The following is a 111,344-nucleotide window of genomic DNA, read 5'->3' on the forward strand; positions in this document are numbered from 1 at the left end:
CCACCCGCCTCGCCGCCGACCAGCACGGCCGTGCCGGCAGGCGCGAGCGCCCGTCGCAACCGGGACACAGACGGGTTTCCGGCCAGGTCGAGGATCAGGTCGTAGCGGGCCGTGCCGTCGGCGTAGTCCTGCTGGGTGTAGTCGATGACGTGGTCGGCCCCGAGGGATCGGACCCAGTCCAGCTTGGCGCCGCTGGCCACTCCGGTGACCGTCGCTCCGAGGGCCTTGGCCAGCTGGACGGCATACCCGCCGACGGCGCCGGAGGCGCCGATCACCAACACGCTCTGACCCGGCTGGAGTTTGCCGACGTCGGTCAGGGCTTGCAGGGCGGTCGACGCCGAGATGGGGACCACCGCAGCCTGCGCGAAGGTGAGGCTCGGGGGTTTGACGGCCAGCTTGTCCTCGTGGGCGACGGCGTAGTCGGCGAAGGATCCGCGGCCGACACCGAAGACCTCGTCGCCCTCGGCGAAGGTGGTCACCGCTGAGCCCACCGCCACGACGATCCCAGCGACGTCCATCCCGGGAACCCGCTCTTTGGGTCGGCGCAGCCCGAACGCGAGCCGGCCGGCATACGGCAGCCCCGTCATCACGTGCCAGGTCGCGCGTGCCACGCCGGCAGCACACACCTGCAGCAGCACCTCGTGCGGGGCGGCACTCGGTCGCGGGATCCGGGCCAGGTGCAGCACGTCGGCAGACCCGTAACGGTCCTGCACGACTGCTCGCATCGTGCTTCCGGAGCTGAAAGGCGTTGTCCCGCTGGTCTTGTCGGCTTCTTGAGGGAGGGCGGGGTTCGAGGCGGTGGACATGGGTGCTCCTCGGTGGGGATCCTCAGGCTTCGGGCGCGCGAGCGCGTGGTCGTCCGGAGCGGGACTGCGCTTGGAGCGGCGACGTGACCGCGCCTTCGATTGCGGATCGCGAGCATCGAGATCTCACGGGACCGGCACCGACACAGTCCTCAAGAGCGGGGATCTCATGGGCGGGGCGACGTGGCCCGCGCGCCGGCGGTGGATGTACTAAGTACGTTCAGGCTAGCGTACAAAGTATGTCCAGGCCATCCCCCCGGTGGCGACGTCTTTGCGGCGCCCCTTCAGTCCGGTCGATGCGTGCGCCGTCGCCGGGCGGGAGGGAGGGAGCGGGTGAGGGCCTGGAGGATGACCTCGAGTCCGATCTCGAACTCGTCGCCGAAGTCGTAGCCGGGTTGGAGGATGAACTCTGTCGCCATCTCGGCCAGATGGGGGTACTCGTCGTCGTCGAAGCCGCCCAGAATGGGTTCCGCGACGCCGGCGACGGTCTCCGGTCCGTCGAAGGGCAGGGCGGCCTCCTGCAGGGCGAACCCGTACACGTAGCTGTCGATGAGTGCGTATGCGTGGGCGGTCATCTCGACCGAGAATCCGGCGGCTCGCAAGGTGCCGATCATCGTGTCGTGGTGGCGCAGCGTCGCCGGGCCGGGGGTCTTTCGTGACTCCAGCAGCCCGAGTGCCCAGGGGTGACGCCGGAGCGCCCGCCTGGCCGAGGCGGCCCCTTGTCGGATCTCGTTCTGCCAGTCCCCATCGCGCGGCGGGCGGTCGATCTCGGCGAAGACCATGTCGACGATGCCGTCGAGGATCTCGCTCTTGTTGGCCACGTAGTGGTAGACCGACATCGGCTTGACGCCGAGCTGCTGCGCGAGGGAACGGATCGTCAGGGCGGCCAGGCCGCCGGAGTCGGCGACGGTCACAGCGCCGAGCAGGACCCGTTCGCGGCTCAACGGGGCCCTTCGCTCGCGGCTGTCAGCGGCTGGTTGGTGCACAGTGCTCCCTCGTCCGGTCGGTCTCGTACCTTGTATGCCAATCTAGCGTACTTAGTACGAGACGTGTGGGCGTGCCCGCCCACGCTGCCGACGAGAAGGATTCGGACGCGACCAGTCAGGCGATCCTCGACGTGGTCGCAGCCGTTCGGAACGCGGGACCGCTCCGCGACTGAGCGCCTGCGAGTCCCGGCTGATCGCCTCTGACGGGACTGCTGACGAGCTGAGTGGACCAAGTTCTCGGAAGCCCCTCTCGAGACGACGGTTGCGCCGTATCTTTGGCGCCGACGGTGTCAACGCGGCTCAGCGCGTGCAGTGCCTGCGTCGACTGAAACCACAGGGAAGGCATGCCGATGCGAACGTACGCCCCGATCTCTGCAGCGGTGTTGCTCGCTGCCTCCGCTCTCACCGTCACCGGCTCCGTCCCTGTTGCAACTGCAGCAGCAGCCACGACGACGGCGACCGCTCCCTGCAGCGGCACCGCGGCCGGTACCGCCCCGGCGACGTGGGACCACGTCACCCTGATCATGTTCGAGAACAAGCCGTTGAAGAAGATCATCGGCAACACCGCGGACGCGCCGTACATCAACGCGATCGCCAAGGCGTGCAGCTACTCGAAGAACGACCTCTCCCTGTCGACCACGAGCCTGGCCAACTACATCGCGCTCACCTCTGGGTACACCGGCTGCGACAAGGCCGACACGAACGGCATCTGCAGCCATGAGCTGCCGATCACGGCGAACAAGCCGCCGAGCTCCTGGCCGCAGGCCTCGAAGAGCATCTTCGAGCTGATGAATGCGTCGGCGCCGGGCAGCGCGGTGGAGTGGGCTGAGGGCAGCCTGGGCAACTGCTACACCGGTGGCGCCGGCCTGTTCACGGTCACCCACACCCCCTTCCCGTACTACACGCGGACCCAGAACAACCTGTGTCCGCAGTACGCCAAGCCGTTCCCAGCGAACAGCGCGGACGTGCTGTCGGCGAAGTTCAACCTCGTGATCCCGAACAAGCAGGACATCATGCACCTGGTGCCCAACAGCACCATCTCGCAACGGATCCAGAACGGCGACAACTGGCTGAAGGGCTACCTTCCGGGTCTGTTGAACTCGGCGACGTACCAGGCCGGCCGCTCCGCCATCATCATCACCTGGGACGAGGGCAACGGCAGCACGTACACCGTGCCGCTGATCGTGATCACCCCGTACACGACTGCCGGTGGCGTCTCCTCAGTCGCCGTCGACCACTACTCGGTGCTCAAGGGCATGGAGCAGATGGTCGGTCAGACCCAGCTGCTGGGCCACGCCGGCGACCCGGGCAAGTCCTCCATCCGCGACGACACGCTCTTCCGCCTGAAGTAGGCCGCGCGGGCTCTCCGGCTGACGGGGGTGCGTTGCACGCACACCAGTCAGCCGGGGTCCTTGGCGAGGTAGGCGAGCGCGGCAACGACGAGCGCCTCCGTACCTGTGTCGAGGGTCGGTTGGATGAGGGGTGCAAAGAAGGGTGAGTGGTTCGGTGGCGCAGGGGTGCCCGCGGCGAATCCTCCGACGCCCCAATAGAAGTAGGGTGTCTCGAACGCGTCGGGGATGCGGCTGAAGTCCTCGCTGGCCGTGACCCGGCCCAGTTCGACGACCTGGTCCTCGAAGTGCTCTCGGAACGCGCTGTCGACGCGGTCACCGACGCCGGAGTCGTTGTGGGTGAGGGGGTACTGGTCGTAGTACTCGAAGGTGGGCGGTTGCGGGGAACCGGCGCCGTCGCATTCGGCGCGAACGATGCGTTCGATCGCTTCCAGCACCTGGCGACGTGTGGCGTCATCGTAGGTCCGCACGTTGAGCAGCAGCACCGCCCGGTCGGGAATGATGTTGCTCTTCGTCCCGGCCACGCTGCTGCCGACCGTGACGACCGCGAACTCTCCCGGTTGGGTCTCGCGGGCCACGATCGTCTGCAGCCGCAGGACGATCGAGGCGGCGAGCACCACCGGGTCGACGCTGAGGTGCGGCATCGAGCCGTGTGAGCCCTTGCCGAAGACCGTGATCCGGATGCTGTCGCCGGCAGACATGACGGGCCCGACCTGGGTGCCGATCGTGCCGGCGTCGAGTCCGAGGACGTGCTGGGCGAAGGCGACGTCGGGACGGGGTATGCGTCGTGCGAGTCCGTCATCGAGCATCCCCCGCGCTCCCGCTGCCGTCTCCTCCGCCGGCTGGAAGAGGGCGACAAAGGTGCCACTCCAGTGCTGACGCTGGTCGGCGAGCAGCTCAGCGGCGCCGAGCAGGCACGTCACGTGGACGTCGTGGCCGCAGGCGTGGGAGACCCCGGTGGTGGCCCCCGTCTCGTCGGTCGCGGTCTGGGTCGACGCGTACGGCAGCTCGGTCATCTCGGTCACGGGCAGCGCGTCCATGTCGGCGCGGCTCAGCACGGTGTTCCCGGGTCCGTTCGCCAGGACGCCGACGACGCCCCCGCCCACGCGCTGGACATCGAAGCCCCACGCGGTCAGTCGCGCAGCGGCGGCCGCAGAGGTGCGGGACTCCTGGCCGCTCAGCTCGGGATGGGCGTGCAGGTCGCGATAGAAGTCCTCCCTCCAGCCGCGCGTTCGGTCCAACCCGGCCAGCACCGCGTCAGCAGATGTCATCGCCTCGCCCCTCGTGGAATCCACCAGTCCTGTTCGACCGCCGAGTTGACCGTACCCAGCCGCGCTGTGACGAAGCCCTGAGTGAGGCCGTCCGGGCGCCGCCCGGGGCTGTCACGGCGACGGGCCCCTGGCGCACGCCTTCGGCGTACCGTGTCCGCATGGCGAGCGCAGTTGTCCGGTGGGAGCCCGAGTGACCGCCGGTAGCGCTCTGCTGCTGCTCGACCTCGCTGGAACCGCCGTCTTCGCGCTCAACGGCGCGCTGACGGCGATCCGGAAGGCGCGGCTGGACATCGTCGGGGTGCTCGCCCTCGGCATGGTCACGGCCGTGGGCGGCGGCATCATCCGTGATGTCATCATCGACTCCCTCCCGCCGGCGACGTTCAGGGACTGGCGCTACCTCGTGGTCGCTGCGGCCGGGGCCCTCATCGCCTTCGCCCGGGGGCGCAAGCTCGACCGTCTGGCCCTGCCGATCGAGGTCCTCGACGCCGTGGGCCTCAGCCTGTTTGCCATCACCGGAGCCACCAAAGCGCTCGATGCCGGCCTGGGGTCGCTGCAGGCCGTCATCCTCGGCGCCGTCACCGCCGTGGGCGGAGGCACTCTTCGGGACGTGCTGATCGGGCGCGTCCCGACCGTGCTGAGCAGCGGCTTGTATGCCATCCCCGCCCTGGTCGGCGCCCTGATCACCGTGGTGAGCGTCGAGATCGGCCTCCACGGCTGGGTCCCGGCGTCGGTGGCCGGGCTGGCCTGCGTCGCCATCCGACTGATCGGGATCCGGTTCGACCTCAACGCGCCGACGCCACCCGGGTCATCGCGCGAGTGAACCCTGTGACGTCGCAGTCGGTCGCGGGTGCGTGTCACATCCGGCCCGGCTCGATCGTCAGTACGGCAGGACACCCCAACGATCAAGGAGCCGACCATGAAGACCATGACCTGCCGATCCCTCGGAGGGCCGTGCGACCTCGAGCACCACGGCGACACCGCCGACGACGTCATCAAGGCCCAGGACCGCCACCTCCGTGATGCGGAGACGGCCGGGGACGCCACCCACCAGGACGCCCGCGATGCGATGAAGAGCCGCTGGCGGCACCCGAAGAAGTCCATGGACTGGTACCGCGACGCCAAGCAGGCCTTCGCCGCGGCGGCCGACGACTGACCGGCCTCAGGGCCGCTCGGTGGGCCGGCCTGTTCGTCTTTCGACGTTTTCGCCAATATGTTGTCGCATGCAAGACTTGTCGCATGCAAAGACCCCGATCCTTCCCGACCGCGGTGGAGGCGCTGCAGCAGGTGACCCGCGACCTGCTCGGGCTGGCCGTGCGCAGCGTCGACGAGGTGGGGGAGGTGTCGCTGCCCCAGATGCGCCTGCTCTTCGCGCTGCGCGACGAGGGCCAGGCGTCCTGCACCGAGCTGGCGCACGTGCTCGGCGTGAGCAACTCGTCGGTGACGCGGCTGGCCGACAGGCTCGTGGCGTCCGGCCACGTCACCCGGACGGGGGATCCGCACAGCCGCAGCCGGGTGCTCCTCGCGCTGACCGAGCACGGCGTCGAGGTCCTCGAGGCCGTGCTGGCCTGGCGCTCGCGTGAGCTCACCCGCGCTCTGCACAGCCTGGATGCCGCGGCCCTCAGCTCCCTCACCGAAAGCCTCGACGTGCTGCACCTGGCCCTCCGGCGACGGCACCACGACCTCACCGGACCGGTGCCGCTGTGACCGGGGCCAAGCAGGTGGAGCTCGGCGACTTCAACGTCCACCCGCGGATGCTGCTCATCACCGCTTGGGCGCTGCCGGTGGGAGCGCTCGGCGCGGCAGCGGCATACCTGCTCCTCAAGCTCATCGGCCTGACGACGAATGTCGTGTTCTACCAGCGGTTCGAGACCTCCCTGGTCGCGCCCGGCGCGACGCACCACCCGTGGCTGCTCGTGCTGCTCGCGCCCGTGGTCGGCGGGCTCGTCATCGGTGTCATGGCGCGCTATGGGTCGGAGAAGATCCGCGGCCACGGCATGCCGGAGGCAATCGAGTCGATCCTCATCGGCGGCAGCCGGATCGAGCCGAAGGTCGCTGTGCTCAAACCGATCTCGGCGGCGATCAGCATCGGCTCGGGTGGACCCTTCGGTGCCGAGGGGCCGATCATCATGACCGGGGGAGCCATCGGCTCGATCCTCGCGCAGCACCTGCGGCTCACCGCCGACGAGCGCAAGACACTGCTCGTGGCCGGCGCCGCGGCGGGCATGGCCGCCACCTTCAACTCGCCGCTCGCGGCCGTGCTCCTCGCGGTGGAGCTGCTGCTCTTCGAGTGGCGACCACGCAGCTTCGTCCCGGTCGTCGCCGCGGTCGCCGTCGCGACGGTCGTCCGGGGCCCGCTCATCGGGCTGGGCCCGATCTTCCCGGTGCCGCACAGCGACGTCCACATCGCCTGGACCGCAGAGGCGCTCAGCGTCCTCGTCGGTCTCAGCGGTGCCCTCGTGGCCCTGGGTGCGACGTGGCTCGTCTACGTCGCCGAGGACCTCTTCAGCCGGCTGCCGATCCACTGGATGTGGTGGCCGGCGCTCGGCGGCCTCGTCATCGGCCTCGGCGGCCTCGTCGAGCCCCGGGCGCTCGGCGTGGGCTACGACGTCATCGACCAGCTGCTGACCGGCCACGCGACCACCGGGTTGATCGTCGGGATCCTCGTCGTCAAGACCCTCATCTGGTCGCTCTCGCTCGGGTCCGGGACCTCCGGGGGCGTGCTCGCGCCGATCTTCATGATCGGTGGCGCGCTCGGGGCCGCGCTGGGCCTCGCCCTCCCGGGTGTGTTCCCCGGGTTCTGGGCCATGCTCGGGCTGGCGGCGGTCGTCGGAGGGGTGATGCGGTCGCCGCTCACCGGCGTCGTCTTCACTCTCGAGCTCACGCACGCGTGGGGAGCGATGCTGCCCCTGCTCATCGCGTCCTCGACGGCGTATGCCGTGTCCGTCCTCGTGCTCCAGCGCTCCGTGCTCACCGAGAAGATCGCCCGCCGCGGGCTGCACATCACCCGCGACTACACCACCGACCCGCTCGAGACCTTCTTCGCCTCCGACGTCATGCGCACCTCCGATGAGGCGATGGCGGTGGCCCGCGGTCTCGCGACCGGCAGCGCACACCACGTCGTCGGCGAGCGCGACACGTTGCGCCACGTGGCCTACGTCTTCGCCGAGCACGGACATGACGGCGCCGCCGTCATCGGGGAGGGGGGCGCCGTCCTCGGCCACATCGACGTGCAGTCCCTGCTCGTGGCGCGCCAGCACGACCTGACCGAGGCGACCGAGCGGGAGCAGGTGTTCACCAGACCGCTGGGCATGGGCCGCGGCTGACCTGCCGTCAGGCGCTGCGCGCCCGTTGCAGACCGGCTCGCATCGTCTCGAGCGTCAGGCCGAAGTGCGCCGAGGCACTGCGGTTGGACGCATCGGCCTCACCACGCACGACGTGCCCGACCAGCTCGGTGTGCTGCACGAGCGCCTCGTCGTAGAAGTCCTGCGTGTACGGCTCGACGCCGAACCCGAGAGTGGCCGCGGCCGTGAGGTGCGCACTGAGTGAGGTGAGGTGGGGGTTGCGCGCCGCCGCCGTCACGAGACCGTGGAGCCGGCGGTCGGCGTTGCGCGCCTCCGTCATCGACGTCGCCGCCCGGAACTCCTCGAGAGCCTTCTCGAGACCGGTGATGTCGTCGGCGGTGCGGCGCTCCGCGGCTGCGCGGGCGATCATCCCCTCCACCATGCAGCGGTAGTCGTACAGGTCCAGCAGGCGCGGGATCTCGATCTCGAGCGTCCGGCGGGCGACCTCGGGCGCGACGTCCTCCCATGACGCCGAAGCGACGAAGGCGCCGCCCGCCCGCCCCCGCCGGATCTCGATGAGGCCGAGCTCGGTCACGTGCTGCAACGCCTGGCGCACCGTCGCCCGACTGACACCGAGCGAGGCGGCCAGGTCGCGCTCGGGCGGGAGACGCTCACCGGGGGAGTACTCACCCACCGCGATGGCCGTGATGAGCCGGTCGGTCAGCGACGTCGCCTTGGTGCGGGGCTCGCCGAGGAGGGCGATCGACTCCCCGTCCTCCCACTCCGAATTGCTCTCCACGCACGCAGTCTAGGTCCGACCGTGTCAAAGGTCTTGTCACCGGACCATTTGCGTGATCCACTTTGGTCCGGTTCCCCGAGGAGGATGCATGGCAACGACGCGCGACGCGCGCTTTCCCGACCCGACCACCGAGGGTGAGGTCGACTTCCGTGGTCACCGCACCTGGTACCGCGTCACCGGAGAGCTCGACCCGGACGCGGAGCAGGCGCCCCTCGTCGTGCTCCACGGCGGTCCCGGCGCCGCCCACAACTACACACTGACGATGGCCAATCTTGCGCTGCAAGGGCGTTCGGTCATCCACTACGACCAGCTCGGCTGCGGCGGCAGCACCCACCTGCCCGACGCCCCTGCAGACTTCTGGACGCCACAGCTCTTCGTCGACGAGCTGCGCAACCTCGTCGAGGCGCTCGGCATCGACCAGCGGTTCCACCTGCTGGGCCAGTCGTGGGGCGGGATGCTCGGTCCCGAGGTCGTCCTCGCCGACGACTCGGGCATCCGCAGCCTCACCATCTGCGACTCGCCGGCGTCCATGGCGCTGTGGCTCGAGGCGGCCAACACGCTGCGCGCGCAGCTCCCGGACGAGGTGCAGCAGACCCTGCTGGAGCACGAGCAGGCCGGCACCACGGACTCCGAGGAGTACGCCGCGGCCGAGAAGGTCTTCTACGACCGGCACGTATGCCGTGTGGTGCCCAACCCGCCCGAGGTGACCGACTCCTTCGCCCAGATAGAGGCGGAGCCGACCGTCTACCACACGATGAACGGGCCCTCGGAGTTCCACGTGGTCGGATCGCTCAAGGACTGGTCGGTCGTCGACCGGCTGGACGGCATACGCATCCCGACGCTCGTCATAGCCGGCGCGCACGACGAGGCGATGCCCCTGGTCTGGGAGCCATTCGCCCTGCGCATCCCCGACGTGCGCTCGCACGTCTTCCCCGACTCGAGCCACATGCCGCACGTCGAGGAGACCGACGCCTTCCTCGACGTCGTCGAGTCCTTCCTCGGCCAGCACGACTGACCCTGTGCCCACCTGACGCCCCAGCGCCCACCTGACCCGGAGGTCACGCATGTCCAATCTCGACAGCCACACGCTCGGCGAGGGAGACCTCACCCAGTTCGGCTACAAGCAGGAGCTGAACCGTGGTCTCTCCACGACCGACCTGCTCATCTACGGCCTCGTCTTCATGGTGCCGATCGCACCGTGGGCCATCTACGGCACCGTCTACAACGAGGCCAAGGGGATGGTGCCCCTCGTCTACCTCATCGGCCTCGTCGCGATGATCTTCACCGCGCTGTCCTACGCGCAGATGAGCCGGGCCTTCCCCATCGCCGGCTCGGTCTACTCGTACGTGGGGCGCGGCATGCACCCCAAGCTCGGCTTCATCGCCGGCTGGACGATCCTGCTCGACTACCTGCTCGTGCCCACGCTGCTCTACGTCTTCGCCGCCGAGTCGATGTCGGGCATCTTCCCGGCCGTGCCCAAATGGGCGTGGATCCTGCTGTTCCTGGCCATCAACACCGCCATCAACTACGTCGGCATCTCGTTCACGGCCGTCGTCAACCGGCTCTTCCTGACCGCCGAGGTGCTCTTCCTCGTCATCTTCGCCGTCATGGCCATCGTCGCCATCGCCCACGGGACCGGCGGAGCGCACGTGACCGCCAAGCCGATCTTCGACGCCGCCAACTTCTCCGCGCCCCTCGTCGGCACGGCGCTGTCGATCGCGGTGCTGTCCTTCCTCGGCTTCGACGGCATCGCCACCCTCTCCGAGGAGAGCAAGGGCGGTCACCGTTCAGCCGGGATCGCCATGCTCGGCGGCCTCTTCCTCGTCGCCTTCTTCTTCATCAGCCAGACCTGGCTGGCCGGCATGCTCATCCCGGACACCACCTCCTTCCCGGACGACCAGGCCGGTAACGCGTTCTTCGACATCGTCGGCCGGATCAGCAACAACGGGTGGCAGATCGCGTTCCTGGCCATGAACGCCCTGGCCGTCGGCATCGCCAATGCCGTTGCGGCACAGAGCGCCACCTCCCGCCTGCTGTTCTCCATGAGCCGCGACGGCCAGCTGCCGCGCTTCCTGGCGCACGTCAACAGCCGCAGCAAGGTGCCCGAGCGGGCCATCCTGCTCGTCGCCGGCATCACCCTGGTCCTGGGACTGTTCTTCGTCGGTCAGATCGGGCTCATCAGCTCACTCGTGAACTTCGGCGCCCTGACCTCGTTCCTCCTGCTGCACCTGTCGGTCATGACCTACTACGGCGTGCGCCGGAAGTCGTCCAATCTCGTCCTGCACTGGGTGGGACCGATCATCGGGTTCCTCATCATCGGGTTCGTTCTCTGGAACGCCGAGCCCGCCGCCAAGATCGGCGGCCTGGTGTGGCTCGCGATCGGCATCCTCGTGCTGGTCTACTACAGCCGCAAGGGAATCGGCATCCTGCCTGAACATCGGGCCGATGCCTCCACCGAACCGGCTGCCGAGCTGCAGCCCGCCACCGAGCCGAGGAGCTGACCGTGACCGAGCACCACCTCATCACCAAGGACCACGCCCACGCCGGCTACTCGGCGGCGCACGAGCCGGTGCTCACCGTGGATCCCGGCACGGGGGAGCGCATCACGTTCGAGACCGACGACGCGGCATACGCCCAGATGGAGGAGCTGCGCGACCTGTCGAAGGTCACGGCGACGATCAACCCCGTCACCGGCCCGGTCCACGTCCGGGGAGCCGAGCCCGGTGACGCGCTCGCGGTGACGATCCACGACATCGACATGGCCGAGCACGGCTGGTCGGTCTACATCCCCGGAGCGGGCGCGCTGGCCGGGGCGATGGGCGACGACTGGTACGTGCGTCGGGTGCCCGTCCGCGACGGGATGGCGCAGCTCACCGACCGGGTGAGCTGCCCCGTGGCCCCCATGATCGGGTGCATCGGGGTGGCGCCGGCCGAAGGCGCGATGTCGACCGTCATGCCCTCCTACCCGACCGGCGGGAACATGGACCTCACGGACGCCAGGCCCGGCAGCACGGTGTACCTCCCCGTCGAGGTCGCGGGCGCCGGCCTGGCCATCGGGGACCTGCACGCGGTCATGAGCCGCGGGGAGAGCTCGTTCGTCGCCATCGAGATCGCCGGGCGGGCCACCGTCAGCGTCGACCTCGTCAAGGGCAAGCGCATGCGAGCCCCGAGGATCGACACCGGTGACGAGCTCGTGTGCGTGGGCCTGGGCGACCCGGTCCAGGACTCCATCATCAACGCCTACGAGGACCTCTTCGCCGTCCTGACCGACGAGCACGGCTACAGCCGGCACGACGCCTACACGGTCATGAGTGCGCTGGCGCACGCCGAGCTCGGTGGCCCGACGGGGTCGGTGACGCCCGACCCGCTGCACCCGTTCCGGGCCGTCGGGCAGGTGACGCTGGCGCGAATCGCCAAGCACCTCCTCGAGCTGGCCTGAGGCGGCAGCGCTCGGCAGCTCGCGGCAGCGCTCGGCAGCAGCTGGCGCAACGGTGTAGGCGGCGCGGGAAGCGGGTACGGCACAGTCCTCAACCGACAGCGCGCCGCCCACGGGTGGCACAGGCACGAGGGACTCCGCATGACGGCATACAGCACCATCGTCCGTGCCACGCACGTGCTCACCAACGCAGCCTGGTTCGGCGGCTCCCTGGCGGGGGCCGTGGCGCTCAACCCCGCATCCCGGAAGGGGCAGGACGCGCGCGAACGCGCCGAGATCGCCGACGAGGGGTGGCGGCGGTGGGGCCCGGTGCAGGGGGCCGCGGTCGGGCTCCACCTGCTGAGCGGCGTCGCCATCGTGGCCGACAATCGTCGTCGCATCGTCGGGCACCGCCCGACCTCCGCCGCCGTCGTCCTCAAGACGGCGCTGACCGTGGCGGCGGTCATGGTGAGCGCGGAGGCGTACCGCTCCGGGGCCGAGCTCGGCGATGCGCTCGAGCGTGCCGAGACGGATCCGGCCGCCCGGGACCAGGCGCGGACGCTCACCCGGCGGATGAGCTGGCTGCAGTGGGCCACGCCCGGTGCCACCGCAGGGCTGCTGGTGCTCGACGCCTACCTGGGCGAGCAGCAGCGCGGTGTCGCGGGGCTGCTCGACCCGCCGTCCAGCCTGAGGCGCCGGTCGTGACGCGCGAGTTCGCGTTCGCGTTCGAGGGCCGCTACCGGCTGGCGGCTCTCGCGTTCGGGATCACGCCGGCCACCTCGCGGGTCGTGGTCACCGACGAGGAGCTCCTCGTGCGATTCGGTCCGTGGCGACTGCGCACCCCGCTGGCCAATGTCGAGAGCACGCAGGTGAGCTCGGGGTATGCCTTCCACCGCACGGCGGGTCCGGCGCACCTGTCGCTCACCGACCGTGGCGTGACGTTCGCGACGAACTCGCGTCAAGGTCTGTGCGTGTCGTTCGTCGAGCCCGTCCACGCCATCGAGCCCACGGGGGTGCTGCGTCACCCGGCAGCCACGGTGACGGTCGCCGACCCCGAGGCGCTCGCCGCGGCCCTGCGGCGCTGAGCGGATCGCTCGCCCAGGGGCGATGTCCCGCTCGCAGCTGCCGGCGGAACGGGACCCGCCCCCTGCAGAGCAGCGGGACGTACCCCTTGACAACCAGCAGTGGTTAGTGCCAACTTACCGTAAGTGAAGACTTACGACGCGGGGGCGTTGACGGCTCTAGCCGACCCGACCCGTCGCGCGATCTTCGAGATGGTCGCCCAGCAGCCGAGAGGTGTTGCTGAGCTCGCGCTCGAGCTGCCGGTGAGCAGGCCCGCAGTGAGTCAGCACCTCAAGGTGCTCAAGGACGCCGCACTCGTGCGCGACCGGCCCGAGGGCGCCCGACGCATCTACGCCGTCGATCCTCGGGGTCTCGCCGCGGTGCGCGAGTACTTCGAGCAGTTCTGGCAGGCCTCGCTCGGCTCGTTCCGTGACGCGGCCGAGGGCACCGCACCACCCATTCAGGAGGAGAGATGAGCACAACAGGCACCACATCGACGACATCCGTGAGCGTCGACATCTACGTCGACTGCTCGATCGAGCACGCCTTCCGGGTGTTCACCGAGGGCATCGGGAGCTGGTGGAACCCCGACCACCACCTCTTGGATGCGCCGCTCGAGACCATGACCTTCGAACCTCGGGCCGGGGGCCACATCATCGACCGGTACGCCGACGGGAGTGAGTGCCGCTGGGCCCGCGTCCTCGCTTACGAGCCACCGACCCGGGTCGCGTTCAGCTGGGACGTCTCCCTCGACTGGCACCCGGAGTCTGACCTCGACAAGACCAGCGAGGTCGAGGTGACGTTCGTCGCCGTCGGTCCACAGCGCACCCACGTCGTCCTCACCCACAGCAACCTCGACCGGCACGGTGACGGCTGGGAGTCGATGCGTGATGCCGTCAACCGCGGCTGGGATCTGCGGCGCTATGCCGAGGTCGCCAGCGACGGCTGACTGCGGGTCTCCAGTCTGGTCACCACCGTCCGCGGTGCACGACGTCGTCGAAGGGGCGTCGGTTCAGCCGCTCGATCACGGCCAACGGCTTGTCCGAGGGATAGCCGACGGCGAGGAGATAGGCCAGGAAGCGTCCTTCGGGGAACCCCAGTACGGCCCTCGCCTGACCCTGATCGGCTGCCGCGGCGTGGCCCGTGCCGACGCCCAGGTCGGCCGCGGCGACGGTCATCGCGTACGTCGCCTGGCCCAGGTCGTACTGGAGAAGCGCCGACTGGCGATCGTCCTGCGGGTCCGGCGCGACGATCGCGATCGCGGCCGCTGCGTCGGCGACATGCCTGGCGCCCTGCCAGACCTTCGCCAGCTCGGCCAGCTGCGCCCGGTCCGTGACGAGCACGAAGTCCCAGGGCTGCCAGTTGCCCGCCGACGGGGCGCGTCGCCCAGCCTCAAGAATCCGGTCGAGCGCCTCATCAGGGACTGACTGGTCGGTGAACTGCCGAACGTTGCGTCGCGCCCGCAGGGCGTCCCAGGTCTCCACGATCTCATCGTGCGCCTCCGACGCCGGTTCTGGCGACCTTCTCGCAGTCGTGCACCCATTCGGACCCCCGCCGAGCAACGAGTCAGGCTGTCAGATCACAGTCGCTGACGCGATTCGGCGGGAGACGAGAGCTGTATCCGGCTGGCCAGGTCGTGCGCTGCCGGCAAGTCCCTGTCGGAGTGGACGAGCATGCGGCCGACGACCAGGACCGAGTTGCGGGGAGAGGAGATCTGCCTCGTCCCACTCGGAACCTTCCCTGCCCAGCGTGGTCCGGTGATGAGGAAGTCGCCCGCCCGGGCGCCGGTGGTGCGGGTGCCGACGTAGGCGAAGTTCGTGTTGGTGGACGGGTCGGTGAACTGGACGCTGTAGTAGCGGTCGGCGACGTCCGGGACGTGCAGGAGCAGCGGTCCTTCCCGCAGGTCCAGCCAGCCGGCGCTCACGAGCGTGTCACGGTTCACCCCCGTGGTCGCCAGCTGCGATCCCGCGCGGGCTCGCACCGGGTCGGCGAAGGACGCCTGGGACTGCAGGTAGAGCGAGTTCACCGGGATCGGGCCATCGCCGAATCCCTTGACGAGGATCGCCCGCTTGAACACGGAGAGCAGGAGGCGGGGCCAGGAGTAGAGGGCGGCAAACCATGCCGTGGTCATGGCCGCGGCGAAGAAGAGCACGTGATCGAGTTTCATGCCGAGGTCACGCGGCTTCGGAAACGGGTGGCACGGCATACCTGCCATCGAGGATGGCTCGACCGGGGAGGTAGACACGCAGCCAAAGGGTGAACGGGCCCGGCGGCGCAGGCAGCCAGTTCGACTCATGACCCACCGGAGCGATTGCCTGGATGTAGATGTCGACCGACCCGTCCGCGTTCGAGGCCAGCCCGGAGCGGTCGCTCACGCTGTAGCGGCCGATCGGGTTTGGCACGAAGCGATTCCGCGAATCGCCCATCGTCAGCGACCAGAACGCGTCGTTGGGTGGGAGCCCATCGGCCGGGAAGTGCATGACGTAGGTGTGATGGCCGCCCAGCGGCCGACCCGCCTCGTCGACGTGCGTGGTCCAGTACGCCGCCTCGTCGGGCACATTGACCGGGCCGGGAAACATCCAGGTGGCCGCGGCCCGGGTCAGGAAGCCGTTGTGCGGGACGCCGCATTCGAGCATCGTGACCCAGCCGTTGACCGTGATGGCCTTGGCCCTCGCCAGGACCTCGACCGTCACGACCGCCAGGCCGACACCAACCAGGACCCCCTGCAGGACATCGGTACGCAAGGGTCGTGTCGGGGCAGTCAGCAACCTGACGACGGCGTAGACGCACACCGCCCCGACGAGTGTCGCCCAGACCGCCGACCTGCGCCTGCTCATGACGTCCCTCAGTCTCGCGACGCCGCCACGGAGGCAAAGAGATTGAGGCCGAGCCGTTCGGCGAGGTACTTGGTCGCGAGCTGACCGCGGACGCTGTTGCCAGCCGGGTCCAAGGGAGGGGAGAACGTCGCCAGGCCGCCCTTGCCGGGCGCCGCGGTGACGATGCCGCCACTCACCCCGCTCTTCCCCGGCATCCCGACCTCGTAGAGCCAGTCACCCGACAGCTCGTAGAGACCCGCGGTGGCCATGACCGCGAGCACGCGTCGGCACACTCCGCGACCGACGACCACGTCCCCGGTCACCGGGTTGACGCCGCCGTTGGCCAGCGTGGCCGCCATGACCGCCAGGTCATGCACGCTCACATCGAGCGAGCACTGGCGGGTGTAGATGTCGGTGGCTTCGTCGGGGTCGAAGTAGAGCCGGCCGTAGCTCTCCAGCAGGTGGGCGATGCCCTGGTTGCGCAGGTTGGTCGCGGACTCGGAGGCGTAGACCTGCTCGTCGACGCTCAGCTCACGGCCCGCGAACCGCGACAGCCCCTGCCTGATCAGTTCCCACTTCTCCTGCGCGGTCGCTCCGGGCGCCAGGCTCGTGGCCGCCAGCGCCCCTGCGTTGACCAGCGGGTTCATCGTCCGGTCGGTGTTGAGCTCGACCGCCATCAGGGAGTCGAAGGGGAACCCGGTGCTGTTGACGCCGAGGCGGCGACGGGCCTCCCCGTATCCGAGGGCCTCGCACACGAGGGCGAAGACGAAGGGCTTCGAGACGCTCTGGATCGAGAACGTCACCGCGACGTCACCGATCTCGAACGACTTCCCGCGAGCCCCGACCACGGAGATCCCGAACCAGTCCGGAGACGCCTGCGCGAGCACAGGGATGTAGTCCGCCACCTCTCCGTCGCCGTTCGATCGATACCGCTCGTACGCCTCGGTGACGACCGCTCGAACCTCCTCGGCCTGCGGCAGGTCCCCGGTGGAGATCGGCGACGCCGTGGCGTCCTCGTCGAACGGGAGCTGCTCGTGCATCGACAGCCTGGTCATGGTCGCCTCCACCGCTGGATGCCGGAAGCCTACGACAGCCGAAGGTCCGCTCTCAGGCTGTTGCGCCAGGCGACCCCGGCAAGCCGTGCGCAGGGTTGCCCGTGGCCTCGCGTGCAGCGGCCATGCGTTCCACGGTGTCGGGATGGGTGCTGAACAGGAGGTGCTCGAGACGGGGCGGGTGGACGTCGGCGATGTTGGTGGCGGCCAGACGCAGCTGCATCGCTGCGAACTGGGCGGGATCACCGGTGAGCCGCAGCGCGTGTTGGTCGGCACGGGCTTCGAGCCGCCGGGAGACCAGGCTCTGCACCGGTCCGCTGACCAGGCCCGCCAACGCCGCCACGGCCAGGACCAGGCCGATCGCCCTCGGTGAGCCGATGGAGTCCACCCCTGCTCGGCGCAGGAGTGCGTCCGACTGGCCCAAGAGGTAGAGCGAAACGAGGGCCGCTGCGGCGCCGGTCGCCCCGAGCAGCGTGCCCGTCTCGGTGTCGCGGGCCTTGGCGTGGCCCAGCTCGTGCGCGACGACACTGCTCACCTCGCCGGAAGACGCCTCACGGAGGAGCGTGTCATAGACCACGATGCGCCGGGTGGCGCCGATGCCGGAGACGTAGGCGTTGAGCCCCGTCGTGCGCCGCGACGCGTCTGCCACCAGCACGTCCCGCACCGGCACTCCGTCCCGAGCAGCCATCGCAGCCAGCTCCTCACGCACCCGCCCGGCCGGCATGGGGGTGAAGGTGTTGAAGACCGGCTCGACGAGGACCGGGAAGACGAAGGACAGCAAACCCACCAGCGCGGCTGCGCTCACGGCGCCGAACGCCCACCACCAGTCCGGCGAGAAGTGAGCCAAGGAGTAGAACAGGGCAAGCAGGAGCGCGCCAGTCACCAGTCCGACCGCGCCGCCCTTGAGCAGGTCGACCACCCAACCTCCCCAGGACTGCGTGGACAACCCGTACCGGCGAAGCACGGTGTGGCGCCACGCCGCAAACGGCAGCGACAGCACCCAGAGGCTCGCCAGGATGACCAGGCCGCCCAGCACCGCCTCGGCGAGCCAGTGCGCACCGAACGGTTGGCCCACTCGAGCGACGATGCGAGCACCAGCCGGCGTGAACCCGAGGAGCAGTGGCGCCACCAGCCCGACCAGCAGAGAACCGTACGAGCTCGGGCGCAGCGCGGCGTGCAGGGCCCGACCTCGGGAGACCATGTCCGCGGGCACCTCACGCATTGCCGCTGCTCGGGCGGCCCGGGCCGGTCTCGGCAACCGCCAGGGCACCAGCGTGACCACCTCGACCGCCAGCGCGACGGCCAAGGCGACGAGTGTCATGAGGGCCCACCCAGTTGCTTCCACGGCCGGCCTCAGGACGCGGGCAACCGCTCCAGCTGGCGCGCGAGCTCGGTGAGGGACGGCGCCACGAGGTCGGCGGCATGCATGGGCTCCGGGTACGGCGCGCCCGTCCGGTTGATGAAGGCAGCCCGCAGGCCGGCAGCCTTGGCGCCGTGGATGTCCCACGGGTGGACGGCGACCAGCATCGCGTCCTCGGCGGTCTCGCCGCACTCGCCGAGCGCATACGCGTAGGCCGAGGCGGCCGGCTTCCACGCGGGCGCGTCCTCGACGGACAGGACGCGCTCGAAGGCGTCCCGGATGCCGCCGCGCTCGAAGAGGCCCTCGGCCACGTCGGCCGCCCCGTTGCTCAGGGTCACGAGCCGCATGCCCATCGCAGCCAGGGCCCGCACTCCGGTGACCACGTCATCGTGCAGGGGGAGCTGCAGGAAGCCCGCCATGATGTGGCGGCTTGCCGACTCGACGTTGGCCTTGTCGTGCAGCACGGTGTGCAGCGACGCGCGGGCGACGTCGGCGAAGCTCGGGTTCTGCCCGGTGACCGTCAGGGCGAAACCGTCACGCAGCAGCCCGGCGAACCACGGCACTGCGAGATAGGGCGGCACACCGACCTCGACGAAGCGGTCGCCGAGGTGCGTCATGTCCGACAGCGTCTCGTTGACGTCGAAGACGAGGAGCCGAGGTCGCTGCTGCAGCGCGGAAGGTGTCGCGGAGGTCATGCCCCATGGTGCCCCGGCCCGGGGGCTTCGTCAGGCGCCTCGGGAAGTTCCGCGACGGCGCAGGTGCACGAGGCAGGCGCCCTGACGCGCGAAGGGGACCAGCCCCACCTCGGCGGCCCCGAGTGGGACGAGGTGGAGCAGCTGACTGCGCGTGCTGACACCGCGGACCGGTCAGCGGCGACGTAGGCCCGGCCTACCGCGAGGACGGGTCGGCCACCCGCGCCTTCTTGTCGGAAGTCGGCTCGGCACCCCGTTCGTGCCGGCCGCCGCGGGACAGTCCGATGGGCCACCAGATGCGGTCACCGAGGTCGTAGGAGACGGCGGGGACGAGCAGGCTGCGCACGACCAGTGTGTCGAGCAGGACGCCGAAGGCGACGATGAAGGCGATCTGCACGAGGAAGAGGATCGGCAGCACGGCGAGGGCCGAGAAGGTCGACGCGAGAACGACGCCCGCGCTCGTGATGACGCCACCCGTGACGGCCAGACCGACGAGGATGCCGGGTCGGGTCCCCCGCATGCGGGACTCCTCCCGGACGCGCGTCATGAGGAAGATCGAGTAGTCGATGCCCAGGGCCACGAGGAAGACGAAGCCGTAGAGCGGCGTCGACGGGTCGGACCCCGGGAAGTCGAAGACGTGGTTGAAGGCGATGGCCGAGACGCCCATGGTCGCGGCGAACGACAGGACGTTCGCGGCGACGAGGACGAGGGGGGCCACGATCGACCGCAGCAGGAGCATCAGGACGACGAAGATCACGGCGAGGATCGTCGGGATGATGACCTTGAGGTCGCGCTCGCTCGCGAGCCGCACGTCGAGGTTGGTGGCCGTGGTCCCGCCGACGAGCACGTCGCTGCCGACCCGGTCGAGAGAGGCGCGAAGGGTCTCGATGGTGTCCTCGGCCGCCACGCTGTCGGCAGCCGCGTCGAGCGTCGCCTGCACGATGACCTGGCCGTCGACGACCTTGGGGGGCTGGCCGGGCACGAGACCCACCTGAGCGTTGCTCACCCCAGCCGTCGAGTTCAGCACCTGCACGACGGCATCGGCCTTGCCCTCGGGCGCGGCGATCTGGACCGGGGAACCGGATCCGGCGGGGAAGTGGCGAGCCAGCACCTCCTGTCCCGTGACCGAGTCGACCTTCGTGAGGAAGAGGTCCGACTGGGCGATGCCTCGGGCGTTGAGCGTGGGCAGGAAGGCCGCGCAGGTCGCGAGCGCCAGCAGCGTGACGACCCAGGTGCGCCGCGGGTGGCGACCGACCATGCCGGCCACCCGGCCCCAGATCCCGCGGGTGCCGACGGCGTCCGCGCTGTGCACGTGGTCGATCCGCGGGACCTGGGGCCAGAAGATGCGCCGGCCGAAGAGGAGCAGGACCGCGGGGAGGAAGGTCAGGGACGCGACGAAGGCGCCGACGATGCCGAGGGCGCCCACCGGGCCGAGGCCCTTCGTGCTGCCGAGGTCCGAGAGGCGCAGGCACAGCAGACCGAGGACGACCGTCGCGGCGCTCGCCGCGATCGGCTCGAGGGCGGCCCTCCACGCGGTCTTCATCGCCGCCCACGTCGACTCCTCGTCGTGCAGCTCCTCCTTGAAGCGGGCGACGAGGAGCAGTGCGTAGTCCGTGGCTGCGCCGACGACGAGGATCGACAGGATGCCCTGGCTCTGGCCGCTCAGGCTGATGACGCCGTTCTGCGCCAGCGGGAAGACGACCAGAGCAGCGAGCGAGAGGCCGAACATCGCGGTGATGAGCACGGCGCACGGCAGGATCGGGCTGCGGTAGACGATGAGCAGGATGAGGAAGACGACGCCGAGAGCGACGAGCAGCAGGATGCCGTCGATCCCGCTGAAGGCGATGATGAAGTCGGCGAAGAAGCCACCGGCCCCCGTGACGTGCACCGTCAGGCCGGACGCGCCCAGCGTCGACGCCGCGGACGCGCGCAGGGCCTGCGCCACGGCATACAACGCGGTGTCCCCGCCGATGGTGACCTCGGCCTTGTCAGCGAGGAAGGCCACGGGCACGAGGGCGGCTTGCTTGTCCTGACTGGGGATCGCCGCCGTCGGTGGCGCCTGCAGGAACTCACCCACGGTCCGCGTCGGGTCCGAGAGCTTGAGCCCCGGGATGCCGGCGACCCAGGCCTGGATGGCCTGGGAGTCGGCCGGCGTCAGGCCGCTCGGGCGCTCGACGACGACGAGGTAGGGCAGCGTCTGGGTGTCGGTGGTGCGCGCGACGAGCTTGCTCACCGATGTCGACTCGGCCGACGGCGGCAGGAAGTTCGCGTTGTCGTTCGTCGCGACCTCGGACAGGCGACCCACGAGGGGGCCGCCGACGCCGCCGATGGCCAGCCACGCGAGGACGGCGAGCGCGGCGACCCACCGGACGGCGCTCCGGCCCCGGGGCCTCGTCGGTCCGGGGCCACCACGAGATGCCTCGCTCATGGACCCATCATGGGGCAGGCGCGCGCCGCAACGTTCGACAGCCGTCGAGGACGGGTCACTCCGGGACGTCCGCACCCGTGGGGTCGACGTCCCTCTTCGCGACGGCCGTCTCGAAGTACGGCGCCGCGAGGGCCGCGACGGCTCCCCCCACGAGCGGCGCGACGATGAACATCCACACGTGGGCGAGGGGCTCGCCACCGTTGAGCAGGGCCGGTCCGATCGAGCGGGCCGGGTTGACGGACGTGCCGTCGAGCGGGAGGCCGACGAGGTGGATCACAGTGAGCACCACACCGATTGCCAGACCGGCGAAACCCGGCGCGGCGGCCCGGTTCGTCACGAGCAGGACGACGAGGACGAGCAGGAAGGTGAGCACGACCTCGAGGACGAACGTCCCTCCGGCTGTGATGTCCGGCCCCCAGTTGTTGGTCCCGAGAGCGCCGGTCTTGTCCGTGGCGCCGCCGAAGCCGGACACCATGAGCTTGAGCAGGGCTGCGGCCACGATGGCCCCGACGAGCTGGGCGCCCCAGTAGTAGACCGCCTCCGTCGTGGTGATGCCCTTGCGCAGGAGGAGGCCGAGCGTGACGGCAGGGTTGACGTGGCAGCCGCAGATCGGGCCGATGGCGTAGGCGAGGGCGAGCAGGACGAAGCCGAAGGCCAGGGCGACACCGACGAACCCGATGGTGTCCTTGCCGAAGACGACGGAGCCGACGCCGAAGAAGACGAGGACGAACGTCCCCACGGCCTCCGCGACGGCCCTGCGGGTGAGGTCGGGCGTCGGAGCGGCAGCACTGCTCGAGTCAGGCATGGGAGTCCTTCCGTAGCAGGGAGCGGCCACTGCCTCAGGGACGCTCACCATCAGCGTAGGACCGCCACGAGCGCCGGATGCCGTGATCGCGTGCTTCCGAGGAACCGGGGACCGCTCCTGACCGGTGGCGACCTTGTGCCGTTTCCTTGGTGCCGTCCGCACCCGAGGAGGACACTCGGGTGGGGGACCAGAGGGACTCACAGCACGATGGGGGACTCGCATGGGCGGGTTCGACGAGGTGGGAGAGGACTCGGCGAGCAGTGACCGCGCCGAGCTCGAGGCACGGCTGGCCGACGTCCAGGAGCAGTTCCGCGCGACGAGCGACATCCTCAAGGTGCTGACGAGTGGCGCGTCGGCCCAGGCGCAGGTCTTCGAGGCCGTGGTCCACAACGCCCGCCGGCTGTTGCACGCGGACGTCGCGCAGATCCACCTGCTGGAGGACGACGAGTACCGCCTCCGGTGGTCGAGCGGGCACTCCAGGGCGTATCTCGAGATCGTCGACCGCTACCCCGTCCGGCGCAACCGCGGGACCCTCACCGGCCGCGTCGGCATGGACCGCACTGCCCAGCAGATCAAGGACGTCCTCGCCGACCCCGACTATTCGCAGTTCGCCCTGCAGAAGCTCGGTGGCTACCGCTCCATCCTGGGAGCGCCGATGCTCGTCGAGGACGAGGTGGTCGGCGTGCTGACGGTGTGGCGGAACGAGGTCGACCCCTTCGACGACCGCGCGGGGGACCTGCTCACCACCTTCGCCGAGCAGGCGGCGCTGGCCCTGCGGCACGTCGAGCTCGTCACCACGCTCGAGAACCGCTCGGCCGAGCTGGGACGCAAGGTGGAGCAGCTCGAGGCCCTCGCCGAGGTCGGCGAGGCGATCAGCTCCAGCCTCGACGTCGACGAGGTGCTGGCCACGATCGTGTCGCACGCCGTCGACCTGTCCGACACCGACGGCGGGTCGCTCATGGAGTTCGACCGGTCGACCGGGCTCTTCCGGGTGCGAACGGCCTACGGCACGAGCGAGGACGTCATCGAGGCGCTGCGGGCCGCCGAGATCCACATCGACCGGACGTGGGTCGGGCGCGCGGCCCGGACCCGGGAGGTGCTCCAGATCCCGGACCTCGACGCGGAGCCCGTCCCCCTGGACCCCCACCTGGCGGTGCTGCACGGGTCCGGCTGGTGCTCGCTCGTCGCGATCCCGCTCGTGCGTCCCGACCGCGTCGTCGGCGCCCTCGTCGTCCGGAGGAAGACCACCGGGCCGTTCAGCGAGGAGACGTGCGAGCTGCTCGCCGCCTTCGCGAGCCAGTCGGCCGTCGCCCTGACGAACGCCCGCCTCTACCAGCAGCTCGAGCGACAGAGCATCGAGCTCGCCAAGGCGAGCCGGCACAAGTCGGAGTTCCTCGCGAGCATGTCGCACGAGCTGCGCACCCCGCTCAACGCCGTCATCGGCTTCTCCGAGGTGTTGCTCGAGCGGATGTTCGGTGACCTCAACGAGCGCCAGGAGGACTATCTCCAAGACATCCTCGCGGCCGGGCGGCACCTGCTCGCCCTCCTCGGGGACATCCTCGACCTGTCCAAGATCGAGGCCGGCCGCATGGAGCTCGACCTCACGACGTTCCCCATCGACGACCTGGTGGTGCAGGCACTCTCGCTCGTGCGCGAGCGGGCCGCGCTGCACGGCATACGCCTGACGCTCGATGCCGAGCGCGGGCTCGGCACGGTGACCGCCGACGCGCTCCGGCTCAAGCAGGTGCTGCTCAACCTGCTGAGCAACGCCGTCAAGTTCACGCCCGACGGGGGCAGCGTCGACGTGCGGGCCTGGCGCGAGCACGAGGAGGTGGCGATCACCGTGACCGACACCGGCATCGGGATCGACCCGGCCGACCAGGAGCGGATCTTCGACTCGTTCCAGCAGGGTGAGCGGTCGGCGTCCTCCAGCGAGGGCACGGGCCTCGGTCTCACCCTGAGCCGCCGCATCGTCGAGCTGCACGGCGGTCGACTGTGGCTCACCAGCGTGCCGGGGGAGGGCAGCACCTTCGGGATCTCGATCCCGCAGCCGAGCACCGCGCCGCCCTCCGACGGCCCCGCCTGGTCGGCCGACCTGGAGTCCGTGAGCGGCCCGGTCGTCGTCGTCATCGAGGACGACCCGCGCTCCGCCGAGCTCGTCGAGCTGCACCTGCGTGCGGCCGGCCTGCGCGCCGTCAGCGCCTCCACCGGTGAGCAGGGGCTCATCCTCGTCCGGGAGCGGGACCCCTTCGCCGTCATCCTCGACATCCACCTGCCCGGCATGGACGGCTGGGAGGTGCTCGCGGCTCTCAAGAGCGACCCGGTGACGGCCGAGGTCCCGGTGGTCGTCGTCAGCGTCGAGCCGGAGCGGGGACGAGGCTTCGCGCTCGGGGCGACGGAGTACCTCGTCAAGCCGGTGAGTGGGGACCACCTCCTCGCCGCCGTGACCCGTCTGCTGTCCCCGACCCCGACTCGGGCGCAGGATACGGGCGCCGGGCTCAGCGTCGTGGTCGTCGACGACGACCCGCTCGCCCTGAAGCTCGTGCGCAGCACCCTCGAGCCGCTCGGCTGGGAGGTCCACACCTGCGCGGGCGGCCAGCAGGCTGCCGACCTCGTGCGTGCGGTCGCGCCGTCCGTCGTCGTCATGGACCTGCTCATGCCCCAGGTCGACGGCTTCGCGGTCATCGACGAGCTGCGGCCGGACCGTGACTCCGACGGCCCACCCATCGTCGTACTCACCGCGAAATCGTTGACGGCACAGGATCGTTCGCGACTGGAGGGACGCATCGCCTTCGTCGCCGCGAAGGCCGGGATCGACCTGCCCGGCCTCGCCCGACGGCTCGCGGCCGTGGCCGCCGCGCACGAGAGGTCGGGGGAGGGGCCGTGAACCGCCAACCCGTGGTCCTCCTCGTCGAGGACAACCCCCGCAACCTCAAGCTCGCCCGCGACGTGCTGGAGTATGCCGGCTTCTCCGTCGTCGTCGCCGACACCGGTGAGCAGGGGGTCGAGCAGGCGCGGGCCACGCTTCCCGACGTCATCCTCATGGACCTCCAGCTCCCGGGGATCGACGGCTTCGCCGCGCTGGAGCTGCTGCGCGGCCACGAGGCGACCGCGCACATCCCGGTCGTCGCGCTCACCGCGTTCGCCATGCAACGGGACCGCGACCGCGCCCTCGCGTCGGGCTTCGCGGGCTACCTCGAGAAGCCGATCAGCGTCCGGGAGTTCCCCGCACAGGTGCGCCGCCACCTGCCGCGCAGCGACGACGGCCACGCGCCGTGACCGCCCCCGCCCAGGACGTCGTGGTCCCGCCGCTCACCGGCGTGCGGGTGCTCGTCGTCGACGACCTCGAGCAGAACCGCAAGCTCATGCACGCCGTCCTCGAGCCCCATGGCTTCCTCGTCCGTTCCGAGGCGTCGGGTGCGGCCGCGCTCGTCGCGCTCGGCGAGTGCGACATCGACGTCGTCCTGCTCGACGTGCTCATGCCCGTCATGGACGGCTACGAGACGTGCGCGCGGATCAAGGCCGACGCCCGGACCGCCATGCTTCCCGTCGTCATGGTGACGGCGAGCGGGGCGCGACAGCGGCTGCGCGCCCTCGAGGTCGGCGCCGACGACTTCATCACCAAGCCGTTCGACCAGGCCGAGCTCATGGCTCGGGTGAGGTCGCTGGCCCGGGTCAAGCGGCTCCACGACACCGTGGTCGAGCAGACCGTCGCGCTCGAGCGGTGGAACGCCGAGCTGGAGTCGCGGGTCGCCGAGCAGGTCGCCGACCTCGAGCGCCTGAGCCGGCTGCGTCGTTTCCTCTCCCCGCAGATCGCCGGCCTCATCGTCGAGTCGGGCGACGAGTCGTTCCTGGAGAGCCACCGCCGCGACATCACCACGGTCTTCACCGACCTGCGCGGCTTCACCGCTTTCGCCGAGACGTCGGAGCCGGAGGAGACGATGTCGGTGCTCCGCGACTACCACGCTGCGCTCGGGGAGCTCGTGTTCGCCTACGAGGGGACGCTCGAGCACTTCGCCGGCGACGGGCTCATGGTCTTCTTCAACGACCCGCCACCGTGCGCGGACGCGCCGGAACGGGCCGTGCGGATGGCGCTCCAGATGCGTGACCGCGTCGACGAGCTCGCGACGCACTGGCACCGGCAGGGCCACGACCTCGGCTTCGGCGTGGGTATCGCCCAGGGTTACGCCACGCTCGGCCGGGTCGGCTTCGAGGGGCGATGGGACTACGCCGCCATCGGGACCGTCACCAACGTGGCTGCGCGGCTGTGTGCCGCCGCGGTGAGCCGCCAGGTGCTCATCAGCCCGCGCGTGCGTGCCGGCCTCGACGAGAGCTTCGAAACGCACTCGCTCGGCCCCATGGAGCTGCGCGGCATCTCACGGCCCCTCGAGGTGTACGAGGTCATCGGCACCGTCAGACAGGAGGACCACCCATGAACGCGGCCATCCCTTCCACCTCCCCGCAGGAGCCGTCCGAGGTCCGACCGCCGGACGTCGGGCTCGGCGACCTCGACGAGGACGCACGGGGCGAGCTCTTCGACGTCCTGCAGGGACAGCTGCCCGAGGTGTGGAGACTCATGCGCCAGGGCGACCCCCTGGAGTCCGTCGTCGTCGTCCCGTCGATGACGATCGAGCGGCTCGGGCCGTCCGCTGGTGCGTTGAACCAGGCGATGGAGGAGCGCTTCCTCTTCCTCCTGCTGCTCCTGCGCCAGCCGAGGCTGCGGATGGTCTACGTGACCTCGATGCCGATCCACGAGCACGTCATCGAGTACTACCTGTCGCTGCTGCCCGGAGTCATCCCCAGCCACGCCCGCGCACGGCTCACCCTCGTCGCCGTCGGCGACTCCTCGCCGACGCCCCTCACCGACAAGCTGCTGGAGCGCCCCCGAATGCTGGCCCGGATCGCGTCGCTGGTGCCCGACCCCGCGCGTTCGCACCTCCTCCCCTACACCAGCACCACCCGCGAGCGTGACCTCTGCCTCCTGCTCGGGATCCCCATGTATGCCCCCGACCCCCGGCTCTACCCGCTGGGCACCAAGACCGGCTGCCGTCGGGTCTTCGCCGAGGCGGGCGTCGCCCACCCCTTCGGGGCCGAGGACCTCCACAGCATCGACGACGTCGTCGACGCCGTGATCGCCCTGCACGCGGCCAGACCCGCGGCGCGGTGGGCCATGGTCAAGCTCAACGAGGGCGTGTCCGGCTCGGGCAACGCGCTGGTGGACCTCGCGGGCCTGCCGGCGGGACCAGGGGGCCCGGGATCGGCTGACGACGTCGAGCTGCGTGCCGTCGCCACCGAACGGGTGCGCGGGATGCAGCTGGAGGACGAGCAGGTCGACACCGACGCCTACCTGCGCCGTCTCGAGGAGCGCGGCGGGATCGTCGAGGAACGCGTCGTCGGCGACGAGGTGCGCAGTCCCAGCGTGCAGCTGCGGGTGACGCCACTCGGGGAGCTCGAGATCCTCTCGACGCACGACCAGATCCTCGGCGGCCCCACGGGCCAGAGCTACCTCGGCGCGCGGTTCCCGGCCGACCCGGCATACGCGACGGCCATCACCGCAGAGGCGGAGAAGGTCGGTCGGGTCCTCGCCGGCAAGGGGGTCCTCGGGCGTTTCGCCCTCGACTTCGTCGTCGTCCGGCAGGGGACCGACTGGCAGACACAGGCGATCGAGATCAACCTGCGCCGGGGCGGCACGACGCACCCCTTCCTGACCCTGCAGTTCCTGACCGACGGCGTCTACGTCCACGAGGAGGGACGGTTCCGCACGCCGTCCGGGGCGGAGCGCCACCTCGTGGCGACCGACCACCTCGAGGACGAGGCGCTCCGTGGCCTCGACGTCGACGACCTCTTCGACCTCGTCGCCCGGGCCGGCCTGCACTTCGACCAGTCCCGCCAGACTGGCGTCGTCTTCCACATGATCAGCTCGATCACCGAGTGCGGCCGGGTGGGCATGACCGCGATCGGGGACACGCCAGACTCCGCCCAGGATGTGTTCGACCGGGCGGAGTCGGCGTTGCTCGCCGAGGCGCGTGCGTCCCTGTCGCCGCTCCCGTTACCCCTCCGGGGGCGCCTCGGCGAGGGCCTGTGGTGACGACTCAGGGTGCGATCGAGGCCGAGTGGATGAGGGCGCCGACGTATGCCTGGTGCCAGGTCAGACGTGCCACGACCGAGCGGGCGGAGGCGCCGCCGCACTCGCACTCCCACGTCCAGCCACCCCCTGGTCGTCGGGTCACTCGCGGGTGGTGGTGCGCGAGGTCCGGGTGGATCCGTCGTCGCGTCGTCGTCGTCATCGAACTGCCCTTCCTCGTCGAGGGGTTCGCTGCCCCTCGCCCTTCGGATGTGCTCACCGACGACGATGCCGCGCGGCGCTCCCCGCGTCTGTGCGCGCGGCGACACCCCGGATGTGCTCACGGGCACGCGCGAGGGCACACCCTGCGACGCGTGCGGTTGCCCGCGTCAACCGAGCGGCCGGTGTCGTGAACGTCGACGTCGGGCTGCTCTCGGACCTCGCACCCGAGGAGCGCCGGGAGGTCGTGGCGACGATGCGACGGCACTCCTACGTCGCCGGTGAGGTGGTCTTCCACGAAGGGGACGCCGCGGACTCCGTGCACTTCGTCCTCGAGGGACGGGTCGTGGCCCGACGCTCGTCCGAGCACGGTGACCGGCTCGCCTACGCCGTCATGGGCCCGGGCCAGGCCTTCGGCGAGCTCGCGATGATCGTGCGTGGGGGCCGGCGCACGGCGACGATCGAGACCGTCGAACCGACCGTGACCCTGACGCTCCGCTTCGCGGACTTCGAGCGGCTCTGCGTCCGCCACCCGGAGGTCAGCCGCCTCCTCGTCCGTCTGCTCGCGGCCAGGGTCAACCGGCTGACCGAAGCGCTCATGGAGGCCCTGCACACGCCGGCCGAGCTCCGCGTCGTCCGGAGCCTGGTGTCGCTGTGCGGAGTCTATGCCACTGGCGCGCAAGGGCATTCGCTCGTGGCCGTGGAGCTGAACCAGACCGAGATCGCCGAGCTCGCCGGGGTGACCCGACCGACCGCCAACCGGGTCCTGCGTCGTCTCGAGGCTGGCGGCGTGGTCGCACTCGACCGTGGACGCGTCACCGTCCTCGACCCTGTGGCACTGCGCCGCGCGGGCGACCGCGGGTAGCGGTGGGACCTGGCCACGCGGCATTCTGGCGCTGAGCGCCGGCTCCAGCCATCGGTCTGTCAGCGGGCACACCGAAGGAGAACCCCGCCACAATCGAAAGAGCGATCCGTCCGGACGAGTGATCTTCCTCAGCTCAGCCGTGGATGAAGCCCTCGAGGACGCTCGCGAAGCGGTCCGGCTGCTCGAGGTGCGGGAAGTGTCCGGCGCCCTCGAAGAGCACGACCTCCGCCCCGGGGAAGACCTCGTGCGCCCGCTCCGCGTGTCCGACGGGGATCATCCGGTCCCGGGTGCCCCAGATGACGACGGTCCGGATGGGTTCCCCCGCCGTCAGGCGCCCTAGCGCGTTGACGGTCTGCCCGCCGGGGTCGATGACGCCGCGGGTCGTGGCGAGGAACGCGCGGCGGCTCTCGGCATCCGAGAGGGAGGTGAAGCCCTTCCAGGCCGCCGACGCGTCGGCGCTCGGGCGCCACCCGAGCCCGCGGACGGCCCGCCCCACGGTCTCGACGCGCTCGCGGACCCAGCTCGACGCGATGACTGGGAGGACGAGCTCGGCGCCGGGGAGCGTCGCGGACCGCAGCAGCGGACTGACCGTGCGCCCGAGGCCACCGGTGGAGACGAGGACGAGCGCCTCGACCCGCTCGGGGAACAGGTAGCAGAACTGCATGGCGATCCCGCCACCGAGGGAGTGGCCGACGAGCGTGACGCGGTCGATGCCGAGCCGGTCGATGAGGTCGCGCAGGATCGCGGCGTGCGAGCCGAGCGAGTAGTCACCGATCGGCTTCGCGGAGGCGCCGTGGCCGAAGAGGTCCGGGATGACGACCCGGTGGTCGGTGTCGAGCCGGTCGACGAGGTGGGTCCAGTTCGCGTGGGATCCCAGCAGTCCGTGGATGAAGAGGATGGCTGACCCCTGTCCGGTGTCGACGTAGGACAGGTCGTGGCCGGCCAGGTTGACGACCCCCGGCGGGTAGCGCAGCTCGGCGTCGTCACGCGGCTCCTGCGTCGTGGTCATGCTCCCCCGCCCTCCCAAGGATGCGTGCGCGGCCCGAACGAGCGGGCCGCTGCGGTCCACACCACCAGCGTCCCTCCTCTCGGGGGCGGTGCGAGGGTTTTGAGGCACACCTCACCGAAGGGGATGCGGGGTTGGTAGCGTCGGCGGCCATGATCTACCACCTCGCCGAGCAGGCGCACTGGCAGCAGGCGCTGCGCGACGGCACCTATGCCCAGTCGACCCGTGGGCGCACGCTCGCCGAGGAGGGCTTCATCCACGCCTCGTCGGCGGAGCAGTGGCCCGTCGTCCGGTCCCGTTTCTACACCGACGTCGCCGAGCCGCTCGTGCTGTTGCACATCGACGAGTCACGGCTCGGCTCGCCCGTGGTGCACGAGGTCGGTGACCCGGCCACCGGCGAGACGTTCCCACACGTCTACGGCCCCGTCGAGGTGGATGCCGTCGTCGACACGACGGTCCTGGCGCCGCCGCACCGCTGACCGAGGGCCGGAGCCGGCGCTCGGCGCCGGAATGCCGTCCGCCCGGCCCGCTGCCCCCCGTCCCGCCCGCGCGCGCTTCCCCGTCTTCTTTCACCGTCGAAAGGCCACGAACGGCCGCCTCTCCACCGTCGAGAGGCCACGTGGTGCCGCCTCCCGCTTGTCGAGAGGCCACGTGGTGCCGCCTCCCGCTCGTCGAGAGGCCATGATTTGGGTGCCAGGGTCACTCGGGCTGGACGCGGCCCCGACCCGACTTGACCTGAGAGCGGCGCTTCTTGCCCTCGACCCGGCGCCGCTGCGAGCCCCGAGTCGGCTTCGTCGCGCGGCGGGCCGGCGGCGGGGGAGCGAGTCCCTCACGCAGGAGGTCGACGAGCCGATCCCTGGCGGCGGCCCGGTTGCGCAGCTGCGACCGCTGCTCGGAGGCGACGATGGTGACCCGACCGCCGACGAGCCGTCCGGCCAGGGCGGCGACGAGGCGCTCGCGCTGGCTCGGCGTCAGGGCGGTCGAGGTCCCCGGGTCGTAGACCAGCTCGACCCGGCTGTCGGTCGTGTTGACGCCCTGACCGCCGGGGCCGGATGACCGGCTGAACCTCTCGACGAGCTCGGTCGCGGGGATGACGAGTCCGTGCCGCAGACCGGGACCGGCCGCGATCACGAGGTCACCGCCGGGCTCGTTCACTCCTTCATTGTGCCCATGTCCAAGGGCGTTCCATTCCCCAACAGGGCGGGCCCCCACGAAAGGGGCCGCCCGGCCAGCGACTCAGCGAGGCGGCATACGCAGGGCGCCGTCGAGGCGGATGACCTCGCCGTTGAGCATCGGGTTGTCGACGATGTGGCGCACGAGGTTGGCGTACTCGTCCGGGCGGCCGAGGCGCGACGGGTGCGGCACCTGCTTCTCGAGCGCCTCCTTGACCTCGCCCGGGAGGCCGGCGAGCATCGGCGTCTCGAAGGTGCCGGGGGCGATCGTCATGACGCGGATCGCCTTGTCTGCCAGGTCGCGCGCTGCCGACAGCGTGAGGCCGACGATGCCGCCCTTGCTCGCGGCGTAGGCGGCCTGGCCGATCTGGCCGTCGAAAGCGGCGATGCTGGCCGTGTTGACGATGACACCGCGGTCACCGTCGACGGGCTCGTTGCCGAGCATCGCCGCGGCTGCGAGGCGCAGGACGTTGAACGAGCCCACGAGGTTGATGTCGATGACCGTCTTGAACGTGTCGAGCGCGAGCGGGCCACCACGGCCGATGACGCGGCCGGGGGTGGCGACGCCCGCGCAGTTGACGGCGATGCGCAGCTCGCCGAGCTCCGTCGCGCGGTCGACCGCTGCCTGCACCTGCGCCTCGTCGCGCACGTCGGCCGCGACGAAGACGGCACAGCCCGCGCGCTGGGTGTTGAGCTCGCCGACCAGTGCCGGGGCGGTGGATCCCTCGAGGTCAATGATGAGGACGGTCGCGCCGTCGGCGACGAGGCGGCGTGCGGTGGCCCCTCCGAGGCCGGAGCCGCCACCGGTGACGAGGGCGACGGTGGACGAGTTCAACTGCATGGCAGGCCTTTCGGGCGTCGGGGTCAGCGAGAGAGGAGCTGGCGCGAGATGACGAGTCGCTGGATCTGGTTGGTGCCCTCGAAGATCTGGGTCACCTTCGCCTCACGCATGTAGCGCTCGAGCGGGAAGTCCTCGGTGTAGCCGGCGCCCCCGAGCACCTGCACGGCGTCGGTGGTGACCTTCATCGCGGCATCGGTCGCGACGAGCTTGGCGACCGCGGCCTCCTTGCCGAAGGTGCGACCGGCGTCCTTGAGCCGGGCGGCGTGAAGGTAGGTGGCGCGGGCCGCGGTGACCGCGGCCTCCATGTCCGCGAGGAGGAACGCAAGGCCCTGGAAGTCGCCGATCCGCCGACCGAACTGCTGGCGCTCACTCGCGTAATCCGCAGCGGCGTCAAGGGCCGCCTGCGCGAGTCCCGTTGCGGCAGCGGCGATTCCGAGGCGCCCAGCGTCGAGGGCCGACAGGGCCATGTGCATGCCCTGACCCTCCTGCCCGACGAGCCGGGTGCCGTCGACGGGCACGGCATCGAACATGACCTGCGCGACGGGGTCGCAGTGCAGCCCCATCTTCTTCTCGGGCTCGGCGAAGGTCAGGCCCGGGGCGTCACCCGGCACGATGAACGTCGACAGGCCCTTGCCGCCGGCGTCAGACGTGCGCGCGAAGGTCGTGTAGTAGTCGGCGTGGCCGGCGTGCGAGATCCAGGCCTTGGTGCCCTTGAGCGACCACCCGGCGTCGGTGCGCGTGGCCCGCGTCGTCATCGAGGCGATGTCGGAGCCGGCGAGCGGCTCGGACAGGCAGTAGGCGCCGAGCTGCTCGCCCGAGAGCATCGCCGGGAGCAGGGCCTCCTGCTGGTCGCGGGTGCCGAACGTCGCCACGGGGTATGCCGTGAGGCTGTGCACGCTGACCCCGACAGCGACGCTCATCCACACGGACGCGATCTCCTCGACGACCTGGAGGTAGACCTCGTAGGGCTGGTCGGCCCCGCCGAACTCCTCGGGGTAGGGCAGCGACAGCAGGCCGGCGCGGCCGAGGGTCCGGAAGGTCTCCTCGGGGAACGTGCGGGCCCGCTCGGCGTCGTCGACCCGCGGCGCAAGGTCCTTGCGGCAGATCTCGCGGGTCAGCTCGATCAGGTCGGTGGCTTCGTCGGTGGGCATCAGCCTCGTCGCTGGCATGGCTAGATAGTAGGACGTCCGAGCATTGTGTCCAAAGTGTGAGACGCCCTGGGTCGGGCCGTGGACGTCCGGGGGCGACGCCGAGACGGGCCGCGGACGGCGCACGGCCTCGCGGGCGAACCGTAAACCAGGCGACGGGGAGCGTTCTGCGCCCCTACCGTCGGTGCGTGCTCACGCTCCTGCGGCGGCCGCTGCGCGAGGCGGACGCGACGTCCACCTTCTACGTGCTCACGGCCGTCGCGGCCTTCGCCTTCGCCCTGTGCTTCACGCTCAACCTCGTCTTCCAGTACCGCGTCGTCGGGCTCGACCCGTTCCAGATGGTGCTCGTCGGCACGGTGCTCGAGGCGACGTGCTTCCTCTTCGAGGTGCCGACCGGTCTCGTGGCCGACCTGCACAGCCGACGGGTGTCCGTGATCATCGGCTTCTTCCTCATCGGCGCCGGTTTCGCGGTCGAGGGCATCGTCGCCACGTTCGGGGCGGCGGTCGTCGGCAACGTCGTCTGGGGGATCGGTTACACCTTCACGTCCGGGGCCCTCCAGGCGTGGATCACCGACGAGGTGGGTGAGGAGAACGTCGCCCGGGTCTTCACCCGCGAGACGCAGGTGGACCTGACGTTCAGCATCGTCGGCACCCTGGCAGCGGGCGCGCTCGGCCTGGTGGGCCTCAGGGCTCCGGTCATTGCCGCGGGAGCGACGATGATGCTGCTCGCCGTCGGACTCTGGGCGGTCATGCCCGAGCGGCACTTCCACCCGACGCCCCGCGGCGACCGCGAGACCTTCGGACACCTCAAGGACCAGCTCGTCGCGGGGCTCCGCATCGCGCGGGGGCGGCAGGTCGTGCGGGTCTTCCTCCTCGTCAGCCTGCTCGTCGGGCTCGCGAGCGAGGTCTTCGACCGACTCTGGCGCGTCCGGGTGCTCGACACGTTCGCGATGCCGGCTCTCTTCGGCGGTGACGAGGCGATCGCCTTCACCGTCTTCGCGCTGATCGGCACCGTCGTCTCACTCGCCGCGTCGCTGGTGAGCGGACGGTGGCTGCCACGGCGGGTGGTCGACACGAACCCCGGTCTGCCCGTGGCCCTGTCGGCGCTGGTCCAGGTCGTCGGGGTCGTCGGCGTCGCCCTGCTCGGGAACCTGTGGCTCGCGCTCGCCTGCGTGTGGCTGCGCGGCGCCGCGATGGCGTTCAGTGGTCCCATCGAGTCGACGTGGCTCAACCGCAACCTCGACGGCTCCACGCGCGCCACGGTGCTGTCGATGAACAGCCAGGCCAACGCCATCGGCCAGGTTGCCGGCGGACCGCCGCTCGGCGCGCTCGCGACACGGACGTCGATCCCCGTCGCTCTGGTCGTCGCTGCGGTCGTGCAGGCACCGACGGTCCTTGCCTTCTTCCGGGTTCGTCGCGCCACCGGCGCCACCTCCCCGGTCAGCGCGTCCGTTCCCGTCGAGTGAGCGTCTCGACCTGCTCGGGTGTGGTGGCGTCCTCAGCGGGGGTAGGTGCGGACCTCGGTCGCCTTGACCGCAGCCCAGACGTCCTGCCCCACCTGCAGCCCGAGCGCGGTGACCGACTCGAGCGTCACCTCGGCGGTGAGCGGCACGTCCCCGACGAGTCCCACGCGCGCCGACTGGCCCTGCATCGTCACGGAGGCGATGCGCAGCCTCCAGGCGTTGCGTGGCGAACCCTCCGGTGCGTGCAGGTGCAGCGACACGGCGCTCGGCGGGATCGTGGCCCACACGGCCCCCTCGGTCGGGCTTGTCGTGACGATGAGCCCGCCAGTGGCGGTGTGCACGTGACCATGTGAATCGCCTTGTGCGGCATACAGGTTGAGACCGACGACGGTGCCGACGTAGGCGCTCCGCGGCTCGCTGAGCACCTCGGCGGGCGTCCCCGTCTGAGTGACGCGGCCGTCCTCGATGAAGACGAGGTGGTCGGCGAGGGTCAACGCGTCGAGCGGGTCGTGCGTGACGAGCACCGTCACGCCGTCGTATGCCGTCAGGCGGGCTGCGAGGTCGCTGCGGGTGCGTGCGCGGGTGTCCGGGTCGAGCGCGGCGAGCGGCTCGTCGAGGAGGAGCAGGGCCGGATCGGTGGCGAGGGCTCGGGCCAGCGCCACCCGGGCCCGCTGGCCCGACGAGAGCTCGTGCGGCCTCGACGCTGCACGGTCACCGAGACCGACCCGCTCGAGCTCGAGACAGGCGCGCTCGCGGGAACGATGACGGTCGGTGCCGCGGCTGCGCGGCCCGTAGGCGACGTTGTCGACCGCGCGCAGGTGCGGGAAGAGGAGACTGTCGGCCAGCATGAGGCCGACCCGGCGCTGCTCCGGTGCGAGCCGGCGCCGCCCGTCGTCCCACGTCTCGCCACCAACTCGCACATGACCCTGGGCGAGGGGGAGCACCCCGGCCAGGGCGAGCACGGTCGTCGTCTTGCCGCCGCCGTTGGGTCCGAGGACGCCGATGACCTGGCCTGCCGCGGCGTTGAGGGAGACGTCCACCTCGATCGCCCCGCGCGACAGGCGGACCCGGGCGTCGAGACCCGCGACGCCATGGCCGCCGTCGGCGACTGGCCTCATCGCAGCCACCTCCCGCGGAGCACGCCGAGCACCAGCACGCTGACGCCCAGGAGCATGATGCTGATCGAGATGGCCACCTGCGGGTCGCGCTCCAGCTCGACGTAGACGAGGAGGGGCAAGGTCTGCGTCCGCCCCTGGAAGTTGCCGGCGAAGGTGATCGTCGCACCGAACTCGCCGAGGGCCCGGGCCCACGCCAGAGCGAGACCGCTCGCGATGCCCGGCAGCACGAGCGGGATTCCGATCGTGCGGAGGTAGCGCAGGTCGCTCGCCCCCAGTGTCCGGGCCACCGACTCGAGCCTGGGGTCGAGGCCCCGCATCGCGCCCTCGACGGCCAGCACGTAGTAGGGCATCGCGACGAAGGTCTCGGCAAGCACGACGGCCACGGTCGTGAACGGGATCTGGATGCCGAAGGGGGTCAGGTGCTGGCCGACCACCCCGTTGCGTCCCCACGCCATAAGGAGGGCCACGCCGCCGACGACCGGTGGCAGGACGAGCGGAACCGTGAGCAGGGCGCGCACCCAGCTCGTCGCCCGGTGCTCGGACCGGGCGAGGAACCAGGCCAGGGGAGTCCCGAGCACCAGGCACAACACTGCCGTCACCGAGGTCGTCGTCAGCGAGAGCCGCAGTGCCGGAAGGACGGTCGGCGTCGCGAGGTCGGACGGGATGCGAGCCCAGTCGGCACGGACCAGCAGCGCGACGAGCGGGATGACGAGCAGCAGGAGGGCGAGCGCCGCAGGGATGCCGAGGGCGACACGGGATCGCCAGCGGGCGGCATACCTCATGTCACGTCATCCTGCCGCTGGCCGAAGGGCACGGGATCAGGGCGCGCCGAAGCCGAACGACTGCACGGTGGCGAGCCCCTTGGCACTCAGCAGGTAGGCGACGAAGGCCCGCGCCGCCGGGTCGTCGGACAGCGTGATGACCGGGTAGGTGAGACTCGTGTTGAGGTTGGGCGGGATCTCTATGCCCTTGACGGAGCCCTTCGCCGCGACGACGTCGGAGTGGTAGACGACGGCAGCATCGGCCTCGCCGAGCTTGACCTTGGCCAGTGTCGCCTTGACGTCGACCTCCTTGCTCACGACGTGGGGCACGAGGTGAGCCTTGGTGAAGGTCGCCTGCGCGGCCTTGCCGCACGGCACGGTGTCGGCGCAGAGGACGACCTTGGCGGTCGGTTTGGCGAGGTCGTCGATCGAGGTGATGTTGGCGGGATTGCTTGGTGGCACGGCGATCTCGAGGGTGTTGGTCGCGAAGGTCCTGGTGTCCTTGACCATGCTCTTGTCGAGCGGTGCTGCGGCGGCCGTGCCGGCGAGCGCGATGACCGAAGCCGGCGCTCCGTTGTCGACCTGCTGCACGAGGGTGGCGCTCGAGCCGTAGGACGTGGCGACCGTGACGCCCGGGTTGGCGGCCTCGAAGTCCTTCGTCAGCTGGTCGAACGACTCGGTGAGTGACGCCGCCGCGAGCACGGTGACCGTGCCGTGGAGCGACGTCGACCCAGCGCCGGCGGCCGGGGTCGCGGAGGTCCCGCACGCTGCCAGCGTCGCTGCCAGGACTCCTCCCACCGCAGCCGTCGTTGCGGCCGGGAGAAGCCGTCGAGAGTGACCGGGGCTCATGCGGGCACCTCGACGACGACGTGGGTGGACTTGACGCTGGCGACGGCGACCGAGCCGACTTCGAGGGCGAGGTCGTCGACGGACTCGCTCGAGAGCAGCGAGACGATGCGGAAGGGGCCGCACTGCATCTCGACCTTGGCCATCACGGTGTCCCGCGTGATGGCGGTGACGATCCCGCGCATCCGGTTGCGCGCGGACGCGCCCCCGATGGCGCCGACTACAGCCGGATGCGCGAGCTCCTGGGCCACGGCGGCGAGCTGCGCGCCGTCGACGGTGCGCCGACCGGCATCGTCGATGGATCCCTCGAGGCGACCGGAGTCGACCATCCGGCGGACGGTGTCGTCGGAGACCCCGAGGAGAGCGGCTGCTTCGGTGATGCGCAACTGCGGCATGAACGGCATCCTACGTCCGCATCTGCGGCATCGCAGCACCTAGACCTCAATCGAAAGAGCAATCCGTCCGCACCGAAGGAGGGCCCCGCCCCAATCGAAAGAGCGATCCGTCCGGACGGATCGCTCTTTCGATTGGGGGGAGGGGTTGACGAGAGGCGAAGGGAAGGCGTGTAATCAACTTATCAGTTGATCAAGGAGTTGGTTGACCATGATTCTCTCGCCCGTCTCGGATGTGGACCTCGACCGCGCTTTCGCGGCCCTGGCCGACCCGGTCCGGCGCGCCATCATCGCCCGCCTCAGCCGGGGCGCCGCGACCGTCAACGAGCTCGCCGAACCGTTCGAGATCAGCAAGCAGGCCGTCAGCAAGCACATCCAGGTGCTCGAGCTGGCCGGGCTCGTGAGCCGGACCCGCGACGCGCAGCGCCGCCCCGTCCACCTGGAGGCCGCACGGCTCGAGGCCATGACGGCCTGGATCGACCGCTACCGACTGCTCGCCGAGCAGCGATTCCGGTCCCTCGACGCCGTCCTCGAACGTTCGGCCCCCACCTCGACTGCCGCCACGTCGACGGCAGCGACCACACCGAACAACACCGCAAAGGAGCAACAGTCATGACCAACTCACTGAACCTCGACATCCCCACCGGCGTGCCGTGGATCGACTTCACGCGCGAGTTCGACGCCCCGGTCGAGGCCGTCTTCAATGCCCATCGCGATCCCGAGCTCGTCCGCCAGTGGCTCGGCCCGCGCGGCTACGAGATGGACATCGAGCGCTGGGACTTCACCGCGGGCGGCGGCTACCGCTACGTGCACCGCAACCCCGAGGGCATGGAGTTCGGCTTCCACGGCACGTTCCACACGATCCGCGACAACGACCTCGCGATCCAGACCTTCGAATTCGAGGGCGCACCCGACGAGGTTGCCATCGAGTTCATGCGCTTCGTCGACCTCGGAGACGGTCGCTGCCGTCTCGAGGGCCGCAGCATCGGCCGCACCGTCGAAGGCCGCGACATGATGGTCGAGAGCGGCATGGAGAAGGGGATGGCCGAGGGCTACGAGCGCCTCGACGAGCTCGTCGCTCAGCCGACGACCACGCCCGCGTCCGCGCCCACGTCCGCGCCCGCCCCGGCGCAGGGATGAGCGCCATGGACTGGACCCTGGAGGTGGTCATCGTCCCGGTCAGCGACCTGGGCGCCGCCATCGCGTTCTACCGGGACCAGGTCGGCTTCGACCTCGACCACGAAACGCAGAACGAGCACATGCACGTCGCGCAGCTCACGCCGCGCGGGTCCGGCTGCTCGATCGTCGTCGGGGACCTGCCGTCGCAGAGGGCGATGGCGCCAGGGTCGCTGCACGGCATCCAGCTCGTCGTCGCCGATGCGGCGGCGGCCCGGGACGAGCTCGTCGGCAAGGGGGTCGTGTGCTCCGAGATCCAGGTCATCGACCCCCGCGACGGCGGCACGTTCTTCGGCTTCTCCGACCCGGACGGCAACTCGTGGGCGGTCCAGCAGCTCAGGTCTCGCGCCGACAAGCCGCTCATCCCGCACGCGGCCCGCGGCCGGTTCGGCGAGGACCTCGAGCCCTGACCCACCCGGCCGGCGGCGCCGACAGGGTGTGCCGCCGGCCGAACGACCCATCACCAAGGAGGAACCATGGGCAGGGTCGTCTTCGACATCAGCCTGTCCCTCGACGGGTTCGTCACGGCAGCGCCCCAGACGGCCGAGCAGCCGCTCGGACCGGGCGGCGTGCAACTGCACGGCTGGCTCGTCGACCACGAGTACCTCGAGCGCGCCGTGGCCGACCTCGGCGCCGTGGTCGCCGGCCGAACCACCTACGACCACTCGATCCCGGACTGGCGCGCCGACGGCCCCTCCGGTCCGGCGCGTCGCCCGGTCTTCGTCGTCACGCACGAGGTGCCTGAGGCCGGCACCGTCCCCGAGGGCGGCGTCTACACCTTCGTCACCGACGGGATCGAGTCCGCGATCGACCAGGCCCGTGCCGCCGCTGATGGCCGCACCGTGACCGTCATGGGAGGCGCGGACCTGGGCCGCCGGTGCCTCGCGGCCGGACTCGTCGACGAGCTCTCCCTGCACGTCGCGCCGGTGCTCTTCGGCAGCGGCACCCCGATGTTCGCTGGGCTCGACGCCGGCCACGTGCCGCTCGAGCTGCTCGAAGCCGTCGGCACGCCCGAGACCGTCCACCTGCGCTACCGGGTCGTCCGCCCGGACGGGTGAGGGGGCGACTGCTGGTCCGTCCAGACGACGTGTTCGGTCGCGAACTGTGCATTCTGCTGCAGAGTTCGCGACCGAAGCCACGGATCACGTGCGGAATGCGCATCCCGTGGACCCTGGGACCGGGTTCCGCCGGGAGGCGGGCGAACGGCATACTGGCCCCCATGAGCAACGTCCCCCAGCAGCGGCTGCTGCAGACCGCGATCCCCGGCCCGAAGTCGGCCGCGCTCCAGGCCCGGAAGACGGCGGCCGTGTCCGCCGGGGTCTCCACCGGCCTGCCCGTGTACGTCGAGCGCGCCGGTGGCGGCATCCTCGTCGACGTCGACGGCAACCAGCTCATCGACTTCGGCTCCGGCATCGCCGTGACGACCGTCGGCAACGCCGCCCCGCGCGTCGTCGACCGGGTCACCGCGCAGGTCGCCGACTTCACCCACACCTGTTTCATGGTGACGCCCTACGAGGAGTACCTCGAGGTCGCCGAGGCCCTCAACGACCTGACGCCCGGCGACCACGAGAAGCGCACCGCGCTCTTCAACTCCGGCGCCGAGGCCGTCGAGAACGCCGTCAAGGTCGCCCGCCACTTCACCGGGCGCAACGCCGTCGTCGCCTTCGACCACGCCTATCACGGGCGGACCAACCTGACGATGGCGCTGACGGCGAAGAACATGCCGTACAAGCACAGGTTCGGCCCGTTCGCCGGCGAGGTCTACCGCGCGCCGATGAGCTACCCGTTCCGCTGGCCGGGCGGCCCCGCCGACTGCGCCAAGGAGTCGTTCGACACGTTCGTCAGCCAGGTGCATGCGCAGGTGGGGGAGGACAACCTCGCCGCCGTCATCCTCGAGCCGATCCAGGGCGAGGGCGGATTCATCGTTCCCGCACCGGGATTCGTCAAGCAGGTCGCCGACTGGTGCACCGACAACGGCATCCTCTTCATCGCCGACGAGGTCCAGACCGGCTTCTGCCGCACGGGTGACTGGTTCGCGAGCGAGCACGAGGGTGTCGTGCCCGACCTCATCACCACGGCCAAGGGCATGGCCGGCGGACTGCCGCTCGCCGGCGTCACCGGTCGCGCCGACGTCATGGACTCGATCCACGGCGGCGGCCTCGGCGGCACCTACGGCGGCAACCCCGTCGCCTGCGCCTCAGCGCTCGGGGCCATCGAGACGATGAAGGAGGAGGACCTCTGTGGCCGCGCCAAGCAGGTCGAGGCCCTCTTCGTCCCGCGCCTCAAGGCGCTCGCGGAGAAGTACCCGCAGATCGGCGACATCCGCGGCCGCGGCGCCATGCTCGCCGTCGAGCTCGTCAACGGTCCCGGCGACCTGACGCCCAATGCCGCCCTGACCGGCGCGGTCAACAAGGCCTGCCACGCCGATGGTCTCGTCACCCTGACGTGCGGCACGTACGGCAACGTCTTCCGCTTCCTGCCGCCGCTCGCCGCGAGCGACGAGCTGCTCAGCGAGGGTCTCGACATCTTCGAGAAGGCGTTCGCCGCCTCCGTCTGAGACCTCACCGACCCGAGGACGTATGCCGTCCCGCTGAGCCAGCGGGACGGCATACGCACGCTCGGGGCGGGCCGCGATGGGGACCGTCGACGCACCTTCCCGGCCGTCGAGGACGGCGCCGTGCTCAGGCGATCGCTCCCGACTGGCCAAGGTGCGTCATCCCTCCCCGTTCGGCCCGGCGCCGGCTCACCGTGCGTTCGATGAGGCGCGCGACCCAGGCGGGCCGGAGCATCACCTGCTCCCACGTGAAGCGCAGCACGAGCCACCCGCGCGACACGAGCTCGTCGTAGCGCTCGCAGTCGCGACCGAAGGCCGCTCGCTCGCCGTGGAACTCGAAGCTGTCGGCCTCGAGCACGAGCTCGAGCGAGGGTTCGCCGAGATCGACCTTCGCGAAGAAGTCGTCGTAGCGGATGCGGTGCTGGGGGTCCCAGATCGTGCCCTCGATGCGCAGGGCGACGGACCGGAGGACCGACTCGAACGGGTTGGCGGCCTTCGCGCTGCCGAGACGCACGACGTGGAGCACCCGGGCCCGGTGGCGGGGTCCGAGGGGTGGCGGCCGTGAGCATCGCGCCCCGAGTCAGGCCGGCCCGCAGCGCCGAGTCGACGACCGACAGCGCCTCGTCGAAGGGCAGGTCGAGGCAGCAGTCGACGACGGTGCGAGGCGGAGTCGTCACCCATCCCTCCGCGACGTCGGCCGGTGCGAGCGTGCGCCGACGGGTGGTGGCGAGGCCCCGCGCGCTGGCGCGCAGCTTCCGGCCGGTGGGCAGCGTGACGTCGGGTCGGGTGGGCGCCACCTTGACCTTCCAGCCCCAGTGCAGGGCGGCGGTGCGGTGCGAGACGACACCGGTCAGGCGCGCCGCCACGACCCGACCGGTGTCGGTGTCGGCGGCCGGCAGCGTGTAGAAGCCGCGCCCCGGGTGCACGAGCAGTCCCGCCTCGACCGCCGCACCGATCAGCCGCCAGGGCACGGCGCGCCGCAGCTCCCGCCAGGTGCACGTGCCGCCGAGCCGGTGCACCGCGGTGACGACCTCATCTGGGGTGCGGCCACGCCGCTGCCGAGCCATGGACCAAGCCTGACGGACCAGAGAACGGGCGTGCCGGACTTCTCCACAGGGTGTGGCCCGCGGGACCGATGACGCACCTTCGCGCTCGTGGCGCCGCGCGCCGTGCTCAGCAGCCGCCGCGACCCCGCGTAGGTGCGTCATCAGTCCCAGCCGGAGTGGGCGTATGCCGTGTCGCTGAGTCCGCGACACGGCATGCGACAGTGGCTGGCTGGGGTCAGGACGGGTCGAGCGGGGTCACGTCGGGGCGCTTGGCCTGGCGCTGGTCGCCCGACGAGCGGCCGGTGAGGCGGCGGTGGACCCAGGGTCCGACGTACTCCTTGGCCCACTGGGCGTTGGCCTGCAGGGCCTCGCGGCGACCGATCGGCGGGGCCGGCTCGAGCGGGGTGGCCCAGCCGGTCTCGGCCGGCGTGTGACCGAGCGCCTCGAGGGCGGCGAGGGCGACGCGACGGTGGCCCTCCGTCGTCATGTGGATGCGGTCCTCGGACCACATCCGCCAGTCACGCAGGGCGTGCAGCCCCCACTGGTCGACGACGTGCGCGCCGTTGCGGCGCGCGATGCTCCAGATGTTGGCGGTGTGGATCGCCGCGCGACCCCGCGTCGCCTTGACCAGGGGCGCGTCGGCCGGGTCGACCGGCGTCGCCATGAGGACGTCGGCCCCGGTGGCCCGGATGCGCGCCACCGCGGCCTCGAGCCGAGCGGCGAGCCCGTCGAGGTCGGCCTTGGGGCGCAGGATGTCGTTGCCGCCGCCGACGATGCTCACGAGGTCGGGCTGCAGCGACAGCGCGTCCTCGAGCTGCGGGCCGACGACGTCGGCGAGCTTGCGACCGCGCACCGCGAGGTTGGCGTAGCCGAAGTCGACCCCCGCCCCGCGGGCGATCTCGGACAGGTGCGAGGCCAGCCGGTCGGCCCAGCCGGCGAACTCGCCGTCGTGGCCGAAGTCCGGGTCGTCGTCGCACATGCCCTCGGTGAACGAGTCGCCGATCGCGACGAAGCGGGTCCACACCGTGGTGTCGGAACCGTCAGGGGCGGGCTGGGTCATGTCAGCCTCCAGTCGATGGGTGCCGCGCCCTGCTGGGCGAGGAGGTCGTTGGTGCGGCTGAAGGGCCGCGAGCCGAAGAAGCCGGAGCGCGCCGAGAGTGGCGACGGGTGAGCCGACTCGATGCGCGGCACGTCCCCGAGCATCGGGCCGAGTGACTGCGCCTGGCGACCCCAGAGGATGGCGACGAGCGGACCGCCGCGCTCGGCGAGAGCCGAGATCGCTTGCGCCGTCACGGTTTCCCAGCCCTTGCCGTGATGGCTGGCGCTCGCGCCCGGGCGCACCGTGAGCACCCGGTTGAGCAGCATGACACCCCGCTCGAACCACGGCGTCAGGTCACCGTTCGCAGGCGTCGGCAGGCCGACGTCGGTGCCGAGCTCCTGGTAGATGTTCTGCAGCGAGCGGGGGACGGGACGCACGTCGGGCGCGACGCTGAACGAGAGCCCCACCGGGTGGCCCGGCGTCGGGTACGGGTCCTGTCCGACGACGAGCACGCGCACGTCGGGCAGCGGTAGCGAGAAGGCCCGCAGCACGCGCTCGCCCGCTGGGAGGTAGCCACGACCGGCCGCCACCTCGGCGCGCAGGAACTCACCCATCGAGGCGATCGTGTCCGCCACCGGCTCGAGCGCCGGGACCCACGTCGGGTGGACGAGGTCGGCAAGGGGTCGGGCTGGCACGCCCACACGCTACCCCCGCCCCGGGTGCGACAGAATCGACCCCGATGAACCTCACACTGCGCGGACCCGCCCTCGTCGACGACACCGTGCTGCCCGACGTCCTCGTCCAGATCGAGGGCGGGCGCATCGCTGCGGTGACCCCCGTGACCACGGGGGAAGTGCCCCCACCCGGCGCCGCGGCGGCCGAGCGCGTGAGCGGGACGATGCTGCCGGCATACGTCGACCTCCACTGCCACGGCGGCGGGGGCGCCGCGTTCACCGACCTGCGCGACGACGCCGCGGCCGCGGTCGCCGAGCACCACCACGCCCACGGGTCGACGAGTCTGCTGGCCAGCCTCGTCACGATGAGCCAGCGTGACCTCGAACGTGGCGTCGCGATGCTGGCCGAGCTCGCCGACGACGGCGTCGTCGACGGCATCCACCTCGAGGGCCCATGGCTCGCCGAGGCGCGCTGCGGCGCCCACGACCCGACCCTCCTGCGCGACCCCACGCTCGCCGAGGTCGAGCGCCTCATCGAGCTCGGCCGCGGCCACCTCCGTCAGGTGACGCTGGCCCCCGAGCGCGCCCACGGGCTCGACCTCGTCCGCTGGCTCACGGCGGCGGGCATCCATTCCGCCGTGGGCCACACGACGGCCACGTACGCGCAGGTCGAGGAGGCGGTCGCGGCCGGCGCCGACCTCGGCACCCACCTCTTCAACGGCATGGACCCGTGGCACCACCGCAAGCCGGGCGCCGTTGCGGCACTGATGCGTTCGGCTGCGCGCGGCCACGTCACCGTGGAGCTCATCGCCGACGGGGTGCACCTGTCCGACGACACGGCGCGCACCGTCCTCGACCTCGTCGGCGTCGACCACGTCGCCTTCGTCTCCGACGCGATGGCTGCCGCCGGGGTGGGGGACGGCGCGTACGTCCTGGGCGGGCTCTCGGTCGTCGTCGACCACGGCGTCGCCCGGTTGGCTCGCGACCCGGACGGCACGACGCCCGGCTCGATCGCCGGAGGCACGAGCCACGTCGCCGACATCGTCACCCGGGTCGTCGCCGCCGGCACACCCCTGGCGTATGCCGTCCGCCCCGCCACGCGCACCCCTGCCCGCGCGCTCGGGCTGACCGACCGGGGGGCGCTCGCGGCGGGTTCCCGGGCCGACGTCGTCGTCGTCGACGCGAACGCGCGCCCGACCCGGGTCATGAGACGCGGGCGGTGGCTGGACGCCGCGCTGCCCTAGGCTCGGCCGGTGACTTCTCCCCGCTGGTCCACCGCCGTCTTCGACCTCGACGGCACGCTGGCCGACACGATCAACCTCATCGTCGAGTCCTACCAGCATGCCTTCCGCACGATCCTCGGTCACGAGGAGGACCCGACCGTGATCCGCTCGTGGATCGGTCGCCCGCTCCTGAGCGCCTTCCGCGACCACTCGCCGGAGCAGGCGGACGAGCTCTACGCGACGTACCTCCAGTGGAATGCCGACAACACCGAGCGGCTCATCCGCGGCTACGACGGCGTGCGTGAGGTGCTCGGCGAGCTGCGCGCCGCCGGCGTCCACGTCGGCGTCGCCACCTCGAAGCGTCGCGAGTCGGCGCAGCAGGCCATGGACATCCTCGGGCTCAGCGAGCACGTGGAGGTCCTCGTGGCCATGGAGGACACCGAGCGGCACAAGCCCGACCCGACGCCGCTGCTGCTCGCCCTCGAACGGATGGGCCGCGGCTCGAACGACGCGGTCTACGTCGGGGACGCCGTCGTCGACGTGCTCGCCGGCAAGGCGGCGGGCATGGACACCGTCGCCGTCACGTGGGGTGCGGGGCTGCCCGAGGCGCTCCACGGAGTGCGCCCGACGGTCGTCGCCCACGACGCCGGCGAGCTGCGCACCGCCCTCCTCGGCTGAGGCGCGGATCCGGGTCGTCGGGCGACGGACCGGGCCTCCACGGACAGCCCGAGGGTCGGAGGCGTCGGGTCGTAGGGCCTAGCATCTGTGCGTGCACAGCTTCGACAAGGACGCCGACCACGTCGCCGTCGACAAGGTCCTCCGCTACGCCCGCGAGCGCCTGCTCATGGACCCGATCCCGCTCGACGGGGCCGAGACCGAGGAGCACCTCCGGTCGGCCGCCGGGCAGACCATCACCGCGGCGGGCCTCGGCTCGACGCGGGCGATGGAGCTCTTCGAGCACACCCTGGCGCCGGCCTGCCTGTCGACGGACCACCCCCGCTACCTCTCCTTCATCCCCTGCGCGCCGACGCGTGAGGCCGCGGCCTTCGACGTCGTCGTCGGCGCCTCGTCCATCTACGGCGGGTCGTGGATGGAGGGCGCGGGCGCGGTGTACGCAGAGAACCAGGCGCTGCGCTGGATCAGCGACCTCGCCGGCCTGCCCGAGTCCGCAGGCGGCGTCTTCGTGCCCGGCGGCACGGTCGGCAACCTGTCAGCGCTCGTCGTGGCACGGCGTACGGCCAGGGCCCGGGCCAGGGAGGCCGGCACGGGGGCCCGGCCCTACCGGATCGCGGCGACGGACAACGCGCACTCGTCCGTCGTCTCGATGGCGGCCGTCATGGACGCCGAGGTGTGCGGGGTCCACGTCGACGAGAAGCTGCGCCTGACCGGCCCCGAGCTGCGCAAGACCCTCGAGGAGTACGGTCCGGAGACCTTCTTCGCCGTCGTCGCGACGAGCGGCACGACGAACTTCGGCGTCGTCGACGACCTCGCGTCGGTCGCCGAGGTGTGCCGCGAGTACGGCCTGTGGCTGCACGTCGACGGGGCCTACGGCGGGGCCGGCCTCGCCGCGCCCTCCGTGCGGCACCTCTTCCAGGGCATCGAGCACGCCGACTCGTTCATCGTCGACCCGCACAAGTGGCTCTTCGCCCCGTTCGACTGCTGCGCCCTGATCTACCGCGAGCCGGAGCTGGCCCGGGTCGCGCACACGCAGGAGGCGGGCTACCTCGACGTCATCACGAAGTCGGCGGAGTGGAACCCGACCGACTACTCCATCGGCCTGACGCGCCGCGCCCGTGGGTTGCCGCTCTGGTACTCCCTCGCCGTGCACGGCACCGACGCCTACGTCGAGGCGATCGAGAGCACGCTCGAGGTGACGCGCTTCGCCGCGGACGAGATCGGCCGCCGCGACTACCTCGAGGCGGTGCGCGAGCCCGACCTCTCGGTCGTGGTCTTCCGGCGCCTCGGGTGGGGCCCGGAGGACTACCAGGCCTGGACCGACCGGCTGCTGGGGGAGGAGTTCGCGTTCGTCGTGCCGACGAGCTTCCGCGGCGAGACGCTGACGCGCTTCGCCATCGTCAACCCGCACACGACGAAGGAGGACGTCAACGCCATCCTCGACACGATGGCGTGAGCGGCCGCGTGGTGTCGGAGTGGCCGGTGTGACGGGTGTTTCATGAGAGTCGAACCGGCCCCGCGACGCGCCCGCACGTGCGGCGGGAGGCGAATGACACCCCTGTCATTTGGGTCTAAGGTGTGACCGGAGCCAACGCACGACGCGAGACGCAGCACGACTGCAGCGAGACGGGGACATGAGCACAGATCACGCCACGGCGCAGCCGCACCGCCACGAGTCCGAGGGCGGCCTCAGCGCCCGCGACCTCGAGATCCTGGCCTTCGAGCGGCAGTGGTGGAAGTACGCCGGCTCCAAGGAGCAGGCCATCAAGGAGCTCTTCGACATGAGCTCGACCCGGTACTACCAGGTGCTCAACGCGCTCCTCGACACCCCGGAGGCCCTCGAGGCCGATCCGATGCTCATCAAGCGCCTGCGCCGGATGCGCGCGAGCCGCCAGCGGGCGCGCACGAGCCGCCGCCTCGGCATCAACGTCTGACCCGTCCCACCGGCTGGGCTGACCCACCCGGCGAGGCCGTGGGTGCGCGCCCTTCCGGCGCCGGCATGGTTCACTTCCCTCATGGCCGAGGTGACCATCCGTCGCGCGTCGGCTGACGACGCCCTCGTCGTCGCCGCCCTGCACCTGCAGTTCGCCCGCGAGCTCGGTATGCCGTCCGAGCCCGGCTACCTCGACCGTTTCGTCGACGCGTGGCTGGCCGAGCGGCCCGACCGGCCGACGTGGATCGCGGAGAGCCGCGGCCAGCACGCCGGCATCCTCGAGACCCGGCGCATCCGGGCGCTGCCGTGGCCGGGGCGCAAGGACGTGTCGTGGCTGCACGTCGGCGGCCTGTTCGTGGCGCCCGGTTGTCGTGACCGCGGCGTCGGCCGGGCCCTCACCGAGGCGATGATCGAGTGGTCGCGCACCACCGACGTCAAGTGGATCCGGCTCAACGCGCCGGACGACCGTGCGCAGGAGTTCTACGAGCGACTCGGCTTCACCTCGCCCGGTCGGCTCATGGAGTTCGACCTGCGGGACCCGCGGTGAGCGGTGCGGCCTGGGTCCCCGCGCCCGGCCCGACGAACTCGCTCGTCGACGTCGCGGGACTGCGCGTCGGCCACTGCACCCGGGACGAGCCGGGCTGGCTGACGGGCGTGACCGTCGTCGTCGCCCCGCTCGGTGGAGTCGTTGCCGGCGTCGACGTCCGCGGCGGTGGTCCCGGCACGCGGGAGACCGACGTGCTCGACCCCCGCAACCTCGTCGACCGGGTGCATGCAGTGGTCCTCGGAGGCGGGTCGGCCTTCGGGCTCGCTGCCGCGGACGGTGTCATGGACGCGCTGGCTGCCGACGGCATCGGCTGGCCAGTCGGCGAGCCCGGACAGATCGTGCCGATCGTGCCGTCGGCGATCCTCTTCGACCTGGGGCGTGGTGGCACATGGGGTCACCGTCCGCGCGCCGAGGACGGCAGGGCGGCATACGCCGGCGCGTCGGCAGCCGCCGTGGAGCAGGGCTGCATCGGCGCCGGCACGGGAGCGAAAGTCGGCGGCTTCAAGGGCGGCATCGGCTCGGCGAGCGTCGTGCTCGCCTCGGGCACCACCGTCGCCGCGCTCGTCGCCGTCAACGCGGTGGGCTCAGCCGTAGACCCGGCCACCGGGCTGCCGTATGCCGTCGGGCTGGGCCTCGGGGACGAGCTAGCCCATGTCGGGCGCCCGAGTGCCGCTGAGCTTCAGGAGTCGCGGGCCCGGGCCGAGGCGCTGCCCCCGAACGCCGGTCGACCGGGGCTGGCGACGACGATCGGGGTCATTGCGACCGATGCGACCTTGACGAAGGCCCAGTGCCAGAAGGCGGCCGGCATCGGTCACGACGGTTTCGCGCGGGCGCTCAAGCCGGTGCACACGCTCTTCGACGGCGACACGCTCTTCGCGCTGGCCACGGGCGAACGGCCGGCACCCGACCCCGTGGAGCAGACGCTGCTCATGGAGGCCGGGGCCGACTGCGTCGCGCGGGCCATCGTCCACGCCCTGCTCGCCGCGACGTCGGTCGACCGCTCGCCGGACGGCGGCGTGGCCCTGCGGTCGTGGTCCGACGCCTTCCCGTCCGCGCTCGCGCGCTGAGGCCGCGTCAGATCCAGCTCTCGAGCAGGTCGTCGCGGAACGGTCGGGTCAGCACCGGCCGCAGACCGGCGAGCTCGGCGTCAGCTGCGCGGACGAGCGCGTGACGCGCCTCGAGCGCGGTGGGGTCCGGCGCCGTGGGGTGTGCCTCGAGCACGCTGAGCCGGAGGTCGTCGCGGGGGTGGCTGGCATCCCAGCGCAGGCCCTCCTCGCGGGCGCGTCGGCGGGCCTGCGCGATCTGGCCGGCGGTCATGCGGGCCCGGTCGCGGACCTGCGCCAGCGTGGCGAAGGGGTCTTCGCGGCGGCGCGCCGCGGCTCCGGCCAGGGTGTGGATGCCCGCGATCCCCATGGCCGTGAGCAGGAGGCGGACGACGGCGGACGTGCCGGCCACCTCGGCGGCGCGCAGGTCTGCGGCATATTCCCGGACCTGGCTCTCACGTGCGACGGCCCGCTCGAAGACCAGGAGCAGCAGCAGCGCCGGCAGCGACACGACGGCGAGTACGGCCCGGCCGATGCCGTTCATCATGGCGTTGGAGCGCTGGACCCCGAGTCGGGCGTCCTCAAGGTCGGAGACGGCGTCACGGGGGAGGGGTGTCAGCAGGGTCGCGAGCCGTTCGAGCAGCCCGTGTGTATGCCCGAGGAGCGCGGCGCGCGCGGTGTCGCGGCCCCGGAGGTGGCCCAGCTCGTGGCCGAGCAGCGCGATGCGCTGGTCGTCGGTGAGGCAGGTCCAGAGGGGCAGGCCGACGACGAGAGTGGGTCGAAGGGTCCAGCCGGTGCTGACGACGCCCGCGCCGAAGTCGGCGTCGACATGGACCGCAGCGGGCGGTGGCGCGCCCACCGCGGCGGCGAGGTCCCGAAGGAGTCGGTGGGTGGCCGGGAACTGTGCCGGGTCGAGCTCCGTCGTGCCCTTCACCTGGACCGGGCGGGGCGCGAGGGCCGCGACGAGGACCCAGCCGGCCGCAACGCCGACCCAGCCCCACAGCCCCTTCGGCAGCACCGTGGCCCACGCGAGGAGGGCCACCGCTGCGGCTGCGACCGCCAGGACCCCGGCGGCAAGCACGGTCAGCCCCGTGGTGGTGCGCGATCCTGCGGCGGAGAGCCCGCGCGCGACGAGGTCGGCGTGGGTGCGGCGGGCCGCCGCGTCGGTTACGGCTCGGCGGCGGCGCGCGAACCACGACAGGTCGGTGCGCGCAGTGGTGGACGGGGACGGAGCGGGCACGGGGCGTCCTTCGGCAATGGGCGAGTTGCCCGGATGCTACGGGTGCACCGCCCGGTTCGAGCCGGTTTGGAGGGATAGCGTCGCGGCGCGTCGCGCGTGACTGCTGACGCGGTGCATCGGCCCGTTGCGGCCGCAGAGTCGTGGAGTTCTGCCGGCGCCTGGAGCCGATGGATCTCCTTGACCGTGCTGGATGTTGTCCACACCCCCAAGCTCACGTCGGCGCTGGTCCACAGGACCGCTCCGGCTGCCCGGGTTCGCGCGCGAACGAGGCCACCCTCAAAGGCATGGACCTGTCGTGGGCCGTCCGCGTGCTCCGATCGCAGGACGGGGTGATCTCGAGAGCGCAGGCCTTCGAGTGCGGTCTCGATGACAACGCCCTCGAGCGACTGTTGCGTCGGCGCGAGCTCGCTCGGCTCCACCCCGGCGTCTACGTCGACCACACCGGGATGCCGACCTGGTCGCAGCGTGCCTGGGGCGCCGTGCTCTTCCACTCGCCCGCAGCGCTTGCGGGGCCGTCAGCACTGCGGGCGCACGGTCTCCGGTCCGTCGTGGACGAAAGAGGGTGGCGGCCCTCGGGCGGCGACGCGGCGCGCCCGCTGTTGCTCGAACCGATCCACGTCGTCGTGGACGCGAGCCGGCGTGTCGTGCCACCACCCGGCGTGGTCGTGACGCGCCGGACCGACTTCGACGGGCGAGTCCAGCTCCGTCTGTCGCCGCCCCGGCTCCGACTCGACGAGGCTCTGCTCGACGTCGCCTCCGCGTGCCGGGACGAGGCCGGTGCCGTCGCTCTGCTGGCCGATGCCTGCCAAGAAGGAATGACGACGGCCGCCCGTCTGCACGACGCGCTGTCGGCGCGAGGTCGATTGCCTCGCCGGCGCCTGCTCCTGCCGATCCTCGACGACGTTGCCGCGGGCACGATGTCGGTGTTCGAACGGCGTTACCTGCACGACGTTGAGCGGTCGCACGGCCTGCCGACCGCGAGGCGGCAGGTCAAAGTCGTCACGAGGCGGGGCGTGACCTACCGCGACGTGGAGTACTCCGACTTCGCCGTCGTCGTCGAGCTCGACGGGCGGTTCGTCCACGTGGGGCCGCGGCGCGAGTGGGCCGACCTCGAGCGAGACGTCGACGCCGTGGTGCGGGGCGAGGCAGGCATCCGGTTCGGGGGGCCAGGTCCTCGAGCCCTGTCGGGGCAGTCGCGTCGTCGGGCGCCTGCTCCGGGCTCGCGGTTGGACGGAGGACCTCAGGCCCTGCGGTCCCGACTGTGACGCGGTCCCCTCACGTCGCCGAGCGGCCTGATGGGCGAATGCCGGGTGGGTTCGTGGAGTTCTCTCGGCGCCTGGTGCCGACGAAGCTCCATGACGTCCGCTGGGCGCGGGACTAGCGGCCAGGGTCAGCCAGGGGGTGGGTCGAGGTGGTCCCAGCCGCGCCGGATGGCCGAGCCGAGGTGGTCGAGCGGGTAGGGCAGGCGTGGGTCCGGGTCGCGCAGCGCCTCCTCGAGGGGGACCTCGCCGAGCCGGCGTTCGCGGATCACCGCCGCGACGGCTGCCACGTCGTCGCGTTGTCGTGTCACGAAGCCCTCGTCGACCGGTCGGCCGTGCCCCGGCACGACGACAGTGCGCTCCGACACCTGGACGAGGTGGGAGGTCAGGGTGTCTGCCCACTCGAGCGGCCAGCAGTCGTCGCCGAACGACGGGTGCGCGCTCTCCTCGACGAGGTCGCCGAGGAACATGACGTCGGTGTCGGGCACGAGCACCGCCACGTCGCCGTCGGTGTGGCCGCGGCCGGCATACGCCATCGTGACGACCCGGTCACCGAGGTCGATGGTCGCGTTGGAGCCGAAGGTGCGGTCCGGGCCCCGGACGACCGTCGCCAACACCTCGGCGGCGTCGCGCTCGGTGTAGCCGTACTCCGGGGCGGCTCCGGGGTCGGCGCGGACGAGGGCCTTGATGTGCTCGGCCGCAGTCTGCGTCGTGCGACCGACGTTTTCGTGGGCGTGCACGATGGCCGTCTCGAACGCGGCGTTGCCGAAGGTGTGGTCGAAGTGCACGTGTGTGCTGACGACGTGGCGCACCACGACGTCCTTGCCGAGACGGCGGACGTCGTCGAGCACCTGGGCGCCCTGGACGTCGCTCGCCCGCGTGTCGATGACGACCGCGCCGTGGCGACCGAGCACGAGGCCGACGTTGACGTCCCACTCGCGGTAGCGCGCGACGAAGACCCGGTCGGCCACCTCCGTGAAGCCACCTCCCGGTGCGGCAGTCACCGGCGGTCCTGCGCTGTGATGGCGGTCTCCGGTCGCGTCCCGTCGAGCATGTGAACACCGTATCGGCGCACGCGCGAATGGGCGGTCCTCCGCCCGTTCGTCTACCGTGGCATGCCATGTCCACCGACACCCGCAGTTCCAGACGTGCCTCGGAGCGACGCCGCAAGCGCGTTCTCGCAGCCGGCGTGGCCGGGGTGGCAGGCGCGGCTCTCCTGACGACCGGTGCCATCGCCTACTGGCCCGACGCCGGCTCTCCGGTCCGGACCACGGCTTCGGCTCCCCGCGTCGGGCTGCCCAACGGCGACTCCACGCGGACCCCGACGGCGGACGACCTGGCCCCGGTCGCGGCGACGTCCACGCCGAGCGCGACCCGCGAGGCCGGCTCGATCACCTCCCGGAGCTCCACCCGCTCCCCGGCCACGCCGGTGGCGGCGCCGAACGGCGACCCCGCGTCCTCGGCGCCGGCCAGCACGCCGCCGCCGCCCCCACCGAGTCAGAGCACCGAGGCGGCGCCTGCTCCATCCGCCACGGCCGTGCCGCTGCCGGTGGAGACCCATGACATCCAGAAGCGGAAGCGGAGGCAGACCGGGCCGCGGGAGTCGGCGCCGACCAGCTCGCCGACCACCACGACCCCCACCCCGACCCGCACCACGAGCCCGACCACGACGCCCACCACCAGCCGCTGCCTCCTGCTCGTCCTCTGCTGAGCTGGCTGCGAGACGGCTCGACCGGCGACGGCGTGGGAGCCTGTCGCCATGGACTGCGTCTTCTGCTCGATCGTGTCCGGAGAGACGCCCGCCGACGTCGTGCTCGACGAGCCCGAGCTCGTCGCCTTTCTGGACCGACGCCCGGTGTTCAAGGGCCACGTGCTGCTCGTGCCGCGCCGGCACGTCGACACCCTGCTCGACCTGCCCGCCGACCTGCACGCCACGCTGCTCGGGGCGGCGCAACGGCTCGCCGCGGCAGCCGTCGAGGGGCTCGGCGCCCAGGGGAGCTTCGTGGCGGTGAACAACGTCGTGAGCCAGTCGGTGCCGCACCTGCACGTGCACGTCGTGCCGCGCACCAAGGGGGACGGCCTGCGCGGCTTCTTCTGGCCCCGCACGACGTACGCGTCGGAGCAGGAGTCCACGGAGTATGCCGCCCGTATCGCCGGCGCGCTGGCGCCGGCCGTGGGCGCCTGAGCCGAGCGGACGGCATACGCCCGATCGGCAGCGCTCCGGAACGTTTGCACTCTCACCCCGAGAGTGCCAATAATGGCGTTAGCACTCTCCCTAGGGGAGTGACAGAAATGGGCCGTATGCCGAGGGGTCGGGTCCGCAGCGACATGAAGCTGGGGAGACCGATCCCGTCCGTCGCGGGCGTCGTGCGGTCCACCACCAACGTTTCGTGTGGGAGGAACCACCCGAATGGCCAAGACCATTGCTTTTGACGAAGAGGCACGCCGCGGTCTCGAGCGGGGCATGAACATCCTCGCCGACGCCGTCCGCGTGACCCTCGGCCCGAAGGGCCGCAACGTCGTTCTGGAGAAGAAGTGGGGCGCGCCCACGATCACCAACGACGGCGTCTCGATCGCCAAGGAGATCGAGCTCGACGACCCGTACGAGAAGATCGGCGCGGAGCTCGTCAAGGAAGTTGCCAAGAAGACCGACGACGTCGCCGGTGACGGCACGACGACGGCCACCGTGCTCGCCCAGGCGATGGTGAAGGAAGGCCTGCGCAACGTGGCCGCCGGCGCCAACCCGATGGCGCTCAAGCGCGGCATCGAGAAGGCCGTCGAGGCCGTCACCGCCCGCCTGCTCGAGCAGGCCAAGGAGATCGAGACCAAGGAGCAGATCGCCTCGACCGCCAGCATCTCGGCGGCCGACGAGGAGATCGGCGGTCTCATCGCCGAGGCGATGGACAAGGTCGGCAAGGAAGGTGTCATCACCGTCGAGGACTCCAACACCATGGGCCTCGAGCTGGAGATGACGGAGGGTATGCGCTTCGACAAGGGCTACATCTCCGCCTACTTCGTCACCGACACCGAGCGCATGGAGGCCGTCCTCGACGACGCCTACGTGCTCGTCGCGAACTCCAAGATCGGCAGCATCAAGGACCTCGTCCCGCTGCTCGAGAAGGTCATGCAGTCCGGCAAGCCGCTGCTGATCATCGCCGAGGACATCGAGGGTGAGGCCCTCGCGACTCTCGTCGTCAACAAGATCAAGGGCACGTTCAAGTCCGTCGCCGTCAAGGCCCCGGGCTTCGGCGACCGCCGCAAGGCCATGCTCACCGACATCGCCATCCTCACCGGTGGTCAGGTCATCTCCGAGGAGGTCGGTCTCAAGCTCGAGAACGCCACCCTCGACCTGCTCGGCAAGGCTCGCAAGGTCGTCGTCACCAAGGACGAGACGACCATCGTCGAGGACGCCGAGGACCGCTCGCAGATCGAGGGCCGCATCGCCCAGATCAAGGCCGAGATCGAGAAGTCGGACTCCGACTACGACCGCGAGAAGCTCCAGGAGCGCCTCGCCAAGCTCGCCGGCGGCGTGGCCGTCATCAAGGCGGGCGCGGCCACCGAGGTCGAGCTCAAGGAGCGCAAGCACCGCATCGAGGACGCCGTCCGCAACGCGAAGGCTGCCGTCGAGGAGGGCATCGTCGCCGGTGGTGGCGTGGCCCTCATCCAGGCCGCCAAGGCGCTCGACGAGCTCAAGCTCGAGGGTGACGAGGCGACCGGTGCCAACATCGTGCGCGTCGCGACCGAGGCCCCGCTCAAGCAGATCGCGATCAACGCCGGTCTCGAGGGTGGAGTCGTGGCCGAGAAGGTGCGCGGTCTCGAGGCCGGTCACGGCCTCAACGCCGCGACCGGTGAGTACGGCGACCTGCTGGCCGCCGGCATCATCGACCCGGTCAAGGTGACGCGCTCGGCGCTGCAGAACGCAGCCTCGATCGCGGCGCTCTTCCTCACGACCGAGGCCGTCATCGCGGACAAGCCCGAGAAGAACGCGCCGGCCATGCCCGGTGGCGACGACATGGGTGGCATGGGCGGCATGGGCTTCTGAGCCCTCTGCTCCACGCAACACAGCAACACGACTGAAGGGCGGTTCCCCCTCGTGGGGAGCCGCCCTTCGGCGTCTGGGTGAGCGGCCTCGGGCACGCGTCGGACCGTCAGCGGGCGAAGAGGGCGCGCGTCGCGTTCTCGTGCTCCGCGTAGGCGGACGACGCCTTGAGCGTGAGCCGGCCGACATCGGCGAGCGCCTCGGTCATCTGTGCCTGGATGCGCTGGTAGTCGTGCATGACGCGTTCGAACTCCACCTTCGCCGGGCCCTGCCAGTCGGCGCCCATGCCGGCGAGCCGGCCGCGCAGCTCGGAGGTGCTCGAGGTGATGGTGTCGGCGAGCCGGTTGATGTCGGCGGCCGCCGCGGCGATGCGTTCGGTGTCAACGACGGAACGGGACATGGGTCTACTCCTCGATCGGGAGGCCGACCGGACGGTGGCCACGTGCTTTCGAGGCTAGGTCGGGCGAGGGAGCGCCTGCCGGCGTCATCCACAGGGGGGCGGGGGACGGCAGGACGGAGCGCGCTGGCCTAGGCTTCGAGCCATGACCGTGTGGATCGACCAGCCGATCTGGCCCGCTCACGGTCGGCTCTTCGCCCACCTCGTCAGCGACGCCTCCTACGACGAGCTGCACGAGGTCGCCCGGGCCGCGGCCCTGCACCCGCGGTCGTTCGACGGCGACCACTACGACGTGCCCGAGGGCCGCTGGCAGGACGCCGTCGATGCCGGCGCCAAGCCGACGACGGGGGTCGAGCTCGCGCGCCGCCTCAACGCCTCGGGGCTGCGGCTGCGCAAGCGCAAGCGCGACCGGGGGGTGCGCCGCATTTTCGACGTGCCGTTCCCCAACGGTGCCAGCGACGTCGACCTCGTCGCGTCCGACGAGCCCCTCGACCCGGCGCGCGTGCTGGCCGCCATGGTCTTCGTGCGCGACCGTCGTGGTGACTTCGTCGTCGTGCACAGCATCCGTCGCGGTGAGTGGGGCTCGCCCGGAGGGTGGCGGGAGGCGGACGAGACACCGGTCGAGAACGCCGTCCGCGAGACTCTCGAGGAGACGGGCCTCCGGCTGCGCCACTCGGACGTGATCCCTTGCGGCTACGAGCGATTCACGCCGCGCACCGACGACAACGTCTTCGGGCGCGACAAGCCGTTCCTGCAGGTGTTTCGCACCCGGTTGGACGACGCGCGCCCCGACATCACCGATGGTGACGACGGCATCCACGAGACCCGCTGGGTCACGCCGCAGGAGTATGCCGAGCTGTGCGGCCACCTCTTCTGGTGGCCCCTCGCGGTCGAGGTCTTCCCGGACCTCCGCGACCTCGCCAGCCCCGTCTGAGACGCACGTATGCCGCCCGCTGCAGCGGACGGCATACGTGGTCTGTCATCGTGGTTCGCTTGTCCGACAGGCGAACCCGGAGGGTCAGCGCTGGTTGGTGAAGGTCAGCGCGACGTCGAGGTCGGCCTCGCGCAGCATCCGCTGCACGGCCTGGAGGTCGTCGCGGGACTTGCTCGAGACGCGCAGCTCGTCACCCTGGATCTGGCTCTTGACACCCTTGGGACCCTCGTCGCGGATCAGCTTGTTGATCTTCTTCGCGTTCTCCTGGGAGATGCCCTCCTTGAGGGGCGCGTCGAGGTGGTACTCCTTGCCCGAGAGGCGCGGACCGGCCTCGGGGACGTCGAGGTGCTTGAGGCTGACCTTGCGCTTGACGAGGTGCGTCTGCACGACGTCGAGCACGGCGAGGCAGCGCTCCTCGGTGTTCGCCTTCATCTTGATGACCTCGCCGGCGAGGTCGACGGAGGCACCGACGTTCTTGAAGTCGTAGCGCGTCGCGATCTCCTTGCTGGCGCTGTTGACCGCGTTGGCGATCTCCTGCTTGTCGAACTTGCTGACGATGTCGAACGACGAGTCGGCCATCGGTGGGGTCCTTCCACGTGCTGTTGTCTGGTCTGTCGGACGGTGCCTGGGCGCTCACCTGGTGGCCCGCGGACACGACGAAAGCCTCGCCGGGGTCCCGATTTCGGACCGCGCCCGATCTCTTGCTATCCTTCCAGACGCACCAAGGCAGGTTGTCCGAGCGGCCAATGGAAACGGACTGTAAATCCGTCGCGAGAGCTACGAAGGTTCGAATCCTTCACCTGCCACCCAGTGCGTCAAGAGGCCCTGACCAGCGGAAACGCCGGTCAGGGCCTCTCGCGTGTACCCCGGAGGGGTACGTTGCGCTTCGGATCCCGAAGGCGATTCCGCAGGACCCTGACCTGCGGAAACGCGGCGGCCGGATCGCTCTGCGGGAAATGCGTGGGGAAATCCGGCCGGCCACAGGGCGCATGCGCGCGGTCCAGACGCTCTGACCTGCACTGACATGGGGAAGGGGTATCCAACAGCACCGGTTCTCTGCACCGTCGCCAATGGGCTTGGCGCCTTTTCCGACGCGTTAGCGCTCTGCGCCTGTCGACGGCAGCTGCCGTTGACAGCTGCGCGTCGACAGCGCCGCCCACCGCCATGCCGTCGGGCTGTCATCCCGTCGTGTGTTGTTCTCCGGGCTCTGACCTGTGGCGAGGAGTTTCGTTCGGTTGCGGGCGCAAGGACGTCAACTCCGAGCCTTTCGTCCGTTCGTCGGCCACGCGGGGTCTGGAGAGGCAACGCCGTCGCCCCGGTCCGGCGACTGTGGCGTCGCAGGACGGGGCACGAGCACCGATGAGAGGCTCGGGTCCGGCTTCAGTGCGTGGGTACGGCGGCAGCGAGCGCACGCTTCTCGGCTGGGGAGGGGGTGAATCCGGAGGACAGCTCGGCCTGCAGCGTCTGGGTGTCCAGGGCCCCCTGCCACCGTGCCACGGCGATGCAGCACACGATGTTGCAGATCGTGCTCGTCAGCGCCCTGGCCTCGCTCATGAAGCGGTCGATCCCGACGATGAGCGCGACGCCGGCCACCGGCACGTTCGGCATCACGGTGAGGGTGGCGACGAGGGCGACGAATCCACTACCGGTGACGCCGGCAGCGCCCTTGGAGGTCAGGAGCATCATGCCGAGCATCAGCAGGATCTGGGTCCAACCGAGGTGGATGTCGCAGGCCTGTGCGATGAACAGGGAGGACAGCGTGAGGTAGACGGCCGTGCCGGTGAGGTTGAAGGAGTAGCCCGTCGGCACCACCAGTCCGACCACCCCTCGGTCGCAGCCGAGTCGCTCGAGCTTGGAGAGGAGTCGGGGGAGCACCGGTTCGCTGGACGAGGTGGCCAGCACGATGAGGATCTCGTCACGGAAGTACTTGAGCACCTGTAGCAGGCTGAAACCGGTGATCCTCGCGACCGTGCCCAGTCCCACGAGGACGAACACGAGGCAGGCTGCGTAGAAGGCGAGGATGAGCATCCCGAGGTTGCCGATGGAGTGGGCGCCGTACTTGCCGACCGTGAACGCCATGGCGCCGAAGGCGCCGACGGGGGCGACCTTCATGAGGAACCCGAAGACGACGAAGAGCACCCGGTTGAAGCTGGTGATGACGTCGAGGGCAGGCTTCCCCGCGCCGCCGAGCTTGGTGAAGGCGAAACCGCACAAGGTAGCGATGAGCAGCACCGGCAGGATGTCCCCATCGGCGAACGCACCGACGAACGTGGTGGGGATGAGGCCGAGGAGGAAGTCGGCGGGAGTGTTGTGCTGGGCCTCGCTCGAGTACTTGGCCGAGACGCTCGGGTCGAGGTGGGCCGGGTCGACGTGCATGCCGGTGCCCGGATGGAGGAGCAGGACCGAGGCGAGCCCGAGTGCGAGGGCCAGGGCAGTGAGGACGTAGAAGAGCCCGAGCGAACGGAGGAGGGTGGGGCCCACTCGCTTGGCATCGGACATCGAGGTGATGCCGCTGACGATGGTGCCGAAGACGATCGGGGCGATCATGAACCTCACCAGCTTGACGAACGCGTCGCCGAGCGGCTTGAGGTTGGTGCCCAGGTCGGGCCACAGGGCTCCGACGAGGACTCCGAGGGCGACACCGATGAGGACCTGGACGTACAGGTGCCCGAGGATGGTTTTGATCTTCATTGAAAAAACTTCCTGGGTCGGCACCCCTCTGATGAGAGGGCATGTTTGGTGAAGCGGTGTCGCCTAAGCCACGGTTCGAGCAACCTCGATGTGGGCGGTGGCGAGCTGACGGGCGGCGCGGTCGAGCACGACCTCGATGACGTTGCCGGCGTCGTCGGTGACGACCTCGGTCGTGACCACGCCTGCGGGCGTGCCGATGCGGAGCCAACGGCCCTCGCCGGGTGTCGACGCCCGCGCGAGGCTCGTCGCCACAACCGAGCCGGCAACGGCGGCCGCCGCGGAGACCGCCACCGCCGAGGTGAGGCCGATCGCGGGATGCGGCGCCAGCATCGAGAGCATGCGCACCCGCAGGTCGTGGCTGTCCTCGGGGACCAGGGTCCCGTCGGACGCGGTGTAGGTCCCGGCTGGCGCAACGAGGCCGACCTTTGGGATGGCGTTCTGCGGGGGAGCGCCTGGGGGTCGAAGTCCCATGACCACTCCCGCTGCCGCACGGACCTCGAGGAGCCGGGGGAGGGCGTGTGCCAGACCGTCCGTCATCGAGGACAGGTCCACTCCAAGGTCGCCGGCGGGCACGAAGACCGCCGGGGCTCCGGCGTCGAGCATGGTGGCCGCCAGCGACCGACCGTCCACCGAGACCGCGAGCCGGTCGACAGCCTCGCCGGTCGGCAGCAGCATTCCCGTGGACTGGCCCCACGGGGCGTGGAAGGACAGGCGGACCGGCACGCCGGGGGCCGCGCTGCCGGGAACGCGTGCCTGTCCGGCCGTGGGGACGCGCCGGAGGGGAGTCGCGATCGTTCCGGTGAGGACTGCCCCGGTGTTGAGGTTGCGCATCCTGACGCGCGTAGCGACGTCTCCGGCGCGCACGATGCCGGCCTGCACGGCATACAACGCGATCGCCGTGGCGCAGTTGCCACAGTTCGACCCCAGCTCCACCGTGGGCACCCCGATGCCCACTTGGGCGAAGAGGTAGTCAAGATCCGTGGGTCCGTCCGGCGTCGCCGTGACGATGGCGGCCTTCGAGGTCGTCGAGGTGCCGCCACCGACGCCGTCGAGCTGTCGGGCGTCGGCTGCGCCGAACGCATCGGCCAACAGCTGGAGCATCTCCTCGCGACTGCTGGCGTGACGGGCGACGTCCTCGGCATCGAAGAGCCAGCACTTGCTGGTTCCGCCTCGATACCAGTGACCACGGAGCTGCACGGTGGCCTCCTTCCTCGGAGAGGCCCTTGCCGGCCTCTGGTCCCTCAACGATCGCCATCGCGAGGCTTCAGCACAATCGGTAAAGAGTGGAGGAGTATCCATCTTTGCTAAACTCGCCGAATGCTTGACCTTGACCTGCGACGGCTCCGGCTGCTGCGCGAAGTGAGCCGGCTCGGGTCGCTGACGGCGGCCGCGGCAGAGATGTCGTTCACCACGTCGGCGGTGTCCCAGCAGGTGACGAAGCTCGAGCGCGAGATGGGGGTTGCCCTGCTGGAGCGGCACCCGCGCGGCGCGGTGCTGACCGAGGCCGGACGGGCGCTGCTGCGCTATGCCGACGACATCGACCGGATCATCGAGGCCGCGCGTGCCGAGATGGACGAGTTCGCCGGACTGCGCCGTGGCCAGCTCCGAGTGGGGACCTTCCCCACCGTGGGAGCGTCCCTCATGCCTGAGGTCGTGCTGGCCTTTCGGGCGCGCCACCCCGAGGTGGCCGTCACGGTTGTCAGCGCCCGGCGCGCCGGCCTCATCGACAGGCTGAAACGCCGCGACATCGAGCTGACGCTGCTGTGGGACTACCCGTGGCAGCGCATCAAGGACGAGGAGCTCGCGACCGTCACGCTCATGAGCGACCCGACACTTCTCCTCCTGCCTCGGGAACACGAGCTCGCTCACGCCCGCGCCGCGCGCGTGGAGGACCTCCGTGACCAGCAATGGATCGTTCGTGACGAGCACCCGGTCGCCGACGTCCTGCGCCGCCTCTGCCAGGCTGCCGGCTTCGAACCCAGCGTCGCGTTCGCCGCGAACGACTACCAAGAGACCCAAGGCATGGTCGCGGCCGGTATCGGGATCGCCCTCGCGCCCCAGCTGGCCCTGAGCGCCCTGCGCCCCGACGTCGTCGCCGTCCCGCTCGAGAGCTCCCCGAGCCGCAGGATCCTGCTGGCACAGCTGGCCGGTCGACACCTCAGCCCGTCGGCTCAGCAGGCCACCGAGGTCTTCCGCTCCATCGCGGGTGCCAGACGGACGACCGCTTGAGGTTCTCCAACCATCCAAAAGGGGAGCAGTCTCCGCCTCGGGCTCGGGGGTCAGGGGTAGCCGACTGCAGCATCAGAACCTGCAAACGGTCGGCTCCTGCCGGTCGACGCCCGACCGGACTCGCTCCGTTGGAGTGACGACATCGTGGCCCTCAACCGGATCCAGTCGTTCGACTCGACGTTCGGTGTCGAGGTGACGGACTCGATCTCGCTGCACCGTGAGACGGCCAACGGCATGATGACGCTGGACGTCCCGGCGCAGGCACCGGTCCCGATCTTCGACGACAGCGACCCCAACCGCCACTACGACACCGCCAACCTTGGCGGCAGCATCAAGGTCGCGGGCGCCGGCGTCACGATCAAGGTGTTGCAGAGCAACAGCACCGGCAAGATGACGGTGAACGACTGAGCCGACGCGCGTTCGGGCACCGCGTCGACCGCCAACATCCGCCCGCGCACCTCACCGGGCGGGCGCCGTGGGCACATCCACTCCGTCCGTCCGCACGAGGTCCCCGTCCAACCCGCTGTTCGAAGGGGTCACTGTGTCGCGGAGAAGCTGCCGCTCGACGCCGTCCTCAACGCCGACGTGTGAGTTCGGGCCACGCCGGATCGTCGTCGGGCATCCACGCCGGACTCTGGGCGGCGCTCTGGTCCGGCTCCAGCCAGGAGTGCTGCTCCGCCAGACCGAGCGCGATGTCGATGAGGCTGGTGGTCGTGGCAGCGACATCGTCGGCGCGCCATGCCAGTGACCATGGGTAGTACGGCTGCAGCTCTTCTGGCCAGAACATCAGCATCCCGGCTTCGACGTACTTCTCCGCGTAGCTGAGGAACTCGAGGTAGCGGACGCTCTCGGGGGCCCGCTGCGCATGGGCCAGACAGAAGCTGAAGGCGCCGGGGGTCCCAAGCCAGCGCATCTCGAGACCGAGTCGCTCCTGCAGGGCGGTGAGGTACTGCCCGTGCGCGTTGTAGGTCCCCGAGTGCGGGGGATCGCCGAAGACGTGCAGGGGCCGATCGTGAAAGGACGCCGTCGGCGGAGGGTCCTCGTCGCCCGACCCCACGACCACCAGCGGCTCCAGCCGAAGGAGCCGGTGACGCCAACCGCTCGGATGGGCGACCTGCATGCGGGGAGTGACGCGCAGAATAGCGACATCGAGGCGCCCGCGCAGAAGAGCGTTGAGCTGCGTGATGCTGTCCATCGCGTGCTCGCGCAGCTGGATGTCCGGCTGGGCCTGGGCGAATGCGTCGGCGACCATGCGGCTGGTCGACAGCTCGAAGACGTGGGCGATGCTCACGCTGTTCCGACGGGCAGGCTGTGCCATGCTGTCCGCCAGCGTGAGCAGGCGCCTGGCGTCGGCGAGGAACTGCTGACCCCGTGCCGTGAGGGCGACATGCCGGCTGTCGCGAACCAGGAGGTTCTCGCCCAGCTGGTCCTCGAGCTTGCGGATCTGCTTCGACAGGGCGGGCTGGCTGACGAACAGCTGAGCGGCCGCCCGACCGAAGTGAAGCTCGTCGGCGACCGCGACGAAGTAACGCACAAGCCGTAGGTCCAGCTCCATGCGAGCTCCTCCGCGCGGTCGCGGCGCCGGGTAGGTCAGGGCCGACTGCGATCTCACCACGTTAGTGATCCCTCGGCCCTTGAGGAAGGCACTGCGGTTATCGATCCGGGCGCAAGAGGTCTTGGACGCCAGCCAGGGTCCGCCGTCAGCCTTGGGGCTGCCGCACCGTGCGGCACGCCGGTCCCTTCCGGTGCACAGACGTCGTCGAAAGGCATGTCATGACCCAAGCCCAGCGTCCCGTCGTCTTCGTCCACGGCCTCTGGCTCCACGCCACAAGCTGGGGTTCCTGGGTCGAGGTCTTCCGAGAGTCCGGCTACGCCCCCGTCGCCCCGGGGTGGCCCGGGGAGGCCGAGAGCGTCGAGGGGGCGAGGCAGCGTCCTGACGATGTCGCCGGCCTCGGGATCGACGATGTCACCGAGCACTATGCGTCGATCATCGACGCACTTCCCGAGGCGCCGGTCCTCATCGGCCACTCGTTCGGCGGGCTGATCGCCGAGAAGCTGCTCGGGCAGGGCAAGGCCGCTGCGGCCGTCGCCATCGATCCCGCCCAGATCAAGGGAGTCCTGCCGCTACCGCTAGCTCAGCTGCGCGCCGGACTGCCGGCACTCGGCAATCCCACCAACCGTAACAAGGCTGTCTCGCTGACCGCCAAGGAGTTCCGCTTCGGGTTCGGCAACGCTGTCAGCGAGGAGGAGTCGGACGCGCTCTTCGAACGGTGGACCATTCCCTCACCGGCCAAGCCCCTGTTCCAAGCGGCGGCGGCCAACTTCTCGCTGCACTCGGAGGCCGCTGTCGATACCGACAACAACACGCGCGGCCCGCTCCTGCTGATCTCAGGCCTCGAGGACCACACCGTCCCTGACGTCGTGACGCGGTCGACGCTCAAGCAGTACCGCAAGTCGACCGCCATCACCGAGATACGGCAGTTCGAGGGCCGCGGGCACTCGCTCACCATCGACTCCGGGTGGGGCGAGGTCGCCAAGGCGGTCCTCGGCTGGCTCGACGAGCACGGGCTCTGACCCGTGGACCTCGGTCTGGCCGGAAAGGTCGCCATCGTCACGGGTGCGAGCAAAGGCATCGGCCTTGCGATCACCAGAGTGCTGGTCGACGAGGGCGTCGTCGTCGTGGCAGGTGCCCGGGACGCCTCAGCAGACCTCGACGCGCTGAGCAGGTCCGGGACGGTGACCTACGTCGCCGTCGACCTCAGCGAACTTGATGGGGTCGCTCACCTCGTCGACGCGGCCGCCGGGCTGGGCCGCCTGGACATCCTCGTGAACAACGTCGGCGCGGTCACGCCCCGTCTGGATGGCTTCATCGCGGTCACCGACGAACAGTGGGCGACGTCGTACACCCTCAACCTCATGGCCGCGGTCCGGACCACCCGCGCGGCACTGCCCATGATGCTCGCTCGCGGTCACGGCGCCATCGTTTCCACGAGCTCCGTCAACGCGACTCTGGCGGACCCGTCCGTCATCGACTACAGCGCAGCCAAGGCTGCACTGCGGAACTTCAGCAAGTCCCTGTCCAAGGAGCTCGGGCCGCACGGCATACGCGTCAACACCGTCAGTCCCGGACCGGTGTCCACTGAGCTCTGGCTCGGCACCGACGGCGTCGCTGCGGCTGTGGCCGCTCGACAGGGCACCGACCCGTCCTCCGTGGCCGCCGCCGCAGCACGCGACTCGGTGACCGGACGCTTCACCCGGCCAGATGAGGTGGCGAGGCTCGTCGCCTTCCTGGCCAGTGACGTCGCCGGCAACATCACCGGAGCGGACGTCACGATCGACGGCGGACTGATCCCCACCAGCTGAGCAGGCCTTGTCCGAAAGGCCACACCTGGTGACTGGCTACCAGCTTCGGCAGGTGCACAGGCCCTCTGAACAGCCTCCCGACCGCTTCGTCACGTCCCACATCGGTGGATCCGGCAAAGGGCTGCCCGCTAGGAAGCGGGGAGCGGCCCCGAAGGGGTCGGGGCCCGACGCCCCGGTTCGCGTCGAACGTCGACGGCTGAGGTCCACTCTCTGTAGGGAATCTGTGGGGATGTTTGGGCCGGTGACGCGCTGACGCTGGTCAGTCAATCGCATTGTCAGGACTGTAAATCCGTCGCGAGAGCTACGAAGGTTCGAATCCTTCACCTGCCACCCAGTGCCACGAGAGGCCCTGACCAGCGGAAAACGCCGGTCAGGGCCTCTTGCATGTGGGGAGGACGTCGGTGGCGCTGAACCGACGGGCTGCTGGGCCGTCCCCATCGAGCTGGTCAGCTCTTGGGGGGGTGCGGCTCACTCGGTGTGCCGTTGTGCAGCGGTTCTGGCCCTGGGGGCGCGGGCCCCTAGGGGAGCTCCGCCGAGGCGCCGACCGATTCGCCGGCTCGCCGGTTCTCCGTCTCCGTCTCTGTTTCCGTCTTCGCCTCGCGGTCGAGCTGGGTGCGCGGCATGAGGAGCAGGGCCGCCATGGCGAGGACACAGCAGCCGACGATGTACCAGCTGATCCCGGTGCTCGAGTGGGTCTTGGCGAGGATGGCGGCCGCGATGAGCGGCGCGGGACCACCGGCGATCACTGAGGCGAGCTGGTAGCCGACGCCGGCGCCGCTGTAACGCAGGTTGGTCCCGAAGCTCTCGGCGATGAGCGCTGCCTGGGGGCCGTACTGCATGTCGTGGAAGATCAGGGACAGCACGATGGCCAGGAGCACGAGCCCGGAGGACTTGGTGTCGAGCAGGCCGAAGTACGGGAAGGCGTACAGCGCCGTGCAGACGATGCCGAGGCCGTAGATGAGTCGCCTGCCGAACAGGTCGGAGAGGTGACCGAAGAACGGCACGCTGACGAGTCCGAGGGCGGCGGCGACGAGGGTGTAGTTCAGCAGCTGGCCTTTCTGCAGCTCGAGGTGCTCGGTGCCGTAGGTGAGGACGAAGGTGATGAAGAGGTAGAACGGCGCCTGCTCGGAGAGCCGCACGAAGGCGGAGGTGAAGATCTCCATCGGGTGCTCCTTGAAGACCTGGAGCAGCGGTTGCCGGACCACCGCGTCGGACTTCTTCACCTCGGCGAACTGAGGGCTCTCGACCACGCGGAGCCGGACGTAGAGCCCGACCAGAACCAGCACGAAGCTCACGAGGAAGGGCACTCGCCAACCCCAGCTGGCGAAGGCGTCATCGCTCATGACCCCACTCATGAGCTTGATCATCGCCGTCGAGAGCAGCAAGCCGATGGGGACGCCGAGCTGCGGCCAGCTCGCCATCAGGCCGCGTCGCTTGGGGCTTCCCCACTCCATGCTCATCAGGACCGATCCTCCCCACTCGCCACCCACGCCGATGCCCTGTGCGAGTCGCAGCAGCGTGAGGATGATCGGCGCGGCGACCCCGATCGTGGAGGCCGTCGGAAGTACGCCGATGAGGAAGGTGGCGGCCCCCATGAGAAGGAGCGTGGCGACCAGGGTGGCCTTGCGACCGACGCGGTCCCCGAAGTGGCCGAAGATCGCTGCGCCGATGGGGCGCGCGGCGAACCCGATGAACAAGGTGCTGAACGACAGCAGGGTGCCGCTGAGCTTGGAGCTGTCCGGGAAGAACAGGAGGGAAGATCAGAGCAGCCGCGGTGCCGTAGAGGAAGAAGTCGTACCACTCGATGGTGGTCCCGATGGTGCTGGCCACCACCGCCCGTCGGCGTTGCGTCGCGGCTGTTTCCCCATGGACCGTGGTTGCGCTCATGCCTTGCTCCTCATCGAGTAAGTGGCTAGGCCACTAGGCCACTAGGCCAGTGGTCATGGGCCGAAATGCTTTCCCCTTTGCAGCCACCTGTCAAGGCCCGGCTGAATGCCGATGTCCTTCTCCATTCAGAAATGGAGAAGGACATCGCTCAAGAATTCGAAGACGAAAACCCGGCGAGGAAATGTCGGAGGATCAGACTCGTGCTCCATGCGTAGCGCAACTGCCGGTCACCACACCCGAGGTGTGCTGACCGGCAGCCGGCTCTGCGACCAGGTCAGCAGGGGATGATGTTGTGTTCGGGTCCGAACGGGAACTTCGTGATGTTCTCGGCGCCGTCGGCGCCGACGACGAGGATGTCGTGCTCGCGGTAGCCGCCAGCCCCAGCCTCGCCGTCGAGCACCGTGATCATCGGCTCCATCGAGACGACCATCCCCGGCTCGAGCACGGTGTCGATGTCCTCGCGCAGCTCGAGGCCCGCCTCGCGGCCGTAGTAGTGCGAGAGGACGCCGAAGGAGTGGCCGTAGCCGAAGGTGCGGTTCGGCAGCAGGCCGTGGCCGATGTAGATCTCGTTGAGCTCGGCGGCGATGTCCTTGCAGACCGCACCGGGCTTGATGAGCTCGAGACCGCGACGGTGCACCTGGACGTTGATCTCCCACAGCTCGAGCGAGCGCACGTCGGGCTCGCCGAGGAACAGGGTGCGCTCGAGGGCCGTGTAGTAGCCGGAGGTCATCGGGAAGCAGTTGAGCGACAGGATGTCGCCGCGCTGCAGCTTGCGGGTCGTGGCCCAGTTGTGGGCTCCGTCGGTGTTGAGGCCCGACTGGAACCAGACCCAGGTGTCGCGGATCTCGGAGTCGGGGAAGGTGCGCGCGATCTCGTGGACCATGGCCTCGGTGCCGATGATGGCGACCTCGTACTCGCTGATGCCCTCGCGGATCGCGGCCTTGATGGCCTCACCGCCGAGGTCGCCGATGCGGGCGCCGTGCTTGATGACCTCGATCTCCTCGGCGGACTTGACCATGCGCTGGCGCATGGCGTCCTGGGCCACGTCGACGAGCTCGGCGCCGCCCAACGCGGCCTGGAGCTTGGCGTGCGCGTCGAGCGAGAGCGTGTCGAACTCGACGCCGATGCGCTTTGGCGAGATGCCGCGCTGGGCCAGCGCCTCCTGGACGCCGTGCTGGAAGTTGTCGCGGCGCCAGTCGGTGTAGACGATGTTCTCGCCGTAGCTGCGCCGCCACGGCATACCGGCGTCGATGTTGGCGGTGACGCTGACCTGCTCGGTCGGCGTGACGACGAGTGCGTAGGAGCGGCCGAAGTAGGTGAAGAGGAAGTCCGAGTAGTACTTGATGCCGTGGTAGGAGGTCAGCACGACGGCATCAAGTCCCTTGGCGGCCATGATCTGGCGAAGGCCGGAGAGGCGGCGCTCGAACTCGGCGTCGGAGAAGGTCAGGGGGACCTTCGTGCCGTTGTGCAGCTCCTTGAGCCGCTCGAGCTCGCTGACCGACGTGATGGGAGTGGCGATGGACATGGTGAATCTCCTTCAGGGGGTGGGGAATCCGAGGGCGGTATGGGCCGGGATCAGGGCAGACGCGTCCGGCTCGGTGCTCAGCTCGGAGCCGATCGAGTCGGCCAGCGCGGCAGACGTCCGTTCGAGCAGCAGGCGTCCTGCGCTCTCTGAGGCGGCGGCCGCCGAGGAGAGGCAGCCCGAGATGGGCGTGAGCTCGGCGCGGACGGGGAGCCGGTCGAAGCGGGGGAGCTGCGCCGCCGGCAGGTCCATGACGCGCTCGAGATGGACCAGCTCGGGGTGCAGGTGCAGCATCAGCGAGGTCTCGAGCACGCCGCCGTGCTCGACGTCCCAGCCCGGGAACGTGCCGCGGTAGATCTCCTCGATCGTGGCGTCGTCGACGAAGTCCCAGTAGGAGAGCAGGATCGCCGACACATCGAGACCGCGATGCTGCAGCTCGGTGGTCGCGAGCTCGACCCCCTCGTAGAGGAACTGGTAGTTCTCGAAGTGGCCGTTGAGGAAGACGACCTGGCGCGCACCGTGGCGGGCGAACTCGAGGGTGAGCGTCCGGGCGATCGCGATGACGGTCGTCGCGTCGAGGCTCGTCGTGCCGGGCAGGTGGTTGCCGCCGCCTGAGCGCTGCTGCGACTTGTACCCGTAGACGATGGGCGCCGCCACGATGCCGTCGACGGCCTCGGCCAGACGCATGCTCATGGCCTTGGCCAGGAGCACGTCAGTCTGCAGGGGCAGGTGGGGTCCGTGCTGCTCGATCGCGCCGACCGGGACGATGACGGGCGCTCCTCGTCCGATCGTCTCGCGGTAGGTGAAGGCGTCGAGCTCCTCCATGAGGACGGTGCTGGGCATGGCTGCTCCTGGGCGGGGGATGGGTCAGCGGGGTGAGGGCCGCCGCTCGGTGTCGAGCGGGTATGCGGTGGGGTGGCCTGTCGTGCCACCCCACCGCGGGTGGTGGGACCGGTCAGGACAGGGCGGCTGTGGGGGCGGCCCCTGCAGCCGCCGGCGCCAAGGCTCCTGCCGGGGCTGCGGCCCTGCCGCCCTCGGGCGCACAGGCGTCGCCGTGGTCGCGCAGGTAGTCCTCGTCGGTGACGGAGGGCTTGATGCCGATGGGAACGCCCTGGTGGATGCGCTCGCGGAACCGGGGGTAGGCGAGGGCGAAGTAGACCGAGCCCGAGGTGACGGTGCCGGCCAGCCAGGAGAGGTCGACCCCACCCATGGCCGTGGCGATGGGTCCCTGGAGGGCGGGCAGCGTGCCGTACATGAACATCCAGGTCATGAAGAGGCCGACGACGAAGGCGATGATGGCCGAGGAGTTGACCGACTTCAGGCGCGAGTCGCGGGGGCTGAGGAAGAGGTAGCCGTAGTCCTTGTGGCGTCGCTCGAACCCGTAGTAGTGGACCGCGATGATGCCGCCCCACGTGGCCACCCAGGCGACGATGGCGCCGAGCCAGTTGTCGAGCAGCGTGGCGAAGTCGGTCGCGAAGAGGAACAGGATGACGGCGCCCATCGACAGCACTCCGACGAGGACGGACAGCCGCTTGCGCGAGATCCGTACGTCGAGCGCCTGGAAGGCGACGCCGAAGGTGTAGAGGTTGATGATGTTCGTGGCGATCGGCCCGTGGATGACGAGCAGGATCACGGGGATGGCGAGGAGGCCGAAGCTCTTGACGACGAGCTGGCCCGGGTCGACCGAGCCGCTGATCGTCGCGAGGCTGGCGCCGAGCAGGCCGAGCCACACGACGGGCAGGAACTGGCCCAGCACCGACGCGGCATACAGCTTGACCTTCGGCACGCTCGTGGAGGCGAACCGGGAGTAGTCGGGGGCGTAGGTGAACCACCCGATGCCCCAGCCGATCCCGATGACCGTCATGATCCCCGACATCGCGGCGATTCGCTCGCCACCCTGCAGGACGTGGCCCACCGGGCCGGCGTAGCTCCAGTCGATCGGCAGCTTGGTCCAGGCGATGACGGACATCGCGACGAGGACCAGCAGCGTGGGCGGCATCGTGATGCGCTCGAACTTCGCGATCGCGCTGTAACCGCGGTAGCAGATGGCGACCTGGACGGTCATGATGACGGCGGCGATGGCGATCTTCCACGGCAGGTTGGACTGCGCCGGATCGACCCAGCCGATGAGGCCGAAGAGCGCCATGACCAGGTCGAGGATGACCCAGGTGTTCACCGCGGACCACCCGACGGCGACGATGGCCTGGATGGCCGCCGGCAGGTAGGCGCCGCGCCGGCCGAAGGCCCCCCGGGCGAGCAGCATCCCGGTCGCGCCCGTCTTCTGCCCGAGCAGGACGAAGAAGCCGAAGCCGACCATGCCGATGGCGTTGCCCAGGATGAGCACGATCATCGTGTCCCAGATGCCGAGGCCGAGGCCGATGCCCAGCGCCCCGAGGATCCAGTTGATGGGCGCGACGTTCGCGCCGGCCCAGATCCAGAACTGCCCTGAGACCTTGGTCGTGCGGGCGGACTCCGGAACGGGCTGGAGCACGTCCTCGACGGACTGGGTGACGTCTTCCGAGTGACTCTTGGTGGAAAGGCTCATGTGGGGACTGCTTTCTCGATGGTTCCCCTGCGGATGATTGGCCGGCTGCCGACAACGGTAAGATCTGTCCTCCGCCGGCTCCAGACTCACGGTGTCGCCTCTGGGGGCCTTACCGGGTGACAAAGTGTCACCGCCTCTGGGATCCTGACCGGTATGTCCCTGCTTCTGAGCGAGATCCTCGCCAGCGGCGTCCTCACCGCGGGCGCACCCCAGGTGGTCGCCGGCGAGCGCGCGGTCGACACGACACGCGTCCGGTGGGTGCACTCCAGCGAGGTGCTCGAGATCGCACCGCTCCTGTCGGGGGGCGAGCTGCTGCTCACCGGCGGCGTGGCGCTCCTCGCGCTCAAGCCGGCCGCGCAGGTCGAGTACGTCTGGAGCCTCGCGTCGCGAGGTGTCGCCGCCCTGGCCGTCGAGACGGCCGGGTCCGGGCGGCACCTGCCGGCCGAGCTGGTCGCGGCGGCGGAGGAGGCCGGTCTGCCACTGCTGGAGCTGCGCCAGGTCGTCCCCTTCGTCGAGGTCGCGGAGGAGGTGAACCGCCGCGTCGTCTCCGCCCAGGTGGCGGCCCTGCGCATCGCCGACCAGCTCTCACAGGCGCTCACCGAGCGCCTCGCGAGCTCCGGAACCGCCCTCGAGCCGTTGCTGGCGGTCATCGCCGAGACCCTCGGCGTCCACGTCCGGGTGCTCGACACCCGCGGTGGCCTGCTCGGGCAGGCCGGGCCCGAGCAGCCCCCGGAGGCCCGATCGCTGGGTGCGGAGCTGGCCGTGAGCGGGATCGGCGTCGCCCAGCTCGAGCTGGTCGGGGGCGACGACGCGGACGTGGAGACGCTGGAGACGGTGCTGGCGCGAGTGCGCAGCATCGTCGCGCTGGCCCTCGCGCGGCACAGCCGGCCGAGTCTGACCAGGCTCGCCGAGGACGAGCTGGTGCGGCTCATCGGTGCCGGTGGGGGAGGGGAGCGCCTCATCGATCTGAGCCAGGCAGGCGGGGTCGATCCGGAACAGCCCCTGGTCATGGCGGTGGTGCGCCGTCCGGCCGACGGGCACGTCGACACCGAGCAGCGCACCCGACGCGCCCTCCCCTCGACCCTCGTCGTGGCGCACGGGGAGTGGCTGGAGATCCTCATGCCCCTGCGTGCGGCCACCCAGGCCGAGCGGGCCCGGGCCCTCATCGCGTTGCGGACAGCCGTCGCGGGCACCGGCCTGACCGGCGCCCTCGGGCCCACGGCCGCGACGGTGCGCCAGGCGTCGTTCTCGCTGGCGGAGGCCCGCACGACGTGGCGGCTCGGCCGATCGTCGAAGGGCACGGACGCCGTCTACGACGCGTCCGACTTCCTCGTGGAGCGGATGGCCGAGCGGTCGCTGTCGCGTGGCGTCGTCGACGCCCTCGTCGAGGAGGCCCTCGGCGAGCTGGTCCGGCTCGACCAGCGGTCCGGAGGCGAGCTGGTGCGCACCCTCGACGTGTGGATCTCCACCGGGTGCAACGCGACGGAGTCGGCGCAGATCCTCTTCCTCGAGCGGCAGTCGCTGCACAAGAGGCTGCGCCGGATCTTCCAGGTTCTGGGTGGCGACCCGCGAGGTCGGGGGCAGCTCGCGGCGCTCGCGCTCGCGCTCAGGCTGGTCCGCGGAGGCGCCCAGCTGCGCGACGACCCCCGGCCCTGACGGCTCGCAGTCGTCAGAGGACCGCCCGGATGGCCTCCTCGAAGTGCTCGACGTGCGAGGCGGCCAGCGCCGCAGCGCCGTCGGCGTCCTTGGCCACGATCGCCTCCAGCAACGTGACGTGCTCCTTGATGTGCTCCGACACCGAGGGGAGCCGCTCGAGCACCAGGCACCAGATGCGCGTCGCCAGGTTGTCGAGCCGGACGAGTGTCTCCTCGAGGTGGGGGTTCTCGGCCGCGCGGTAGATCAGCCGGTGCACGTCGATGTCGTACTCCATCAGCGGACGCTTGTCCTCGGGCTCGTCGCCCATCGACGCGATCTGTCGGGCCTTCTCGGCCAGCTCGGCGCGCATGTCGGCGCGCGCGACGTTGGCGGCCCGCCGTGCCGCCAGCGGCTCGAGCACCTGCCGCATCTCGGAGATCGCGGCGAGGTCCGTGATGTCGACCTGCGTCGCGAAGGTGCCCCGCCGCGGATAGGAGACCACGAGGCGGTCGAGCTCGAGCTTCTTGAGGCTCTCGCGGACGGGGGTGCGGCCGATGCCGAGGTCGGTGCTGAGCAGTGCCTCGTTGATCGGAGCGCCGGGCGCGATGTCGAGCATGACCAGGCGGTCGCGCAGCACCTGGTAGGCCTGCTCGGCGAGCGAGCTGTAGACAGGCGCGGGCGCCGTTGCGGTCATGGCTCATTCTCCTGGTTCGACGTCGTAAGTCGTGCTGGGCGGACCGTTGACGGCCCGTCACGACAGACATACTATTGCGAGCCAGATGATATATCAGTCATCGACAACAGTGATATCAAGTGTTCGGAGGGTTCATGTCCCAGGTCACCATCACCCGGTCGGTTCTCGACGCGGACCTCGCCGATCTCGATCCGGAGGTCGCCGGAGCCATCGCGGCCGAGCTGGGCCGCCAGCAGGGCACGCTCGAGATGATCGCCTCGGAGAACTTCGCCCCGGTCGCCGTCATGCAGGCCCAGGGCTCGGTGCTGACGAACAAGTACGCCGAGGGCTACCCCGGCCGTCGCTACTACGGCGGGTGCGAGCACGTCGACGTCGTCGAGTCGCTCGCCATCGAGCGGGTCAAGACGCTCTTCGGTGCGGCATACGCCAACGTCCAGCCGCACTCGGGCGCCCAGGCGAACGCGTCGGTCATGCACGCGCTGCTGACTCCGGGCGACACCATCCTCGGTCTCGACCTCGCCCACGGCGGGCACCTGACGCACGGGATGCGCCTCAACTTCTCGGGTCGGCTCTACGACGTCGTGGCCTACGGCGTACGCGAGGACACCCACGTCGTGGACATGGCGGAGGTGGAGCGTCTCACCCTCGAGCACCGGCCCAGGATGATCGTGGCCGGGTGGTCGGCGTACTCGCGGCACCTCGACTTCGCCGAGTTCCGGCGCATCGCCGACGCCGTCGGTGCCTACCTCTTCGTCGACATGGCCCACTTCGCCGGGCTCGTCGCGGCGGGGCTGCACCCCTCGCCCGTGCCGCACGCGCACGTCGTCTCGTCGACCACCCACAAGACGCTGGGCGGTCCGCGCGGCGGCATCATCCTGACGAACGACCCCGAGATCGCCAAGAAGGTCAACTCCGCGGTCTTCCCGGGGCAGCAGGGCGGACCGCTCGAGCACGTCATCGCCGGCAAGGCCGTCGCCTTCAAGGTCGCCGCCGGCGACGACTTCCGCGACCGGCAGCGGCGCACGCTCGCCGGTGCGTCGATCCTCGCCGAGCGCCTCACGCAGCCGAACGTGACGGATGCCGGCATCGGCGTCATCTCGGGCGGCACCGACGTGCACCTCGTGCTCGTCGACCTGCGCCACTCCCAGCTCGACGGCCGCCAGGGTGAGGACCTCCTGCACTCGATCGGGATCACGGTCAACCGCAACGCCGTCCCCTTCGACCCGCGTCCGCCGATGGTCTCCTCGGGCCTGCGCATCGGTACGCCGGCGCTCGCGACCCGCGGTTTCGACGAGGCCGCCTTCGGCGAGGTCGCAGACGTCATCGCCACGGCGCTCGCCGGTGACGGCTCGGAGGCGACGCTCGCGTCGCTGCGGGCGCGGGTGGACGACCTCGCGGCCCGCTTCCCCCTCTACCCGACCCTCGAGAAGGTGCAGTGACGATGAACCAGCGTGAGCTCCCCGAGCACCCGGACTTCCTCTGGGCCAACCCCGAGCCGAAGCGCAGCTACGACGTCGTCATCGTCGGCGCCGGCGGCCACGGCCTCGCCACCGCGTACTACCTGGCCAAGCACCACGGCATCACGAACGTCGCCGTGCTCGAGCGCGGCTGGATCGCCGGGGGCAACATGGCCCGGAACACGACGATCATCCGCTCGAACTACCTGTGGGACCAGTCGGCCGCCATCTACGAGCACTCGCTCAAGCTGTGGGAGGGCCTCGAGGACGAGCTCGGCTACGACATCTTCTTCTCCCAGCGTGGAGTGCTCAACCTCGCCCACACGCTCCAGGACGTCCGCGACTCGGTGCGACGCGTCGAGGCCAACCGCCTCAACGGCGTCGACGCCGAGTGGGTCGACCCGCAGCAGGTCAAGGAGCTCTGCCCGATCATCAACATCGGCGACGACATCCGCTACCCCGTCATGGGCGGCACCTACCAGCCGCGCGCCGGCATCGCCAAGCACGACTGGGTCGCTTGGGGCTACGCCCGTCGGGCGAGCGACCTGGGTGTCGACATCATCCAGAACTGCGAGGTGACCGGCTTCGTCATCGACGGCGGGCGGGTCACCGGGGTCGACACGAGCCGGGGACGGATCAACGCCGGCAAGGTGGCACTGTGCGCCGCGGGACACAGCTCGGTGCTCTCCGAGCTCGCCGGCTTCCGCGTGCCGATCCAGTCGCACCCGCTGCAGGCGCTCGTCTCCGAGCTGCACGAGATCATCCACCCCACCGTCGTCATGTCGAACCACGTGCACGTCTACGTCTCGCAGGCGCACAAGGGCGAGCTCGTCATGGGCGCCGGCATCGACTCCTACAACGGCTACGGGCAGCGCGGCTCGTTCCACGTCATCGAGCACCAGATGTCGGCCGCCGTCGAGCTGTTTCCCGCCTTCAGCCGAGCACACCTGCTGCGCACGTGGGCCGGCATCGTCGACGTGACCATGGACGCCTCACCCGTCATGGGCAAGTCGCCGGTCGACGGCATGTACGTCAACTGTGGCTGGGGCACAGGCGGATTCAAGGCCGTGCCGGGAGCCGGCTTTGCCTACGCGCACACGATCGCCACCGACGAGGCCCACGAGCTCAACCGCGGCTTCGGCCTCGAGCGCTTCGTCAGCGGCGCCCTCATCGACGAGCACGGCGCTGCAGCCGTGGCCCACTGACGTCCACCACAGATCGCCTCGCAAGGAGACCCCGATGCTCACCATCGACTGCCCGAACTGCGGGCCCCGCCCCGAGACCGAGTACGGCTACGGCGGCCAGGCCCACGTGGCCTACCCCGAGGACCCGCACGCCCTCACCGACGAGGAGTGGGCGCAGTACCTCTTCTACCGCGACAACTCCAGGGGCAGCTACGCCGAGCGGTGGGTGCACTCCGCCGGTTGCCGCAAGTGGTTCAACGCGGTCCGTGACACCCGCACCTACGAGATCTCCGCGGTCTATCGCATCGGCGAAGCCCGCCCCGACACCAGGAAGGGAGCCTGACCATGGCAGCCAACCAGCCGCAGCGCCTCGACGCCGGTGGAGCGATCGACCGCGCCACGCCGGTCGAGCTCGTCGTCGACGGCACCACCGTGACCGGGTACGCCGGTGACACCGTTGCCTCCGCCCTGGTCGCGAACGGCCAGCTGCGCGTGGGCGACTCGATCTACCGAGGCCGGCCGCGCGGCATCCTCTCGGCCGGTGTCGAGGAGCCCAACGCGTTCGTGCTCGTCCGCGGCGAGCACGACGAGTCGATGCTCCCGGCCACGACCCTCGAGCTCGTGCCCGGCCTCGACGTGCGCCTCCTCGACGGTATCGGCGTGCTCGACCACCGGACCGACCCCGCCGAGTACGACAAGATGCACGTCCACGTCGACGTCGCTGTCGTCGGCGCCGGGCCGGCCGGCCTTGCCGCAGCCCGGGCCGCTGCGGCCACCGGTGCCCGGGTCGTGCTCTTCGAGCAGGACTTCTGCCTCGGCGGCAGCCTCCTCGCCTCGCCCGACGACGTCCTGGAGGGCGTTCCCGCCGCGCAGTGGGTCGAGCAGGTCCGGGCCGAGCTCGACGCCGCTCCCGAGGCCCGCGTGCTGACACGCACGACGGCCTTCGGCAGCTACGACAACAACCACCTCATCGCCGTCGAGAAGCGGGCCGAGCACCTTGACGGGACCGCACGCGACGGCATACCTCGGCAGCGCATCTGGCACGTGACGGCGGCTCAGGTCGTCCTCGCGACCGGCGCCTTCGAGCGCCCGATCGTCTTCGCGGACAACGACGTTCCCGGTGTCATGCTCGCCTCGGCCGTCACCACCTACGTACGCCGCTACGCCGCCGTCCCGGGGCGCGCCGCCGTCGTCGTCACGACGAACGACTCCGGCTACGTGGCGGCCCACGCGCTGCTCGAGACGGGTGCGTCGGTGCAGGTCGTCGACGCGCGCGACGAGGGCGCGAGCGTTTCCGTCGCGGCCACAGCCGACGCCGCAGGACTCACGGTGCGCACCGGGTCCGCGGTCGTCGGCGTCGACGGCGAGGTGGCCGTCGAGGCCGTCTGGGTGGCCCGCATCGACGCCGACGGTGCCATCGTCGGCGATCCCGAGAGGATCGTCTGCGACGTCGTGGCGGTGTCGGGCGGGTGGACGCCGAACGTCAGCCTCCACAGCCAGCGACAGGGGGCGTTGCACTGGGACGACGAGCTTGCCGGCTTCGTGCCGACGTCGCCCGTCCGTGACCAGCACGTCGCCGGCGCCGTGTGCGGCACCTACTGGACCGACGGCTGTCGTGTCGAGGGGACCGCGGCCGGGCTGGAAGCCGCCCGCGCCGCCGGGTTCGAGGGTGAGTCCGGCCGTGGGGCAAAGGAGTCCGACACGACCGCGGTGACCGAGGAGCGCGTCGCACGCGCCGGTCGCACCAGGCAGCTCTGGGTCGTCGAGGGGCGCGAGGGAGGCTACGCAACTCACTTCGTCGACCTGCAGCGCGACAACACCGCGGCCGACGTGCTGCGCGCCACCGGTGCCGGGATGCGTTCGGTGGAGCACGTCAAGCGCTACACGTCGATCAGTACCGGCGTGGACCAGGGCCGCATCGGCGCGGTCAACACCATCGGCCTGCTGACGCGCGTCCTGTCGGGTGACGACACCCGTGCCATCCCGCCCGGCCAGCCGGGACAGGACGAGCACGTCGACGCCGCTGACGGGAGGTCCGCGGGACGCGGGCAGCGGCCGACACCCGGCGCCATCGGCAACACGACCTTCCGCGCCCCGTTCACCCCGGTGGCGTTCGCGGCGCTGGCCGGTCGCTTCCGCGGCGACCTCTTCGACGCCGCGCGCACGACGTCGATCCACCCGTGGCACGAGGCGCACGGTGCCCTCTTCGAGGACGTCGGCCAGTGGAAACGGCCGTGGTACTACCCCCGTGCCGGCGAGGACCTGGACGCGGCCGTGGCCCGCGAGTGCCGCGCCGCCCGTGAGGGTGTTGCCTTCATGGACGCCACGACGCTGGGCAAGATCGAGATCCGCGGTGCCGACGCGGGCGAGTTCCTCGGCCGCATCTACACCAACGCGTACAAGAAGCTCGGCGTCGGCAAGGCTCGCTACGGTGTCATGTGCAAGCCCGACGGCATGGTCTTCGACGACGGCGTCGTGCTGCGCCTCGCGGAGGACCGCTACTTCGCGACGACGACCACCGGCGGGGCCGCCCGGGTGCTCGAGTGGCTGGAGGAGTGGTCGCAGACCGAGTGGCCCGAGCTCGATGTCGTGTGCACGTCGGTGACCGAGCAGTGGTCGACGATCGCCGTCGTCGGCCCGCGGTCCCGCGACGTCATCGCGCGGATGGCTCCCGACCTCGACGTGTCACGAGAAGGCTTCGGGTTCATGGAGTTCCGCGAGACGGTGCTTGCTTCAGCCATCCCTGCGCGGATCTGCCGGATCACCTTCTCGGGCGAGCTCGCCTTCGAGATCAACGTGCCGACGTGGTACGGCCTCCGGGTGTGGGAGGACGTCGCCGAGGCCGGCGCGGACTTCGACATCACGCCCTACGGCACCGAGACGATGCACGTGCTGCGCGCAGAGAAGGCCTACCCGATCGTCGGGCAGGACACCGACGGGACCGTGACGCCACAGGATCTCGGCATGGACTGGATCATCTCGACGGCGAAGGACTTCATCGGCAACCGGTCCTACTCCCGGTTGTCGCAGAAGGCCGCCGACCGCAAGCAGCTCGTCAGCGTACTGCCCGTCGACCGGAGCCTGCGCCTGCCCGAGGGCGCCCAGCTCGTCGAGCCCGACGCGCTCGGCGGCTACACGGGGGAGGGCCTGCCGGAGCGACCGATCCCGATGCTCGGCCACGTCACGTCGAGCTACCACTCCCAGGCGCTGGGCCGTTCGTTCGGTCTTGCGCTCGTCAAGGCCGGTCGCGACCGCATCGGCCAGACGCTCATCGCGTCCTTCGAAGGACGCTTCGCCGAGGTCGAGGTGGCCGACGCGGTGCTCTACGACAAGGAAGGAGCCAGGCGAGATGGCTGAGCGCACGATGACGATGACGGCACCGGAGGACACGACGGTGGAGAGCACGAGGAACACGGCCGGCACGGCGGGCGTCGACCGAGCCGCGGTGCTCGGGCTGCGGCGCAGCCCCGCCCAGGACCTCGCCGAGGAGATGCTGCGCGGGTCCGGCGAGCAGGTGCGGCTCCGCGAGATCCCGTTCCTGACCCAGGTCGCCCTCCGCGCCACGCCCGGCAGCGTCGGCGCCCTCGACGACGCCCTCGGCGTCGACCTGCCGACCCGGGTCGGCGAGGTGTCGAGGGCCGGCGAGGGCGGCGACCTCGCGGTGGTGTGGCTCTCGCCCGACGAGTTCCTCGCGGTGGGACCCGATGAGGCCGACACCGGGATCTCCCCGGAGGTGTATGCCGGTGGGCTGGCCGACGCGCTCGGGTCCGATCCCGGGCAGGTGGTCGACGTGTCGGCCAACCGCACCACGCTCGAGCTGTCGGGACCGCGCGCCCGTTCCGTGCTCGAGAAGAGCTGTGAGCTCGACCTGCACCCACGCGTGTTCCCGGTCGGCACTGCCGTCGCGACCCTGCTGGGCTCCACGGGGGTCATCCTGTGGCGTACGGCCGAGGACACCTGGCGCGTCATGCCGCGGGCGTCCTTCGCGACCCACGTGGTGCGCTGGCTGCTCGACGGGATGCGGGAGTACGTCTGATGTCGCTCAGCGCCCTCGACCTGTTCTCCGTGGGGATCGGCCCGTCGTCGTCCCACTCGGACCTGCTCGACCGGACGGCGAGGGTGCAGGCGCAGCTCTACGGTTCTCTCGGCGCGACCGGCCACGGCCACGGCTCGGACCGGGCCGTCGTGCTCGGCCTCGAGGGCGAGGACCCAGAGACCGTCGACACCGCGCACGCGGTGGCCCGGGTCGACGCGGTCCGGGCCGACCGCAAGATCGCCCTGGACGGTACCCACCGGGTCGACTTCGACCCCGACGTCGACCTCGTGCTCCACCGACGGCGTACGTTGCCGGGGCACCCCAACGGGATGACGTTCGAGGCGTTCGACGAGGACGGGCGGTCGCTCCGGGCCCGGACGTTCTACTCGGTCGGCGGCGGCTTCGTCGTCGACGAGGAGGCCGTCGGCGCGGACCGGGTCGTCGTCGACACCACGCCGGTGCCGCACCCCTTCGGCACCGGCGCCGAGCTGCTCGAGCGCTGCCGCGAGACCGGGCTGTCGGTCGCCGGGGTCATGATGGCGAACGAGAGCGCCTGGCGGACCGAGCGAGAGGTGCGCGAGCGGCTGCTGCACCTCTGGGGTGTCATGCAGGAGTGTGTCGAGAGCGGGTGCACCCGTGCGGAACGCACCCTGCCGGGCGGGCTCAAGGTGCGGCGCCGCGCGCCCGAGCTGCGAGAGCGGCTGCGGCGCCAGGAGGCCGACGCGCGCGGGGCCAGCGGGGGCTCGATGCCCGACCCGCTGTGGGCCATGGAGTGGGTCAACCTCTACGCGCTCGCGGTCAACGAGGAGAACGCTTCCGGGGGCCGCATCGTCACGGCGCCGACGAACGGCGCCGCCGGCATCATCCCCGCCGTCCTGCACTTCTACTCCCGCTTCGTCGAGGGCACGGACGACGACGGGATCGTCGAGTTCCTGCTCACCGCAGCGGCGGTCGGCATCATCGTCAAGCTGGGCGCCTCGATCTCGGGCGCCGAGGTGGGGTGCCAGGGCGAGGTCGGCTCGGCCTGCTCGATGGCGGCCGCCGGGCTGTGCGCCGTGCTCGGTGGCACACCAGAGCAGGTCGAGAACGCCGCCGAGATCGGCATCGAGCACAACCTCGGCCTCACCTGCGACCCCGTCGGAGGCCTCGTGCAGATCCCCTGCATCGAGCGCAACGCGATCGCGTCGGTCAAGGCCGTCAACGCCGCCCGGCTCGCGCTGCAGGGCGACGGCGAGCACAAGGTCACCCTCGACCAGGCCGTCAAAACCATGCGAGAGACCGGCGCCGACATGAAGATCAAGTACAAGGAGACGTCCCGAGGAGGCCTTGCCGTCAACGTCGTCGAATGCTGAGGCGAGGCACCCGGGTCGGCCACGAGAGGAGACACGCATGAGCACCGTCACGAGCGCCGTCACCCAGCAGCAGGAGGGCTACGTCCTCACGCTCGACTGCCCCGAGGCGCCAGGCCTGGTCCACGCCGTGTCCGGCTTCCTGATGGAGCAGCACGGCGACATCCACGAGCTCAAGCAGTTCGACGACGTCCGGGGCGGGCACTTCTTCCTGAGGGTCCACTTCACGATCGCCGTCGACCAGGCCGACCCGGGCCTCGAAGCGCTTCGCGGGGCCTTCGTCGCCGTGGCGGAGCGCCATGCCATGCGTTTCGAGCTGCGTGAGGCCTCGGCCCGCAGGCGCGTCCTCGTCATGGTGTCGAAGTTCGCTCACTGCCTCAACGACCTGCTCTTCCGCTCGCGCATCGGCGAGCTGCCCATGGAGATCGCCGCCGTCGTGTCCAACCACCCCGACCACCGGGCGCTCGTGGAGTGGCACGGCATCCCGTTCTTCCACGTTCCGGTCACCGCGGCGACCAAGCCCGAGGCCGAGGCCCGCCTGCTCGACCTCGTCGACCGCTTCGAGATCGAGCTCGTCGTGCTCGCGCGGTACATGCAGATCCTCAGCGACGACCTGACCACCCAGCTGACCGGCCGGGCCATCAACATCCACCACTCGTTCCTGCCGAGCTTCAAGGGCGCCAGGCCCTACCACCAGGCGTGGGAGCGAGGTGTCAAGACCGTCGGCGCCACGGCCCACTACGTGAGCAGCGAGCTCGACGAGGGGCCGATCATCTCCCAGCAGGTGCGCGAGGTGGACCACTCGTTCGGCCCGGAGGACCTCGTGGCGGCCGGACGCGACACCGAGTGCCGCGCCCTGTCGAACGCCGTCAAGTGGCACTGCGAGGGCCGGGTCGTCCTGCACGGTCACCGGACCGTCGTGCTGCTGTGAGTGACGGGCCCAGCCCAGCTCCCCGGATGACCGCCGCGACATCGACGACCACGGTGAGTCAGCCCTGTCGGTGCCCGGCCGGTTGATGCGGCTGGGCCGATGACGTGGCGATGATGGCCGATCGGAGCTGGTCCAGCGCGGCGGCGCGCGCGCCGGCCAGGGAAGGGTGCTCCGTGACGGCGGCGGTGACGACGGGCAGCCGTCGGGGGAGGGCGGCCGAGCAGCGCTGCAGCTCGTCGACGAATCGTGCATCGCGCCCCCACTCACCGCCCAGGACGACGCACTGCGGGTCGGCGAACGCGGCTGCCGCCTCGAGGACGCCGGCAACGGCGGCTCCGAGGGCTCGCAGGGTCTCGTTGTCCTCATCGGCGATGCGCCTCCGGAGCAGCTCGACGTCGATGGCGGTCGAGCCGGCCAGGCGCAGCCCGAGCTCCGCGAAGACCTCGGTGAAGGGGATGGCCTGACCGTGCGGCCCCACCGTCCGCACGTGAGCGATCTCGCCGGCGAGCCCGGAGTGGCCGCGACGCACGTCACCGTCGCAGACCACCGCGCAGCCCAGTCCCTCGCCGAGGTAGAGGTAGACGAAGTCGCGGTACCCGCTCTCATCCCCTCCCGCGACCGCGGACTGCTCGGCCCGGGCAGCCCAGTTCACGTCGTTGTCCACCAGGACGGGTCCGCTGACGAAGGCAGCCAGGAGAGAGCGCGGGTCGAGGTCGCCGACGAGGAAGGGCGCATCGGGCAGGTGGACGGGACGCCCCGTTCGGCGGTCGACCGGGTCGGCCACGCTGACGACGGCCAGCCGGGGGAGGCGCCCCTCAGCTGCCGTCCCGGTGCCGAGCGTCGAGAGGGCTTCGGTCAGCGCCGTCGCGACGCCGCCCACGCCGGGCTCGCGCTCCAGGGTGACCCCCGTGGCCGCGCTGACGCTGCCGAGGGCGTCGACCTCCTCCACCGTCACCGCATGCGGGGTGATGCTGACGGCGAGAGCGGAGCCGCAGGCGGGGGAGAGCGAGTAGTACGTCCCCGCACGGCCGCGTCCCGAGCTGCGCTCTCCCGTGTCCATGACCAGCCCGGCCTCGACGAGCCGGCGCACCCCCTCGGAGATCGTGGGCTTCGAGATGCCGGTGAGGGCTGCGATCTCCGCTCGAGTCAACCGACCGTGCTCCATCAGCGTGCGCAGCACGTGTTCCCCGGTGAGGGCGCGCAGCAGGTCGAGGCTCGGTTTGGCGGAGGACATGGGACCAGTCTAGTTAGGAGTCTTGCCCAAAGTCGCGCAGGCCGCTAGCCTCGTTCTCGTAAGGACTCCTCACCAAAGGAAGCGGCCATGACGACCATCCCCACCACCACGCTCCCGCACTGGGAGACGACCCCCGACGACCTGCCCGGGGCGATCCGCGAGGTCAAGCAGGCGATCCGGGCCCGCATCGAGGCCTCCGGCCGCACCGTGGAGGAGGTCTTCGCCGTCGTCGAGGCCCGCATCGCCGAGCGCGTCGCCGAGATCCGCGGCGACGTCGAGCGGGGCGAGACGGTCTGGCCCGTCATCGACTACTCCGACATCGAGAACGGCACGGTCAGTCCGGAACAGCTCGCCAAGCTGCGCCGCCGCGGCTGCCTCGTCGTCCGCGGGCACTTCCCGCGGGAGCAGGCCCTGGGCTGGGACGCCGGCATCGTCGACTACGTCGAGCGCAACGCCTTCTTCGAGAGCTATCGCGGTCCCGGCGACGACTTCTTCGGCAGCGTCGGGTCGAAGCCCGAGATCTACCCGATCTACTGGTCCCCGGCACAGATGGAAGCCCGCCAGAGCGACCGGATGGCCACCGTGCAGTCCCTGCTCAACGCGCAGTGGAAGCACGAGTCGGACGGCGTCACGTGGTTCGACCCCGACCGCGACTCGCTCTATCCGGACCGCATCCGGCGCCGTCCGCCGGGCGCCGACTCGAACGGCCTCGGGACCCACGCCGACCCCGGCACGCTCGACCTGTGGATGACGCAGGGCTACCAGCAGACCTTCCGGCACCTCTTCGACGGCAGCGTCGAGCGGTACGACCCCTGGGACGCGGCCCACCGCACGTCCGGCCCGCAGTACCCGGGCACCACGATGTGCTCCGCCTTCCGCACCTTCCAGGGCTGGACGGCCCTGTCCGACATGGCCCATGACCAGGGCGTCCTGCACACGATCCCGATCCCGGAGGCGATGGCATACCTCATGCTCCGCCCGCTGCTCGACGACGTGGCCGACGACGACATGTGCGGTGTCACGACCAACCAGGTCTTCCCTGCGAGCGAGCGATGGCACCCGCTCCTCATGGAGGCGTTGAGTGGCATCCCCGACGTGCAGGCGGGCGACTCCGTCTGGTGGCACTGCGACATGATCCACAGCGTCGCGCCCGTCACCGACCAGCAGGGCTGGGGCAACGTCATGTACATCCCGGCCGCGCCGTGGTGCGCGCGCAACGAGCGGTATGCCGGCAGCGTGCGTGAGGCGTTCCTCAGCGGTTCCAGCCCGAGCGACTTCCCGGAGGAGCACTACGAGCGCACGTGGCCGGACCGGTTCACCGTCGAGCAGCTCAACGCCACCGGTCGGCGTGGACTCGGTCTGGACTGACGACCGTCGCCGTGTGGCTCTGGGCTGCAGGGCATCCGTCCGTGAGGGCTTTCTGAGGGCTTTCGACGGCGCCGGACGGGCGTGCCCGGGCGCATCCTTGGTGGGTCAGGACGCGCGGCCCGCCTTCCTGGCGCCGTCGCTCACGGCTGTCGCCGTGACCGCCCACCTGCCTGAGGAGGCACCATGACGACCACGGCCACCAGCTCGTCGCCGAGCTGGATCCGACCGGAGGATGCCCGGCTCTCGGACCTGCTGGAGGTGCTCGCCGCGCGCACCGACCTGGCCGACTACCCGCATGCGACCCGCGTCGAGCAGGAGGTGCTCGTCTACGACTGGGCCACGCTGCGGCATACGGCAGCAGACGACGCCTCCCGTCGCGACGTGCAGGCGGAGCTGGCCCGGGCGCTCTCGGACGGCCCCGGGATCGTCGTGCTGGCAGGCGCGTTCGAGCGGGAGACCCTGGACCGGACCACCGCGGCCTTCGAGCGGATGATCGCCGCGCAGCGCGCCAGCGGTGTCGCGGCCGGCGACCACTTCGCCAAGCCGGGCGCCAACGACCGCATCTGGAACGCCCTCGAGAAGCTCGCCGTCGCCGACCCCGAGGCGTTCGTCGACTACTACGCCAACGACGCCGTCGCACTCGCAGCCCAGGCCTGGCTCGGCCCCGGCTACCAGGTCACCTCGCAGCTCAACGTCGTCAACCCCGGGGGCGCCGGCCAGACGGTCCACCGCGACTATCACCTCGGCTTCCAGTCCGCCGAGACGTGCGCCGCCTACCCGGCGCACGTGCACGCCCTCTCGCAGGTGCTGACGCTGCAGGGCGCGGTGGCCCACGTCGACATGCCCGTGGAGTCGGGCCCGACGCTCTACCTGCCGCACAGCCAGAAGTACGCCCACGGTTACGTCGCCTACCAGCAGCCCGAGTTCCAGGACTACTTCGTCGCCCACCACGTGCAGCTGCCCCTGTCGGCTGGCGACGCCGTCTTCTTCAACCCGGCGCTCTTCCACGCTGCCGGCACCAACCACACGACCGACGTGCGACGGATGGCGAACCTCCTGCAGGTCAGCTCGGCCTTCGGCCGTGCCATGGAGACCGTCGACCGGGCGCGGGTCGTGCAGGCCGTCTACCCGGCTCTGCGAGCAGCCCGTGACTCGGGTATGCCGCGTCGCGAGGTCGAGAACGTCATCGCCGCCAGCGCCGAGGGCTACGCCTTCCCGACGAACCTCGACCGCGACCAGCCCATCGACGGGATGTCGCCGCAGACCCAGGCGCACCTCGTCATCGAGGGGCTCGACGCCGACCTCCCGGCGGAGGACCTGGACCGCCGGATCCAGGCGCAGCTGACGGGCCGCGACAGCCACTGAGACGGGGGCGTTCCCGCGCGGGCCGTCAGCGGCTCGGGTCCACGATGGTCATGCCCGCGACGGGTGAGTGGTCGAACCGCGGGAGCAGAGCGGCTGCCTCGTCGAGGCCGATGGTCCGTTCGACCAGCCGCTGTGGTTGCAGCAGGCCCTGCTGGATGAGCTGCATCATGCCGGGATAGTCGGTGGCGGCCATCCCGTGGCTGCCGAGCAGGTCGAGCTCCCAGGCGATGACCCGGGCCATGGGCACGCGCGGGTGCCCGGCGACGGGCGGCAGCAGTCCGACCTGCACCTGTCGGCCTCGACGGCGCAGGCTGAGGATGGAGTCGGCACACGTCTGCTCGCTCCCGACGGCGTCCACGGCGACGTGGCTTCCGCCGTCGGTGAGTTCGGCGACAGCGGCCGGGATGTCGGAGCCATCGGCAAGCAGGGTGTGCTCGGCGCCGAGGGCCGTTGCGACAGCGAGGGGCTCGGGGTTGCGGTCCACCGCGACCACACGGGCCCCGAGCGCTCGGGCGATCATCACGACGCTGAGTCCGACGCCGCCCGAGCCGACGACGGTGACCCACTCGCCGTCCGTGACCCGCGCGCGGCCGACCAGGGCGCGGTAGGCCGTGGCGAACCGGCACCCGAGGCTGGCTGCCGTCGGGAAGTCGACCTCGTCCGGGACGGCCACCAGGTTGGTGTCCGCGGCGTGGAGCGCGACGTGCTCGGCGAAGGATCCCCAGTGGGTGAAGCCGGGCTGCTGCTGGGCGGGGCAGACCTGCGCCGCACCCGCGAGACACCACTCGCAGCGACCGCAGCCACAGACGAACGGGACCGTCACCCGGTCGCCGACGGTCCAGGATTCGACCCCTTGGCCCACCTCGGAGACGACGCCTGCGAGCTCATGGCCGGGGACATGGGGGAAGGTGATGTCGTCGTGGCCGGCCCACGCGTGCCAGTCGCTGCGGCACATCCCGGTGGCCATGACCTGGACGACGACCCCGGATGGCGGGGCGGTCGGCCTGGGCACGTCCCGGACCTCTGGCTGGGCTCGAACGGCATCGATGACTACGGCACGCACCGTCTGAGGGTGTCACCACGTCGCCCTGACGCCATGGACGGGTCCGGCATCTGGCCAGCGACCGGGCCTCATGGAGCGCCCGTCCGCGGCGCTCTCGGGTCAGCCCACCCGGAAGACCCGCATCTGCAGGGCGAGGGTGGAGTAGTAGCCCACGATCGTGGAGATCTCGAAGACCGTCGGGGCGCCGACGAGCTCGGCATCCTCCTGCCACAGGGCATCGGACACGTCTCCTCGGGTCATGGCCCGGGCCAGGCGCGCGCAGGCCGCCTCGTGCCGGTCGGCCAGGTCGGGCACGTCGCCCGCTCGCAGGGCGTCGATCTCGCCCTCGTTGAGGCCGACCGCTCGCCCCACCGCCTCATGTGCCTCGAGCTCGAAGGCGCTGTCCCACGCCGTGGCCACCGTGAGGATGGCGATCTCCCGGGAGCGGGCCGAGAGGGTGCCGTCGTAGCGGAGGGCGGCCCCGACGCCCTGGAGGGCCGCACCGAGGCCTGGGCTCAGGAGGAAGGCGTTGAACGGGCCGTTGAGCCCCCCGTCCTCGCGGGTCAGCGCGAAGTGCTGCGGACCGGTGGCACGGGCGCCCTGGGTGATGGCGTCATAGAGGCGCCGCGCCTCGGGGCCGAGTCGGGAGGGCGGCAGGGGCTCGAGCCGGCTCACGTGCGGGCCAGGACCCTCGCGGTCCGTGCGTCCACCCGCGTCGTCGGCTCGGCCCGCCTCTCCAGGCTCCCCGCTCGTCATTGTGGCTCGCTGTCCCACGCCTCCAGGTGAACCGCCTCGGCGACGTGCCGGAGCGAGGCGAGGGTCTCGGTGGCGACGGGCACGTCCGTGTCGGTCACGACGTAGCCGTGCTCGCCGCGGGTCGCCAGGGACTGCCCGACGACATTGGCGCCGGCCTCGGCCAGGGTGCGGTTGATGGACGCGAGCACCCCTGGCACGTTGCGGTGCAGCAGGGCCATGCGGAAAGCCCCGTCACGGGGCGCGGGCGCGACTTCGGGGAAGTTGACCGACAGCGAGGTGGCGCCGGTCGTCACGTAGCCGCTGAGCTTCGTCGCCACGAACGTTCCGATCTCCTCCTGCGCCTCCTCGGTCGACCCGCCCACATGTGGGGTGAGGATCACGTTGTCGAGACCCCGCAGCGGGGACTCGAAGAGGTCGCCCTGGGCCTTCGGCTCGACGGGGAAGACGTCGATCGCCGCACCGGACAGGTGCCCGCTCAGGATGTGCTCGCGCAGCGCCTGGTCGTCCACGACCATCCCGCGGGAGGCGTTGATGAACACCGATCCGGGCCTCATCTTGCCGAACTGCTCGGGCCCGAACAGACCCGCGTTCCCGGGCCGGCCGTCGACGTGGATGCTGACGACGTCGGACTCCTCGAGCAGCTCGTCGAGCGACCCCATGCGGCGAGCGTTGCCGTGCGCGAGACGGTCCGCGGTGTCGAAGAAGACGACACGCATGCCGATGGCCTCGGCCACGTTGGACAGCTGGGTCCCGATGTTGCCGTAGCCCACGATCCCCAGCGTGCGACCGCGCGTCTCGTAGCTGCCCTTGGCCGACTTGTCCCAGATCCCGTCATGCATCCGCTGCGTCTTCTCCGGGAGGCGACGGGCCAGCGCGAGCACCTCGCCGAGAACCAGCTCGACGACGCTGCGCGTGTTGGAGAACGGGGCGTTGAAGACAGCCACGCCGCGCTCCGTCGCGTGAGTCAGGTCGACCTGGTTCGTGCCGATGCAGAAGCAGCCGACGGCACGCAGGTCGGAGGCGGCATCCAGGACGGCCGGCGTCACCTTGGTGTTCGACCGGATCCCCAGCACGGACACCCCACGCAAGGCCTCCACCAGCTCGGCCTCGCTCAACGATCCCGAACGGAGCTCGACCTCGAAGCCGTTGCGGCGGAACGTCTCCGCCGCGACGGTGTGGATGTTCTCGAGCAGCAGTACCTTCACGCGTGTCTCCCTAGAGGACTTCTCGGTCCGTCGGCCGGAAGGCCGAGCTGATGGTGGTGTGGGTTCTCAGGCTGCCCCATCCCGCGGTCGGACCGCGATCCGGGGCGTCCCGTGGGACGACCCGGGGTCTCGAGCGGGGTGTCCTGGGCGATCTCGAGCGGGGCTCGGTGCAGCGTGCGCGCCAGCAGCCGGCCGGTGTGCTCGAGGTGGCGGCGCATGGCTCGCTCGGCGCCGGCGCCGTCGCGGCGGAGGATCGCGGTGACGATCGGCTCGTGCTCGGCGCAGATCTGGTGCAGGGTCCGTCCTGCGGTCGTGGTGGGCGACCCGAGCAGTGCGGTCGTGGCTCGGACCCGGTCGATGACCGCGGCCGCCCGCCGGTTGCCTCCGGCCCGCATGAGGCGATCGTGCACGTCGTGGTCAGCGACCCAGAAGGTCGCCTCGTCGCCAACCGCTGCGCCCATCGCCTCGAAGGCGGCCCGGATCGCGGCGTGCTCGTCGTCGGTGGCGTGCTCGGCGGCGCGGCGGGCGGCGGCCGGCTCGAGGGCGAGGCGGATGTCGATGATCTCCTCGATGTCGCGGGCCTGCGGGATGACGACCCGGAACCCGCGGTTGCGGTTGATCTGCACGAGCCCGGCCTCTGCCAGCCGCACCAGGGCCTCCCGCACCGGGCTGCGGGAGACGTCGAGCAGGTCGGCCAGCTGGTAGACGGAGTACGTCTCGTCCGGGACCAGCTCACCGGCGGTGATGCCCGCGCGGACGGCGTCGACGACCGCGTCGGCGAGCGAAGGTGCGCCGTGGGGGAGCGACAGCCGGACCATGAGTAACATGTTACCCATGGTCGAGGTCTCCGCTGACGTGGTGCGTGCGCTGGAGCGAGTCGGGCTCGAGGTCCGTGCCGACGCGGGGACCCGCAGCATGTATGCGTCCGACGCGTCGCTCTACCGGATTCCACCGCTCGCCGTCGTGCGGCCGCGCGACGTGGACGACGTCGCCGCGACGCTGGCCGTCGCGCGCGATACCGGGGTCCCGGTCACCTCGCGTGGCGCGGGCACGTCGGTGGCAGGCAATGCCGTCGGCCGCGGTGTGGTGCTGGACTTCTCCCGCCACCTGAACCGGGTCCTGTCGGTGGACCCGGAGGCACGCACCGCCGTCGTCGAGCCGGGAACGGTGCACGCCGTCCTCCAACGGGCGGTTGCACCACACGGCATACGCTTCGGCCCCGACCCGTCGACGCACCCGCGGTGCACGATCGGCGGGATGATCGGCAACAACGCGTGCGGGTCACGATCGCTCGCGTACGGCCGTACCTCCGACAACGTGGCCGGCCTCGAGCTGCTCACCGCGGCCGGCCAGACGCTGGCCACCGGCTACGACGAGTCGGGCGCGCCGTACGCCCGGGGGGCCGACGACGTGCTCTCCGGGGTCCGCTCGGTGATGTCCCGGCACCTGTCGACAGGGCGCACCGAGTTCGACCGGTTCGGGCGGCAGGTCTCGGGCTACGCGGCGCACCACCTGCTGCCCGAGCGGTTCGACCTCACCCAGGCACTCGTGGGGTCAGAGGGGACCCTGGGGGTCATCACCCAGGCGAGCGTCAAGCTCGTCGTCGACGCACCGGTCCGCGTCGTCGTCGTCCTCGGCTTCCCCGACATCGTCGCGGCCGGACAGGCCGCCCCCGCCGTCGTGGCGCACGGGCCGACGTCCTGCGAGGGCCTGGACTCCCGGCTCATCGACGTGCTCCGTGCTCGCCGCGGACCCGACGCGATCCCGACCCTCCCGCGCGGACGCGCCTGGCTGTTCGTCGAGTTCGCCGGCGACGAGCTCGGCGAGGTCGCCGCACGCGGCCGACGCCTGGTGGCGGAGGGGCTCGCGGACGACGCCGTTGTCGTCGTCGACCCTCTAGTGCAGGCGCGCCTCTGGCGCATCCGCGAGGACGGCGCCGGGCTCGCCGGGCGGGCCCCGTCGGGCAAGCCGGCCTGGCCGGGATGGGAGGACGCGGCCGTGCCGCCCGCTCGCCTCGGCGAGTACCTCGCAGCCTTCGACGAGCTCGTCAGCTCCTACGGCATGACCTCCGCGCCCTTCGGCCACTTCGGCGACGGGTGCATGCACGTGCGGCTCGACCTGCCCCTGGACCAGCCCGACGGCACGAAGGTCATGCGTGAGTTCCTCACCGAATCGGCCCGGCTCGTGGGCGGATTCGGCGGATCGCTGTCCGGCGAGCACGGCGACGGTCGAGCCCGGTCAGAGCTGTTGCCCCACATGTACTCCGCCGACGCGATCGCCCTGTTCGGCGGGATCAAGCACGCCTTCGACCCGGAGAACCTGCTCAACCCCGGGGTGCTGGTGGACCCCGATCCCGTGGACCAGGACGTGCGACCGACCGGTCACTTTCCGGTCCGGAACTTGGCGATGGCCTACCCGCACGACGACGGGGACCTCGCCCAGGCCGTCCACCGGTGCACCGGCGTCGGCAAGTGCCGGGCGGACAACTCGGCGGCCGGCGGCGTCATGTGCCCCTCGTATCTCGCGACCCGGGAGGAGAAGGACTCCACCCGGGGCCGCGCCCGCGTGCTGCAGGACGTCGTCCGTGGCGAGCTGCCCTGGTCGCACCCGTCGGTGCACGACGCGATGGACCTCTGCCTGTCGTGCAAGGGATGCGCGTCGGACTGCCCCACCGGCATCGACATGGCCACCTACAAGTCCGAGGTGCTGCACCAGACCTATCGACGCCGGCTCCGCCCGCGCTCTCACTACTCGCTCGGGAAGCTGCCGATGTGGTCGCGACTGGCAGGCCGTATGCCGCGCCTGGCCAACCGGGCGCTCACGGTGCCCCTCGTCGGCCCGGCAGCACTGTGGCTCGCCGGCGTCGACCGGCGCCGCTCCATCCCGCTGTTCCCGAGGCGTCCGTTCCGCCGGACCTTCACGCCGCGGCCGTCGGACCTGAAGCCGGTGGTGCTGTTTGCCGACTCGTTCACCGACGCGTTCTCGCCCGAGGTCGCCGAGGCGACGGTTCGGGTGCTGCGCGACGCGGGGTACGAGCCGCGGCTCCCGAGCGGCTCGGTGTGCTGCGGCCTCACGTGGATCACGACCGGCCAGCTGGACTCCGCGAAGAGCATCCTGCGCCGCACCGTGTCTGCGCTCGCCGCCGACGCGCGCGCCGGCGTGCCCATCGTCGGGATCGAGCCGTCCTGCACCGCGGTGCTGCGCTCCGACGTCCACGAGCTGCTGCCCGGCGACGAGGACGCTGCCCTGGTCTCGTCACAGGTCCGTACCCTCGCGGAGCTGCTTGCCGAGACGCCCGGCTGGACGGGCCCAGACCTGACCGGCACGCAGGTCATCGCCCAGCCCCACTGTCATCACCACGCCGTCCTCGGGTGGAAGTCGGACGCCGACCTCCTCGCGGACACCGGGGCGACGGTGCAGACGCTGGCCGGCTGCTGCGGGCTCGCCGGCAACTTCGGCGTCGAGATCGGTCACTACGACGTCTCCGTGGCCGTCGCGGGCCAGAACCTGCTTCCCGCGATCGACGCCGCACCGGATGCGGTGGTGCTCGCCGACGGGTTCTCCTGCCGCACCCAGATCGCCGATCTGCGGGACCGGCGCGGGGTGCACCTCGCGCAGCTGCTCGACCCTCGGGCCACCGATGCCCCGCGGTGACGTCGCCTAGGCGCGGCAAGACGATGCCGGCCGACCTGACGCCCGAGGAGCTCGCCGAGCTCTAAAGCGACGCCCGGCGGCAAGGGCGGCCGGTCGAGCGCCCCGACCTCGCCGCCGTCGAGAAGGACCTCGCGGGCGCGCGCCGTGGTGGTTTCGCCATCAACAACGACCGCACCGAGACCGGCGTCACCGCGATCGGGCGCGGCGCTCGCGCTCGCTGCCAGGGACATCGAGCGCGACCTGGAGCACGCGCTGCGCCCCGACGTGTGAGACCCAGATATCAGGGCGCCTCAGTGTTCTCGAGGACGACGGCGAGGCCCTGGCCGACGCCGATGCAGATGGCGGCTACGCCCCACCGCTCGTTGCGTTCGCGGAGGACCTTGGCCAGCGTCCCGACGATGCGGCCCCCGGAGGCGCCGAGCGGGTGGCCGATGGCGATGGCGCCGCCGCGGGTGTTGACGATGTCGGGGTCGACCTTCCACGCGTCGAGGCAGGCCAGCGACTGCACGGCAAAGGCCTCGTTGAGCTCGACAGCGCCGACGGCGTCCCAGCCGATGCCCGCGCGCCGGAGCGCGAGGTTGGCGGCCTCGACGGGCGCGTAGCCGAAGTCCTGCGGTGCGAGGGCGTATGCCGCCCGGCCGGCGATGCGCGCCAGCGGGCTCTCGCCGATGGCCTCGGCCGCGGCTTCGGACCCGAGCAGGACGGCGGAGGCGCCGTCGCTCAGCGGCGAGGCGTTGCCGGCGGTGATGGTGCCGTCGGGGCGGAAGGCGGGCTGGAGCGCGGCCAGCTTCTCGGCCGAGCTGCCGGGCCGGATGCCCTCGTCCCTCGTCAGCGGCTCGGCGCCGCGGGGGGCGGGCAGGGGCCCGACGAGGTCGTCGTAGAAGCCGTCGTCCCAGGCCTGGTGCGCGAGCCGGTGCGACCGCGCGGCGAACTCGTCCTGCCGCTCGCGCGAGATGCCGAACTTCTGCTGGAGCTGCTCGTTGGCCTCGCCGAGGGAGACGGTCCACTCCGGGTTCATCCGGGGGTTGACCAGGCGCCAGCCGAGCGTCGTCGAGACGGCGGTGACGTCGCCGGCGGGGAAGGCCCTGGCCTGCTTGGGCAGCACCCAGGGCGCCCGTGTCATCGACTCGACGCCACCGGTGAGCACGATGTCGGCGTCACCGGTCTCGATGGCGCGCGAGCCGACGTGCACGGCGTCCAGGCTCGACCCGCAGAGGCGGTTGACGGTCGTGCCCGGCACGCTGACCGGCAGCCCGGCCAGCAGCGCGGCCATGCGCCCGACGTTGCGGTTCTCCTCACCGGCGCCGTTCGCGTTGCCCCACACGACGTCGTCGACACGGGCCGGGTCGAGCCCGGGCGTGCGGGCCAGGAGGGAGGAGATCGCGTGCGCCGCGAGGTCGTCGGGGCGGACCCCGGAGAGGCTGCCGTTGAACTTGCCGAACGGGGTTCGGGCTGCCGCATAGACGAAGGAGCTCACGCGACGAGCCTATGCGGGAGAGCGGATCAGACCTGCCGCGGCACGTTGCCGTTGAGGCTGAACATCCACCGCATCACCGTGTGACCGGCGTCAGACGTCGGCTTGAACATCAGCGGACAGCCGCCGGCAATGACCGTGATTCCGTGCGCTCGCCCCCACTCCGCGGCATCCTCGGAGACGCTGCCGCCACCTGGGCCGCGGTGCATCCACACCTGCTTGATGCCGAGTCCGGCGCACTCTTCGAGCGTTACCTGGGCATGCTCGGGATGCGTGCCGATGACGACTGCCTGCACGCCTCCCGGGATGGCGGTGAGGTTCGGATAGGCGGGATCGCCCTCGACCTGCTCCGTGTTCGGGTTGACCGCGAAGACCTCGTAGCCGCGGTCGCGCAGTCGTCGGTAGACGGCATTGCTGCCGTGGGCTCCGGCATCGCGTGACACGCCCGTGACGGCGACCCGGCGCTGACTGAGGAAGTCGGTGGCGGCGTCCTTGATCGGTTGCATCTCGGTCCCCTCGTCGGACGGCTGGCTGATCGCACCCCTTCTCGACGATCCACCATGCTCCCCGGCGGCGGGATCGCACAGGGTCGAAGGTCCTCCAGGTGGCCCTCGGTCTGCTCATGGTCTTCGTCTCGTTGCGGGTCCTCGACGTGTTTCCAGCGGCACTTCAATGCCCGTGGTGTCCACGGCCCTCTGCCGCGCCACCGGGGCCCGCGGATCCGCGGACGGGGTCGCCCGGACCGCGTCCGAACTGGATGCGGCCCGAGCGCACTGGTGGCAGTCTCAGGACATGAAGAGCACCATGCAGTCGGCCCCCCTGCTCATCTCCTCGCTCCTGCGGTTCGGCACCACGATGCACGGCGACAGCGAGGTCGTCACGTGGACTCCCGATGGCGCCCGGCGGACCAGCTACCGCGAGCTGGGTCGACAGGCGGCCCAGCTCGCCCACGCCCTCCGCGGCCTCGGCGTCACCGGGGACCAGCGGGTCGGCACGTTCATGTGGAACAACGCCGAGCACCTGATGGCCTACCTCGCGGTGCCCTCGATGGGGGCGGTGTTGCACGCCCTCAACATCCGTCTCTTCCCCGAGCAGCTCGTCTACGTTGCGCGGCACGGTGGCAGCCAGGTCGTCCTCGTCGACAACACCCTGGCCGAGGCCTTCGCCCGGCTGCTGCCGCACCTTCCGGAGGTCAGGCACGTCATCCTCAACGGGCCCGTCGACGAGGCGACGAGCAGCGCACTCGCGGAGCACACGGAGGGCGTCCACGACCTCGCGGCCCTCATCGCGGACCAGCCCACGAGCTTCGACTGGCCCGAGGACCTGTCCGAGGACGACGCCTCGTCGATGTGCTACACCTCCGGCACGACCGGCCACCCCAAGGGCGTCGTCTACTCGCACCGGAGCAACTACCTCCACGCGATGGGAGTCTCCGCGTCCCTGGGCATCACCCAGGCCGACCGGTTCCTCATCGTCGTGCCGCTCTTCCACGCGAACGCGTGGGGCTACCCCTACAGCGCGATGGTGACCGGGGCGACCCTCGTGATGCCCGACCGATACCTGCAGGCCGAGCCGCTCGCCACCATGATCGCCGCCGAACGGGTGACCGGTGGGGCCGGCGTGCCCACCATCTGGAACGACCTGCTCCACTACCTCGACGGCCACGAGACCGACGTGTCCACGTGCCGCATGCTCATGGTGGGCGGCTCAGCCGCACCACCGGCGTTGATCCGGGCCTTCGCCGACCGCCACGGGATCGACATCATCCACGGCTGGGGGATGACCGAGACGTCTCCGGTCGCGTCGCTGGCGCTCCCGCCGGCGCGTGTCGAGGCCGGTTCCGAGGAGTTCTGGCGCTACAAGGCCTCGCAGGGCCGCATCCTCTGCGGGGTCGAGGCGCGCCTCGTCGGCCCGGACGGCAGTGTGGTCGCCTCCAACGGAGAGAGCGTCGGCGAGGTCGAGGTGCGCGGCCCCTGGATCACCGGCGCCTACTACTCCAACGGGACCGAGCCGCAGACCGAGCTCGACGACATGGCAGCGAAGTTCGACGACGGCTGGCTCCGCACGGGCGACGTCGGCCGGCTCTCCGCCGACGGCTACCTCGAGCTCACCGACCGGGCCAAGGACGTCATCAAGTCGGGCGGGGAGTGGATCAGCTCGGTCGACCTCGAGAACGCGATCATGGCGCACCCCGACGTGCTCGAGGCCTCGGTCGTCGGCGTGCCCGACGAGAAGTGGGGAGAGCGCCCACTCGCCTCCGTGGTGCTGAGGCCCGACGCGAGCGTCACGGTCGAGGGGCTGCGCGAGTTCCTCGAGGGCCGGGTGGCCCACTGGCAGGTGCCGGAGCGGTGGGCCGTCATCGACGAGGTGCCCAAGACGAGCGTGGGCAAGTTCGACAAGAAGGTGCTGCGCAGCCGGTATGCCGCGGGGGAGCTGGAGGTCCAGCACGCGGGCTGACGTCTCCGGGCCAGGGGTGTCCACCACCCTGACCACGGCTCGCCCTACGGGTTGCGCACGACGGCGCCGCCCGAGGTCTCGACCTGGGTGCTCGCCGGCCGGGTCGTCAGGGTGAGCACGACGCCGCCGGAGGCCGAACCCTTGAGGGACAGGCTCACGGCGACCGAGGCCACCACGCCACCGCTGAGGTCGACGGTGGCGTTCGTCGCGTGGAGCTCGCCCAGGTCGGGAAGCGCCCCGCCGCTGGCCGTGAGGTCGAGGTTGCCGGTCGAGCCGGAGACCGTGGTCCGGGCACCCCCGGACATCTGGATGGCCAGGTCCTTGGACGTCCCGACCGTGCCGGATGCGCTGGCACCGCCCGACAGCTCGATGCCGTCCAGGTGTGGCACGGTGACCTTCACGACGAGGCCCTGAGGAGTCACGTAGCCGCTGGTCGTGCCGAGGGTGAGGCGTGAGCCCGACACCTCGGCCGTGGTGATGGCGAGGATGTTCGGCTGCGCCGTGATGACGACGTGCTGCGGTCCCGTCGCCAGCTCGACCTGGATGCCACCACCCGCGCTCACCGCCGTGAACTCCGCCACGGTGCGCGTCTCGGACACGGGGTCGCCCGAGCCGACGACCATGCCACCGGGCGAGCCCCAGCTGCAGGCCGTCGCCAGAGCGGCGAGGCTCGCGGCGATCCCGAGAGCGCGCAGTCGCACGAACCGTGGTCTGGTCAGTGGGCCCATGGTTGCCTCCCTGACCCAGCGTGCGGGCGGCAGCGTCCGCCGGGCAGGGCCCAAGGTCCCGCATCTCGGGGTCATCCCCTGCGGATGATGCCTCGCCTCCGCACCGCTCCTAGCGTTGTCGCCACCACAGCCGGTCGCGAAGGGGGCTGCGCCACGACGTGGTGGTCGTCCCGAGGACGGCCGTGAACGGGCCTCGGGTCTCGCGGTCCGGCATACGGAACGACATCTGGACGCACACGACAAGGAGAAAATGACATGACGGTCAACGTCGACGAGCTCGGTCCGGTGGATTGGCTCGTCGTGGAGTTCCCTGGCAGCAAGCTCAACGGCGAGGTGGCCCCCATTCTCAAGGACTACGTGGATCGCGACCTCATCCGGGTACTGGACCTGCTCTTCCTCAAGAAGGACGAGGACGGCAGCGTGGAGGCCTTCGAGGCATCCGACCTCGATGACAGCGAGATCGGCGAGCTCCGTTCATACGAAACGGAGTTGGCGATGTTGCTCAGTGAGCAGGACGTCGCCGACCTCATGGAGACGATCGAGCCGGGCAGCTCGGCGGCCGTCCTCGTGTGGGAGAACCTGTGGGCTGCACCCTTCGGCGCCGCCGTCAGGCACGCGGGGGGCCAGCTGGTGGCGTCTGGGCGCATCCCCATCCAGGCGATCATCGCCGCCATGGAGTCCGACGAAGAGGAAGGAGCCTGACATGCCACTCGCAGCCAGGCGCAGGAGAAGGACGGTGGCCGCCGTGGGCGGCGCCGTCGTCGTCGCGCACGGGATGCACCGTCGTGGTGACCGCCGGGAGGACCGGCGCGAAGACCGCCGCGACCGCCGCTGATCGGCGATGTCGGGCGTGGGGTGGCCTGTGGTCGCGGGCCGCCCCACGTTGCGCCGCTCCCACTACCTCGTCGCCGTCGACGACCTGCCGCGGGTCCGGCGGGCGAGCGACCTGACCTCCGTCGTCGTCGGCGCCCTGCTCGTCGGCTGGGCGGTCCGGGCTCACGGACAGGCCGGCGCGCAGGAGTCCTCGACGGCCCCTGTCACGACGCTCCCGTCGTGGGTCGTCTCGCTGCTCCATCTCGTCAGCACAGGCGTCCTCGTCTACACGGTCGGCATGGTCGTCGTGCTCGCGACGTCCCACCGCCCAGCCGCACTGCGGGACGTCCTGGCAGCCGGCGCCATCGCGGCTCTGGGCACCATCGGGTGCATGGCGGCGTTCAGCCGGCTCTGGCCGACCCTCTTTCCGGAGTATGCCGCCGGGCCCGTGCTGCCGCAGTTCCCGGTCCTGCGTGTTGCCGCGGTGTCGGCGATGCTGCTGGCCGCCTCGCCGCACCTGACCAGACCGGTCCGCCGCATGGGGTGGGTCCTCGTCGTGATGACCGGTGTGGCCGCGACGGTGCTGGGGTTCGGGCTGCCCAGTGGGTCGGTCGGCGCGCTCGGTATCGGCATGGTGAGCGCGGGCGTCATCCTGCTGGCGTTCGGCTCCCCTCGGGGTTATCCGGCCGTGTCGTCGGTGGCCGAGGCCATGAGGGACCTCGGCTTCACGCTGACGGATCTCAGGACCGACCCGGACCAGTCGTGGGGGGTGCGCCGGATGGTCGGCACCACGAGCGACGGTGTGCCGGTGGAGATCAAGGCCTTCGGTCGCGACGCCGCCGACTCGCAGCTCGCGGCGCGAGCGTGGCGGATGCTCGTCTACCGGGGCGAGGCCGGCGGGCTGACCGTCTCGCGGCTGCAGGCCGCGGAGCACGAAGCGCTCGTGACCCTGCTCGCCCACCGTGCGGGCGTGCCGGTGCCGGAGGTGCTGGCGGCCGCCAGCACCTCGGGCGAGGTCGCGATCCTGGCCACCCGCCGTCGTGGGACTCGACTGGACCAGCTGGAGCCCGCCGACGCCGAGGCGTTGGCCGATCCCGAACTGGTCCGGCTGTGGCACGACGTGGCGCGGCTGCACGACCTCGGAATCAGCCACGGCGCGCTGGACGTGGGTGCCGTCCGCCGCGACGAGGGCGGACTGGTCATCGTGGACTTCGCGGCGGGCTCCCTGCACCCCGACCAGCGCGAGAAGCGGCTCGACACGGCACGGCTGCTGTTCGGACTGGCGCAGCTCGTGGGGGTCGAGCGGGCCGTCACCGCGGCGCGACAGGGGGTCGGGGACGAGCGGCTGGGTGCGTCGCTGCCGTATCTGCAGACCCCCGCTCTGGCGTCGCGCGAGCGGCGGCATCCGCGGAGCACGGCTCGGGAGCTGAAGGAGCTGCGATCTCGCGTCGTGCAGGAGACCGGGGTCCCGGAGCCCGAACCGGTCAGGCTCCGGCGCGTCGGTCCACGAGAGCTGGTGTTGCTGACCGTCCTGTTGCTCTTCGCCGGCGCCATGATCCCGGTGCTTGCCGGAGTGGACTACGCGCAGCTGTGGGTCGAGCTGCAGGACGCCATCTGGTGGGTCCTGGTCTGTGCCGTCGCCCTGGGCCAGGTGGCGTTCCTTCCCCAGGCGGCATCCATGATGTTCTCGGTCGGTCGTTCACTTCCCCTGCGCCCGGCGACCGTCCTGCAGAGTGCCATCGCGTTCATCTCGTTCGCCGTCCCCGGTGTGGCTGGGCGGGTGACGATGAACGCCGCCTTCCTGTGCAAGTACGGGGTGTCGCCCACGCTCGCCGTGACCCAGGGTGGCATCGACGGCCTGTCCGGCTTCATCGCCCAGCTGGCGATCCTCCTCGTCGCGTTCGGGACCGGCGTGGTGTCCGTGGACCTCTCGGCGACCTCTCTCGGTGAGGTGGACTGGCGCGCGGTGCTTGCGGTCGTGCTGCTCGTCCTCGCGGTCGTGATGGTCACGGTGTGGAGGCTGACGCGGCTGCGGGAACGCGTGGTGCCGGTGCTGACGTCCGCCTGGTCCGCCTTCGCCCGGCTGATGCGGTCACCGTCGCGAGCCATCGGTCTCTTCGGCAGCCAGTTGCTGATCCAGCTGATGTGGGGGCTCATCCTCTGGGCGGCTCTGTATGCCGTGGGGTCACCGCTCGGCCTGACGCCCTGTGTTGTCGTCGTCGTGGCGACCAGCCTGTTCCAGGGAGTCGTCCCCGTCCCGGGCGGCATCGGGGTCTCGGAGGCGCTCATGGTCGGGCTTCTCGTGCCGCTCGGAGCGGCCAGCGACGCAGCCATGGCGGCCACCGTCATCTGGCGCGTGGCCACCTTCTATCTCCCTGCAACGGAAGGCTTCTTCGCCTACCGATGGCTCGAGAAGCACGGGTACCTCTGACCCTCACGAAGCGGGCCGCTCGAACCTGACGTCGACCCGCTCCGCCGCGAGACGCTCCTGCTCGGTGGCCAGGAGCCGCAGCGCGCGAACATCGGCTGCTGTCGGTCGCGTGCTGTCGAGTGCTCGTGGCCAGAGTCGGTGGTGGCGCACCACCGCTGTCTCGGCGGAGTACACCAGGGCCTGGCTGACGAGGTAGAGCAGCGCGAACACGCCGGCCACGGTGGCGAAGCTCCCGTAGATCGGGCCCGCTCTGGAGATGAGGGCCGCCAGGAGTCCGGCGCCGGCGGTGAGCACGATCGTGACGGCCAAGGCACCCCCCGCTGCCGCCGGCCAGGCGTCGCGCAGCAGCACGGTGCGCGCCAGGAGCACCTTGGCGGCACTGACGAGGACGAAGAAGACGACCACGGCCGTGGAGGCAGCCGCGGAGACCCGTTGCAGCACCACGATGTCGGGCAGCGCCGCTGCGGCAACGGTGAGTGCGGCGACGACGAGACCTGCTGCCACCACCATGACCACCATCATCAGCACCCGGGCGTAGCGCGCGACGAACCCGAAGCGCGAACGCATGGGGACCCCCGCCACGTGGTTCAGGGTCTCGTAGGCCGAGAAGACCACCCCGGTGCCGGCGAACAGCAGACCGACGACACCCACGGCGAGCGGTAGTCCCGACGACGGCATCGAGGTCAGCGCGGACTCGACGGTCTCCTGGAGAGGAAGGGGGACCAGGGCCTTCTCCATGTCGGTCCGCAGGGTGGCGTGGTCGACGAGAACCTTGGCGAGGACCGACACCGCGACGAGGAGAAGGGGAAAGATGCTGAGGAACCCGTAGTAGGTGATGAGCGCTGCCTGCCGGCCACCGGCGTCGTCGCCGTACTTTCGGATGACCGCATAGGGGAAGCCGACGAGGCCGTGGCGTCGCTGCAGGTCGTCTGCCCAGGCCAGCAGTCGAGCGCCGTGTGCACCCGCTCCGCTCGGGCGCGGCGGGGCGTGGGCTGTTCCCATGGCGCGAACCTATGACGAGGGGAGCGCAGACCACCTCCCCTCAAGTGGATGAGATGTCCGCAGACGGCAGCGTCGGCCGAGGCGCCTGGCCCGACCAGCCAGGAGCGCAGAGGTGCCCCGGTCCTCGCCGCCCCTCCCCAGGGGTCGAGAACCGGGGCTGTCGCAACTCGTCCGCCGTGGGACGAGGCTGGCCGTGACGGCATGCCCCCCTGTGGCACCAAGCCGCCCTGGCGGCTCGAAGCTCCCTTCTCCCACTCGGCAGCAACGAGCCAGCAATCGGCTCTGCCATGGTGCCGGTTGTCGGCCCACCGCGGGATCCACCACCGGGGGAGTGGGGGGAGTCCTCCTCGGGTGGAGGAGTTTCGTGAGGAACCTCCCCGAGGACGCCGGTTGACGTACTAGCGTGGCCCCGCCCGTCCTGCCGTCTCGTCAGGATGGGCTTGTGCACCCAGCCCAGGACGAGCAGCGGAAGGCATGAGGCCATGGCGTTGAGCGACCCCACGATCCGAGCACTGCGGTTTGCCGACCAGGTGATCCACGAGGCGGACCGTGCCGACGTCTTCGCGGTGTACGACGCGTGCCGGGCGGCCGTCGGGGCCATCACCGCGCTCGACGACTTCTACGTGGCGCTGATCCAGGAGGACGACCGGCGGATCTCCTACCCCTACCTGTTCAGCAACGGCAGGTATGCCGAGACCGGCACCATGACCTACGGTCCCGCCGGAGTGGTGGCGTGGGTGGTCGCGTCGGGCAAGCCCTACCGGTACCAGGACGACCGTGGGGCCCTGCTCAACCGCGGCGTCCGGTTCGGCGACGGGGAGCCGTCCGCCGACGCCCTGATCGTGCCCATGCTGGGCGAGGACGGGGTCGTCGGTCTCCTAGGTGCGTTGTCCGACACCCCGGCCGTCATGACGGACGAGGTCGTGGCCGCGATGACGTGGCTGGCCGCCGTCGTCCTCGACCGCATTCGCGCCGCGAGCCCGAGCCGGCGACTGAACCTCGGAGTGGTCTACCCGGAGCTCCAGGACACCGGTCGTGCCGGGAGGCTCATGGCCGTCAACCACGCGGTGTCGGCACTCACGTCGTTGGCAGGCGACATCGAGCGCCTTGGTGACGGCAACGACGTCGCGCCCCGGGTGGCCGCGCTGAGCCGCCGCTGCTTCGAGGTCCAAGCCGCCCTGGTCACGCGGCTCGGAGGCCATGCCGACCTCGGGTCCTCACCAGACCGACGACCCGATCCGCTCCAGGCTCTCTCGCCCCGGGAGCGCGCTGTCGTCGACCTCGTGACCGGCCCGCACGGCGATCCCGGCAACGCGGCGATCGCGGCCACGCTCGGCATCGGCACCGCGACCGTCAAGACCCACATGGGCTCGGTGCTGGCAAAGCTGGGACTCGAGCATCGGAGCGAGCTGCGCTGGCTCGTCCGGTGCGGTCAGGACGCCGGGGAGCCCAGCGCCCGTCACGGCTGACTCGAGGCCGATGGCGTCGACCGGGGAGGCGGTCGGCGCCATCGGGAGCCCGGGTGAGATCAGGCCCGCGCCGTGCAGCGGGGCGGGCGTCGGGTCAGAGACCGAGCAGGCGGCTGGCGGCGCGTTCTGGCAAAGCCTTGCGGGAGCGGCCGCGGCACCCTGATCCTTGAGGCGTGGACCGCGCCGACGAGATGAAGGCCCTGGCCGATGTCCGGCTGAGGCTGCAGGAGCACTTTCCCGATCTGGATGCCGATGTCGTCGAGGCGGCAGTGCGGCTGGCCCACTCCGAGCTGACAGGTCCGGTCCGCGCCTTCGTGCCGGTGCTCGTCGAGCACGCTGCGCGCGATCGCCTGGCGTTCGCGCGGCGCGACGACGCCGGTCGCGGTGACGTCACGCCGGCCGCGCCGACGGATGGGTGACGCGGTCGTCGACGTCTGGCTGCGCGACACGGGCGTCGAGCGTGCGCCTGCACCGGGAGTGGACGACGCAGGCGCGCTCGACGAGCACGAACGCGAGCGGTGGGCCCGGTTCGTCGACGCGCCCTCGGCGAGGTCCTACCTCGCGCTCCACCTGCTGGCGAGGACGCAGATCGGCCTCCTCCTGGACCGGCCCCCGGAGTCCCTGCGTTTCGACCGGGCCTGTCCCGACTGCGGTCGCCAGCACGGCCGGCCTCTCCTCGTCGACGACCCCGGCCTCCACCTGTCCCTGAGCCGCGCGGGCTCCGTCGTGGCCCTCGCGCTCAGTCGCTCGGGGTCAGTCGGGATCGACGTCGAGCAGGCCGGCCGAGCCCAGTTCGAGGGCTTCGGGGGTGTGGCCCTGCACGCGCGCGAGCGCGGCGCCGCCGGTGCCCCGTCCGGCGCCCCGTCGGTGGCCCCGTCTGTTGCCCCGTCCGAGGCCGCGTCGTGGGTGCGCAAGGAGGCCGCCCTCAAGGCCCTGGGCGTGGGACTGCGCGTCGATCCCACGACGTTCGTGACCCCGCGCCCCGGCGTCCTCACGGAGATCGTGCCGGGTATGCCGTGCCTGGTGGTGGACGTCGACGCGCCCGCCGGGTGTGCGGCCGCGGTGGCCCTCACGTCAGGGCCGGGCGGGTTCGAGGTCCGGCGCCACTGAGGGCGACGGCGTCGCCGGTCACCAGCCCCCGGCGGCCGGTTCGAGTCGGGGGACGGGAGTCGCCCACAGCCAGCGGTAGAGGAGGGCTTGCGCCTGTTCGGCGGCCGGACCACCAGCAGCGCCCGACGCACGCCGCACGTGCACGTCGACGAGGTCGACGAACTCGTCCGTGGTCACCGACCCGTGCCGGTGGCTCTGCACCCAGTCGCGCAGCAGCTCGAAGAAGACGCCGTCGCCGATCTGGAGGCGCAGGGCGTGCAGGGTGAGGGCTCCCCGCTTGTAGACGCGGTCGTCGAACATCAGGACCGGGCCCGGGTCGGCGAGGACGAGGTCCTGGGGCAGCCGGGCGAGGCGTGACCAGTGGGTCTGCGCGCTCGCACGGACCGGGACGCCGTCGGCGTGCTCGGCCCAGAGCCACTCCGCGTAGCAGGCGAACCCCTCGTTGAGCCAGATGTCGGCCCACGTCGCCGGCGTGAGGCTGTTGCCGAACCACTGGTGGGCCAGCTCGTGGGCGACGAGGCGCTCGTGGCGTCGGCGTCCGTCGAGCCAGTTGGGCCCGAACGAGGCCAGCGCGTGCGCCTCCAGGGGGATCTCGAGGTCGTCGGCCGTGACGACGACGGTGTAGTCGGCGAAGGGATAGGCCCCGAAGAGCGACCCGAAGAGCCGGGTCATCTCGGGCAGGCGGGCCAGGTCGTGCATGACGTCCCGCTCGTGGATCGCGGGCAGCACCACCGCGATCGGCACGTTCGTCCCGACGAGTGCCCGTCGGACGTAGCGACCGACATGGACCGACGCGAGGTAGGTCGCCATCGGGACGTGCTGCTCGAAGACGCGTCGCGTCCGGCTCCCACGGACCCGGGTCTCCACGAGGGTCCCGGTCGCCACGACGTCGTAGGGCGAGTCGGACTCGAAGGCGATCCGGTAGGTGGCCTTGGTGCTCGGGTGGTCGTTGCACGGGAACCACGTGGGGGCGCCGTTGGGCTGCGCGGCGACGAGGGCCCCCTCGGTGAGCTCCTCCCACCCGACGTCGCCCCAGAGCGTGGCCGCGGGACGGGGCGTGCCGGCATACGTGATCGCGACCTGGGTGCGGCAACCGCGGGGGAGCGGTGCGGGCGGGGTGACGTGGACGCGGGGGCCGCGGTGGACCCACTTGGCCGGGGCGCCGCCGACCGAGACCTTGAGCACGCGCAGGCCGACGAGGTCGACGACGAGCCGGCGCACGTCCTCGAGCGCGGTGACGTCGAGGACCGCCCGGCCCGCGAGGCGGTTGGTCGACACCTTGTAGTCGAGGTCGAGGTCGTAGTGCGTCACGACGTATGCCGGGTCGCCCCGGTCGGGCGTGTAGCGGTCGGCGAGCGCGTGGACCTGTTGGGCGACGCTGCCGCTCATGGGGCGTCGGTTCCCAGCGGAGAAAGTGGGGGCGCGGGACCGCGCTCGACGCCGAGGGCGCCGCCGCGCCACGACGCGATCGGGTTGCCCGTCCAGCGGGTCCCGTGCGGCACGGCCTCACCCCGGAGCACGAGCGAGCCGGGACCGACCGTGGCAGCCCTGCCGATGCTGGCCGCCGGGAGGATGACCCCGTTGGGGCCGAGCGTGGCTCCGTCCTCGAGTGTCACGGTGTCCATGCTCATGATTCGATCATGGAAGAGGTGGGTCTGGAGAACGCAGCCCCGGTTGACGGTGGCCCCGTGGCCCAGCGTCACGAGGTCCGCCTCCGGCAGCCAGTACGTCTCACACCAGACACCGTGCCCGATCCGTGCCCCGAGGCTGCGCAGCCAGACGTTGATGGCGGGCGTGCCGGTCGCCGTCCACGCGAACCACGGGCCGGCGACCATCTCGACGAACGTGTCGACGACCTCGTTGCGCCAGACGAACGAGCTCCACAGCGGGTGCTCGACGGCACCGATGCGGCCGACGACGACCCACTTCGCCAGCGTCGTCACGGCGGCGGCGACGGCCCCGGCGAGCGTGAGGACGACACCGCCGAGGGCTGCGGCTCCGGCGAGTCCGACGAGGCTCACGAGCCACTGTAGGGCGATGAGGACGCTGGTCGCGATCGCCACGGTCACCATGACCGGCACGATCCGGCACAGCTCGACGAGCCCCCGGAGCACCTTGAGCCGCAAGGGTGGTGCGAAGGTCCGCTCGTCGTCGGAGCCCTGCGGTGGCCGTCGCAGCCGGACCGGCGGGCTGCCGAGCCAGCTCGACCCCGGCTTCGACTTCTGCGGCGCCGCAGAGAGCACCGCGACGAGTCCGTGCTTGGGCACCCGTCGGCCCGGCGCCGTCATCCCGCTGTTGCCGAGGAAGGCGCGCCTGCCGATCTTGGCGGGAGCGATGTGCACCCAGCCACGGGCGAGCTCGTAGCCGGCGACCATGGTGTCGTCGGCGAGGAAGGCCCCGTCCGCGATCGACGTCATCGACGGCAGCAGGAGCACCGTCGAGGCCTCGACGTCACGTCCGACCTTGGCTCCCAGGGCACGCAGCCACCATGGCGTGACGAGGCTCGCGTAGATGGGAAAGAGCAGCGTGCGGGCCTGGTCGAGCAGTCGCTCGATGGCCCACACCTGCCATCCGACCCGGCTCCGCACCGGGTGGTAGCCCTCCCGCAGCCCGAGGCCCAGGAGGCGTACGAGCACGATGGTGACCGCTGCGAGGGTGACCAGGGCGAGGACCGTGACGAGGGGCACCGCCGCGTATGCCGTGCCGACCACGTCCTGGGCCTGCGCTCGCCCCACGGGCCCGCCGAGCAGCAGCACCCCGGGGAGCAGCGCGAGGAAGGGCAGGATCGACAGGACGACCCCGGAGATCCCGTAGACCGCCAGCCAGGCCCGAGCCTCGGGGGGCCGCGTGTCGGGCCACCCGGGGCGGCCCGGAGCGGACACGCGCTGCGCGGGCGAGCCGGCCACGACGCGTCCGGGGCGCACGGACCTCAGCACCGTGGAGCCGGCTTCGACGACGACCTCGCGGCCGATGTGGACGTCGGGCCCGATGGTGCTGCGGGCGCCGACGACGGCCTCGCGCCCGATGTGGACCGGGCCGACGTGCACGACGTCCCCGTCGATCCAGTAGCCGGAGAGGTCGACCTCGGGCTCGATGCTGGCCCCTGCCCCGATCGTCAGCATGCCCGTGATCGGCGGTACCGAGTGGAGGTCGACGCCCGGGCCGATCGAGGCGCCGAGCATCCGCGCGTAGTAGATGATCCAGGGAGCGCCGGCCATCGTGATGGCCCCCATCGCGTCGGCGAAACGCTCAGCGGCCCAGAGCCGCAGCTGCACGCTCCCGCCCCGCGGGTAGCTGCCGGGGCGCACCCCGGCGAGCAGTGCGCGAGCGGCCAGGGCGGACAGGCCCATCCGCCCCAGCGGGCTGATGAACGCGACCCATCCGACGGCGAGGGTCCACCACGACACCGGCACGGACCACTCGGCGAGCCCGGAGAGCCGCAGCAGCTCGGTCAGGGTGGCCAGGGCCACGAGCCACTGCAGGCCCTTGACCGAGAGGAGGACGACCGACACGACCGTCTGCACGAGCTGGGTCCGGCGGGGGATGCGCCGCACCGTGCGGTCGACCCTCGACCCGTCCGCGGCGTCCATGGTGTCGAGGAGGTCGGCCTGGGCGCCGAGGCGGGGGCGGGCGTGCACGTCGGCGACGGTGACGGTGGGGTAGCGCTCGCGCAGCAGTGAGACGAGGCGGGCCGACGACAGGCTGCCACCGCCGTGGTCGAAGAAGTCGGCCTTGGTGGATCGCACGGTCGTACCCAGCACCGCGGTCCAGTGTCCGGCGAGCCAGGCTGCCGTGCCGGACAGCTCGCTCGGCTCGTCGTCGTCCGCGTCCGCCAGTGGCCACGGCAGGGCGTCCCGGTCCACCTTTCCGGAGGTGCGGGTCGGGAGCGTCTCGACGAGGGCGAGCACCGGCACGAGCGCCGCCGGCAGCTCCTCGTGGAGCCGGGCGAGCGCTTCCTTCCGGTCGAACGTCCCTGCGGAGGCGGGGACGACGTAGCCGACGAGCACCTGGCTGCCGGCGCCTGTGGTCCGGACCGCCGCCGCTGCCCCCGAGACGTGGGGGAGGGACTGCAGGGCCGCGTCGATCTCGCCGAGCTCGATCCGGCGGCCGCCGAGCTTGACCTGCTCGTCGGCGCGTCCGACGAAGACGAGCCCGGCGGGGTCGTTGACCACGAGGTCGCCGGAGCGGTAGGCGCGGTCCCACCCGAGCGTCGGCATCGCGGCGTACTTCTCGGCGTCCTTGTCCGGGTCGAGGTAGCGGGCGAGACCGACCCCGCCGATGATCAGCTGCCCGGTCTCACCGGCGGCCACGGGGTGGTCGTCCGGGCCGACGACGGCGAGGTCCCAGCCGTCGAGCGGTAGGCCGATGCGGATCGGTGCCGTCCCGTCGAGGCGTGCCCCGCAGGCGACGACCGTCGCCTCGGTGGGGCCGTAGGTGTTCCACACCTCACGCTCCGGGGTGACCAGCCGCTCGGCGAGCTCGGGCGGGCAGGCCTCGCCGCCGAAGACCAGCAGCCGCACCGGCTCGAGCGCCTCGGCCGGCCACAGGGCGGCGAGCGTCGGGACCGTCGACACGACCGTGACCTCCTGCGCGACGAGCCAGGGGCCGAGGTCCATGCCGGTGCGCACGAGGCTGCGGGGCGCCGGCACGAGGCAGGCGCCGTGGCCCCAGGCGAGCCACATCTCCTCGCACGAGGCGTCGAAGGCCACCGAGAGTCCTGCCAGCACCCGGTCACCCGGCCCGATCGGACTGTCCTGCAGGAACATCCGGGCCTCAGCGTCGACGAAGGCTGCGGCCGACCGGTGCGAGACAGCCACGCCCTTGGGCACGCCGGTCGAGCCCGAGGTGAAGATGACCCACGCGTCGTCGTCCACGCCCACCTGCGGCAGGGCGCGCCTGGGCGATCGAGAGGCGCTGCGCCGAGAGGCCCGGACGGTGGCGGGCACCGTGACCTGTCGGCGCGGCCCGACCACGGCCGTCACCGCTGCCTCCGAGAAGACGAGGTCGGCCCGCTCCTGGGGGTCGTCGACGTCGACGGGCACGTAGGCCGCCCCGGCGTGCAGGATGCCGAGGACGGCGACGTAGAGGTCAAGGGTCCCCGACGGGGCCCGCACGCCCACGCGGTCCCCACGGCATACGCCAGCGGCCGCCAGCTCGACGGCCAGGTGTCGTGCCTGGTCGGTGAGCTGCGCGTAGGTCAGGACCCGGCGGGTGTCGTCGAGCGCCGGGGCGTCTGCGTGGCGCGACGCGACGTCGGCCAGCACGTCGACGAGGGTCCGCGGCGCGGGGGTGCGATCACCGGCCAACAGGGGATCCACCACGCGCACTCCTCGTCAGGGCCGCCGCTTGCCGCCACGACCTCCACCCCTCGAACCTAGCGCCGCCGGGTGAACGGAGGGTGCGGCTCGGAGGATTACGGCGCGTTCGGGGCGAGCCGGGCACGACCCGATCCGGCGTTCAGCGCGGGTCGCCCTCACTGACACCGAGGCGGACCTTGCCCTTGCTGGGGCAGTCGTCGACATGGGCGAGCGCGTCCTTGCGGGCCTTGTCCCGCGCGCGCCGGGCCGGACCCGTCCAGTCGCAGCTCTTGCAGTAGCCGAGGACGAAGGAGCCGTCCTCCTGCGTGCTGTCGGCGTCGACGCGCTCGAGGACCGCGCGGTACTTGTGCCCTTCGCCGTCCTTCACCGTCAGGTCGTCACCACGCCGCTTGAAGAACCGCGGACCTCGTCCAGACTTCGCCATACCGACATCGTCGCCTGTCCCCGGGGGCTGCGACCAGCGAGGGCCCTGAAGCGGATGGCGACGGTGCTCCGGGATCTAGCCAGCGGGCTACCTCCCTTCGTACGCTGGACGGGAGCCCGAACCGCGGCCTGTAACCATCGAGAAAGAGCCACAGGAGTATGCCGTGAGCCAGCGCCGT

Annotated in this window: 106 protein-coding genes, 1 tRNA gene and 1 pseudogene (2 of these 108 only partly in view); 60 read left to right on the forward strand and 48 right to left on the reverse strand. The window is 70.9% G+C overall.

Translation table 11 applies throughout. The annotated features are described in order from the left end of the window. Positions 1 to 806, reverse strand: the 5' portion of a protein-coding gene (locus AC1DIW_RS00540; RefSeq protein WP_478106096.1) for an NAD(P)-dependent alcohol dehydrogenase. 256 nt of this gene lie to the left of the window's left edge; only the first 806 of its 1,062 coding nucleotides appear in the window; it begins with the start codon at positions 804 to 806; its stop codon lies off the left edge, out of view. Positions 807 to 1,087: 281 nt separating this feature from the next. Next, positions 1,088 to 1,747 carry a TetR/AcrR family transcriptional regulator gene (locus tag AC1DIW_RS00545; protein WP_478106097.1) on the reverse strand — a complete coding sequence of 220 codons (660 nt, stop codon included), beginning with the start codon at positions 1,745 to 1,747 and terminating at the stop codon, positions 1,088 to 1,090. 386 nt (positions 1,748 to 2,133) lie between these two features. Here AC1DIW_RS00545 and AC1DIW_RS00550 point away from each other — a divergent pair, with 386 nt between their 5' ends. Then, a complete protein-coding gene (locus AC1DIW_RS00550) occupies positions 2,134 to 3,141 on the forward strand; it encodes an alkaline phosphatase family protein (RefSeq protein ID WP_478106098.1) in 1,008 nt (335 codons plus the stop codon). Between the two features lie 47 nt (positions 3,142 to 3,188). Here AC1DIW_RS00550 and AC1DIW_RS00555 read toward each other — a convergent pair whose 3' ends face one another. Further along, a complete protein-coding gene (locus AC1DIW_RS00555) occupies positions 3,189 to 4,409 on the reverse strand; it encodes an amidohydrolase (RefSeq protein WP_478106099.1) in 1,221 nt (406 codons plus the stop codon). A gap of 190 nt (positions 4,410 to 4,599) precedes the next feature. Between AC1DIW_RS00555 and AC1DIW_RS00560 the strand changes: the two genes are divergently transcribed. The 4 genes from AC1DIW_RS00560 to AC1DIW_RS00575 all read left to right on the forward strand — a co-directional run bounded on the left by AC1DIW_RS00560 (position 4,600) and on the right by AC1DIW_RS00575 (position 7,732). Continuing rightward, the gene (locus AC1DIW_RS00560) at positions 4,600 to 5,229 is read left to right on the forward strand and encodes a trimeric intracellular cation channel family protein (protein ID WP_478106100.1); all 630 of its coding nucleotides are present in this window, start codon (positions 4,600 to 4,602) and stop codon (positions 5,227 to 5,229) included. Between the two features lie 96 nt (positions 5,230 to 5,325). Next, positions 5,326 to 5,562 carry a DUF1059 domain-containing protein gene (locus tag AC1DIW_RS00565; RefSeq protein WP_442280192.1) on the forward strand — a complete coding sequence of 79 codons (237 nt, stop codon included), beginning with the start codon at positions 5,326 to 5,328 and terminating at the stop codon, positions 5,560 to 5,562. 83 nt (positions 5,563 to 5,645) lie between these two features. After that, entirely contained in the window at positions 5,646 to 6,113 is a 468-nt protein-coding gene (locus AC1DIW_RS00570; protein WP_478106101.1) for a MarR family winged helix-turn-helix transcriptional regulator, read from the forward strand. After that, positions 6,110 to 7,732 (forward strand): chloride channel protein, encoded by a 1,623-nt coding sequence (locus AC1DIW_RS00575; RefSeq protein WP_478106102.1) that lies wholly within the window; start codon positions 6,110 to 6,112, stop codon positions 7,730 to 7,732. The genes AC1DIW_RS00570 and AC1DIW_RS00575 overlap by 4 nt, the downstream gene beginning before the upstream one ends. A 7-nt stretch (positions 7,733 to 7,739) precedes the next feature. Here the strand turns inward: AC1DIW_RS00575 and AC1DIW_RS00580 are convergent, their stop codons facing one another. Further along, positions 7,740 to 8,489, reverse strand: a complete 750-nt coding sequence (locus tag AC1DIW_RS00580; protein ID WP_442280195.1) for a FadR/GntR family transcriptional regulator — start codon at positions 8,487 to 8,489, stop codon at positions 7,740 to 7,742. Between the two features lie 88 nt (positions 8,490 to 8,577). On the opposite strand from AC1DIW_RS00580, the gene AC1DIW_RS00585 reads away from it, so the two are divergent. The 7 genes from AC1DIW_RS00585 (at position 8,578) to AC1DIW_RS00615 (ending at position 13,915) form a co-directional block, all read left to right on the forward strand. Then, complete coding sequence (locus AC1DIW_RS00585) at positions 8,578 to 9,504, forward strand: proline iminopeptidase-family hydrolase (RefSeq protein ID WP_478106103.1); 927 nt, start codon at positions 8,578 to 8,580, stop codon at positions 9,502 to 9,504. A 49-nt stretch (positions 9,505 to 9,553) separates the two neighbouring features. Then, positions 9,554 to 10,990, forward strand: coding sequence for an APC family permease (locus AC1DIW_RS00590; RefSeq protein ID WP_478106104.1), 1,437 nt, complete (start codon positions 9,554 to 9,556; stop codon positions 10,988 to 10,990). A 2-nt stretch (positions 10,991 to 10,992) separates the two neighbouring features. Beyond that, on the forward strand, positions 10,993 to 11,928 hold the full coding sequence (locus tag AC1DIW_RS00595; RefSeq protein WP_478106105.1) for an acetamidase/formamidase family protein: 936 nt from the start codon (positions 10,993 to 10,995) through the stop codon (positions 11,926 to 11,928). A 138-nt stretch (positions 11,929 to 12,066) separates the two neighbouring features. Beyond that, on the forward strand, positions 12,067 to 12,609 hold the full coding sequence (locus AC1DIW_RS00600; RefSeq protein ID WP_478106106.1) for a hypothetical protein: 543 nt from the start codon (positions 12,067 to 12,069) through the stop codon (positions 12,607 to 12,609). Further along, positions 12,606 to 12,989: a hypothetical protein gene (locus AC1DIW_RS00605; RefSeq protein ID WP_478106107.1), complete on the forward strand. Its 384-nt coding sequence runs from the start codon at positions 12,606 to 12,608 to the stop codon at positions 12,987 to 12,989. Before AC1DIW_RS00600 ends, AC1DIW_RS00605 begins: the two co-directional genes overlap by 4 nt. A gap of 123 nt (positions 12,990 to 13,112) precedes the next feature. Beyond that, on the forward strand, positions 13,113 to 13,442 hold the full coding sequence (locus AC1DIW_RS00610; protein ID WP_478106108.1) for an ArsR/SmtB family transcription factor: 330 nt from the start codon (positions 13,113 to 13,115) through the stop codon (positions 13,440 to 13,442). After that, positions 13,439 to 13,915, forward strand: a complete 477-nt coding sequence (locus AC1DIW_RS00615; protein WP_478106109.1) for an SRPBCC family protein — start codon at positions 13,439 to 13,441, stop codon at positions 13,913 to 13,915. Before AC1DIW_RS00610 ends, AC1DIW_RS00615 begins: the two co-directional genes overlap by 4 nt. A 19-nt stretch (positions 13,916 to 13,934) precedes the next feature. Here AC1DIW_RS00615 and AC1DIW_RS00620 read toward each other — a convergent pair whose 3' ends face one another. The 8 genes from AC1DIW_RS00620 to AC1DIW_RS00655 form a co-directional block, all read right to left on the reverse strand. Beyond that, positions 13,935 to 14,450, reverse strand: coding sequence for a nitroreductase family protein (locus AC1DIW_RS00620; protein WP_478106110.1), 516 nt, complete (start codon positions 14,448 to 14,450; stop codon positions 13,935 to 13,937). A gap of 95 nt (positions 14,451 to 14,545) precedes the next feature. Continuing rightward, positions 14,546 to 15,133: a DUF1254 domain-containing protein gene (locus AC1DIW_RS00625; RefSeq protein WP_478106111.1), complete on the reverse strand. Its 588-nt coding sequence runs from the start codon at positions 15,131 to 15,133 to the stop codon at positions 14,546 to 14,548. A 7-nt stretch (positions 15,134 to 15,140) separates the two neighbouring features. After that, a complete protein-coding gene (locus tag AC1DIW_RS00630; protein ID WP_478106112.1) occupies positions 15,141 to 15,803 on the reverse strand; it encodes a DUF1214 domain-containing protein in 663 nt (220 codons plus the stop codon). A gap of 8 nt (positions 15,804 to 15,811) precedes the next feature. Beyond that, positions 15,812 to 16,837 (reverse strand): glutaminase A, encoded by a 1,026-nt coding sequence (gene glsA, locus AC1DIW_RS00635; RefSeq protein ID WP_478106113.1) that lies wholly within the window; start codon positions 16,835 to 16,837, stop codon positions 15,812 to 15,814. Between the two features lie 52 nt (positions 16,838 to 16,889). Further along, positions 16,890 to 18,155, reverse strand: a complete 1,266-nt coding sequence (locus tag AC1DIW_RS00640; RefSeq protein WP_442280208.1) for a M48 family metallopeptidase — start codon at positions 18,153 to 18,155, stop codon at positions 16,890 to 16,892. A gap of 32 nt (positions 18,156 to 18,187) precedes the next feature. Continuing rightward, positions 18,188 to 18,889, reverse strand: coding sequence for a haloacid dehalogenase type II (locus AC1DIW_RS00645; protein ID WP_478106114.1), 702 nt, complete (start codon positions 18,887 to 18,889; stop codon positions 18,188 to 18,190). Between the two features lie 193 nt (positions 18,890 to 19,082). Next, on the reverse strand, positions 19,083 to 21,314 hold the full coding sequence (locus tag AC1DIW_RS00650) for an MMPL family transporter (RefSeq protein ID WP_478106115.1): 2,232 nt from the start codon (positions 21,312 to 21,314) through the stop codon (positions 19,083 to 19,085). Between the two features lie 55 nt (positions 21,315 to 21,369). Then, positions 21,370 to 22,119, reverse strand: coding sequence for an aquaporin (locus AC1DIW_RS00655; RefSeq protein WP_478106116.1), 750 nt, complete (start codon positions 22,117 to 22,119; stop codon positions 21,370 to 21,372). A gap of 220 nt (positions 22,120 to 22,339) precedes the next feature. On the opposite strand from AC1DIW_RS00655, the gene AC1DIW_RS00660 reads away from it, so the two are divergent. From AC1DIW_RS00660 to AC1DIW_RS00675, 4 genes are read left to right on the forward strand one after another with little or no spacing between them, the layout of a single operon-like run. After that, positions 22,340 to 25,006, forward strand: a complete 2,667-nt coding sequence (locus tag AC1DIW_RS00660) for a response regulator (protein ID WP_478106117.1) — start codon at positions 22,340 to 22,342, stop codon at positions 25,004 to 25,006. Then, positions 25,003 to 25,398 carry a response regulator gene (locus AC1DIW_RS00665; protein WP_442280213.1) on the forward strand — a complete coding sequence of 132 codons (396 nt, stop codon included), beginning with the start codon at positions 25,003 to 25,005 and terminating at the stop codon, positions 25,396 to 25,398. Before AC1DIW_RS00660 ends, AC1DIW_RS00665 begins: the two co-directional genes overlap by 4 nt. Then, positions 25,395 to 26,555 carry a response regulator gene (locus tag AC1DIW_RS00670; protein WP_442280214.1) on the forward strand — a complete coding sequence of 387 codons (1,161 nt, stop codon included), beginning with the start codon at positions 25,395 to 25,397 and terminating at the stop codon, positions 26,553 to 26,555. The genes AC1DIW_RS00665 and AC1DIW_RS00670 overlap by 4 nt, the downstream gene beginning before the upstream one ends. Beyond that, positions 26,552 to 28,207, forward strand: a complete 1,656-nt coding sequence (locus tag AC1DIW_RS00675) for a peptide ligase PGM1-related protein (protein ID WP_478106118.1) — start codon at positions 26,552 to 26,554, stop codon at positions 28,205 to 28,207. The genes AC1DIW_RS00670 and AC1DIW_RS00675 overlap by 4 nt, the downstream gene beginning before the upstream one ends. A gap of 4 nt (positions 28,208 to 28,211) precedes the next feature. Here AC1DIW_RS00675 and AC1DIW_RS00680 read toward each other — a convergent pair whose 3' ends face one another. After that, positions 28,212 to 28,406 (reverse strand): hypothetical protein, encoded by a 195-nt coding sequence (locus AC1DIW_RS00680; protein WP_442280216.1) that lies wholly within the window; start codon positions 28,404 to 28,406, stop codon positions 28,212 to 28,214. A 186-nt stretch (positions 28,407 to 28,592) separates the two neighbouring features. Here AC1DIW_RS00680 and AC1DIW_RS00685 point away from each other — a divergent pair, with 186 nt between their 5' ends. Further along, positions 28,593 to 29,267, forward strand: a complete 675-nt coding sequence (locus AC1DIW_RS00685) for a Crp/Fnr family transcriptional regulator (RefSeq protein WP_478106119.1) — start codon at positions 28,593 to 28,595, stop codon at positions 29,265 to 29,267. A gap of 133 nt (positions 29,268 to 29,400) precedes the next feature. Here the strand turns inward: AC1DIW_RS00685 and AC1DIW_RS00690 are convergent, their stop codons facing one another. Further along, on the reverse strand, positions 29,401 to 30,276 hold the full coding sequence (locus AC1DIW_RS00690; protein ID WP_478106120.1) for an alpha/beta fold hydrolase: 876 nt from the start codon (positions 30,274 to 30,276) through the stop codon (positions 29,401 to 29,403). 149 nt (positions 30,277 to 30,425) lie between these two features. On the opposite strand from AC1DIW_RS00690, the gene AC1DIW_RS00695 reads away from it, so the two are divergent. After that, the gene (locus tag AC1DIW_RS00695) at positions 30,426 to 30,752 is read left to right on the forward strand and encodes a DUF952 domain-containing protein (protein WP_478106121.1); all 327 of its coding nucleotides are present in this window, start codon (positions 30,426 to 30,428) and stop codon (positions 30,750 to 30,752) included. Between the two features lie 220 nt (positions 30,753 to 30,972). On the opposite strand, the gene arfB is transcribed toward AC1DIW_RS00695, so the two are convergent. The 3 genes from arfB to AC1DIW_RS00710 form a co-directional block, all read right to left on the reverse strand. Beyond that, the gene (gene arfB, locus AC1DIW_RS00700; RefSeq protein ID WP_442280220.1) at positions 30,973 to 31,428 is read right to left on the reverse strand and encodes an alternative ribosome rescue aminoacyl-tRNA hydrolase ArfB; all 456 of its coding nucleotides are present in this window, start codon (positions 31,426 to 31,428) and stop codon (positions 30,973 to 30,975) included. A gap of 81 nt (positions 31,429 to 31,509) precedes the next feature. Then, positions 31,510 to 32,286, reverse strand: a complete 777-nt coding sequence (locus tag AC1DIW_RS00705) for an SDR family NAD(P)-dependent oxidoreductase (protein ID WP_478106122.1) — start codon at positions 32,284 to 32,286, stop codon at positions 31,510 to 31,512. 23 nt (positions 32,287 to 32,309) lie between these two features. Then, positions 32,310 to 33,455 carry an acyl-CoA dehydrogenase family protein gene (locus AC1DIW_RS00710; RefSeq protein ID WP_442280222.1) on the reverse strand — a complete coding sequence of 382 codons (1,146 nt, stop codon included), beginning with the start codon at positions 33,453 to 33,455 and terminating at the stop codon, positions 32,310 to 32,312. A gap of 167 nt (positions 33,456 to 33,622) precedes the next feature. On the opposite strand from AC1DIW_RS00710, the gene AC1DIW_RS00715 reads away from it, so the two are divergent. Next, on the forward strand, positions 33,623 to 34,900 hold the full coding sequence (locus tag AC1DIW_RS00715) for an MFS transporter (protein WP_478106123.1): 1,278 nt from the start codon (positions 33,623 to 33,625) through the stop codon (positions 34,898 to 34,900). A 32-nt stretch (positions 34,901 to 34,932) separates the two neighbouring features. Here the strand turns inward: AC1DIW_RS00715 and AC1DIW_RS00720 are convergent, their stop codons facing one another. Genes AC1DIW_RS00720 through AC1DIW_RS00735 form a run of 4 tightly spaced genes read right to left on the reverse strand, consistent with a single transcriptional unit; the run spans position 34,933 to position 38,017 of the window. After that, positions 34,933 to 36,015 (reverse strand): ABC transporter ATP-binding protein, encoded by a 1,083-nt coding sequence (locus AC1DIW_RS00720; protein ID WP_478106124.1) that lies wholly within the window; start codon positions 36,013 to 36,015, stop codon positions 34,933 to 34,935. Next, positions 36,012 to 36,797: an ABC transporter permease gene (locus AC1DIW_RS00725; RefSeq protein ID WP_442280225.1), complete on the reverse strand. Its 786-nt coding sequence runs from the start codon at positions 36,795 to 36,797 to the stop codon at positions 36,012 to 36,014. Before AC1DIW_RS00725 ends, AC1DIW_RS00720 begins: the two co-directional genes overlap by 4 nt. A 36-nt stretch (positions 36,798 to 36,833) precedes the next feature. Next, positions 36,834 to 37,574 carry a molybdate ABC transporter substrate-binding protein gene (gene modA / locus AC1DIW_RS00730; protein WP_442280226.1) on the reverse strand — a complete coding sequence of 247 codons (741 nt, stop codon included), beginning with the start codon at positions 37,572 to 37,574 and terminating at the stop codon, positions 36,834 to 36,836. A gap of 47 nt (positions 37,575 to 37,621) precedes the next feature. After that, entirely contained in the window at positions 37,622 to 38,017 is a 396-nt protein-coding gene (locus AC1DIW_RS00735; protein WP_478106125.1) for a TOBE domain-containing protein, read from the reverse strand. A 208-nt stretch (positions 38,018 to 38,225) separates the two neighbouring features. Between AC1DIW_RS00735 and AC1DIW_RS00740 the strand changes: the two genes are divergently transcribed. From AC1DIW_RS00740 to gabT, 5 genes are all read left to right on the forward strand, one after another. Beyond that, the gene (locus AC1DIW_RS00740; protein WP_478106126.1) at positions 38,226 to 38,630 is read left to right on the forward strand and encodes an ArsR/SmtB family transcription factor; all 405 of its coding nucleotides are present in this window, start codon (positions 38,226 to 38,228) and stop codon (positions 38,628 to 38,630) included. Further along, a complete protein-coding gene (locus tag AC1DIW_RS00745) occupies positions 38,627 to 39,154 on the forward strand; it encodes an SRPBCC family protein (protein WP_478106127.1) in 528 nt (175 codons plus the stop codon). The genes AC1DIW_RS00740 and AC1DIW_RS00745 overlap by 4 nt, the downstream gene beginning before the upstream one ends. A 5-nt stretch (positions 39,155 to 39,159) precedes the next feature. Further along, positions 39,160 to 39,600, forward strand: a complete 441-nt coding sequence (locus tag AC1DIW_RS00750) for a VOC family protein (RefSeq protein ID WP_478106128.1) — start codon at positions 39,160 to 39,162, stop codon at positions 39,598 to 39,600. Positions 39,601 to 39,666: 66 nt separating this feature from the next. Beyond that, on the forward strand, positions 39,667 to 40,248 hold the full coding sequence (locus tag AC1DIW_RS00755) for a dihydrofolate reductase family protein (protein ID WP_478106129.1): 582 nt from the start codon (positions 39,667 to 39,669) through the stop codon (positions 40,246 to 40,248). Between the two features lie 161 nt (positions 40,249 to 40,409). Beyond that, positions 40,410 to 41,747 (forward strand): 4-aminobutyrate--2-oxoglutarate transaminase, encoded by a 1,338-nt coding sequence (gene gabT / locus AC1DIW_RS00760; RefSeq protein ID WP_478106130.1) that lies wholly within the window; start codon positions 40,410 to 40,412, stop codon positions 41,745 to 41,747. A 124-nt stretch (positions 41,748 to 41,871) separates the two neighbouring features. Here gabT and AC1DIW_RS00765 read toward each other — a convergent pair whose 3' ends face one another. Next, positions 41,872 to 42,258 (reverse strand): endonuclease domain-containing protein, encoded by a 387-nt coding sequence (locus tag AC1DIW_RS00765; protein ID WP_478106131.1) that lies wholly within the window; start codon positions 42,256 to 42,258, stop codon positions 41,872 to 41,874. Between the two features lie 47 nt (positions 42,259 to 42,305). Between AC1DIW_RS00765 and AC1DIW_RS00770 the strand changes: the two genes are divergently transcribed. Next, positions 42,306 to 42,650, forward strand: a complete 345-nt coding sequence (locus AC1DIW_RS00770) for a hypothetical protein (protein WP_478106132.1) — start codon at positions 42,306 to 42,308, stop codon at positions 42,648 to 42,650. Positions 42,651 to 43,025: 375 nt separating this feature from the next. On the opposite strand, the gene AC1DIW_RS00775 is transcribed toward AC1DIW_RS00770, so the two are convergent. Then, positions 43,026 to 43,850, reverse strand: coding sequence for an SGNH/GDSL hydrolase family protein (locus tag AC1DIW_RS00775; RefSeq protein WP_442280234.1), 825 nt, complete (start codon positions 43,848 to 43,850; stop codon positions 43,026 to 43,028). Next, the gene (locus AC1DIW_RS00780) at positions 43,847 to 44,524 is read right to left on the reverse strand and encodes a uracil-DNA glycosylase (protein WP_442280235.1); all 678 of its coding nucleotides are present in this window, start codon (positions 44,522 to 44,524) and stop codon (positions 43,847 to 43,849) included. The genes AC1DIW_RS00775 and AC1DIW_RS00780 overlap by 4 nt, the downstream gene beginning before the upstream one ends. 44 nt (positions 44,525 to 44,568) lie before the next feature. On the opposite strand from AC1DIW_RS00780, the gene AC1DIW_RS00785 reads away from it, so the two are divergent. From AC1DIW_RS00785 to AC1DIW_RS00810, 6 genes are all read left to right on the forward strand, one after another. Beyond that, on the forward strand, positions 44,569 to 45,747 hold the full coding sequence (locus AC1DIW_RS00785; protein WP_478106133.1) for an N-acetylglucosamine-6-phosphate deacetylase: 1,179 nt from the start codon (positions 44,569 to 44,571) through the stop codon (positions 45,745 to 45,747). 9 nt (positions 45,748 to 45,756) lie between these two features. Then, positions 45,757 to 46,404, forward strand: coding sequence for an HAD family hydrolase (locus tag AC1DIW_RS00790; RefSeq protein WP_442280237.1), 648 nt, complete (start codon positions 45,757 to 45,759; stop codon positions 46,402 to 46,404). Positions 46,405 to 46,495: 91 nt separating this feature from the next. Next, positions 46,496 to 47,857, forward strand: coding sequence for a pyridoxal phosphate-dependent decarboxylase family protein (locus tag AC1DIW_RS00795; protein WP_478106134.1), 1,362 nt, complete (start codon positions 46,496 to 46,498; stop codon positions 47,855 to 47,857). A gap of 178 nt (positions 47,858 to 48,035) precedes the next feature. Then, positions 48,036 to 48,335, forward strand: coding sequence for a DUF3263 domain-containing protein (locus tag AC1DIW_RS00800; RefSeq protein WP_442280239.1), 300 nt, complete (start codon positions 48,036 to 48,038; stop codon positions 48,333 to 48,335). 81 nt (positions 48,336 to 48,416) lie between these two features. Then, on the forward strand, positions 48,417 to 48,881 hold the full coding sequence (locus AC1DIW_RS00805) for a GNAT family N-acetyltransferase (RefSeq protein ID WP_442280240.1): 465 nt from the start codon (positions 48,417 to 48,419) through the stop codon (positions 48,879 to 48,881). Then, positions 48,878 to 49,948: a P1 family peptidase gene (locus AC1DIW_RS00810; protein WP_478106135.1), complete on the forward strand. Its 1,071-nt coding sequence runs from the start codon at positions 48,878 to 48,880 to the stop codon at positions 49,946 to 49,948. Before AC1DIW_RS00805 ends, AC1DIW_RS00810 begins: the two co-directional genes overlap by 4 nt. Before the next feature lie 7 nt (positions 49,949 to 49,955). On the opposite strand, the gene AC1DIW_RS00815 is transcribed toward AC1DIW_RS00810, so the two are convergent. Next, positions 49,956 to 51,164 carry a M48 family metallopeptidase gene (locus tag AC1DIW_RS00815; protein WP_478106136.1) on the reverse strand — a complete coding sequence of 403 codons (1,209 nt, stop codon included), beginning with the start codon at positions 51,162 to 51,164 and terminating at the stop codon, positions 49,956 to 49,958. A gap of 284 nt (positions 51,165 to 51,448) precedes the next feature. Between AC1DIW_RS00815 and AC1DIW_RS00820 the strand changes: the two genes are divergently transcribed. Continuing rightward, a complete protein-coding gene (locus AC1DIW_RS00820; RefSeq protein WP_478106137.1) occupies positions 51,449 to 52,429 on the forward strand; it encodes a type IV toxin-antitoxin system AbiEi family antitoxin domain-containing protein in 981 nt (326 codons plus the stop codon). Between the two features lie 125 nt (positions 52,430 to 52,554). On the opposite strand, the gene AC1DIW_RS00825 is transcribed toward AC1DIW_RS00820, so the two are convergent. Beyond that, positions 52,555 to 53,427 (reverse strand): MBL fold metallo-hydrolase, encoded by an 873-nt coding sequence (locus AC1DIW_RS00825; protein ID WP_478106138.1) that lies wholly within the window; start codon positions 53,425 to 53,427, stop codon positions 52,555 to 52,557. 116 nt (positions 53,428 to 53,543) lie between these two features. Here AC1DIW_RS00825 and AC1DIW_RS00830 point away from each other — a divergent pair, with 116 nt between their 5' ends. The 3 genes from AC1DIW_RS00830 to groL all read left to right on the forward strand — a co-directional run bounded on the left by AC1DIW_RS00830 (position 53,544) and on the right by groL (position 56,465). Continuing rightward, complete coding sequence (locus tag AC1DIW_RS00830; RefSeq protein WP_478106139.1) at positions 53,544 to 54,134, forward strand: hypothetical protein; 591 nt, start codon at positions 53,544 to 53,546, stop codon at positions 54,132 to 54,134. 48 nt (positions 54,135 to 54,182) lie between these two features. Further along, positions 54,183 to 54,608 (forward strand): HIT family protein, encoded by a 426-nt coding sequence (locus tag AC1DIW_RS00835; RefSeq protein WP_442280247.1) that lies wholly within the window; start codon positions 54,183 to 54,185, stop codon positions 54,606 to 54,608. A gap of 225 nt (positions 54,609 to 54,833) precedes the next feature. Further along, positions 54,834 to 56,465 carry a chaperonin GroEL gene (gene groL, locus AC1DIW_RS00840; protein WP_442280248.1) on the forward strand — a complete coding sequence of 544 codons (1,632 nt, stop codon included), beginning with the start codon at positions 54,834 to 54,836 and terminating at the stop codon, positions 56,463 to 56,465. 106 nt (positions 56,466 to 56,571) lie between these two features. Here the strand turns inward: groL and AC1DIW_RS00845 are convergent, their stop codons facing one another. Continuing rightward, entirely contained in the window at positions 56,572 to 56,862 is a 291-nt protein-coding gene (locus tag AC1DIW_RS00845) for a WXG100 family type VII secretion target (RefSeq protein WP_030193707.1), read from the reverse strand. A gap of 142 nt (positions 56,863 to 57,004) precedes the next feature. Here AC1DIW_RS00845 and AC1DIW_RS00850 point away from each other — a divergent pair, with 142 nt between their 5' ends. Continuing rightward, entirely contained in the window at positions 57,005 to 57,793 is a 789-nt protein-coding gene (locus AC1DIW_RS00850) for a DUF4031 domain-containing protein (protein WP_478106140.1), read from the forward strand. A gap of 84 nt (positions 57,794 to 57,877) precedes the next feature. Here the strand turns inward: AC1DIW_RS00850 and AC1DIW_RS00855 are convergent, their stop codons facing one another. Beyond that, a complete protein-coding gene (locus AC1DIW_RS00855; RefSeq protein WP_045190851.1) occupies positions 57,878 to 58,372 on the reverse strand; it encodes a YajQ family cyclic di-GMP-binding protein in 495 nt (164 codons plus the stop codon). 146 nt (positions 58,373 to 58,518) lie between these two features. On the opposite strand from AC1DIW_RS00855, the gene AC1DIW_RS00860 reads away from it, so the two are divergent. Continuing rightward, positions 58,519 to 58,599, forward strand: a tRNA-Tyr gene (locus AC1DIW_RS00860). A gap of 574 nt (positions 58,600 to 59,173) precedes the next feature. Here the strand turns inward: AC1DIW_RS00860 and dctA are convergent. Both dctA and AC1DIW_RS00870 read right to left on the reverse strand, forming a co-directional pair. Then, positions 59,174 to 60,484, reverse strand: coding sequence for a C4-dicarboxylate transporter DctA (dctA, locus tag AC1DIW_RS00865; RefSeq protein WP_478106141.1), 1,311 nt, complete (start codon positions 60,482 to 60,484; stop codon positions 59,174 to 59,176). 63 nt (positions 60,485 to 60,547) lie between these two features. Then, on the reverse strand, positions 60,548 to 61,681 hold the full coding sequence (locus tag AC1DIW_RS00870) for a PrpF domain-containing protein (protein WP_478106142.1): 1,134 nt from the start codon (positions 61,679 to 61,681) through the stop codon (positions 60,548 to 60,550). A gap of 120 nt (positions 61,682 to 61,801) precedes the next feature. Here AC1DIW_RS00870 and AC1DIW_RS00875 point away from each other — a divergent pair, with 120 nt between their 5' ends. Both AC1DIW_RS00875 and AC1DIW_RS00880 read left to right on the forward strand, forming a co-directional pair. After that, complete coding sequence (locus AC1DIW_RS00875; protein WP_442280836.1) at positions 61,802 to 62,713, forward strand: LysR family transcriptional regulator; 912 nt, start codon at positions 61,802 to 61,804, stop codon at positions 62,711 to 62,713. Positions 62,714 to 62,797: 84 nt separating this feature from the next. After that, positions 62,798 to 63,121: pseudogene (locus AC1DIW_RS00880) on the forward strand (immune inhibitor A domain-containing protein); the annotation flags it as partial. A 166-nt stretch (positions 63,122 to 63,287) separates the two neighbouring features. On the opposite strand, the gene AC1DIW_RS00885 reads toward AC1DIW_RS00880, so the two are convergent. Then, positions 63,288 to 64,268 carry a LysR family transcriptional regulator gene (locus AC1DIW_RS00885; RefSeq protein ID WP_478106143.1) on the reverse strand — a complete coding sequence of 327 codons (981 nt, stop codon included), beginning with the start codon at positions 64,266 to 64,268 and terminating at the stop codon, positions 63,288 to 63,290. Positions 64,269 to 64,486: 218 nt separating this feature from the next. Here AC1DIW_RS00885 and AC1DIW_RS00890 point away from each other — a divergent pair, with 218 nt between their 5' ends. Then, positions 64,487 to 65,287 (forward strand): alpha/beta hydrolase, encoded by an 801-nt coding sequence (locus tag AC1DIW_RS00890; RefSeq protein WP_442280834.1) that lies wholly within the window; start codon positions 64,487 to 64,489, stop codon positions 65,285 to 65,287. A gap of 3 nt (positions 65,288 to 65,290) precedes the next feature. After that, positions 65,291 to 66,076 carry an oxidoreductase gene (locus AC1DIW_RS00895; protein ID WP_478106144.1) on the forward strand — a complete coding sequence of 262 codons (786 nt, stop codon included), beginning with the start codon at positions 65,291 to 65,293 and terminating at the stop codon, positions 66,074 to 66,076. A gap of 518 nt (positions 66,077 to 66,594) precedes the next feature. Here AC1DIW_RS00895 and AC1DIW_RS00900 read toward each other — a convergent pair. The 4 genes from AC1DIW_RS00900 to AC1DIW_RS00915 all read right to left on the reverse strand — a co-directional run bounded on the left by AC1DIW_RS00900 (position 66,595) and on the right by AC1DIW_RS00915 (position 72,030). Continuing rightward, the gene (locus AC1DIW_RS00900) at positions 66,595 to 67,773 is read right to left on the reverse strand and encodes an MFS transporter (RefSeq protein ID WP_478106145.1); all 1,179 of its coding nucleotides are present in this window, start codon (positions 67,771 to 67,773) and stop codon (positions 66,595 to 66,597) included. 464 nt (positions 67,774 to 68,237) lie between these two features. Continuing rightward, complete coding sequence (locus AC1DIW_RS00905) at positions 68,238 to 69,488, reverse strand: aminopeptidase P family protein (RefSeq protein WP_478106146.1); 1,251 nt, start codon at positions 69,486 to 69,488, stop codon at positions 68,238 to 68,240. A gap of 12 nt (positions 69,489 to 69,500) precedes the next feature. Beyond that, a complete protein-coding gene (locus AC1DIW_RS00910; RefSeq protein WP_478106147.1) occupies positions 69,501 to 70,328 on the reverse strand; it encodes a creatininase in 828 nt (275 codons plus the stop codon). 112 nt (positions 70,329 to 70,440) lie between these two features. Continuing rightward, complete coding sequence (locus AC1DIW_RS00915) at positions 70,441 to 72,030, reverse strand: purine-cytosine permease family protein (RefSeq protein WP_478106148.1); 1,590 nt, start codon at positions 72,028 to 72,030, stop codon at positions 70,441 to 70,443. A gap of 153 nt (positions 72,031 to 72,183) precedes the next feature. On the opposite strand from AC1DIW_RS00915, the gene AC1DIW_RS00920 reads away from it, so the two are divergent. Beyond that, positions 72,184 to 73,686, forward strand: coding sequence for a PucR family transcriptional regulator (locus tag AC1DIW_RS00920; RefSeq protein ID WP_478106149.1), 1,503 nt, complete (start codon positions 72,184 to 72,186; stop codon positions 73,684 to 73,686). Positions 73,687 to 73,699: 13 nt separating this feature from the next. Here AC1DIW_RS00920 and AC1DIW_RS00925 read toward each other — a convergent pair whose 3' ends face one another. Beyond that, positions 73,700 to 74,359 carry a GntR family transcriptional regulator gene (locus tag AC1DIW_RS00925; RefSeq protein ID WP_478106150.1) on the reverse strand — a complete coding sequence of 220 codons (660 nt, stop codon included), beginning with the start codon at positions 74,357 to 74,359 and terminating at the stop codon, positions 73,700 to 73,702. 134 nt (positions 74,360 to 74,493) lie between these two features. Between AC1DIW_RS00925 and glyA the strand changes: the two genes are divergently transcribed. Genes glyA through purU form a run of 7 tightly spaced genes read left to right on the forward strand, consistent with a single transcriptional unit; the run spans position 74,494 to position 83,316 of the window. Further along, positions 74,494 to 75,798 (forward strand): serine hydroxymethyltransferase, encoded by a 1,305-nt coding sequence (gene glyA / locus AC1DIW_RS00930; protein ID WP_478106151.1) that lies wholly within the window; start codon positions 74,494 to 74,496, stop codon positions 75,796 to 75,798. A 2-nt stretch (positions 75,799 to 75,800) separates the two neighbouring features. Next, positions 75,801 to 77,021: a sarcosine oxidase subunit beta family protein gene (locus AC1DIW_RS00935; RefSeq protein WP_478106152.1), complete on the forward strand. Its 1,221-nt coding sequence runs from the start codon at positions 75,801 to 75,803 to the stop codon at positions 77,019 to 77,021. Between the two features lie 34 nt (positions 77,022 to 77,055). Next, the gene (locus tag AC1DIW_RS00940; protein ID WP_478106153.1) at positions 77,056 to 77,343 is read left to right on the forward strand and encodes a sarcosine oxidase subunit delta; all 288 of its coding nucleotides are present in this window, start codon (positions 77,056 to 77,058) and stop codon (positions 77,341 to 77,343) included. A 2-nt stretch (positions 77,344 to 77,345) separates the two neighbouring features. Then, positions 77,346 to 80,357, forward strand: coding sequence for a 2Fe-2S iron-sulfur cluster-binding protein (locus AC1DIW_RS00945; RefSeq protein ID WP_478106154.1), 3,012 nt, complete (start codon positions 77,346 to 77,348; stop codon positions 80,355 to 80,357). Continuing rightward, positions 80,350 to 81,036, forward strand: a complete 687-nt coding sequence (locus tag AC1DIW_RS00950; protein WP_478106155.1) for a sarcosine oxidase subunit gamma — start codon at positions 80,350 to 80,352, stop codon at positions 81,034 to 81,036. Before AC1DIW_RS00945 ends, AC1DIW_RS00950 begins: the two co-directional genes overlap by 8 nt. Continuing rightward, the gene (locus AC1DIW_RS00955) at positions 81,036 to 82,388 is read left to right on the forward strand and encodes an L-serine ammonia-lyase (RefSeq protein WP_478106156.1); all 1,353 of its coding nucleotides are present in this window, start codon (positions 81,036 to 81,038) and stop codon (positions 82,386 to 82,388) included. Before AC1DIW_RS00950 ends, AC1DIW_RS00955 begins: the two co-directional genes overlap by 1 nt. A gap of 37 nt (positions 82,389 to 82,425) precedes the next feature. Next, complete coding sequence (gene purU, locus AC1DIW_RS00960; RefSeq protein WP_478106157.1) at positions 82,426 to 83,316, forward strand: formyltetrahydrofolate deformylase; 891 nt, start codon at positions 82,426 to 82,428, stop codon at positions 83,314 to 83,316. A gap of 58 nt (positions 83,317 to 83,374) precedes the next feature. Here purU and AC1DIW_RS00965 read toward each other — a convergent pair whose 3' ends face one another. Next, the gene (locus tag AC1DIW_RS00965) at positions 83,375 to 84,550 is read right to left on the reverse strand and encodes an ROK family transcriptional regulator (RefSeq protein ID WP_478106158.1); all 1,176 of its coding nucleotides are present in this window, start codon (positions 84,548 to 84,550) and stop codon (positions 83,375 to 83,377) included. 87 nt (positions 84,551 to 84,637) lie between these two features. Here AC1DIW_RS00965 and AC1DIW_RS00970 point away from each other — a divergent pair, with 87 nt between their 5' ends. Together AC1DIW_RS00970 and AC1DIW_RS00975 are read left to right on the forward strand one after the other, a co-directional pair. Next, complete coding sequence (locus AC1DIW_RS00970; RefSeq protein ID WP_478106159.1) at positions 84,638 to 85,918, forward strand: DUF1479 domain-containing protein; 1,281 nt, start codon at positions 84,638 to 84,640, stop codon at positions 85,916 to 85,918. 183 nt (positions 85,919 to 86,101) lie between these two features. Continuing rightward, positions 86,102 to 87,283, forward strand: a complete 1,182-nt coding sequence (locus tag AC1DIW_RS00975) for a phytanoyl-CoA dioxygenase family protein (RefSeq protein WP_478106160.1) — start codon at positions 86,102 to 86,104, stop codon at positions 87,281 to 87,283. Positions 87,284 to 87,308: 25 nt separating this feature from the next. Here the strand turns inward: AC1DIW_RS00975 and AC1DIW_RS00980 are convergent, their stop codons facing one another. The 4 genes from AC1DIW_RS00980 to AC1DIW_RS00995 all read right to left on the reverse strand — a co-directional run bounded on the left by AC1DIW_RS00980 (position 87,309) and on the right by AC1DIW_RS00995 (position 91,113). Continuing rightward, entirely contained in the window at positions 87,309 to 88,346 is a 1,038-nt protein-coding gene (locus tag AC1DIW_RS00980) for a zinc-binding dehydrogenase (RefSeq protein WP_442280816.1), read from the reverse strand. A 99-nt stretch (positions 88,347 to 88,445) separates the two neighbouring features. Then, positions 88,446 to 89,000, reverse strand: a complete 555-nt coding sequence (locus AC1DIW_RS00985; RefSeq protein WP_478106161.1) for a carboxymuconolactone decarboxylase family protein — start codon at positions 88,998 to 89,000, stop codon at positions 88,446 to 88,448. A 77-nt stretch (positions 89,001 to 89,077) separates the two neighbouring features. Beyond that, entirely contained in the window at positions 89,078 to 90,286 is a 1,209-nt protein-coding gene (gene serA / locus AC1DIW_RS00990) for a phosphoglycerate dehydrogenase (protein WP_442280814.1), read from the reverse strand. Then, positions 90,283 to 91,113, reverse strand: coding sequence for a GntR family transcriptional regulator (locus AC1DIW_RS00995; RefSeq protein ID WP_478106162.1), 831 nt, complete (start codon positions 91,111 to 91,113; stop codon positions 90,283 to 90,285). The genes serA and AC1DIW_RS00995 overlap by 4 nt, the downstream gene beginning before the upstream one ends. Here AC1DIW_RS00995 and AC1DIW_RS01000 point away from each other — a divergent pair. After that, positions 91,112 to 93,940, forward strand: coding sequence for an FAD-binding and (Fe-S)-binding domain-containing protein (locus tag AC1DIW_RS01000; protein ID WP_478106163.1), 2,829 nt, complete (start codon positions 91,112 to 91,114; stop codon positions 93,938 to 93,940). The genes AC1DIW_RS00995 and AC1DIW_RS01000 overlap by 2 nt on opposite strands. A 280-nt stretch (positions 93,941 to 94,220) precedes the next feature. On the opposite strand, the gene AC1DIW_RS01005 is transcribed toward AC1DIW_RS01000, so the two are convergent. Next, positions 94,221 to 95,417, reverse strand: a complete 1,197-nt coding sequence (locus tag AC1DIW_RS01005) for a thiolase family protein (protein WP_478106164.1) — start codon at positions 95,415 to 95,417, stop codon at positions 94,221 to 94,223. 26 nt (positions 95,418 to 95,443) lie between these two features. Then, positions 95,444 to 95,920, reverse strand: coding sequence for a CoA-binding protein (locus tag AC1DIW_RS01010; RefSeq protein ID WP_478106165.1), 477 nt, complete (start codon positions 95,918 to 95,920; stop codon positions 95,444 to 95,446). Positions 95,921 to 96,206: 286 nt separating this feature from the next. On the opposite strand from AC1DIW_RS01010, the gene AC1DIW_RS01015 reads away from it, so the two are divergent. Further along, complete coding sequence (locus AC1DIW_RS01015) at positions 96,207 to 97,871, forward strand: fatty acid--CoA ligase (RefSeq protein WP_478106166.1); 1,665 nt, start codon at positions 96,207 to 96,209, stop codon at positions 97,869 to 97,871. Between the two features lie 44 nt (positions 97,872 to 97,915). On the opposite strand, the gene AC1DIW_RS01020 is transcribed toward AC1DIW_RS01015, so the two are convergent. After that, entirely contained in the window at positions 97,916 to 98,599 is a 684-nt protein-coding gene (locus AC1DIW_RS01020; RefSeq protein ID WP_478106167.1) for a GIN domain-containing protein, read from the reverse strand. Between the two features lie 255 nt (positions 98,600 to 98,854). Between AC1DIW_RS01020 and AC1DIW_RS01025 the strand changes: the two genes are divergently transcribed. From AC1DIW_RS01025 to AC1DIW_RS01035, 3 genes are read left to right on the forward strand one after another with little or no spacing between them, the layout of a single operon-like run. Then, on the forward strand, positions 98,855 to 99,301 hold the full coding sequence (locus AC1DIW_RS01025) for a DUF6325 family protein (RefSeq protein WP_478106168.1): 447 nt from the start codon (positions 98,855 to 98,857) through the stop codon (positions 99,299 to 99,301). Between the two features lies 1 nt (position 99,302). Then, the gene (locus AC1DIW_RS01030) at positions 99,303 to 99,434 is read left to right on the forward strand and encodes a hypothetical protein (protein WP_478106169.1); all 132 of its coding nucleotides are present in this window, start codon (positions 99,303 to 99,305) and stop codon (positions 99,432 to 99,434) included. Between the two features lie 15 nt (positions 99,435 to 99,449). Then, entirely contained in the window at positions 99,450 to 101,843 is a 2,394-nt protein-coding gene (locus tag AC1DIW_RS01035; protein ID WP_478106170.1) for a lysylphosphatidylglycerol synthase domain-containing protein, read from the forward strand. A 3-nt stretch (positions 101,844 to 101,846) separates the two neighbouring features. Here the strand turns inward: AC1DIW_RS01035 and AC1DIW_RS01040 are convergent, their stop codons facing one another. After that, positions 101,847 to 102,845: a YihY/virulence factor BrkB family protein gene (locus AC1DIW_RS01040; RefSeq protein WP_478106171.1), complete on the reverse strand. Its 999-nt coding sequence runs from the start codon at positions 102,843 to 102,845 to the stop codon at positions 101,847 to 101,849. Between the two features lie 482 nt (positions 102,846 to 103,327). Here AC1DIW_RS01040 and AC1DIW_RS01045 point away from each other — a divergent pair, with 482 nt between their 5' ends. The 3 genes from AC1DIW_RS01045 (at position 103,328) to AC1DIW_RS01055 (ending at position 105,424) form a co-directional block, all read left to right on the forward strand. Then, complete coding sequence (locus AC1DIW_RS01045) at positions 103,328 to 104,314, forward strand: LuxR C-terminal-related transcriptional regulator (RefSeq protein ID WP_442280804.1); 987 nt, start codon at positions 103,328 to 103,330, stop codon at positions 104,312 to 104,314. A gap of 173 nt (positions 104,315 to 104,487) precedes the next feature. Next, on the forward strand, positions 104,488 to 104,733 hold the full coding sequence (locus tag AC1DIW_RS01050; protein WP_478106172.1) for a three-helix bundle dimerization domain-containing protein: 246 nt from the start codon (positions 104,488 to 104,490) through the stop codon (positions 104,731 to 104,733). Next, positions 104,699 to 105,424 carry a 4'-phosphopantetheinyl transferase family protein gene (locus AC1DIW_RS01055; protein WP_478106173.1) on the forward strand — a complete coding sequence of 242 codons (726 nt, stop codon included), beginning with the start codon at positions 104,699 to 104,701 and terminating at the stop codon, positions 105,422 to 105,424. The genes AC1DIW_RS01050 and AC1DIW_RS01055 overlap by 35 nt, the downstream gene beginning before the upstream one ends. Positions 105,425 to 105,442: 18 nt before the next feature. Here AC1DIW_RS01055 and AC1DIW_RS01060 read toward each other — a convergent pair whose 3' ends face one another. The 3 genes from AC1DIW_RS01060 to AC1DIW_RS01070 all read right to left on the reverse strand — a co-directional run bounded on the left by AC1DIW_RS01060 (position 105,443) and on the right by AC1DIW_RS01070 (position 111,166). Further along, positions 105,443 to 106,813, reverse strand: a complete 1,371-nt coding sequence (locus AC1DIW_RS01060; RefSeq protein WP_478106174.1) for a M1 family metallopeptidase — start codon at positions 106,811 to 106,813, stop codon at positions 105,443 to 105,445. Next, on the reverse strand, positions 106,810 to 110,745 hold the full coding sequence (locus AC1DIW_RS01065) for a Pls/PosA family non-ribosomal peptide synthetase (RefSeq protein ID WP_478106175.1): 3,936 nt from the start codon (positions 110,743 to 110,745) through the stop codon (positions 106,810 to 106,812). Before AC1DIW_RS01065 ends, AC1DIW_RS01060 begins: the two co-directional genes overlap by 4 nt. A 136-nt stretch (positions 110,746 to 110,881) precedes the next feature. Further along, the gene (locus tag AC1DIW_RS01070) at positions 110,882 to 111,166 is read right to left on the reverse strand and encodes a hypothetical protein (RefSeq protein ID WP_442280799.1); all 285 of its coding nucleotides are present in this window, start codon (positions 111,164 to 111,166) and stop codon (positions 110,882 to 110,884) included. A 163-nt stretch (positions 111,167 to 111,329) separates the two neighbouring features. Here AC1DIW_RS01070 and AC1DIW_RS01075 point away from each other — a divergent pair, with 163 nt between their 5' ends. Further along, positions 111,330 to 111,344 carry the 5' end (the start) of an ANTAR domain-containing protein gene (locus tag AC1DIW_RS01075; protein WP_478106176.1) on the forward strand. Its footprint extends 354 nt past the window's final position, so only the first 15 of its 369 coding nucleotides appear in the window; the start codon lies at positions 111,330 to 111,332; its stop codon lies off the right edge, out of view.

Source organism: Terrabacter sp. 01T434 (genome assembly GCF_056398545.1).

What these genes read in the sequence shown, in the direction of transcription:
- AC1DIW_RS00550 (WP_478106098.1), top strand. Translation starts at nt 2,134, where the DNA reads ATGCCGATGCGAACGTACGCCCCGATCTCTGCAGCGGTGTTGCTCGCT.
- AC1DIW_RS00555 (WP_478106099.1), bottom strand. Translation starts at nt 4,409, where the DNA reads ATGACATCTGCTGACGCGGTGCTGGCCGGGTTGGACCGAACGCGCGGC.
- AC1DIW_RS00565 (WP_442280192.1), top strand. Translation starts at nt 5,326, where the DNA reads ATGAAGACCATGACCTGCCGATCCCTCGGAGGGCCGTGCGACCTCGAG.
- AC1DIW_RS00570 (WP_478106101.1), top strand. Translation starts at nt 5,646, where the DNA reads ATGCAAAGACCCCGATCCTTCCCGACCGCGGTGGAGGCGCTGCAGCAG.
- AC1DIW_RS00585 (WP_478106103.1), top strand. Translation starts at nt 8,578, where the DNA reads ATGGCAACGACGCGCGACGCGCGCTTTCCCGACCCGACCACCGAGGGT.
- AC1DIW_RS00590 (WP_478106104.1), top strand. Translation starts at nt 9,554, where the DNA reads ATGTCCAATCTCGACAGCCACACGCTCGGCGAGGGAGACCTCACCCAG.
- AC1DIW_RS00600 (WP_478106106.1), top strand. Translation starts at nt 12,067, where the DNA reads ATGACGGCATACAGCACCATCGTCCGTGCCACGCACGTGCTCACCAAC.
- AC1DIW_RS00615 (WP_478106109.1), top strand. Translation starts at nt 13,439, where the DNA reads ATGAGCACAACAGGCACCACATCGACGACATCCGTGAGCGTCGACATC.
- AC1DIW_RS00625 (WP_478106111.1), bottom strand. Translation starts at nt 15,133, where the DNA reads ATGAAACTCGATCACGTGCTCTTCTTCGCCGCGGCCATGACCACGGCA.
- AC1DIW_RS00630 (WP_478106112.1), bottom strand. Translation starts at nt 15,803, where the DNA reads ATGAGCAGGCGCAGGTCGGCGGTCTGGGCGACACTCGTCGGGGCGGTG.
- glsA (WP_478106113.1), bottom strand. Translation starts at nt 16,837, where the DNA reads ATGACCAGGCTGTCGATGCACGAGCAGCTCCCGTTCGACGAGGACGCC.
- AC1DIW_RS00640 (WP_442280208.1), bottom strand. Translation starts at nt 18,155, where the DNA reads ATGACACTCGTCGCCTTGGCCGTCGCGCTGGCGGTCGAGGTGGTCACG.
- AC1DIW_RS00645 (WP_478106114.1), bottom strand. Translation starts at nt 18,889, where the DNA reads ATGACCTCCGCGACACCTTCCGCGCTGCAGCAGCGACCTCGGCTCCTC.
- AC1DIW_RS00650 (WP_478106115.1), bottom strand. Translation starts at nt 21,314, where the DNA reads ATGAGCGAGGCATCTCGTGGTGGCCCCGGACCGACGAGGCCCCGGGGC.
- AC1DIW_RS00655 (WP_478106116.1), bottom strand. Translation starts at nt 22,119, where the DNA reads ATGCCTGACTCGAGCAGTGCTGCCGCTCCGACGCCCGACCTCACCCGC.
- AC1DIW_RS00660 (WP_478106117.1), top strand. Translation starts at nt 22,340, where the DNA reads ATGGGCGGGTTCGACGAGGTGGGAGAGGACTCGGCGAGCAGTGACCGC.
- AC1DIW_RS00675 (WP_478106118.1), top strand. Translation starts at nt 26,552, where the DNA reads ATGAACGCGGCCATCCCTTCCACCTCCCCGCAGGAGCCGTCCGAGGTC.
- AC1DIW_RS00680 (WP_442280216.1), bottom strand. Translation starts at nt 28,406, where the DNA reads ATGACGACGACGACGCGACGACGGATCCACCCGGACCTCGCGCACCAC.
- AC1DIW_RS00690 (WP_478106120.1), bottom strand. Translation starts at nt 30,276, where the DNA reads ATGACCACGACGCAGGAGCCGCGTGACGACGCCGAGCTGCGCTACCCG.
- AC1DIW_RS00695 (WP_478106121.1), top strand. Translation starts at nt 30,426, where the DNA reads ATGATCTACCACCTCGCCGAGCAGGCGCACTGGCAGCAGGCGCTGCGC.
- AC1DIW_RS00705 (WP_478106122.1), bottom strand. Translation starts at nt 32,286, where the DNA reads ATGCAGTTGAACTCGTCCACCGTCGCCCTCGTCACCGGTGGCGGCTCC.
- AC1DIW_RS00710 (WP_442280222.1), bottom strand. Translation starts at nt 33,455, where the DNA reads ATGCCAGCGACGAGGCTGATGCCCACCGACGAAGCCACCGACCTGATC.
- AC1DIW_RS00720 (WP_478106124.1), bottom strand. Translation starts at nt 36,015, where the DNA reads ATGAGGCCAGTCGCCGACGGCGGCCATGGCGTCGCGGGTCTCGACGCC.
- AC1DIW_RS00725 (WP_442280225.1), bottom strand. Translation starts at nt 36,797, where the DNA reads ATGAGGTATGCCGCCCGCTGGCGATCCCGTGTCGCCCTCGGCATCCCT.
- AC1DIW_RS00735 (WP_478106125.1), bottom strand. Translation starts at nt 38,017, where the DNA reads ATGCCGCAGTTGCGCATCACCGAAGCAGCCGCTCTCCTCGGGGTCTCC.
- AC1DIW_RS00740 (WP_478106126.1), top strand. Translation starts at nt 38,226, where the DNA reads ATGATTCTCTCGCCCGTCTCGGATGTGGACCTCGACCGCGCTTTCGCG.
- AC1DIW_RS00745 (WP_478106127.1), top strand. Translation starts at nt 38,627, where the DNA reads ATGACCAACTCACTGAACCTCGACATCCCCACCGGCGTGCCGTGGATC.
- AC1DIW_RS00750 (WP_478106128.1), top strand. Translation starts at nt 39,160, where the DNA reads ATGGACTGGACCCTGGAGGTGGTCATCGTCCCGGTCAGCGACCTGGGC.
- AC1DIW_RS00755 (WP_478106129.1), top strand. Translation starts at nt 39,667, where the DNA reads ATGGGCAGGGTCGTCTTCGACATCAGCCTGTCCCTCGACGGGTTCGTC.
- gabT (WP_478106130.1), top strand. Translation starts at nt 40,410, where the DNA reads ATGAGCAACGTCCCCCAGCAGCGGCTGCTGCAGACCGCGATCCCCGGC.
- AC1DIW_RS00775 (WP_442280234.1), bottom strand. Translation starts at nt 43,850, where the DNA reads ATGACCCAGCCCGCCCCTGACGGTTCCGACACCACGGTGTGGACCCGC.
- AC1DIW_RS00785 (WP_478106133.1), top strand. Translation starts at nt 44,569, where the DNA reads ATGAACCTCACACTGCGCGGACCCGCCCTCGTCGACGACACCGTGCTG.
- AC1DIW_RS00800 (WP_442280239.1), top strand. Translation starts at nt 48,036, where the DNA reads ATGAGCACAGATCACGCCACGGCGCAGCCGCACCGCCACGAGTCCGAG.
- AC1DIW_RS00805 (WP_442280240.1), top strand. Translation starts at nt 48,417, where the DNA reads ATGGCCGAGGTGACCATCCGTCGCGCGTCGGCTGACGACGCCCTCGTC.
- AC1DIW_RS00820 (WP_478106137.1), top strand. Translation starts at nt 51,449, where the DNA reads ATGGACCTGTCGTGGGCCGTCCGCGTGCTCCGATCGCAGGACGGGGTG.
- AC1DIW_RS00830 (WP_478106139.1), top strand. Translation starts at nt 53,544, where the DNA reads ATGTCCACCGACACCCGCAGTTCCAGACGTGCCTCGGAGCGACGCCGC.
- AC1DIW_RS00835 (WP_442280247.1), top strand. Translation starts at nt 54,183, where the DNA reads ATGGACTGCGTCTTCTGCTCGATCGTGTCCGGAGAGACGCCCGCCGAC.
- groL (WP_442280248.1), top strand. Translation starts at nt 54,834, where the DNA reads ATGGCCAAGACCATTGCTTTTGACGAAGAGGCACGCCGCGGTCTCGAG.
- AC1DIW_RS00845 (WP_030193707.1), bottom strand. Translation starts at nt 56,862, where the DNA reads ATGTCCCGTTCCGTCGTTGACACCGAACGCATCGCCGCGGCGGCCGCC.
- AC1DIW_RS00850 (WP_478106140.1), top strand. Translation starts at nt 57,005, where the DNA reads ATGACCGTGTGGATCGACCAGCCGATCTGGCCCGCTCACGGTCGGCTC.
- AC1DIW_RS00855 (WP_045190851.1), bottom strand. Translation starts at nt 58,372, where the DNA reads ATGGCCGACTCGTCGTTCGACATCGTCAGCAAGTTCGACAAGCAGGAG.
- dctA (WP_478106141.1), bottom strand. Translation starts at nt 60,484, where the DNA reads ATGAAGATCAAAACCATCCTCGGGCACCTGTACGTCCAGGTCCTCATC.
- AC1DIW_RS00875 (WP_442280836.1), top strand. Translation starts at nt 61,802, where the DNA reads ATGCTTGACCTTGACCTGCGACGGCTCCGGCTGCTGCGCGAAGTGAGC.
- AC1DIW_RS00885 (WP_478106143.1), bottom strand. Translation starts at nt 64,268, where the DNA reads ATGGAGCTGGACCTACGGCTTGTGCGTTACTTCGTCGCGGTCGCCGAC.
- AC1DIW_RS00890 (WP_442280834.1), top strand. Translation starts at nt 64,487, where the DNA reads ATGACCCAAGCCCAGCGTCCCGTCGTCTTCGTCCACGGCCTCTGGCTC.
- AC1DIW_RS00905 (WP_478106146.1), bottom strand. Translation starts at nt 69,488, where the DNA reads ATGTCCATCGCCACTCCCATCACGTCGGTCAGCGAGCTCGAGCGGCTC.
- AC1DIW_RS00910 (WP_478106147.1), bottom strand. Translation starts at nt 70,328, where the DNA reads ATGCCCAGCACCGTCCTCATGGAGGAGCTCGACGCCTTCACCTACCGC.
- AC1DIW_RS00915 (WP_478106148.1), bottom strand. Translation starts at nt 72,030, where the DNA reads ATGAGCCTTTCCACCAAGAGTCACTCGGAAGACGTCACCCAGTCCGTC.
- AC1DIW_RS00920 (WP_478106149.1), top strand. Translation starts at nt 72,184, where the DNA reads ATGTCCCTGCTTCTGAGCGAGATCCTCGCCAGCGGCGTCCTCACCGCG.
- AC1DIW_RS00925 (WP_478106150.1), bottom strand. Translation starts at nt 74,359, where the DNA reads ATGACCGCAACGGCGCCCGCGCCTGTCTACAGCTCGCTCGCCGAGCAG.
- glyA (WP_478106151.1), top strand. Translation starts at nt 74,494, where the DNA reads ATGTCCCAGGTCACCATCACCCGGTCGGTTCTCGACGCGGACCTCGCC.
- AC1DIW_RS00935 (WP_478106152.1), top strand. Translation starts at nt 75,801, where the DNA reads ATGAACCAGCGTGAGCTCCCCGAGCACCCGGACTTCCTCTGGGCCAAC.
- AC1DIW_RS00940 (WP_478106153.1), top strand. Translation starts at nt 77,056, where the DNA reads ATGCTCACCATCGACTGCCCGAACTGCGGGCCCCGCCCCGAGACCGAG.
- AC1DIW_RS00945 (WP_478106154.1), top strand. Translation starts at nt 77,346, where the DNA reads ATGGCAGCCAACCAGCCGCAGCGCCTCGACGCCGGTGGAGCGATCGAC.
- AC1DIW_RS00950 (WP_478106155.1), top strand. Translation starts at nt 80,350, where the DNA reads ATGGCTGAGCGCACGATGACGATGACGGCACCGGAGGACACGACGGTG.
- AC1DIW_RS00955 (WP_478106156.1), top strand. Translation starts at nt 81,036, where the DNA reads ATGTCGCTCAGCGCCCTCGACCTGTTCTCCGTGGGGATCGGCCCGTCG.
- purU (WP_478106157.1), top strand. Translation starts at nt 82,426, where the DNA reads ATGAGCACCGTCACGAGCGCCGTCACCCAGCAGCAGGAGGGCTACGTC.
- AC1DIW_RS00965 (WP_478106158.1), bottom strand. Translation starts at nt 84,550, where the DNA reads ATGTCCTCCGCCAAACCGAGCCTCGACCTGCTGCGCGCCCTCACCGGG.
- AC1DIW_RS00970 (WP_478106159.1), top strand. Translation starts at nt 84,638, where the DNA reads ATGACGACCATCCCCACCACCACGCTCCCGCACTGGGAGACGACCCCC.
- AC1DIW_RS00975 (WP_478106160.1), top strand. Translation starts at nt 86,102, where the DNA reads ATGACGACCACGGCCACCAGCTCGTCGCCGAGCTGGATCCGACCGGAG.
- AC1DIW_RS01000 (WP_478106163.1), top strand. Translation starts at nt 91,112, where the DNA reads ATGTTACCCATGGTCGAGGTCTCCGCTGACGTGGTGCGTGCGCTGGAG.
- AC1DIW_RS00995 (WP_478106162.1), bottom strand. Translation starts at nt 91,113, where the DNA reads ATGTTACTCATGGTCCGGCTGTCGCTCCCCCACGGCGCACCTTCGCTC.
- AC1DIW_RS01010 (WP_478106165.1), bottom strand. Translation starts at nt 95,920, where the DNA reads ATGCAACCGATCAAGGACGCCGCCACCGACTTCCTCAGTCAGCGCCGG.
- AC1DIW_RS01015 (WP_478106166.1), top strand. Translation starts at nt 96,207, where the DNA reads ATGAAGAGCACCATGCAGTCGGCCCCCCTGCTCATCTCCTCGCTCCTG.
- AC1DIW_RS01020 (WP_478106167.1), bottom strand. Translation starts at nt 98,599, where the DNA reads ATGGGCCCACTGACCAGACCACGGTTCGTGCGACTGCGCGCTCTCGGG.
- AC1DIW_RS01025 (WP_478106168.1), top strand. Translation starts at nt 98,855, where the DNA reads ATGACGGTCAACGTCGACGAGCTCGGTCCGGTGGATTGGCTCGTCGTG.
- AC1DIW_RS01030 (WP_478106169.1), top strand. Translation starts at nt 99,303, where the DNA reads ATGCCACTCGCAGCCAGGCGCAGGAGAAGGACGGTGGCCGCCGTGGGC.
- AC1DIW_RS01040 (WP_478106171.1), bottom strand. Translation starts at nt 102,845, where the DNA reads ATGGGAACAGCCCACGCCCCGCCGCGCCCGAGCGGAGCGGGTGCACAC.
- AC1DIW_RS01045 (WP_442280804.1), top strand. Translation starts at nt 103,328, where the DNA reads ATGGCGTTGAGCGACCCCACGATCCGAGCACTGCGGTTTGCCGACCAG.
- AC1DIW_RS01060 (WP_478106174.1), bottom strand. Translation starts at nt 106,813, where the DNA reads ATGAGCGGCAGCGTCGCCCAACAGGTCCACGCGCTCGCCGACCGCTAC.
- AC1DIW_RS01070 (WP_442280799.1), bottom strand. Translation starts at nt 111,166, where the DNA reads ATGGCGAAGTCTGGACGAGGTCCGCGGTTCTTCAAGCGGCGTGGTGAC.